The following is a 114,303-nucleotide window of genomic DNA, read 5'->3' on the forward strand; positions in this document are numbered from 1 at the left end:
CGCTAGATTGCCTGCCAGGCAGCTTCCTGCCAACGCTTCAGTTCCTGCGACAGAGCCCGAGAGCTTCAGCAAAATTACTCTATCGGCTCCACATGATCCAGGGGCACCCAGCCCCATTCTTCTTCCCCTTCCCGCCGGCACCACACCCACTTGTTCAGCTCCCGGTGCACATTCACGATATCGCCGGGGTCGACATTCAATTCATGGGCGCAATACGCTTCGAGAATGATGCCTTCCTGATCCCGCTTCTCGATAATCTGCTCGGGCACCCAGCCCTCCAGCTTCCGATCGAGTGTATAACAGTAGCGCCAGTTGCGCCAGCCTTCCGGACCATCATCCAATCTCCCCAGAATTACCCGCTGTCCGGCTGACAACCGGATCGGCTGAGGATAATTGGAACGATGGGCCTTGATCACTCGATAGGGACGGCTCATCCCGCTCTCCTCCTTCATTCAAGAACATACATTCCTATCATAGCAGAAATCGTCTCTTCTAAAAAATCCCGGCGGCCCAAGCGGACCGTCGGGGAACAAAGCTTTATTTCGAGAAACGAATCGTCTGCGCCGTATTATAGTTCGCGCGCGTACCGTTCCCCAGCTGGCCATAATCATTATTCGTTCCGTAGGCCCATAGCTGCCCGTTCGAGATGACGAACACATTGCTGTTGGCCGCAGCGGCGTAATCGGCCTTCTGATACAGATTGCCTGTCCGGAACGGATTGGATAAATAACCGAAGAAGAGCATCTCCTTATGTTTCGTCAGCAGAATGGCCCCATGGGAGCCCGCCGTGACGGAGGCATAGGTTGGCTTGTCCCGCTTGCCGAGCGGCCCGTTGGAATAAGCGTCGAAGTTCCGGGTCGGCGCAGCGGACGCATCCGTTCCCTTCTGCATCTTGAAGGGCAGCCCGAATCCGAGAGTGCGGGCGGAATTGTCGCCCCAGGCCCACGGATTCCCCTTCTCATCCAATCCGACCGCGAAGTCTCCGTTCCGGCTCCCGGCCGCAATCGTCGTCATTTTCGCAAATCCCGGCAGCTGCGCCGCCGCATATTTCTTCTTCTGCACGATATTTTTCCATGACCAGACCGTACCGTCCTTCAGCACCGCATAGCTTCGCATATTCCCCGCCGCGATCGCCTTCGCTCGGCCAATGTCCAGCTTCCACATAAAATCCTCGGGATCAACTACCGTGCCATAGTAAAGGATGCCGCCCATCTGGTATACATCCCCGTTCGCCGTCAAGATGACGGCGCCGCGCTCATATGCGCTGATATCGGCAACCTTGTCCTGCCCGAACCGTTCGATTAAGGTTGGCGCACCCGCATTCTCCAGCCCAAGCCGCTGCAGATTCCCCCAGCCATACAGCTGTCCGTTGTTCAGGAGCAGCAGCGAGAAGTCTTCCCCGGCCTGCAGCTTCTTGACGCCGTTGTACGTGCCGATGAGGCGCGGCGTTATATATTGCTCTGCGGACTCTGCGTTGATCTGGTGCGCGCGGTTGCTGCCCCATCCGTACAGCTTCCCGTCCTTCGTCACGGCCAACGTGTGGTTGTCCCCCGCTGCCACCAGCTCCGTCTGAGTCATTCCCTTGATGGGCTCCGGATCGAACAGAAGCGGATAGGGCTGCCCATTGCCGAGCTGCCCGTACGCATTATTGCCCCAGGCCAGCAGCCTGCCGTCCGCCCCGATCGCGATCGTATGGCCGTCCCGGAAGCCGAGCGCCGCATGCTCGGCTGCGATGACGCCGCTCAGATTGCGGTCCGGCTCGGCATTGAAGGCAGATTGGCTATAATAGCTGAAGCTTCCGTCCGCCAGCTTCACTTCCGGCAAGTTCTTGAAGATGCCAATCACATGGGAGTCGGTGTTGACTATCTTGGGCACTTTAGGAGATGAAATATCATCGTTAAGCATCCACAGATCGAATTGCTCGCTGATCAACAAAGCGCCGCGGTAGTAAGGCTCGAGATCAACGATTTTGGGCAGGCCCTTCACCTGCTCCGGCATCGAATCTTTATCGTATACATTTCTTGTCCATAGCCATACCGCCCCGTCAGATGTCAATGCCATATGCTGCCCATCATTGCCGATGCGGATTTTCTCGACCTTCTGCAGCTGGGGAAGCTTCTTCAGCTTCACTTGCTTGGGGGACTGTTGGCCGCTCGCCGCTTCCGGCTTGTCCCACGCATATACCGTCCCGTCCTGCTTCAACACCAAGCCCCCGGCAACCGAGAGCTGAATCTGCTTCGCCCCGGGCACCTTGGCAATCCGCAGCGGGGATGTCCGCTCCTCATGGGTGTACCAGTACCAGATCTGGCCGTCATCGGTCAGGGCCGCCCCTTCATAGAAATCAGCCACGACCTGCACGGCGCCGGGGATGGCGGAGATCAGCTTCGGCGTTCTCACATACAGCGCTTCCCGCGTCCCGGGAACGGCTCCGTGCAATGCCGGGCTCAGCTCGCCGAAGGCCCACAGCCGCTTCTTGTCGTCAATATAATAAGAAGCGGATGACGTGACCGCGATTCTCGCCTTATACGGCTCAAGCTCCTTCATTGTGCTCAGCAGCTTCGCCCTTTCACCCGCAGTCATCATGCCATTGATCAACTCGAAGCTGCCTTCTCGCTTAATATCCGTCCAATGGGTGTTATCACCCCATTCGACGGACACATACCGGGCTTCCTCGACCTCCCCCATGGACGTCCTGATGAAGCCCTTCTCGTCGAACTCGCGAAATGTGGCTTGCATCGCCTCTCCATCGCGCTGGAGATAGGCGCCGATGACGACATACTGTCCATCTGGCAAAGGCTTGCCGGCATACTCCGGCGCCAAGACTTCCACATATAGCGTCCGATCCGGCGCCAGGAAGGCATTGATCGAGACCGTGCCTCCCTCCGCCGCGCTTGCCGGTTCCGCATGCAGCACGGCCGCCACCGACCACAGCAGCGCGATCAGCAACATCAGCGCTGCCGTTCCGCTTCTTTTTCTCATGCCCGTCATTCCGCAACCCCCCGGTATATAGGTATATAGTCACAATTTCTTTATCGTGAAAAAATGCCTAGGTGATGAGACGTTAAGCCCCTTCCAAGCACAAAATTCAGCAGAGTTAATTTACCACAGTATGGGTTCATGGAAGATTCGCATTGATTTATGGTGACCTTAGCATTTCGATAGGATATTACGAGGGTGAGACAGAATGCCCTCCCCTTCCCGTTCGACAATCTGAATAAAGACATCAGCGATGTCGGGATCGAATTGCGTGCCTTTATGCTTGCGAATCTCATCAAGGGCATAGCGGATATCGGCCTCATGCCGGTAGACCCGCCTTGACGTCATCACGTCGAAGGAGTCGGCCACAGCCATAATGCGGGCCGCCAACGGAATATCGGTACCCTGCAATCCATGCGGATATCCGGTCCCGTCATAGCGTTCGTGATGGAATAGAATCATGTCGAGAACGCCGTTTTTTTCAAAAAAGGAAATATGCTTCACCATCTCATAGCCGATGACGGGATGCTGCTTAATCACCTCGTACTCTTCCTTCGTCAGCTTGGACGGCTTGTTCAAAATCGCTTCGGGCACGCCTATTTTTCCGATATCATGCAAAAGTCCGCCGATATAAATATGTCCGCACTGTTTGCGCTTCAGCCTCATCTCCATCGCAATGCATACGGCATAATAAGCTACATTGTCCGAATGGTAAGCCGTGTACGGATCTCTCGAATCCAGCGATTTGGCTAAGGTCAACGTCAAGTTCAGCGTATTCTCTTTTTCCCGGTTGTAATATTTAATGGCTAACGATATCGATAAGATCGCCAATAAATGAATGAGGGCTTGGGATAGAAACACATTGACATGCGGGAACGGAAAGGGCGCCAACGCGTAATGGAGCCATGTAATGACAGCGGCGGCGAGAACCTGCAGCATCGCATTGCGCCAGAATACAAATCCGGCAAACACCGTATCGACGAGATACCAGATGAACATATCCCGCTCCGGATACAGGAATACGTCAATCCATATCGTAAAGGATAAACATAATCCGTACAGCACAATAAACAGGGTAGGCCGCTCCCACCATATTTTCAGTAATCTTTTTTGCTCAAAATAAACCATAATCCACCTTATCTCGGGATTCGAGGTTGAACGGATAACGTACCCGGCCCCCTTACCCTTCATTGCCTGGCATCCGACTCAGGCCGCATGCTGCAACCCTGATGTCACACCAAGCGATTCCCGAATGATAATACCTGCTTGTTCATACCTTCATATCGTAAAGCCGTTAATTACTCCAAAGTCCAATCGGCGAACTGTTCCTCCGATATCACTTCGATTCCGTGCCTTCTCAGGAGCGCAGCGGTCACGCCGAGGCCAGCCTTCGCCTTGCCTGCGAATTCTCCATTATAAATCATCGAGCTTCCGCAAGATGGGCTGTATTCTTTGAGCACGACCAGCGTGGCCTTCATCGCTTGGGCCTGTCTCAGCGTCTCGAAGGCTCCCTCGACATACATGGCGGTCACGTCTCTGCCTGATCGCTCGATCACCTGGGCCTTTCCGCCTAGGACATCCTCCCCATCTCCGCCGATAATCTCGGCCGGCTCCCGGGGCGTCGCGAAGCCTCCCAGCAGCTCCGGGCATGCGGTAACGGCTTTGCCTTCCTCCAGCAGCTTCGTGATGTGATGATCGAGACGGTGGGTACCATCATATCTTACTTCCAATCCGGCCAGACAAGCACTGACGATAATCACGTTTCTTCCTCTTTTCTATTCGATTCGAATCTGCAGCTACCAATTGCCTATCTATTTTACCTCGACAACCTGCAGGAATAAACAAAAAACCGAGAAAAAACAGGAGAAATTTCCTAAATTCCGCTCGGTAAATCGCTTTTTCTAGTTATGGACGCGGACATGGGTACAAAAAAGAAGCCGAGGGGCCTCAGGCTCAACGCCCGAGGCTGTCTCGGCTTCCGCTGCGTTATGGCTGCTTCGTCACCTTGACGCAAGCAAATGATAAAGAGCCTTCTTATATAAATGGGGAGGCATGCTCTCATCGCCAATATAGCTGAATATGGCCAGGCCATTTTCCAAGGACAGAATCGTCCATGCGATATCATCCGCCGATAACGCCGTACCGTCCTTCTCCCTCGACATCAGCTGCTTAATGGACCCCGAAATTTGCGTGACGGATTCCGTGAGCATGCGCGACCATTGGTGGCGCACCGCTTCTTCGCGCATCGCGTACAGCAAAAACTCGATATATAGCATATTCCAAGTCCGGTTTCTCTTCTTCACCGAACCGAAGCAGGCATCCATCGCGTCAATGAATTGGGAGATGGAATGCTGCCGCTCGATGACTTGCCGAATATTATCAACTTGCAGCTTCATCTGCTGCTCCAGTATGGCGAGAAAAAGCTCCTCTTTCGACTTGAAATGAGCATACACGGCCCCCTTGCTGAAGCCCGCATGCTCTGCGATTTTATCTACAGAAGCGCCGTGGAGGCCGAGTTGGGCAAAGATCTCGATTGCCGACTCGATAAGCAAATGCCGCGTTTCCTGTTTTCGTTGTTCCTGGGTTAATCTCCGTCTGCCCATGGTTCTTCCTCCCTCACTTGACAATGATACCACACCCCATTAACATACCACATAGTATATAAATTCTGATTAGTATATAAAATTCATCATAAGGGGAGAGGTTCATCATGCGAAGGGCGCTTGACGTTCCACAGCGAGAGCGGACGCGGACGGCCATCTTGGCGCAGACAGTAAAGAGCGGAATTATCAAATCCAACCTGATTCCGATGTTCGCCGGGTTGACGTTGGCCTTATACACCTATGATCTGAGCTTGGTGGAGAAGCTGCCAGAAATGGTACTGGCCTTGATGGGATCGGTGTTCATCATGGGCGCGGCCGGAGCCTTCAATAACCTGTATGACCGGGATATCGACTCCGTCATGGAGAGAACCAAAAACAGGCCAACGGTGACCGGGGAAATCAAGCCGGCGGCCGTGCTCTGGCTTGGCATCTCCGCGTCTATTCTTGGTCTGGCGTCTTTATATTTGGCCACGCCGCTGGCCGCATTGCTCGGTTTTCTCGGTTTGTTCTTTTACGCGGTTCCCTATACGATGTGGAGCAAAAGAAAGACGGTCTACAATACGGAGATAGGCAGCATTGCCGGAGCCATGCCTCCGCTTATCGGATGGGCCGCGATCTATCCGGATCTGACCCATCCTGCGATTATCGGACTTTTTGTACACGCTGTCATCTGGCAGATGCCCCACTTCTATGCGATCGCGATCCGCAAGCATGAAGAGTACAGGGCCGCTAACATTCCGATGCTTCCCGTCGTCAAAGGCATCCAGAGAACCTGCATGCAAACGAATCTTTATTTGACGGCTTTAATTGTGGCAAGCTGTCTGTTCTGGTCGCTAAGCCTCGGCCTGATGCTGGTCGCATTGCTGTCGAGCGTCTCCTGGCTGTTGCTCAGCATTGTCGGGTATCGAAAAATGGACTCCGAGAAATGGGCCAAATTCATGTTCTTGTTCTCGCTTTTTCATATGACCGTGTTGTTCTCCACCGTAATTATCTATTCTTTGATCGGCATATTGCTTTAAGCGCCCACGCATAGGCAAAACTCTGACGCCGCAGTTCTTCATAGCTGGCGCGGATGACGCCGCTAGCCGTGATTTTGATGGTATTCGCGATGGCGCGGCAGCGCCATCTTCACCTGGCCGCGTCCTGCTTGAACCATTGGGCTGCGGCCGGCATATGGCTGCGCTTGAAGCTCGTCTACACGCACGCATTGGTATCCTTGCAAGCGCAGCTTGGCAAGAACCTCCCGCAGACTCTTCAGCATTTGCTGCGGAGCATCCTCGTCCGCGCCGGCCGTATCGCCGCTGTCATGCAGCAGCACGATCGATCCGGGCTTGATGCTCCGCATCAGCCTCCGCGTCAACCGCTCCGCATCCGTACCGCGCGTCCAATCCCACCCCATGACGGACCAGAGCACGATCCGGTATGATTGGCGCAATGAGAACAAATCCCCGGCGTTCACGATTCCCCATGGCGGCCGATAAAACACAGGGCGTTCTCCGACGATGCCCTCGACAATATCGGCCGTTCGCTCCACATGCCGCTCCCTCACCTGCCCGGGCGTCATCAACCAATTGGACAGATGTGTATAGTTGTGTATCCCGATCTGATGGCCTTCAAGATATATTCGCCTCGTCAAATCCGAGTACTGCTCCGCCTTGCTGCCCAGCACGAAAAAGGTGGCCTTGACTCCATGATCCTGCAGCAAATCAAGCAGTTGAGGCGTGTACCGCGGATCAGGACCATCATCAAAGGTAAGGGCAATCCTGGCCGTCGGCCTCCCTTTCCGCAACACGCCAACCCCGCATATTCTCGTGATCAGAAAGGGAATCCCCATGTAGCAGACGATCAGCAACAGGATCAACAGGACTCCGCCAAGCATCAGCTTTTGCATGAAATCACATCTTGGCGGTAACGCTCCAGTAAAGACTGCTTCGTCATCATCAATACCATCGGATTGAGCTTCTCGCTGCTCTGCTTCACTCTTCGCGTTCCGTGTGGATGCATCACCGCCAGCAGAAGGCGAAGATAGTGCGTTGTCGTCCAGCGGAGCCATTTGGAGTTCATCGGGTGCAGCTCAAAGCCAAGGCCATAAATAATTCCGCGATGGAGCAAGGTGATGCCCGTCAGCGCTGTGACCCTCGCAAGCTCGGGCGTGCTCTCCATAGCCCGGCTTATCTGGTTGAGCGCATCACGCAGCTGCCGCGCCGTCATCAAGGCCGCCCGATTCGGCCCAAGGGAACGGGACAGCTCCAGCACCTGCCTGTTATCCAGATGGAGCTCCCCTACCCAATCTCCGGAATGCACCCATTGTCCGTCATTGCATTGCATGCTGCGCCCATGATACCGTCTTACGACAAGCTTGCATATTCCATATTGGGTTACGGATACGCTTCTTGCCTTCGTGATCAAGTCAAACACGCGCTCCCACATCATCCATAGCGATTGCAGGCATACTTTCGAAGTTGATGCCAACACACTCATCCCGTCACCTGTTTCCTTTGTAAAATAGGTTCATTTCCTTCTTTCCTTGCCCCCAGTCATCATCGACTTCAGCGACAGCCCCGTTTCCGTTATTCTTTTGACGCTTCGATTCCCGGTTACCCCTTTTTCCTCGTGGCCAGCAATCCGATTCCGCTTACGATCCCGAGTCCAACAGCGCTGCACAGGCTGATAAGCACCTTCTGACTTCCCGTTCCCATAAAAAGAAGACCATTTACGATGATTGAGGCAACACTAAGCAAACAGATCCATTTCAACACTTGCTTCGCCATCCCTCTCCCCCTCTCTGCTTCGTGATGTCACACATCGGCATGCTCGATATGGCGTATCGACATATAGGCCACAGCGATTCCGAGAAGCGCCAACCCGATAGGCACGGCAACGATAGAATACAGCGAGAAGCCGTCAATACTTTGACAGACGAGCATCACCACGATAAGCGACGATAAGATGGTGGCCGAGACGGAATGCTTCCGCATGCCGAAGTACAACGGAATCAAGCTCAAAAAACTGGTCGCCAAGGCGCTCATCACCATAGTTAGCAGGGAATGGGCCGCCACAGATACGGTTAACGGCACCGGAACGATAGGCGTGACCAGATTCAATACATAGAAGCCGATCCCGACGAACAAATTCCCCGCAATATCCGCACACAGCGTGAACACCACCACGATAAGCAGCTTGGCTGCAAGGAGCTTTTTGCGGTTGATGGGGTACATGAACAGAAGCGCAATCGATTTGGTGCGGAACTCATCAATGACGATTCGTGACAGCAGCACCGCCGCGAACACGATGTAAGTCGCCCGCGTAAGCGTATCGATGATGGCAAAAGCCATTCCGTAGTCCGTCAGAGGCATCTTTTCCTTCACTTCGCCAAAGAAACTAATCAGGCATAGGAAAGCTAAAATCATCACATTGGCTATGAGTGCCGCGCGAATATAAGGGCCGATGCGAAATTTGCGCATTTCGAGTCTCATCAGTTCAACCAATGACGCCACCTCCATGTCTTTACAAGCTCCATTATAAGAATCGATGTTTGCATAATTCTTACCCGATTCTTACAAATTTCTTATATTGCGTTGTACAGTTACGGCAGATAATAAAAAAATAAAAAAAATGTGATCTAGTTCACGGAAATGCGCGCTATCGATCCGTAAACTAAAAATCAAGCAAGTACTTACTTGACGAAAAGAAAGGAGACCCTATTCGTGAAACAGACGGTAAGAGAAAAAATGCTGTCAGCCGCCTTGGAGAATATGGCGTTGCATGGCTTCAAGGGTACGACAACCAAGTGTATCGCCCGGCAAGCAGATATTAATGAAGCGACGATATTCAAGCATTTCAAAGGCAAAGATGATCTCATTCATGAATCATTAGCGCAGCAAATGACCATGATAAAAACAAAAATCGATACCTTTTTCCACACCGATCATGAAAACATCCGTGAACTGCTGCTGGCGAAGATTGAATTTATCAATGAGATATATGAACAGCATAAAGCTTTCTTCTTAGTCACCATTAGAGAAATGGGCAGCAAAGAGCTCGAATTTATGTATCCTTCGATTTTCGAATATATTACGGAGGAACTCAAAAAAGAGATTGCCAAGATGGCGGACGATTCAATCACAGAGGATGAAATCAGCGGCATCGCGCTCATCGCGAACAGTGTGCTGCTGACCATTATTCTTGAAAAAGTGAAGGCAGAGAGTTTTGGGCATCCCGTACGTCTGGATATGAAAAAGGAAATGCTCGTTGAATTTTTGCTTCGCCTCTGGGGCGGATAGACTACACAAGTGAGGTGCATTGAATGAAATGGATGGAGAGAACACTGGAAGATATCTTTAAGACGCTTCGAACAAATAGAGAGAACGGACTCAGCAGTAAGCAAGCAGCGGAGATGCTGGAGCAAAAGGGCTACAATGAGTTCGAAGAAGAGAAGAAAGAGAGCATCTGGGCGAAGCTCCTGCATCAGTTAACAGAGGTTACGACATTAATCTTGATTGTCGCCGCCATCATTTCCACTTATCTTGCGGTGACAGAGGGGCATGACTATGCGGAGCCGATCGTTATCATCGCCATTGTCGTTCTGAATGCGGTGCTCGGCATCCGTCAGGAGCTTAGCGCGGAAAAAGCGCTCGACGCTCTTAAAAATATGAATGCTCCACTGGCCAAGGTTGTGCGTGATGGAATGCTGCAGCCAATCAGTGCGAAAGAACTCGTGCCTGGTGATATTATCGTGGTCGAAGCTGGAGATATGGTTCCGGCGGATGCCCGTATTATAGAGGGTTCCAATCTGCTTGTTGAAGAGTCTGCCCTGACGGGCGAGAGTGTGCCTTCGGAGAAAAACGCAAATGCCGAGGTCAAAGAATCCGCTCCGCTCGGAGACCGGGTGAATATGCTCTTCTCCGGCTGTCTGGTCACCAATGGACGCGGCAGAGCGGTTGTCGTAGCTACCGGGATGGAGACGGAGATGGGCAAGATCGCTTCCCTTCTCAACAATACGAAAAAGAGCAAGACTCCGCTTCAAAATCGCCTCATGGAGCTCGGGAAGAAGCTAAGCGTCGTGGCTGTTGCATCTGGTGCGCTTGTCTTCTTCATTGGCCTCATGTATGGCGAGACGATGATGGAAATGCTGATGACCGCCGTATCCTTGGCTGTCGCTGCCGTACCGGAGACACTGCCTGTTATCGTCACCATCACCTTGGCATTCGGCATTCAAAATATGGTGAAGAAAAATGCAATCATTCGCCGTATCCCGGCGGTGGAGGCGCTTGGCAGCGCATCAGTTATCTGTTCCGACAAGACGGGAACACTGACCCAGAATAAGATGACGATTCAGCAGATCTGGGCGGTCTCTCATGAGCCGAAGGGCGCCGGTGCTGAATTCAATGAGACGGAGAACGATCTCCTCGTCATGTTCAGCCTGGCAAGCAACGCATCCATCGAAGAAAAGGATGGAGAAGAGACGGTTATCGGCGATCCGACCGAGTCCGCGATTATTCGTCTCATGCTGAATAAAGGGATGACCAAGGCGGAACTGGAAGCGAAATATCCGCGTGTGCATGAGCTTCCCTTTGATTCTTCCCGGAAGCTGATGACGACGGTGCACCGCACCCCAGATGGCTATATCTCCATTACCAAGGGCGCCTTCGACCGTATTCCGTTGGATCCGAATGCAGCCTGCACGATACAGCATCAAGCGCAGGCGAATCATGTTCACGATCAATTCGCTGAGCAAGCCCTTCGCGTCCTGGCGTTGGGGTACAAGCACTATGATGAGCTGCCTGAGAAGCTCGACGCAGAAGAGTTGGAGCAGGGCCTTCGCTTCGCCGGTCTCGTAGGGATGATTGATCCGCCGCGTCCGGAGAGCAAGGCTGCGGTGCAAGCCGCGAAGGATGCAGGAATTAAGACGGTCATGATCACGGGAGACCATATGGCTACCGCATCGGCCATTGCCCGCGAGATCGGCATTCTCGAAGAGGGCGACCTCGCGATATCGGGTGAAGAGCTTGCGCGCATGTCCGATGAGGAACTCACGCACAAGGTCAAAGATATTGCGGTATATGGCCGGGTATCCCCGGAGGACAAGATTCGTATCGTACAAGCTTGGCAGGCAAATGATGCTGTCGTCGCGATGACTGGTGACGGGGTGAATGACGCTCCTGCCTTGAAGGCGGCGGATGTCGGCACGGCTATGGGCATCACGGGTACCGATGTAGCGAAGAGCGCTTCGGATATGGTATTGACCGACGATAACTTCGCAACGATCGTCGATGCCGTTGGAGAAGGAAGACGCGTCTACGAAAATATACGCAAGACGATCTACTTCCTGCTAAGCTGCAACTTCTCTGAGATCATGATTATGATTATTGCGATTCTGCTCGGATGGGGAGCGCCGGTCATCGCGATTCAATTGCTCTTGATCAACGTCGTCGCTGACGGTATCCCAGGCTTCTGCTTGAGCCGCGAGAAGATGGAGCCTGATGCGATGAAGCAGAAGCCAATCGCGAAGAATGCCGGCATTTTCTCCAATGGCTTGGGCAAGAAGATTGCTTATCAAGCAATAGTTTACACAATTCTGACGTTAATTGGCTTCTATGTAGGGAACTTTGTACAAATCTCTGATCAAATCGGACCTTCCTACGAAGTTGGACAAACGATGGCCTTTATCATCCTGGGCTGGTCCTCTGTCGTTCATATTTTCAATGTGCGCAGCAACACCTTGTCGATCTTCACGATCGGGTTCATGTCCAACCGGCCATTGTTCTGGTGTGCGATGCTGTCACTGGCGATTGTATTCGGCGTAGCCGTGATCCCGGCGCTGATGGACATCTTCCACCTCGTGCCGCTGAGCTTGGCCCACTGGGTTCTGGTTACGGTGCTGTCCGTCATCCCGCTCGCCGTGGTCGAGCTTGTCAAGCTGCAGAAGCGTGCGCAGCTCAGAGCGCAAGGATAGATCGAATGCGGGGCGGCCTGGGGCCGCCCCGATATTCGTATAGATGCTTGATTTTAATGGCCGTCCAGATGAGATGAAGCGGCAGCATAGTTCCTCAAGTAAGAAATGACAGGGGTTGCGATGTAGCGGTACTTAATCGCTCCCTCTCCCCTAACCTTCCACGTATATCCGTCGAAGTAGATTAACAGCTCAATATTATCCTTGATCGTCACCACATATTGATGATTCGAAATAACACGTATGCTGATGTGCTCCCCGTCGATTACGACGGGAAACTCGTTGAAATCGCGTTGGTTCAGTTGCTTGATAGCTTCTGAGAGGACAGGCAGTAACGTGCTTTTCCGTTTCGTTTCCATTCTCCAGGAATAAGGAGTTCGATAAAAGGTTGCAATCTTTACTTTTTGATATTTCACAATCCATCTGTTATTCCCGTCTTGCGTCATCTCTAAATAATACGTCTTCCCGTCCCGCCTAATCGTAATCATGGCCGCCTACCCCCAGCCTCGCGCAATGATGTACAAAAAAACAGGCCAAAGCTTCGGTTTGACCTGTTGATATGGGCCACTTTACAAAAATGAAGCCTTCGGCTCCGATATCCAATATCCTTGAAATCCATCTGCCAACCGTTGCATGCGCTGAAATTGCTGTTCCGTCTCAATACCTTCTGCGATAATCTGAATCCCCATATCCTGAAAGGGATGCATGAGTTTTTCTGTGAATTTCAGGATGCTGTCGTCTTCACAGGCTCGCACGACTTCCTTCGCCAGCTTGATATACTTGGGTCTCAACCTCAGAATGAAGGGAAGCGATATATGCCCAAATCCAAAATCATCGATGGCAAACTGAATCCCTGCGGCTGAGAGTCGGGTTATATGGCTTAATATCAATTGCTCATCTTGGATCGCCGTATGTTCGGTTAATTCAATAATGAGCGGATACTGGTTATGGTATGGCAACGATTCCGGTAACGGGTCACTTGAGAACGGATGGGAATTGAGAAATAGTGGCAGGTGTCCCGAGTACTGTTCGAGGGCCATTGCCTTGCACTGCAGATCAATGGCGTTGATGCACTCCATGTCTTCGTGAGAACTGGAGAGGAGCTTGGCCAATGCCTTCCCGGAATCTGTTCCTCGAATGAACGACTCGTATCCGATAATGGATAGCTGCTTATCAACAATGGGTTGGAATACCGGATATATCTCCAACGTTCGTCTAAGGGGCATCCACTAAATCCCAACGAATCAGTCCCCTATAATTTCCCGCATAAGCATAGGGATTGATTTTCATTAAAATGCCTTGGTTCTCTTCCCAGTCAATGGATATCTCTTGATCGCCCTGGGTAACATTGGTGTAGACATCCGCAGCAATTCCCGGTTCCATCGTTATTTCATGTCCATGCTCGTCAACATATATCAATGCATCCTTCAACTCATTCCCCCGGTCATCGGTAAATGGTTCGGCCAACGTCGCCGAGAGCCGCCACGAACTTCCATTACCGCGGGTATCTTTCACGCGAAAATCCCAATCCTGATTTCGTGCGGACAAGGAAGGTTGGCTTGCTATTTTTGCTTGTTCAAAGCTTATATTTTGTGCAGCACTAGTAAAAACCAATTTCCCCGTAACCTGTAGCGTTACCATTTCCACATTAGATGTCCGGCCCGAATCATCTACGGCATAGACTGTAATTGGATACGTGCCCACTGGCAATTGTTCTGCCGGAATCGCGTATTGATAAGCGACTTCTTCCCCTTTGTTAGCGGAATTGGCCGCTTGTGAAGTGAAAATTACCGGTTCATTCCCGTCGATGGCATAGTATAAATCAACGGAGTCACTATCCAGGTCGCTCCAATATCCGCTTATGGTATAGTCAGCGCCGGCATCAATGGAAATTTCCTCGCCTGTATCCCGCAACGTTATCGCGGGCGGATGTCCAACCATAATCTTGACCGAAGCTGTATTGGAAATCAGGCCGTCATCATTCGTTGCATAGACTTCAAACGTATTTTCGCCAAGCCGGAATAGTTGATGGATCAAGTGATATCTCCATTCAACCGGTTCGGAAGATTGTCCGCCCTCCAGTTGCTCCTTTTGAAGCAGTGAAGAATTGATGATGAAATGCAGCGTGCCTGTGGGATTATCAAAATCTTGCCAGGTTCCTGTCACCACATAGTCCTCACCGGCATTTAACAGGATAGGTCCTTCATCAAGTATTTTTACTTCCGGCGGACGGCTGGCTTGAATCACATAAGTAACGGCATCGCTGCTGTTTATATAGTTGTTTCCTGCCACGGTGAATTTTTCGGTCACGGGTGTGTTTAGCGGTAAGCTATTCACTTTAACCCGAAAAGAAATCGTCTGCTCGTCATAATCGGCGCTCATATCGCGAAGGGGAACGGCCAACGTTTGCCCTGACCAGTAACTATCATTCACCGGTGTCGTCCCGTTGCGATCGGTGAACGTTAATGAATTCGGAACGTAGGTGACATGCTCATTAATCGTTGTCAGCCCGAATATGTTTTTCCAGTTCTGTTTGCCGGAGAGGTAGTTCGCGGTGATTGTATAGGTTAATTCCTCTCCCTTGTAGACGAAGTCGCCTTGGTCAACAACACTTCCGTCTTCTCTCGTTATCGTTTCGGTGACTTTGCCATTGACGAGTCCCGGAACGCTTTCGAACACAACCCGATTCTGTGCATATTTACCTCCGGTGGAACCGGTAAATCCCCAATAGACCTGGTTCGTCCCGAACACATCTTGAACATCGATCGGAATGACTACCGGATTGGTTCCTTCCAGATGATATGTCAATTGACTATTCGCCGCATCCCACTTCACTTCGAATCTACGCCACGTATCATTCGATAATGTCCCCGTATATTGGAGATCATTGTGAATCATTTTTCTTGCCCGCTCAAGCACTGTATGCTGATAATCTACATAAGTACTCGGTTTTCCCGGATAGTTCCAGGCAACGTGGTTCCCGGCGGCACTATCGGTATCAAACCGGCTATCGCTTGAAGTATTGTTTACGTACGTATCAAATTCTATCGCCAGACTATTTTGGATTCCATTGTACAGACCATTATATTTACCTTCGGCCCACACTCCGAGTCCTCCGCCTCCGTTAGGGGACAGCGCGTTTGTGCCTTTAGGGTCATTGTGCATGACAAACGCAATGCCATCCGCCGCGTTCGTTCCTTGATTGCCGAAATATACATACATGGACGCCGTAAAATCTTGGGTTAAATCCATTAAATTGTTGGGAGTCGACCAAATTCCACCCTTTTTCGATTTCGCATTCGGCGTAATTTCTACAATAGAACCGTCAATAATGGAACTGTTCGAGCCTGCTGGCGTCGTAAATATATTTTCCAAATCAATCTTGGCCGGCGGAAGATTCGCATTGCGAGGCATCGCGCGATTATAGGTGGCATACGTCACATAAGTTACGTCCGTTACGGAACGGTAATTATCCGGCAACGCCACCAAAATATCTGGTTCAATCCCGTCGACGGAAGTATTCGCATTTGCTTCTTCCCCATGGACTGGAGCCAGCCACACGAAGCTCGGAAGCAGTAAACACAAGATTAACAGCAGCACCAACTCAGGACGAGGAAATTTTGTGTTCATCATTTTCATTCGTTTCCTCTCTTTTTTTCTTAAGCAGCAGCACGATAATGATAACGAGCGCTGCAATGATCACGCCCATTCCGAGGAAAATCATCGTATTGTTATGATTAACGGCGGTTTCTCCGGCGACTGCAACGGCGGATTCGTTGATTACCTTCGCTTCTTCGGATTTAATTTCGAACATGTTATCGAATTCCCACGTTTGGTTGCCGTCCGTAGCCGTTAGATATAAATGATATTTCCCGGGTTCAAGCCGCCGGCCCTCCCAACGAATCGGAAAATCAAAATTAGAATTCGGGGCCATCGACATTTGGCTTTTTTTCGTTTCGTATAGCGTTTCTTTTTGGCCTTCCTTTGTAATTCTGGCGCCCACTTCCAAATCGCTTACGATAACGGATTTAATATTTTGCAGATTGGCGGTAACTACCGGACGATAGTTCATTAAGCCTGCCTGAACTTCATTTAGCTCTAGCTCCGGCTGTACCGTATTTTCCGTCTCGGTTAATTTCACGCCAATCACGTAAGAAAATTCATTTTTTAATTGAACATTAGCATTTTCTTCGATTTCATCAGCTTGACTCATTTTATAGATATAGAACCCGCCTAAAATGACTCCATCGTACGACTCTTCGGGCATTTGAATCGTAAACGGCACTTCCTTGGTTTCATTTCCATGTAACGTTACTTTCTGTTTGGGAGTAATCAAATCAGAAAATGCATACTTCAATGAACTGTCTTTTTCATATTCATGTTTGCTATAATCAATCACGCCATTTTGATTCGTTATCGCGGTATTGGGTTCAATCATTAACTCGATTGGTTCGGTCGAGCCGTTCTTGACGGTTAACGATATCGTTTGTTTTGAACCGGGGCTCATTTTCAAGTCGAAATAGGTAAGATTTTTATTGATTTGATTTTCGGGGATATTCGCTTTAACCGAGTAATTCATCGATCCGGCAAAGACCATATCAGAGCTAGTGACGAGTCCCAGTCCAATCCATAATGAAGCTATCAGCATCCATAAACCTTTTTTCATTCGCTATTCCTTTCCTCACCCTCGTGGAACACATGTTCATACGGTATTGTAAGGTTGAACTTGGCTTGTCTAACCTGTTTACCGCCAAGTTCAACGAATGGAACGATGTTAACTTGGCGCGTTAGACAATTCCCACGTAATTACGGCACTGTAATCGGCAAGGGCATCCGCCGAACCCGCCAACACCTGAAGCTGGACATTGGTTCCCGGGAACACGCTAATCCAGGTCCCGCGGCCGCCGCCCTCCTTCGCAACCATCACCAATTGCGCATCCTTATTATCGAAGACCACATCATGGGCTGCTGGAGGAGAAGACACATTGCCGGACTGAGATTTGACTTGTCCGTTGCGCAATGATAATACGGCGCCTGCCAGCAATTTTCCATCTTCGCTTTGGAATTCGGAAGCCGTTGCTTTGAGCGTCCATCCTTCGCCAGTACCGCGCTTGTCCGACACTTGGACGAACGGACTTTTATTTTGGGCGTGATACGACATGGTCCCGCTTCCGATTGTCTGCGTTCCGAATTGAAAATTGGTGACATAGTCAAGCGTCAATGCGCCGCTGTTTCCCGTGCCTCCATTGCCCGGATCTTCGGGATCAATAGGTTCGCCTGGATTGGGATTGTCCGGATCGTCCGGATCGACCGGGTTCGTCGGTCCCTCATCCGCCGTAAAACGAATCGAACTGGTGGAAGAGGCGGTACTGCTGTCTGCCGCTTCGACCGTATAGCTTAACGGCATCGTCCCGGCCAGAATGATCCCCAGTGCCAGTATTCTAAGTACCTTCATCTCTTTGCCCTCCTGAATTTCTTTATTGCGGCGCGTCCAGCAGGCTCCAGTACAATGTAGATACATAATCACCGGTCAAGTTACCGGCAGGAACCTGAATCGTCACTTCGCTGGCGTCGAATTTATCGACCCATGTTCCCAAGCCCGTGTCTGCTTTTGCTACCATCAAGTTCTGTGGAGCAGTTACATCTGAATCGGTGCTCAATTGCACTTGTTTTGCTGTTGGAGCTGTGGATACATTATCTTGCGATGTTATTAGCATACCAACCGGAAGCGTTACAATGGCTCCTTTCAGGACTTTGGTGTTGTCCGTCTTATCTTTGAACGGAGTAGCCGATACTTGCAATGTCCAACCCGCTCCTGTACCGCGAATATCCGTGACTTGAACGTTTGGATTTTTCGTTGTTGTTGTGTAATTTACATCTCCGCCTGACAGTGTATGGGAAGCAAAAAGGAGCGGCGAGACATTGTCGATCGTTAGTGTCCCTTCATTCCCTGTTTCCCCGCCCGGTTCACTTGGCTCGATCGGCGGCGTTACCGTGTCTTCTGACGTTATCGTAATGCTGCCTTGAGAAGTGGCGGTGGAGCTTGACGCTTCTTCCGCGCTTACCGCTGCAGGAGTCACGAATAACAGAATCGCTGCGAATAATAAGAAACCTTTCTTTACACCTTTTTTAGTCATCATTTTTCACTACTCCTTTATTTTTTGTGATTTGTCGATTAACGACTTTCAGGACACCATCATTCTTGTCCAACAGCCCCCTTTCTACGAATCATTTCTCCCGTCTCTGAGCGTCTGTTTTTCCATTTACCGTCTTATTCGTACGGCCGATTCAGACTTAATCTATTTTAGGGCAACATGAGACCGCTAACTTCCTCATTTTTTCCGTTGCAAAGCGAAACAAATGGTAGGAAAGTACTAGAAAATGAAAAGTCGTTTCTAATAAAGAGACAGGAGCGAGCGTCCGCCTATAGACGGATTGCCTATCTAGTGAACAACAAAAAAAAGGATACTATCCAGTATCCTGTTGACATGAGCCCGCTATAGTTGCAGCGTATCTTTAATCATATTGATTTCATAGTTGGAGAGTAATGGGCTAACTTGAATGACAGGGACCTCATTCGTGAGGAGAGCCTCGTTATGCTTGTAGGTTGTAACAATGACATCGACATATTGATGAGCAACAAGATGGGCCATTTCTTGAGCTTGGTTGGTTGTAACTATTTTTATTTGTCCCTGTAAATGATCCAGCAGCTTCAGCATGGCATATCTCATGACGCCGGGATCACTCATATACAGTAAAATGGTTTTTTCTTTTAATTGCAGATGATGACCTTTCCTGCTGGCCACGAAGTACATCGTAAAATCCGCAATGTCATCCTCCCTGATCGAGTCCGCATACTTGGAGTAGAGTTGGACGGCTTCTTGAATCGAGTGATACAGCACAGGTTTTCTGCTTTTAATGACTTCTTTGTGCAGGTTTACGTAGCTGTGTACCCGAGTCACCCACCTTACTCTCGCAGATAGACAATATTCATGTATTTGCTGCACTAAAATATGATCCTGCGAAAACGGCAATCGGGTCTGCTCCTCTATATATCGTATCGATTTCGCCACCGTATCCCATTGATGATCCACAATGATTCTTCTTGAATGATTATGTGTAATTCTGGAAGCCCCCAGGATCAGCGCTGCGCCATAATACAGTTCATGAGGGGGATACGTAATGTGCAATGACTCCAGATACCCCTCGATAAGCGGAAGAAGCCAGTCAATGGTTTCGCCCAATTCAGCAAGAAGATCAGGATAAACAAATTCAGTGATATACTTTTTTTTGGCCATCCGGCTCTGCCAGACCGACAACATGATCGGGAGTTGTATATACGTATTATCTGAAAAAGAAAACTCGCCTTCATTTTCAATCCTTTTCATAAAAGAATACATGGAATCCAAAGATTGAGTTTGAATCCAGTCCGTTCTGTTTTTACGTACGTAATAATCATAATAAAATTGACGTAAATGAAATTCATCTCCGTTGATTTTAAGCGGCTTCATGTCTAACCGCAGATAGTATTTTTTCAGCTCTTTCCTTACCAACTTTAATAATTTGCTGACTGTGCTTACGCTATAAAATAGCGCGCGGCTGACTTCGACCAAAGAACAGCCTGAATCATTCTGAATCAAGAAACTCATCAAATTTTGCATCTTATCTGTTTGATTGATCATATGTTCAAGATATACATCCGAGGAATTGTCGGGCCGCTGCAGACAAACGCCCTTACCTCTTTGGCTTATGATAAACCAATTCTCCGGCAGCAAAGATTTCAGAAGTTCCAGATCTTTCCTAACCGTTTTGGCAGAGCAATCCATTTTCACCGCTAATTCTTGAGTCGTGACCCACTCTGCATGATCTACTAAATATTGGCATAATTTGATTAATCTGTTTGGAGTTTTCATTGACCTCGCCCCCCTTGACTTTAAATCTCCCTGGAGATTCATATCGCAATATGTACCTCGTTCAACCCAAAATATGAATTCGTACATTGCTGCTTCCATAGAGTTAGGAATGTAGGCGCCTGGTAAATTAACAATTTAAATTAAAATTTAATATTTCTATACATAAAATAGTATAATCATACTAAAAAACTTTGTTTATATCATACTCTGCTCAGTTTTAATGTCAACTTTCTCCTCTTATTTGCTCTCCGATTTCGTTCACCTTCATAAGCATTTTATTATTGTAACCGCCGCAGTTTTTGAAGGGGAGGGAGCGAGTAAAATGCAAAAAACACAGAGACCCTCATCTCTGTGTTTTTCCCGCTTCCAAAGACGTTATGTTTTCACTTTTTCCAGGTAAAAATATACCAATCCCATAAAGACGCTTCCCCCGATGATATTGCCAAAGGTGACGGGGATCAGATTATGCAGGGCGCCGTGTACGGAGATGCCGGGCCGGTGCTCCATGATCAAGGCGATCGCAAATGAGGTCATATTGGCGATGCTGTGCTCAAATCCGGAAATGAAAAAACAGTACACAAACAGAATCATGGCAAACAGCTTCGGCCCGTCCCCCTTGAGGCTCATCGGGATAAAGAACGCCATGCAGACCAGCCAATTGCACAGGATTGCCCTGAAAAATAACTGAAGCGTTGGAGCGTCCATCTTATGTGCAACGACATCATAGAAAAACACATTGCTGTGCGGTTGACGGAATAATCCGGTGCCCCATAAGAGGACAGCGAAGAGGATCGCGCCAATAAAGTTGCCCGCATAACTGGCCCCCCACATCTTAAGTGCGTCCCCCCAGGTCGTCGCTCCGCGCAGCGTAGAGAAGGTAAAGTAAAAGGTATTTCCCGTGAACAAATCGCCGCCCGCGTAACCGATCAAAATAATAGCCGCGCCAAATGTGACAGCCGCTGCCGTATAGGCAAACGGCGAAGCGCCTTCGTCGAACAGATTGCCGGTCTTAAACGCAACAACAATGCCGAACCCGATAAACATACTTGCCAGGATAGAACGAAGCAGATACTGGAACTTGCCGGAGTCCCACGCCGCCTTCTTTTTTAATGCCAAGGCCTCCACCTGATCTAATGCATGCTGCTGTTCCATAACCTGCTCCTTGTCCCGCTTCTTTTCCTGTAGCATGCCTCTAATTCTTATCTCCCATACGTGAATATCCATTCATGCGAGCCGAGTCGCAACCAAGGCTTCGTTCTTCCAGCATGCGGCCCACAAAAAGTCCGATGCCGAAAATATGCACTGGAGCCCAATATTCTCGTTTCTGTCCCATCTAATTTACCTGAATCGTTCCATTCTTACTGATGAGCTCTAGTTTATTGGCTGCATCCCCAATCATGCCTGCTTTTGTTTTTTCCGTGCTCTCTTTCTCCCTGAAGCCATCTAGATCAACGTTAATATCCGACGAGTCGCTGTTCGCGGTAAGCATTAAGGAAGCGGGAGCGGCTTTATAAGACACCGCGATATCTCCTGACTTGGTTTCTACGCGCAATGATTTTCCTTCTTGTAACTCTCGGATTGAGACTTCACCATCGGTTGAGGTAATGTTCATCTCCGGCCTAGTCACACCGGTAATATAGCTGTCCCCGCTAGTGGAGGTTACGATTAATTCGTGCAGCAAGCTGTTTTTCAAGTTCAATTCCCCGTCTTTGGATGAAAATTCCCCCTTGTCTGCGGACAGTCCTTCCATGATTTGCATGCCCGAATCGTTGGAAATAACTATGTTTGTGGCCGTTACGTCCTTCATCTTGATGTCACCCGAGCCATTATTCACTGTAATCATTTGTACCTCATTGTCAGGGATGGATATATAGATAGTGCCTCTCTTGCCGAAACTGAATCCTTCCATGCCCCCTTGATCTTGCTGTGTGACAACAAGTTTATTCCCGTTATGGGTAAGGGTCACAGGGTCGCTCTTCTTGTCATGCCGCTTCCCTTCACAAGCGATGGTTATTTGTTCGGATTCCGTATTTTTGAACTCAATATCCCAAGAATCATTGTTAATTTCGATGGCTTGAAGGCCGTTTGCCGCAAAGGAAGTTTTGCTGTCAAAGTTCTGCCCTCCTCCTTGGCAGCCAGCAGCTAACCCGCCAACCGTAATCAAGATAAGCGAAGCAAATATCATTTTTTTCAAAGTTTTTCCCTCCATTCATTTCAAATGGGTATATTAAGCGACATCGATTTGGTCCACTTTGTAAAAAGAAAGATAGCCAATGATAAGGCCAAGCAGACAGAGCGCAATCGGGATTCCAATGAATTGGAACAGGCTGGTCGAACTGCCCCCATCAGACACCGTGGCGTTAATCACAAATCCAATGACGACAGCCGAGGTAATGGTGGAAGCCGCCGATTTTTTTCTCATGCCAAAAGATAGAGGAATTAGGCTGATTCCTGCAATCATAAATGCGTTCAACAACGTAGCTGGAACGGTAGCCGCTATTTCATCGACACGAACGGATGCTTCAAATAAACCTATCATCGGATTCAAGAAGAAAATGAATAGATTGATGATCACCGTAGTTAGGAGGATGCTGAAAAAACAGAATCCAAACACAATGGATAGCTTGGCTTGCATGATTTTTTTCCGTTGCTGCGGATAGGTAAACAGCACTTGAATCATGTTGCTCTTGTATTCCTCAATCACTACACGCGATAAGATAACGCTGGAGAAAATGATATAGACGATTCGAATCAAAATATTCGTTAAAGACATGAAGGCGGCATAATCCGGAAACATCGGTTCACCTTCCCCGTGAGAGCCCCGCGCCATCAGCGCAACGGCAGCGAAAATCGCCACAATACAAATGGCTAATCCTCTAAAATAACTGGATACATTACTTTTTTCCCACTCTAGTCTCATCAGTTCAAGCATATAGATTGCCTCCATGAATTAGATTGATGAAGTACTCTTCTAACGAGCCGGCATGTTGTCTGCGGATGGATTCCATCTTCACTTCTTTCAATAATTTCCCGTGATGAATAATGCCAATCGTATCGGCGATAGATTCAATTTCTGACACGATATGACTTGAAATTAAAATGGTAACTCCGTAGTTCTCTTTTAAAAGCAAAAGAAGCTCGCGAATGTCCTTAATCCCGATAGGATCAAGGCCATTGATTGGTTCATCCAGAATAAGTATCTCCGGTTTCGTAACCATCGCCCGCGCAATCCCTAATCGCTGCTTCATGCCTAAAGAAAATTCATGGATTTTTTTGTTCTCCACGCCGTGAAGACCCACGATATCCAGCGCTTCCTTGATCGCAGTCTTATCGTGATAACCAACGTATTTACAATGAAATTCCAAATTTTTTTTGGCTGTTAGCCGGTCATAAAACACGGGATATTCAATGATGCTGCCTATCCTTTTTAAGTATTGATAAGATGTTGGCAGAATAGGTTGATTGAAGACTTTGATTTCACCGGAAGATGGTTTTACTAGATTTAATATCATTTTCATGATAGTTGTTTTTCCAGCCCCATTCGGACCTAAAAACCCATAAATTTCTCCCTTGTTGACGTTCATATCGACCTTCGAAATCGTCTCCGTACCCTTGAATGTCTTGCTTACTTGATTGAGTTGAATGACGGCTTCCACTCTGATTTCCTCCCGATTTCTTATTGATGTGCTACACTAAGTGTAAGGAATGAAAGTAAAATCAAAGTAAATACTGCGGAAAATGCTCGTAATCTTTTTGATAGGGTAAGCTAGAAAATGAATGGGCAGGATAAGCTTGAAAAGAGGGAAAAGCACAATGGAATCTGCAAATATATTAGCGGTCGATGATGAAATCGGCATTTTGAAGTTATTGGAGATTACACTCAGGAAAGAAAATTTCACTCATATCGACACCGCATCAACGGGCAAAGGCGCGCTGCAGCGCATCAAAGAAAAAGCATATGATATTATTTTGCTCGATATTATGCTCCCGGATATAAGCGGCTTTGAACTATGCACGGAGATGCGGAAGCATACCAATGCACCGATCATTTTTATCAGTGCGCGTTCTACCGATTTCGACAAATTAACGGGGTTAGGGATCGGTGGAGATGATTATATTACAAAGCCTTTTAATCCGATGGAGGTCGTTGCACGCATCAAAGCGATCCTTCGCCGTCAAAGGATGGCTGAGCATTCACATCATCAGAACACGGCGTACGATTATGGGTACTTCGCTTTTCATCCGGAATCGGCAACGTTAACCGTGAAGCATCAACCTGTTGATTGTACAGCCAAGGAGCTAGAGCTGCTTCATTTCTTCTGCAAGCATCCGAATCACATCTTCACGACGGCTCAGCTCTACGAATTGGTATGGGGAAATGATGTGTTCGGGGAAGAAAAAACGGTTACGATCCATATCTCCAAGCTGCGAAAAAAACTCGGTGATGATACCCGTAAACCAAAAATCATTGTGAATTTGCGAGGAATCGGCTATAAATTCATCCCTCCGAATGAGGCGTTACGATGCGAATAAAAACTCGATTCACTCTTCATTTCGCGCTGGGACTTATTCTTTGGATGCTAGGGACGGGATTCGTCATTGTCATGTTGTTCGAAGGCCTTCTTCCCTTGCTCGACATCCATGTCAGTCCAGATGATGAAGGTTTGCTCGTTGGATGGATTTTTGTGATAAGCACGCTGCTTTGCATTGGCCTGTTTGGCTGGTATTTTGGCGGTCCGATCGGATTCATCATGGCCTGGATTCATCAACTCTCGCAAGACAACTACAAGCAGCCTGCCGGGTTGCCCCGCATGTATACCCGCAAAGGGAAGCTTCGCATGCGATACCGTCTATATCAGGAGGTGCTCCAACACCTGCAATCGTTGGGGGGCACATTGCAAGCGAATGAAGCGGAGAGAACCAAAATCGAACAAGCCAAACAGGATTGGATTGCAGGAATTTCCCATGACTTGAAAACGCCTTTAACCTATATCAAAGGCTACTCCACCCTTTTATTGAATGATCAGTATGAGTGGTCGAAGGAAGAAGCTGTTTCTTTTATCCAGGAAATTGGTGACAAAGGTAAGCATATGGAAGAATTAATTCAAGATCTAAGCCTCGTCATCCAGCTCAATCGCGCGGACAGCGCCTTGCCATTACAGAAGACGAGCCAGGATGTGGTCGAATTTACAAAAAGGGTTGTTGCCGATATCAGCAATAACCCGCAAGCAAGCACCTATCATCTGCACTTTCAAACGGATACGCCTGCCATTCACGTTGAGTTTGATCCGAAATACATGCAGCGCATCTTGCAAAATATAGTAATGAATTCCATTATCCACAATCCTGAGGATACGGATATCTATGTACAGCTTGCGGACAAAGGGGAACATGCAGCTATCCGCATCATGGACAATGGCGTTGGCATGCCCGCTCATACAGTAGAACATCTGTTTCAACAGTATTACCGCGGCACCACCACGGATTCCTCCTCGGATGGCACCGGACTGGGCATGGCTATTGTCTACAAGCTGATTCAAGCCCATGAGGGCACCATTACGGTCGAGAGCGAGCCTTCGCAAGGAACAGCGTTCGATATTATGCTGCCGAAAAAAGGACGGTCATAAAAAGGAGCGGGGCGTATCAGGGTTATTGTTCCGATAGGCCCCAGATCCTTGGACAACTCTTCTTATAGCCCATACGTATTCCTTCGTTTACATTGCTTGTGTTTATTCATCGTCCCACTTTCTTTACTCTTACCGAAAATGGGTAGATTCAGCGCTAATCTAGTATTACATCTTATAATGCGAATACTGATACACCTCACAACTCAATCAGTTTCATCGTAACACTACACGTTATAGCCTTCACGCCAGTAATGGTGGATCGAAAAAGCGCTAATTCAAACGAAAAATATCCCTTACTAGAGCCTATGCGAAATGTATAATTCCGATGGGACAAAAAAGGAGGTAACAAGAAATGAAGGGATTTAGATTTTTAATAGTCTTTTTATTAGTCGTAATGGTTGTGTCTGGATGCTCTAAATCTAGTGAAGTGGCGAGAGAAAAAGGAAAAAGTGACCATTGGAAAGCTGAGTATATCATAACTCATGAAGAAGATGCCGACAGTTACATGATACTATTCAATCTTTCATTTACCGACCCTTCTCAAGTTGTTTATGAAATGTCTTATGATATAACTAGCGAAGGGATTGGTCCTCAACTAAGTGGATCGTCAACTTCTTCAGATAAAAGTGGTAAAACTTCAACATTAATAAACAATACAATTTCAACTTCAATTAGTATGTATAGATTGCCAGAAGAAGGTAAGAAAATTACGCTCACGATCAAATGGAATGGTGATAAGCAGGAAAAAATAATACTTATCCCTTAATAAACTTCAAATAATAGTAATAAAAAGGTTACCCTGATGAGAGAAGAAATTGAACAGAGCATTGTGCTCAATTTTATAAGTGGAACCCTTAATACTGGAATACACTAAATATTAGCTCCAAAAAATAGATACAATAAAAGAATTCTAAGCAACGTATACTAGAATAAAGAGCTGACTGAGTTCTTATCAAACAACTCTTTAATACTCAAGATTCCTATGTCAGCTACCTTCTGTTCTCAGCGCATTTTCGATTATTACCACTAGAAGGAGATTTACGAAAACACAAAAAGCCCCGATGCAATCCATCGGGACTTTTATTATTGAATAATGAATAGAATCTATAACTATCCGTTACCATTAAGCCAAGCAACATAGTGCTTGTCCGCCATTCCATCTGGGTGATCGCGAGCAGACATCTGATCTTTTCATGCTACCCTACCGTTATGCGCAGGGTTGCTTTTTTGCCGCCATATGTAAAGGTAATGACGCCCTTGCCTTTGCTCACGGCGGTAACCGTGCCCTGATTGGCGGTCGCCTTGCCGTTCGACTTGGATTGGGCGAGCGACGTTACATCGCTGATGTTCCCACTGCTGGACACAGCCTGTACCCGGTAAGTCGTCGTTTGATATGGAGCAAGCTTCGAGTTCGATGCCGTGACCGTCAGCTTCTTCAGCTTAGGTGTGACCTGAACCGGGATTTCAAAGGTGCGATCGCCGTAAACGCCGACGATTTTTGTCGTGCCTTCCTTCAGCCCCTTTACGCTGGCACCTGCTGCTTTGGCGATTTGCGCGTTTTCGGATGTCCATGCCACCTTGCCTGCAAGCGACACCTTTTTACCGTTGGAATAGGTGCCGATCACTTTGACGGGTTTGGAGGATCCCGCTCCAATCACGAGAGAGGTAGGCTGCACCTCGATGCTAGCCAAGCTTTCCTGGAAGACGACTGGAAGCGACACCCCTTTTCCTCCATAATACAGTTTTACGCTGGCACGCCCCTGGGACTGGCCCACCGCCGTAACTGTGCCGTTGCTCACTTGAATGCCTTTGCCGGCCGCTTTTGCCGTCACCTGTGAGGAGACATCCACCGTGCGCCCGCCTTCATACACCGCCTGAACGGAATAAGTGGCCGGCTTACCGGGAGTCAGCACCAGCTTCGCAGGTGTTACGGTGAGTTTTTTAATCTTCGGTGTAACCTGCACGGGAATTTCGAAACTTTGCTGGCCGACAACGCCCGTAACGGTCGTACTGCCTTCCGCCACTCCCTTTATCGTTCCGTTGCTCACCCTCGCAACTTGATCATTTCCGGATTTCCATTGGATTTTCGTTCCGATCGATGCTTTTTTTCCATTGGAGTAATAACCCGTTACTTTAATCGGCTTAGAGGAACCCGCACTTAATGTGACGGTAGTCGTCGGTTCTACATCATATTTCACGAAATCCTCTTGTATACGAACGGGAACGGTAACCGTCTGATTGCCGTACTTGCCTTTCAGCTTCGCCGAGGCGCCATATCTGCCGCTCACCTTGCCTCCGCTGATAGTCAACACATCCGAACTGGACTGCCACGTGACAGAGCCAGTCACGTCCTCGATTCTGCCGTCCTTATGTATAGCATTCACCTTAGGAAGATCGGCTTCCTTTCCAATGACAAGATATAGTGATTTGGCCGCAGGTTTCAATTTAAAGGAAGCGGCTGCGGCATTACTCTTGGCTTGTATGCTTGCCGGCCACGATAGGGTAAGGATAAGTATGGCACACACAACGAACACCCCAAAACCGAAGCGGCCTTTTCCTGATTCAAATACTGACCTCATAAGCTTCTCCTCTCTCAACTGCCTGGTTGCAACATTTCAATGGTCTTATTCCGATCCCTAATGAATAGACTGTGCTCCTATCCGGAAATGTTCATATGATCGTGAAAGGCCCTACTTCTTTTATCGGCTGTTGATGGGAAAAGTGTTGCTTTTTCTTACAATATATTCTTTGGATTGATCTGAACGCCAAATTAGGCATCGATGTCCTCTGTGAAAATTTGAACAAATTGGACTATTGATTTGTGAAATAAATCACAGTAAACTGTAAGTGTGAAATAATTCACAACTGCATTCAACCATTTGGTTCACCTAGTTTTTACACTCGAGGAGGAATAAAGATGAAAATGGCAGTGATTGGATGTACTCATGCCGGAACAGCAGCGGTGGTCAATGCCGCCAAGCTGTACCCCGATGCCCGGATTACCGTTTACGAACGCAACGACAACATATCGTTTTTATCTTGCGGGATCGCTTTGTATGTGGGCGGTGTCGTGAAGGATCCGGAAGGGCTCTTTTACTCCTCCCCGCAGCAGTTGGCGGATTTGGGCGTCGTGACTCACATGCGTCATGAGGTCCTCTCTGTCGATACGGATGCGAAAATCATTCAGGTACGCAACCTGATAACCGGAGAGGAATTCAAAGATTGTTACGATAAGCTGATTGTCACGACGGGCTCTTGGCCGGTCATTCCACAGCTTCTAGGCATGGAGCTTGGCAACATTCTGATGTGCAAAAACTACGAACATGCCAATACCATCATCGAAAAGGCAAAACACGCGAACCATATTACGGTAGTCGGTGCGGGATACATCGGCGTAGAGCTTGTGGAGGCGTTCCAGCAAAGCGGTAAGCAGGTGACGTTGATTGACAGCGCAGACCGAATTCTGAACCGGTATCTGGATACCGAATTCAGTAGCCGGATCGAGGATGCGTTCCGCAGCAAAGGCATCGAGCTTGCGCTTGGGCAGACCGTGAAAGCTTGTGAAGGCAAGGACGGTCTTGTAAACCTCGTCATCACCGACAAGGGTGAAATCGAAACCGATATGGTCATTCTTTGTATCGGATTCCGCCCGAATACCGAGCTGCTTACAGGTCAGGTAGATATGCTGCCGAATGGCGCGATCATCGTGGATCAATATATGCAGACCAGCAAGCAGGACGTGTTCGCCGCCGGGGACAGCTGTGCCGTACATTACAATCCGACCGGCAAGGCTGCTTACATTCCGCTGGCCACCAATGCAGTGCGGATGGGAATGCTGGCGGCCCGCAATCTGATGGGGCCAACGACAAAGTATTTGGGCACGCAGGGCACGTCGGGCCTCAAAATATACGATCTCAACCTGGCTTCGACGGGACTTACCGAAATCGCATGCGCCGACGAGAACATCAATGCCGAGGCGGTTACGGTAACCGACGCCTACCGGCCGGAATTTATGCCTACGGCAGAAACGGCGACCTTAAAAGTTGTGTATGACCAAGAAAGCCGCTCTCTGCTGGGTGCGCAAATCATGTCCAAAGTCGATCTGACCCAAGCGATGAATACCTTGTCGGTATGTATTCAACACGGGATGACGATCGACGAGCTAGCTTTCGTCGACTTCTTCTTCCAGCCTCACTTTAACAAGCCTTGGAACTTGCTGAATACGGCCGGCCTTGCCGCGCTTCCCAAGATCATAGACGGGGAACTGCAGCACGCATGAATGGACTAGCATCTATTTATCCTCCTCGAGCAATACTGGATGAGGACAACAGTTAAGAAGGCGTGCCCTGCTGGGCACGCCTCTTGACGAATCCTTAATTATCATTTTTCTGAAACCACGTGTCAAAATCATCTTCGTCGGTTTCATGCTTACGTACGGAAGAAGCGGCTTGATCACTACGGTTACGATGTCCTGCATGAAGAGATGAATTCATATGCAAGATCCACCCTAATGTAAATAGGATAACGGCAAACAGCATATATTGTGCACAGTTTGTCATAAAGAAATTTACAATTTCATATCTATTTTCGCTGGCCACCAACTGATTCATTGCTATCATCTCGGAAATATAACCATAACTGTGGGACGCTGACCAAGCCGTATAGAGCATGAGCAACCCGGCGAGAGCATATAGAACCATACTCAAAATGGGAATCTTCTTTTTTCTCATGTTTTCCTTCTCTTTTCGCTAGATTTTTTAAATGTTCGATCCTCACGGCCACGACTTAGTCAGTTTCTCCAACTAAAAACAGTCTTCCCGCATGTATCCCCAAGACCTCATCGGCAATCGATGTAACCTTCTTTGAGTGGGTAACGATAATGACGCATTTGCCTTCATCATGGGCAAGCGAAGTGAAAATCTTTAAAATCTCAACTTCCGTATCTTTGTCCAAATTTCCGGTTGGCTCGTCGGCTATGATAAGGTCTGGATGATGCGACAGCGCCCTTGCGATTCCAACGCGCTGCTGTTCGCCGCCCGATAACTTCAGTACCGGCCGATCGGCTGTTTCACGGTCAATCCCGACTTTTTCAAGAATTTCATAGGCAAATGCCTTCTTATCCTTTTCAGGGCTCTTGCTGATGTTCATCGACAGCACAATATTTTGAACCGCCGTAGCGTTTGTAAGCAGGTTATACGCCTGAAAGATAACGCCGATGCTTTTCGCCCTATAATCGTCGCGGTCGATTTTTTTCAGATCATCGCCCCGATAATAAATCGCACCTTCCTTGCAAGTGTCAAGACCTGACATCAGCGACAGCAGGGTGGACTTGCCAGAACCCGACTTGCCAATAATCGTATATACCTTCCCTGGCTCGAACGCGGTGCTTACCTCTTTAAGAACGTGTTTTTTGGCGCCATCATATTTGTAGGAGACGTTTTTTAATGTCAATACACTCATATTTATCACTTAGTTCCTTTCCATAAGAATTTTGATCGGTTCGTATTTGGTAATTCGGCTGATAGATATGAGACTGGCGACAGATACAAGCAGCAGCGCGATACCTATAATTTGAAGAGCCGCGTTCATATTTAAGGACAGATCGATGCTGCTGAGCGGTTCCACGTCGGTGCTGGAAAAGGAGCTCTGCGGGGCCATCATCATCATGCCTCCGCTTGGCTGCTGATTCGCCGCCTCTTCTGCCAATTCAATCTGGTTGGCAAGCAAGGCATTGGTGACAGGCTGCGCAGACAGGCTGCCCACGCCAAGTCCGACCGCCAAACATACACAGGTGATTATCATGATTTCAGACCATAAGCCAAATGCGACCTTCCCTTTTTTCAGCCCCATGGCCCGAAGAACGCCGATTTCATATTTGCGCTCTCGGATAGACATCGAGGACAGAAGTGCGATAATGATGCCCCCGAGAATTAACACGACCGCCATGAATGTCACGGCCACGCCTTTGAGTCCCTCCACGGGACCGATGATTTTGTTATAGGAAGCCTCATCCGTAGTAACGTTAAAGGTTTGCTCCAACCCTTTATCATATACTTCCTCAGCGAACGCATCCAACATGTCGGGTTGCTTCAAATAATAGGTCGCTTCAACCTTGATACCCGACATTTCTGGTTGGATTTCCTGTACAACCGTATCATAGGTCGTAAGTATTTCATTGCGGCGGTTGGTAAAAGCGTTTTTCATTGAGCCTTCAGCGTATTCATCCGTCACGTCATAATAGGTTCCCACTACGGTCAATTCATATGATATATCCGCGCGTTCCCCCTCCGCTTTATTGGTCAATTCACTATATAACGATAGCTTATCCCCGATTTGAATCCCGTTTTGCTCCGCCAAATCCGTACTAATGATAGCCTCGTTACGTTCTCCCGGCATTCTCCCTTCCGCAAGCTCCCGCATTCCACCCTCGAATTCAGTAAATTGATTTCCGAGAAGACTCAGCATGAACTGCATCGGTTCATCCTGGGACATACCTGGACCGCCACCCATCCTCATCATGCCGCTTCCCGGGCCAAGCTCCGCGTCAATCGCGGTTATATTTTCGCTATTTACACCGGTTCTGGCCGTATATACGCTGTTTTGCAGATATTCCGATTCACCGAACGCAATATATTGGTCAGCAGGGATCGACGGAATGGTTATCATCACCCGCCCATCTTTGCTGTTTGCCATTGCCTCCTCTCGTATTTTCTGCATGTCAGGTTCAAGACGCACTTCCGCTCCAAAACGGCCTTTATAATCTTCTATGATGCCATTTGCGGTGTTGCTGATCATTATCGCAATCACGGTAGTCACGATAACGCCCAAAATGATTGCGCCGATTAGAATGTTTCTGCCTCTATTTTGCCTAACATTGTGAAGCGCATTTTTTAAAATATACATGTTCTCTCCTCCTGAAAATCCTTTTGCGACGAGCCCCGGCTTCTCATCGGAATACAGCATACCGTCCCAATCTAACTTTAATCTAACTTTGGATTTCAACATAAAAAATAACCGGCAGATTCATCTGCCGGTTAATCGGTTAGACCTCTTCTATTCGTGTGGTAGATCCATGCGAAATAACACGCCATTATCCACATTATCAAGCGCAAACGGGATTCCCATTAAATCGAGAGCTTTTTTCACAATGGTAAGGCCCAGGCCGCTGCGCCCCTGACTCCGCCTTCTCGCTTTATCCTCTCGGTAAAAAGGCTCAAAGAGCTTAGGCAGCATTTCCCCTTGAATCCTCACTCCGTTGTTGAAGACACAAAGACGAACGCATTTTTTCATTTCCTGCGTATAGATATGGATTCTTCCGCCTTCCGGCGTATTTTGAACCGCGTTCATGACAATGTTGGACAACGCTTTGCGGAACAGCTTCGGATCCAAGGTGCAGCACAGGTTCTCTGGAATGTCCACATCGATGCGCTGCTCTCTTACATCGGCTAACGTGCGGTAGGAAGAAAGAATCCCGGTCACCAACTCATTTAACTGGATGCGCTCTTGTTCCTGTCCTCCCATGTCATTGCTCAACGTCACAATTTCTAAGATCTCCGAGACCAGTTTATTTTGTTCATTCATCATTTTCAAGCATTCTCGTACATATCTTGGATATTCCGCAGGCGGAATCACATTTTCCAGCATCCCCTCCAGCAATGCACTGGTGGCCGCGATGGGCGTTTTTAACTCATGCGAAGCCGCAGAGAAAAAATATCGCTGATTTTCTTCCATCTCTTTTTCCCGTTCAATTTCGATTTCCAATTGCTGAATCGTAACCTGCAATGTTTTATACATTTTGTAGACGTCTCCGGCAAGCTGGCCGATCTCGTCTTTGCGGGGTTCTGGAGCAATAACCGGCTCCAAATCAGACATTTTCTTCGTATCTTGCGCGATCTTTTCAATAGGCTTTGCGATTTGTCTGGCAAATAGGGCAGCGGCAAGGAGACTTGCCATGAATATCATCAAAAAAGCGAAAACCATTTTTTCTATAAATTCGTGGTATACGGAAGCTCCAGATATCGTCCCGGTAACATATAAGGTTACGCCTCCGGAAGCCTTCACCAGGAATTGAAACCGTTCGCTGGAATCGGCGGTTATAAAATGAAAATTGCGCTCCGTGAAAGCATTTCCTTTGATGATTACATTGCTTGATGGCGGTAAGCCGATATCAGTTCTAATCATGCTAAAATTTTCAGTTTGATATAAAATTTGTCCGTCGGAAGCCTCCAAGCAAAATTCAAAGGAGGTGTTTTTTTCGTGAAAATTTTTAGCCATAGTTATTATTTCATCATCAGATTTTCCATGCAGACGATTGAGAAGAGGTTGAAATACATCTGATAATTGCTGTCGCTGCGTTGACTCAACGACTGATTTGACCTGGTCGAAGAAAAAGACGAACATGAAAAAGATAACAAAAAGCAATATCAATGCGGTATAGAAAAACACTTTTCCATAAATTCCAAAAAATCTACGCTTGATAATCCTCGACCTCCAAACAATAGCCAATCCCCTTTACGGTCTTAATGAGGTTTTTAGGCAATTTATCCCTCAGCTTTTTGATGCTCGCGTGAATAATTCCCTCGTTGCCGTCAAAATCATATCCCCAAATCTTAATCAGTAACGTTTCATGTGACACAATTTTATGTCTGTTTTGCGCAAGCAGCATCAATATCTCGAATTCCTTAGGCGATAACTGAATTTTGTCGCCGCTATATTCGACTCCGTAGGTTTCGGGGAATAAGGTCAGCTTGCCCGCAGTAATTTCTTTTTTGATGGCCCCGCTGCGTCGTAGAAGAGCTTCAACACGTTTGACAAGAATCGGCATAGAGAACGGCTTGGTAACGTAATCGTCCACTTCATTGGTAAAAGCGGTCAGTTGATTCCGATCATCGCTCAATGCGGTCATCATCAATACCGGGGTGTCGTTTATTTTACGAAACTCCTTCAAAAGCTCCTGCCCGTTCGTGCCGGGCAGCATAATGTCCAGTATGATGAGGTGATACTGTGTGTTATAAAATTGCTCTAGCGCGTCATCGCCATCCGAACACGTATCGATGCGGTAACCCGCGTTTTGCAAAAATTTTTGCACCATCGTTCTGATATGCTCATCATCCTCGACAACCAAGATTCTAATCTCCATAATCTCACCCGACACCACTATAACATGATCATCTAACTTTCATCTAACTACGATGTAACATCATCACCCTGAATCATTTTCCAGAACGCATAAGATAAATATAATTTTCAACTGTAAATTACTGTACATGCCAAAAGTTCACTATAATTAAATGCAAAAAAGAGACAAACTTTAGAACAATTTGAAAAGCCCCCTTGACACTTCTTATGTGTTGTAACTATAATGGTTACACCGTGATGGTGTTAGTAATGAAACTAAGCAGCAGATTTTCCAAACCGGTTCACATTCTTTCATTGCTTGTTCCAGTTCCGAACTTACGGTATATATCAACATGAAAAAGTGAACCCATTTTTTTTGGAATAGTTGTAATAAGGTTAGTTACAACACCAAATCTTGAAATCCACTGGAAGGAGAGACGTTGATTACGACGTGCATGACATGCTGGTAGCCAAGTACGGCATAAGCCGGGATCAAGCGATGAAGCTGTTGGACAAAGCCGGGAGCGAATCGGAGTGAGCGGCTTGTGCTGGCAGCGTTACGTTACTGTTTCCATAATTTTAATCCATATAAGGAAGAAGGAGATTTGCGATGTTTAGTAAGAAATCATCGATGGGAATTATTTTGTTGCTTTGTATCACGTTATTGCTGAGCGCATGCTCCGGCGAGGCGAGTACGACGAATACCGAGAGCGAAGAAACTCAGAAGCCAGCGGTGGACCTCAAGATCACGCCGTTCAACCCTGGAGAAAAGGGCCTCTTCCCCGTCACCTCTAGCCTGATCGAAGGACCGAACGAGGTACTGCTCGTCGATGCTCAGATCGAAAAGAACAACGCCGAGCAACTGGTCAAGATGATCCGCGACACCGGAAAGAAACTGACTACGGTATATATCAGCCACAAGGATCCGGATTTCTACTTCGGCCTGTCGACGATCCGCGAGGCATTTCCTGACGTGAAGATCGTTGCCACCCCGGCCACTGTGGAAGAGATCAAGGCAACCATCCAGCTCAAAAGCGATTACTGGAGTCCGATTCTAAAAGAAAACGCCCCAACCGCGCTGATCGTCCCTGATGTCCTGGACGGGGACAAACTGACGGTCGATGGCGAAATCGTGCAGGTGATCGGTCTCGACGGTTCGGCTCCAACTCATACCGTCCTGTGGGTTCCGTCGAAAAAGACCATCCTGGGTGGTGTGCCGATCTACGAGAACCTGCATGTCTGGATGGCAGACAACCAGACCCCGGAGAGCCGTGACCAATGGCGGGAGATTCTGGAGCGGATTCTTGCCCTGAAGCCGGAACGGGTTATCCCGGGCCATTATCTGGACAAGAGCTCCGAAGATACATCCAGCGTCGTATTTACCCGTGACTACATTGCAGAATTTGAAGCTGCGGCGAAGCAGGCCAAAAATTCCGCTGAGCTGACTGCAGCGATGCAGAAGGCCTATCCAGATTTAAAGAACACAAGTGATCTGGAAATGGGCGCCCAGGTGATCAAGGGTGAACTGTCCTGGCCATGATATAACGCCGACGCCGCACGTTAGGTGCGAAGATGGTTAAGCCGTAATGGTGACACTTCACCTGCTTCGACCTTATCTTCCGCTACGATTCGCTCGGTCGTCATCGTAATAGCGGGTCGTTACGCCGCCTGTGGAGCGTACCACCATCAGGTTATCTCCATTGTAACGGTTGCTGACGGCCTTGAACTGTGGCCCTTAACGTGGACAGTATAAAAAAAGCACTACGTTGCCAGAAGATGATTCCTATATTCGTTAGGGGTCATCTTCTTTAATGTCCACTGATACCGCTCAGTGTCGTAAAAGGGTATGTACTCATTAATGCGGGTACGAAGCTCGTCAAGTGCAGTAACAGAGTGGTTGTTAGAATACCGCGTGAAAAAAATAGTAAAAACGTATTGACATTGGAGTTTACTCCAATGTTATTTTTGATGTATAAGAAAAACAATATTCTATAAAAGAGGTTTCACGGATACTTGGTATCCCGAAGGATACGCTTCGGTACTATGACCGTATTGGACTCGTATCACCGTCCAGGGAACACAATTCTTACCGCAGTTATTCTAAGGAGGACCTCATCGGTTTGATGAATATTCAAATCATGAAGTATGCGGACTTTTCTCTAGAAGAAATCAAAGAGAAGTTTCAATTCCACAGAATGCAGAGTGTAGATCCTGCTTATTACCAGGAGGTCGCTGAATTCCTTGATTCCAAAAAAGCAGAAACGCGCAAAAAAATTGCACATCTTGAAAAGGTCAGTCAGTTGCTAGACGTAGCAATTGAATCACTAAGGGACTTTAACCATGAAAGTGACCAGCGGCTGGCAGCGTTCGTTCGGGAGATTTACCGGGATCTGCACAAGAAGGATCCTGGAATAACTAAGGAGGATTGTGATGGACGTGAAAATTAAAAATTATTACTATCTGATTGCTGGCGTTCTTGCAATACTGTTTGCCGTTACACACGCATGGAACGGGCAATCCGCTGTACTGCCGATGCTCTTGGTGAATGATATAGCCATGGATACACGGATAGTATTTAGGTATGTCTGGCATATTATCACTGCGGAGAATCTGATCTTCGGCATTGTATTCATTATCCTATCATTTCAAAGCGAGCGATCGAAGATCCGGTCTGCTGCATGGATAATCGTGTCACTTCTGCTCGTTCGTCTGATTGTCATTCTTGGTGTAACGGCATATTATGATGTTTCGGCACTTACGGACACATTAATTGATTCGATTGCCATCCTAATCTATGTCGCTTTCATCATACTGGGCATAAGAATGAAGAAAAAAGAGTTCGGAGGTCAATCGCCACAATCCAGTAGGAAAGTTTAAAGAACTAACTAGGGGGCGTCTCACTGCCAGTGATCGCAATACGCTAACGGGAAACGTTAGCTCAATAAATTGGCTTTTATCACTTTTGAGCAGATGCTAAAATACATGTGTACCAGTTAACCTCCGAGTCTAATATGGCCTCCGAAATCGGATACCGATCTGGCGACCATCGGCTCCTCCGCTTATCGGGTCTATCGCTATGAAGTCTACTATCAAGCTCAAGTTGGGGATACATTAGCCCAGATTAAAACGCAGCTCAATGCTGCATAGGGATACTGTCATATTTTTCAACTCCAAAATTATTGAATCGATTATTGGCAAGTATGTTATATATAAACAAACCAAAAGAAAAACCACCGGTTCCTCCGCAATGCACAATCACCCGCATCAGGGGAAGAGAACCGATGGTTTATCCCTAATTCAATACATCACTGCCCATGACCGCTGTTACCTCTTGTTTTCCTCGTATTGAAAAGGCGCTTCGAATGAATAAATGTCGTGGAAAAATCCTTTATATGGGATGTCTTCCTCCAAACATTTGATAAGGTACAACAATGCTTCGTCGCACTCCACTTGCTCTCCGTTATGTTGTGCCACCTCAAATGCGTCAATCATATTCTCCAAGATAGTCGTTTGAATAAATAAAGGCAATTGCTCCAGCATAGCATCATCAAGATCAGTTTCGGAGCGATAGCCGTCCAGAACAGTCTCAAAATAGCCTTCCATAAACTTCATCCGTTTGTTTACGTCTTTTTCGAATTGAATCCAGCCAACGCCATGTCCCCACAGACCCGCCAAGTCGTACATATACCAGCAGAAACAGGAGTTGTCGAAGTCAAATACCGTAATCTGTCCGTTATCGTAATCGATGTTATAGTTTCCGTCACTGTAATCAAAATGAACCATGCCATAATGATCGGAATGCCTGTTGAGCCCCTGCAATTGCTCAAGAATACGGAACAATTTCTCCTTGACCGTCGGCGACAAGAAGTCGGGAACTATTTGTTCTATATAGGTTTTATTGTATTTATCGAAGAAATCGTATCTCCGCCGGGTGGGCTGGTAGGCTTTGGACAATTGGTGCAGCTTGCCAAGCGTTTTGCCGCAGTTGTAGAAGTATTCGGTCAGTGGCGCTCCATCCCGATAACGGTAGTGGTTTTCCGCAAGCTGCTTCCCTGGGGCCCGTTCGAACAAACAGATAAAGAAGACTTGACCCTCATGCTGAATTTCTTCCAGAAGCCGACCATTCTTGGAGTGGATGACATTGGATACACTGCCTCCGTGTTCGTGCAAATAACAGATATATTCGAGCTCGCCCAGAAAGTCATCTTTGCTGCGGTCGTCCAGAAAAGAGATTCGGATGACCATATCCTGTGCTTCTGCTTTATGGCAGGTGTACACCAGATTTCTACCGCCGTCATGCGGTGGAATTTGGGAAAAGGAGTAGCCCTCTAAACCATATAGTTTCTTAATTGCGGGCAATAACAGACTTTGTGCTGTTGCGGCCGCTGCTTGGTAGGTTATGCTCATCTATGTTTTCCTCCTCTTTTTTGCTGTCTCTCTATTACTTTTGAAGCCACGATCTGGGCCGTTTTGTTGCGCAAATAGGCAGCTTTGTCCTCTACGAATGCGGCTTCCCTTCTGAGAGCGAGATAGCTGTCCCAACGCTCCTTCGGCAACTCACCGTTTTGTATGGCGGCTCTGACGGCACAACCCGGGTCACCTGCGTGCCCGCAGTCGGAGAATTTGCAATGACCCAGATAACGCTCCACATCGGAGAATCCTTCACGGATGCCTTCGGAGGCCTCCCACATGCCAAGCTCGCGCATCCCCGGCGTATCAATGACCATAACGCCGCTGCTCAGGAGAATTAATTGGCGATGAGAAGTGGTATGCTTGCCTTTGCTGTCATCCTCGCGGATATCGCTAACCCTCATCATTTCCTTTCCTGCAAGCTTATTGACAAGGCTTGATTTTCCTACACCGGAAGAGCCGAGAAACACAATAGTGTTCCCTTTTGTGAGATAGTCGGAAAGTCCGTCTATGCCCTCACCGGTTTTTGCACTAATGACATAAACCGCAACCCCGATTGCTATTTGATTCACCGCCGCAAGATATTCCGAGGTATCGGTTATCAAATCCGCTTTAGTCAGGATGACAACGGGAATGGCGCCCGATTGCCATGATAAAGCCAGATAACGTTCAATCCGACGCGGATTGAAGTCATGGTTTAGCGATTGCATGATGAATACGTAGTCGAAATTGGCGGCCACCGTCTGCTCTTTTACGGTCTTTGCAAAGTTAGCCGCATGACCGGATAAGTCATTTCGAGCAAATTTCGATTTGCGTGGCAGCGTTCTGATAATCAGGCTTTCGCCGTCGGGATTATATTGAATTTGCACGAAATCCCCGGTGGTAGGGAATTCTTCGGTACAGTTGTTGAAATAGATACCCGCCTTCAGTCGCGCAAGGCATTCCCCCTGCTCGGTTATGAGGCTGTAATGTTGTTTATGCACAGCGGTAACCCTTGCGTAGGTTCCATCTGTGTGTAGTGGATCATGTTGCGGCGTGAAGCCGTAGTCACGTAGTGTAAAAGTGTTCATGGATGCCTCCCTGCTGTTTTTGTAAAGAAAAATCACGTCCGAGAAACCGCATTACAGGCCATACTTTTGTTACCGTCCAGGGCGCAATGCAAAAAAACCGCAGCAAGCAGCCGTTCATGGCTGTCTGCTGCGGTCCAATGATGAAGGAAAAATGAGCATAAAAATAACACACCCAGAAGTGTGCTACCGTTGCTTTTGACCAAAGCTTCAATATTCACGAAAGGTTACTTTTTTGGCATACTAAATAAAGGGATACAATCCCCGTAAAAATTCAGTCATGCGCCCTTATTCGGTTTTAAGTATGGGATACCTCAAATGTTTTTGCGTTTTTCATTACGAAACAGCCCCTTTACACATTTATAAACTACGGTACAACATAAGTAATATACCATATTTCCTGCTGTATGTATATATTTGGATAAAGACTTTAGACGATTCCATTAGAAACAAAGTCTACAGGCAGTTAACCTTACAACATCACGATCTCAACATTCTGGAAGTAATAGATATCTTCTTTCTTGAATCCGTAACATCCATCACTTCTCTGAATATGCGGCTCAAAGGTGAATAAACGAACCTCGCCAAGCGTTGTTTGATTGCCGGCTTCAAAATATCGCCATTCCCCCATATGAAACTCGATGGTATGCCCCAGGTTTCCTGCAAATTTGTGCTGCGTCAGCTCATCTTCAGTTAATGCTTGTCCGTTCCGAATCATATAGGTTCTGGCATAATCCCCGCAGTAGCTGTTCATTACAGGACTCAAATCGTAACGATATCATTATTTCGAACGGTCTGAAGGGAGCCCGAATCATTCCCCCGGGCTCCCTTCTAGATGTTCAATCATCTTGCATGTCGGTTCACAACATTTACTACTGGTTCCACACTTTTTGACCACCAGACTGTGCTGTAAATCGATAATATAGTTGTTTAATTTCTATACATTTAAAGGTATTTGTACTCAAAAATCATTAATAACGTTGTTTAATTCTTATTGAACTAAAATACATTCACATTTATAATGTCTCTCAAATATAATATCAGTTTATATATTCACCCATTCTTCTCTAACAGGTTCAAGATAAATTGTAATTTGTTAATCGATATGTTTGTGTAACCACTGTTCAAATATCTTTAACTGTTCTTCAGTATGAAAGTAATGTTCACCTGTTTCCATGACTTCTAATTCACAACGATGTTTTTTTGTAAAATAGTTAATAGTTTCAAATTCGCACAGTTCATCTTTGGCTCCATACATAATATATGTATCTGTATTCCATGTATTAATAGGATGTTCTTTTACATAGCATAAATAGTCCCAATATAACTTTTGACCAATAGGTGTCTCTATAGTCATTTCTTTTTGCAAAAGCTCTGGTGTTACATTAAACCATTTCATCATATTTTCGATAATTCGTTCCATATTAACTACTGGTGATAAAAATAATGCCTTTTCTAACACATCATTTTGATAGGCTAAAAGGCTAAAATAAGCTCCCATACTACATGCAAACACGCTTACTTCTTTCCAATGTTCTTTTGCGTAATTCATAATTATAGATAATTCACTAACACAAAACTGTACTTTGCAAGGAGTATTATCATTTTTTCTTTCTCCATGCTCAGGTAAATCAAAGCTTAATACTTGATAACCTTTTTGATTGGCTTCTTCAGCTAATATTTGAATAACTGCATCTTCCTTATTTGACATATTTCCATGTACTGCAATAAAAATTTTTTCACTCTTATCTCCCCATAAAACCGTGGGAATATTACTAATTTTAAAATGATCTTTAAGCATATTTCCTCCATACAATAAGACATATAGGACTTGGCAAAAAACCGCACACACTTTATAATCCTCTACTCAGTTTTAAACAAATCAAACTATTCCTAATTTATCGCAAATGAATTATAATATCTCTCTACCTCTGTATAACAGAGTCTACTTTGTATTTAAAATCTTTCTTTTTTCCATTTCTTCAGAAGCTACAAGTTCTGCACACGTTTCACGCACTCAAAGGGCTAAAGCCCATAAAAAAATGAGGCTACCTTAAGGCAGCCCCACAAAAAGAGGAGTCGTGCTGTAATTCTGGATGTCGAATCTAAGACTGTAGAAGAGCTGCTAGTAGGAGTATGTCCGTTTCTGTGAGTCTATTACTTTATTTTTCAGTCTAACACTTTATTTTCTTCTAAGAAATAACTGTCAGGTGATAAAAAAGTCGTGAACCAATTTTGTTGATTTTACTGTGTTTGCCGCGGCACGTGATAAAGACGAAAAATAAAAAGTCTGGAACCACCAGAAGTTACCATGAAAAGAAAGTTGGAAACTATCATCAACTGAAATTTAGCAGGTCAGTGAAGAATCTTTAACTTCCTCACCTGTTATTCTCTCTCTTTCTTGAAAACAAATCATAAATTTAGGCTCAAAACCGAAATCAGTGCTTGACAATTTAACAGAGGGGTAAAACTGAAAAAACATCTGCCAATCCTGTAAAGTTGTAAGTCCAACCCACAACGAAAAGGAACTGATAGATGCCAATCCAGTATAGCAATGAAAGGCTCAACTTGCCAGAGCTAACGGTGAACCAAATCCTGCCCAGTGATACCGATATATTCAAACTCACTCATTTTTAAGTTCTGAAGCCAATTTTCAAAATTCTCTTTTGTTGCCAAGGCTAAAGAATTTATAACAGTTTGAACTCTTCTCTCATCTAGTGAATTCAAACTATCTATTATTGGTTTAATATTAGTAGGTAATGGAACAAAGTAATCACCCCCTTCATCATATTCTTCGTAATCGAGTTCAGTTCCGTTAACGTCTTCTTTTCTAATTGTTGATTCTTCCTCTTCAATGTTATAAACCAGTTTACCAATTGCAGGTACAGGTATTATATCCTCTTCGTCTGTAATCGTTCTAACTTTATAAACATTCCATTATCGTGCTTTATTACTTTTATTTGTTGTTCTAAGGCTTCCAAGGTATCTAGTGTCACGGGAGCCGCACAGTCTTCGTGCCATCATACGATATTAAAAAACCTAATGAGGTTAGCCTATTGTTCATTCAATTAACCGTGAATGAGATAATGATCTGAAAACAAAAAAACTGGCACAAAAAATATCTCGATGGACAAGCCTTGAAAAAACAGCATCATTTTACGATAAATCTAAATGGAATTTATGCAGGAAATGCAGGATATAAAGAGAGTCTTAAAAATCTCAATTCAGCTTATTCGACCCCTTTTACAAAGAGAACCAAAAGGTCGAGCAGCCACTAAAGGTAGCCCTGTCCATTTTAAAATTTATTTGGATTTTGCGTCAGACAACGCCCTTCGGGCCGGCTCGGTTACGTGGGTTCTAACCGCTTTCGTCCTGCCGACTTGCGGCTCGGTTTTCGCTTCATATGCCCGATCCACTGTGCATAGGGCTTCCAAATCAGAGCCTTCAGCCACCGCTGGATTTGCAGGAGGGAGTGCTCTACGTTCGCGTCCAGTTTGGCCAGCATAAGCAGGCAAAAAGAGATGAGTGTCAGCCAAACCTGGTTGTGCACGGCCTGTTTGCTTGTTCCATAGAAATGCTTAATCTTCAGGTGCTGCTTCATCCATTTGAAGAAGGTCTCAATGGCCCAGCGGCTGCGGTACATCTCACTGATTTCATCGCAAGACAGATCGAAACGGTTGGTGAGCAAAATGAGAAAATTGCCCTGTGAATCGGTTGTTGCCATCATGCGAAGCTTGTGCTTCATCCGCTTTTGCGTGGAACCTACCAGCACCCATTCATCCCTGGTGACCTTGCTGTCCTCTGGAATTTCAAGCGATTGGAGCGGTTCGATCACCGTGTTCTCCTTCAAGCGAGTCACGAAGTATATCCCGTCCGAGCAATAACGATCGAATGCTTTGTAGTCCACGTAACCGCGGTCAACACATAGGTGATTCCGGCATCTTCGATAAGGTCATCCATCTGTGTCCGGTCATTTTTCTTGGCTGTCGTGGGTTGCCTTCTCTGGCAGGACCTCATGAGCATCTGCAAAAGCAAGGCGGAGGTGAAGCTTTATATCTGCCTTGGTCTTGCGAAAGTCGGCCCACTTGTACCTCCGCAAGCAAAGAGCAACGGTGGTAGAGTCGATAATCCGGAGTGCTTTGCGGTCTGCTATCGAACAGCCATGCCTAGACAAAATCTGCATAGCCAGCCGCTCGAAAACCTGCTGGAGCAGGTCCGGATCCACCTGATTATGCTTGCGGCATAATTTTGCCGGTGAGATCGATTCCAAGCCTAGCATTCCTGTTGAAATTCCTTACTCAGAACGTCGTCGGCTATCTCTCTCACCCCTTCCTGCGGCCTATTTCGGCCATTGTATTTCGGAACTTTTCCCCTATGAGGTAGTAGTAAACGAGTAGCCGCGGCGCACGTTTTAAATATCTGTATTTCTTCCTGTAGTCTTCGTGTTCTGTTGTGTTTTGTTGATTTTCCAATAAATTGAAATAGTTACTCAGCGGCACTTGACGTCAGATTCCTGTGGTGGATTTTCCCCTTTCATTTAAAAAAACACCCGGCAGGATGCGTACCGAGAGAAATACGGCATACACCCAAGCCGGGTAAGGGATTAGAAAATAATATCAATGACCTCTAGCACATCTTGCTCCTGTTCGGATTGCCCGTTCAGGGAAATATCCTTCAACAGCACCGAAGGCTGTTCGCAAATTTGAGTGATGATTACGAGCAGGTCCTGAGCGAAATTGTCGATCAGATTGCGTGTGAACAACTTGGTGGCATATTCAAACTGCCCGTTCATTCCCTCATCCAGCAACGAAATGACCAAGGTAAGATCAAATTGGGAAACCGTATGCGTTTCCGGATAAGATTCGATTTGGATATCCCCGAAGCTTTGAACGTTATCTTCCTTCGTTTCCAGAGCAAACATGACATCGAATATAGGATTGCGGCTTTGATCTCGCGGTACCTGCAGCTTTTTCACAAGTTCCTCGAACGGATAATCCTGGTGGTCGTAGGCCCCCAGCATCGTTTCTTTGACTTCGTTCAAGTAAGCGAGGAAGGTCTTCTCCCCGGACGGATTATGGCGAATCGCCAAAGTGTTGACAAACATTCCGATGAGCGGCTCCAGGTCGGCATGTGTGCGGCCCGAAACCGGCGTGCCTACAATGAAGTCTTCTTGTCCCGAGTACTTGCTGAGCAGGATTGAATAGGCCGCAAATAACACCATATAAAGGGTGGCACCGTTCTCATCAGCGATGCGCTGCAAGCTGTCGGTCATCTGCTTGTCGATGCTGAAAGGCAGCACATCTCCCTCAAAACTGCGAGCGGCAGGTCTGACAAAGTCCGTAGGCAGTTCAAGCGTCGGCAGTTCGCCTTCCAGCACGTCCAGCCAGTAGGCTTCCTGACGTTTCAGCCGCTCTTTTACAGGTTCGGACTGCTGCCAAGCGGCGAATTCCTTGTATTGAATCCGAAGCGGTTCCAGAGTCTCGCCGTTATACAGGCGCAGCAGCTCTGCGACGAAGATGCCCATCGACATGCCATCCGTGACGATATGATGAATGTCCAGCATAAGCAGATGCCGTTCCGCTTCCCATTCCACTAAGCCCACACGCAGCAGCGGCGGCCGCTCCAAATCAAAGACGCGCACAAAGCCGTCTACGATGCTCTTCGTTTCACTTTCCGTCGCTTTCGTATACTCGACGGCAAACTTCAAGTCCGGATAAATCCGTTGTACCGGTTCGCCGTGGACCATTTCGAAGCCGGTTCGCAAAATTTCGTGACGAGCGATCAATCCTTTGAGCGCCGCCTCGAATTGATTCCGTTCCAAGCGCCCGACGAGAACCGTCATGCCGGACATGTTGTAGCTAAGCTCGGCGCCTTCCATCTGCTGCTGGATGTACAGCCGTTTTTGCACGGAGGAAAGCGGGTAGTAATCCCTCTTATCCAGAACCGGAATGGAGAGGTGTTCCTGCCGCTCCAATTGGCTGATCGCTTCGGCCATCGCTTCGATGGTCGAGTGCCGGAACACATCGCGCAGCGGCAGGTCCACGCTCAGCTCCTTGTGCACCTTGCTGACCAGCGTCGTCGCCCGCAGGGAGTGCCCGCCGAGGTCGAAGAAGTTGTCGTGAACGCCAATCTCCTTCGTAAGCCCCAGCACCTCCTGCCAAATACCCACCAGCTTCGTTTCCAGCTCATTGCGCGGTGCGACGTACTCCGTTCCGCTCCCTGCTTCCCCTTCCGGCGCCGGCAGCGCCTTCCGGTCAATCTTTCCGTTCGGCGTCAGAGGCAGGCGCTCCAGCTCGACGAAGTACGACGGGATCATGTATCCCGGCAACTCGCTGGCAATCGCCCGTTTCAGGTCTGCCGCCGTCAGTTCGCCATCCGTTGTGTAGTACGCACACAGCGCTTTCTGCCCGTTCGCGTCACTTCGAACCAGCACCACCGCTTCGCGCACGCCTGCCACCCGCAGCAGTTGCGACTCGATCTCGCCCATCTCAATCCGGTAGCCCCGGATTTTCGCCTGGTTGTCGATCCGGCCGATGAAGTCCACATTGCCGTCTTCCATCCACCGCGCCAAGTCTCCCGTGCGGTACAGCCGCTCGCCCGCAGCGAACGGGCTGTCTACGAACTTCTCTTCCGTCAGCTCCGGACGGTTCAGGTACCCGCGCGCCACGCCGACTCCGCCGATAACCAGCTCGCCCAGCACCCCGACCGGCACCGGGTTCAGGTGCGCGTCCACGATGTAGAATTTCGCATTCAGCCACGCTTTGCCGATCGGCACATGGCCTGTCTGCGGCAGCTTCGTCAGCTCCTCGTCGTAGAAGCTTGAGTCGATCGCCGCTTCCGTCACGCCGTATGCGTTGATGATCCGGAACAACGAGCCGAAGCGTTCCTGCAAGGTTCGGTAATCCGCCACGCTGCAGCTGTCCGAGCTCGTGATCAGCAGCTCCATCCAGCTCATATCCAGCCCCTTCTCGTGTACGTACTCCAGGAACGGCACGATCAGCGCCGGCGTGGATTCGAAGATGGTGACCCGCTCCCGCTCCATCCAGTGGTACAGACGAGACGGATCGATCCGGTCGTCCTTCGGCACGATCACCATCGTACCTCCGTTATACAGCGTCCGCGCGATATCTCCCACGAACACGTCGAACGAGAAGCTTGCGAGCTGCAGCAGCCGCACCGGGAACTGATCCAACCGGTATTCCCGCCGGTAGCCCGCCGCCGTGTTCACCAGGCTGCAGTGCTCGATCATCACGCCCTTCGGCTTGCCCGTCGTTCCTGACGTGTAGATCACGTACGCCAGATCCTCCGGAAGGGCTTCATGGAAGCTGTAGGTGTCAACATTCTGATGGGTCCCATCGCCGTCATTCACAGCATCCGTCAGCTTGCCGGAGACCATGCCGGAGCCAATCGGCGCATTCTCCCGCTCCTCGCTGTACGACGCTTCGTCGTCGAGGTACAGCACCGCCGCCAGCGCCAGCTCCTCTTCGCCGAGCCAGGCTTCGGCACGCTCTCGCAGCGCCGTTTGCGTCAGCAGCACCTTCGCTCCGCTGTCTTCAAGCATGAACCGCACGCGATCTGCCGGATAATCCGGGTCGAGCGGCACATACGCCCCGCCCGCTTTCCAGACGGCCAGCACGGCCACCAGCAAGTCCACCGAACGCTCGGCGAGAATGCCGACGATCGTCTCCCGCCCGATGCCGCTTGCGCGCAGCGTGGCCGCCAAGCGGTTCGCCCGCTCGTTCAGCTCCGCATACGTCAGCCGGTTATTCTCGTACACGATAGCTTCCGCTTCCGGCGTCAGCTCCGCCTGTTCCTCGAACAGCCGATGGAACGCGGCCGCAGGAGCCGCTTCCGGCTGCGCCGGGTTAAACGCGCCGATAATTTGCTCTTTTTCCGCCGGTGTCAAAATGCCCAGCTCGGCAATAGTCGCCGACGGGTTGCGGAGAATGGATTCAAGCAGCTGCAAGTAGTGAGCGGCTAATTTCTCCACCGTTTCGGTTTTATAAAGAGCAGTGGCGTATTCAAACAGATATTCCAAGCCTTCCTCGATCTCCGTAACGTCCAGGCTGAGATCGAATTTAGAAACAATTTCTTCGCTGGCATACGTCGACAAATGGAGTCCGGGAAGCTGGATTTCCAAATTCTCTGTATTCTGCAAAGCAAACATCGTATCGAACAGCGGATTGCGGCTTAAATCGCGAGCCACGTTTACCTTATCTACCAGTTCCTCAAACGGATAATTCTGATGTTCAAAAGCGCCCAGCGTCGTCTCCTTGATTTCCTTCAAGTAGTCAAGGAACGTCTTACCGGCAGTCGGATAACTGCGGATGGCCAGAGTATTGACGAACATCCCGATCAGCGGTTGAATGTCGCTGTGATTTCTTCCCGCAATCGGCGTACCGACCACCACATCTTCTTGACTAGTATATTTATGCAATAATATTGTATAACCAGCAAGCAGAACCATGTAAAGCGTTGCGCCGTTCTCGGCTGCAAGCCGTTTCAGACCCTCGCTTTTCTCGCTATTCATAAACAATTGCAGCGTGCGGCCCTCATAGCTCTGCATAGCCGGGCGCGGATAGTCCGTCGGCAATTCCAAAATCGGCAGATCTCCGCAGAACATGTCGAGCCAATAGGCTTCCTGCTTGACAAGCTGAGCTTTCTGCTCGTCCGATTGCTGCCATACCGCATAATCCTTGTACTGAATGCGGAGCGGCTCCAACGGCTCCCCGCTGTACAAGCGGACGAACTCGTCGATCAGTACGTCCATCGAAACGCCGTCAGATACGATATGATGCGTATCGAACATCAGAATGTGCCGGTCCGGCGCCATTTCGGCAAGGCCTACCCGCAGAAGTGGCGGCTTCGCCAGATCAAACGGACGAACGAATTGGCGCACCGTTTCTTCCGCCTGCTCCCCGCTAATCTGCACATATTCCACCTGGAAGGCGGCTTCTTCATAAATCCGCTGAACCGCTTCGCCTTTTACCATCTCAAAGCCGGTACGCAGCGTTTCATGACGAGCTACGAGCCCGCGGAACGCTTCTTCAAACCGCTGCCGGTCGAGCTCCCCTTCGAGCAGCATTGCTCCCGGTATGTTGTAGCTCAGCTCGCCACCTTCCAGCTGGTTCAAGATATAGAGACGTTTCTGAGCGGAAGATAGCGGATAATACTCGCTAGGTTCCGCAGCCGGAATAGCTGTGAACGAGCCGATCTCCAGCCACTCCATAGCCGCGGCCATTTCCTCAACCGTCGAGTAGCGGAATACGTCGCGAAGCGGGAATTCAATGCCTAGCTCCTTATGCATTTTGCTGACAAGCGTCGTCGCCCGCAGGGAGTGTCCGCCGAGGTCGAAGAAGTTATCCGTTACGCCTACCGCCTTCTCCCGAACAAGCACCTCCTGCCAAATGGCGGCCAGCTTCGCCTCCAGTTCGGTGCGTGGCGCCACGTATTCGCGGCCTCCGCCTGCTCCCCCTTCCGGTGCCGGCAGCGCCTTCCGGTCGATCTTTCCGTTCGGCGTCAAAGGCAGGCGCTCCAGCTCCACGAAGTACGACGGGATCATGTACCCCGGCAGCCCGCTGGCCATCGCCCGCTTCAGGTCCGCCGCCGTCAGGCCTTCTTCCGCTGTATAATAAGCGCACAAAGCTTTCTGACCTTCTTGATCTTCCCTGACGACAACGACCGCTTCCTTCACGCCACCTGCACTCAGCAGCTTCGCTTCGACTTCGCCCGTCTCAATCCGGTAGCCCCGGATTTTCGCCTGGTTGTCGATCCGGCCGATGAAGTCCACATTGCCGTCCTCCATCCACCGCGCCAAGTCTCCCGTGCGGTACAGCCGCTCGCCCGCGGCGAACGGACTGTCTACGAACTTCTCTTCCGTCAGCTCCGGACGGTTCAAGTACCCGCGTGCTACCCCGACTCCGCCAATGACCAGCTCGCCCAGCACCCCGACCGGCACCGGGTTCAGATGCGCGTCCACAATGTAGAATTTTGCATTCAGCCACGCTTTGCCGATCGGCACATGGCCTGTCTGCGGCAGCTTCGCCAGTTCCTCGTCGTAGAAGCTGGAGTCGATCGCCGCTTCCGTCACGCCGTAGGCGTTGATGATCCAGAACAATGAGCCGAAGCGTTCCTGCAAGGTTCGGTAATCCGCCACGCTGCAGCTGTCCGAGCTTGTAATCAACAGCTCCATCCAGCTCATATCCAGCCCCTGCTCGTGCACGTACTCCAGGAACGGCACGATCAGCGCCGGTGTCGATTCGAAGATGGTAACCTGCTCCCGCTCCATCCAGTGGTGCAGACGAGACGGATCGATCCGGTCATCCTTCGGCACAATCACCATCGTGCCTCCGTTATACAGCGTCCGCGCGATATCTCCCACGAACACGTCGAACGAGAAGCTTGCGAGCTGCAGCAGCCGCACCGGGAACTGATCCAACCGGTATTCCCGCCGGTAGCCCGCTGCCGTGTTCACCAGGCTGCGGTGCTCGATCATCACGCCTTTCGGCTTGCCCGTCGTTCCCGACGTATAGATCACATACGCCAGATCCTCCGGACGGGCTTCATGGAAGCTGCCCATGCCAACATTCTGATGGCTCTCATCGCCGTCGTCCACAGCAGCCGTCAGCTTGCCGGAGACCATGCCGGAGCCAATCGGCGCATTCGTCCGCTCCTCGCTGTACGAAGTTTCATCGTCGAGGTACAGCACCGCTGCCAGCGCCAGCTCCTCTTCGCCGAGCCAGGCTTCGGCGCGTTCTCGCAGCGGCATTTGCGTCAGCAGCACCTTCGCTCCACTGTCTTCAAGCATGAACCGCACGCGGTCTGCCGGATAATCCGGGTCGAGCGGCACATACGCCCCGCCCGCTTTCCAGACGGCCAGCACGGCCACCAGCAAGTCCACCGAACGCTCGGCGAGAATGCCGACGATCGACTCCCGGCCGATGCCGCTTGCGCGCAGCGTAGCCGCCAAGCGGTTCGCCCGCTCGTTCAGCTCCGCATACGTAAGTCGGTCGTTCTCGTACACGACGGCCTCCGCTTCCGGCGTGCGCTCCGCCTGTTCCTCGAACAGCCGGTGGAACGCGGCCGCAGGAGCCGCTTCCGGCTGCGCCGGGTTAAACGCGCCGAGAATTTGCTCTTTTTCCGCCGCCGTCAAAAACTCCAACTGATTCACGCGGATGTTCGGGTTAGCCGCAACCTTCTCCAGTGCCCGGGCGAAATGACCGTGGATCAGCCTGATGTCTTCCTCTCTGAACGTCAGCGCATTGTACGTAAACCGCAGCATAATATGCTCTTCCGGAATGACGGTAATGTCCAGGTCGTAGTTCGTTTGCTCCGGCGACTGGATATTAGCGATTTTCAGCGCTTCTTTGTCTCCGCCGACGACCTGCTCAATCTGTTCTTCCATCGGATAATTTTCAAAGACCATAATATGGTTGATCAAGTCGCGCTTTTGCTCGCTCAACGACTGAATTTCGAACAGCGGGAACGTTTCGTAAGCTCCCGATGCCAGCGCTTGATCCTGAGTTTTCCTCAAGATATCGGCTACCGTCTCCTCGGCTTTGCCTTGAATACGGACCGGGATCGTATTAATAAACAGGCCGATCATGCTTTCGATGCCCGGAATTTCCGCCGGACGCCCGGATACGACGGAGCCGAATACGACATCCTCGCTGTTGTTGTATACCTGCAGAACCAGTCCCCATACGGTCTGTATGAACGTATTGAGCGTCACCTGCTGCTGGCGCGCCACCCGCTCGATTTGCCCGGTCAGTTCCTTGCTGAGTTCCACATCGATTTCGGCCGCTTCAAAAGCGCCCTGCTTCAGCTGCGTTTTCTCCTGGGGCAGCTTGGTCTGCTGATCGTAACCCGCCAAATACTCGGACCAGTAACGCGAAGCTTTCGCGGCATCCTGAGCTTCCAGCCATTCGATATACCGGGAGTACGAGGTAACCGGAGGAAGCTCCAGCGTCCGCTTCTCCTGGAAAGCGAAGTAGGTGTCGAACACTTCCTTGATCATGAAGGACATACACCAGCCGTCCATCAAAATGTGATGGTGACTCCAGATCACATGATAGGACTCGTAGCCTGTGCGCAAAACTGTCACGCGCATAAGAGAGCCTCGGGCCAAATCGAACTTGTTCGCTTTATCCGCGCTGACGAAATCGGCTATCGTCTTCTCCGGGTCTTCATCGCTTACCGAGCGAATATCCTCGAAGTACACTTCACACTTCCGCTCGCGGAATACCACTTGAATCGGCTCGTCTCTCCAACCGGTAATAAAGTTGGTCCGCAGCGCCTCATTCCGCTGCACCAGCGTATCCAATCCTTGGGTGAAGGCTTCGACATTCAGGCTTCCATACAGATCGAAGGTCACCTGTTCGAAGTAAGCTTCCGAATCGGCATCCAGCAGGCTGTGGAACAACATCCCTTTTTGCAGCGGAGTCAGGGTGTATACATTCTCCAGTTCGCCGAGCGCCGCCGTATGTTCGGCCAGCCGCTCCAGTTCCTCCACCGTCACATCTTGAAGCAGAACGTCGCTAGGCGTAAGCTCCGGCCGCTCTTTCGATACGCAATGGCTAATGACTTCACGCAAGCTCGATTGAAGCAGGGTGCTCAGGCGCTCTACCGTTTCCCGTTTATACTGGGTTTCCCCATAACGGATCGTGAGTTCCAGCACTCCTTCCGACACCATACCGTTGATATCGAGGACATAATCCATCACTGCATTCGGGCTTGAATCGGAGCCCGGGCTGAACGGAGACGGCTGCGAGCCGCTGCTTTCGTAATCCTGGTCGAACTGACCCAAATAGTTAAAGCTGATCTCCGGCTCCAAAGCGAAACGCTCGCCGTCACGCGGCACCGATAAATAACGCAGGATGCCGTAGCCGATTCCTTTGTTCGGAATGCGGCGCAAGCTTTCTTTAACCTGTTTCATCTGATGACCGAGCGCCTGGGCATGACCCGGCTCCAGAACGATAGGGAATTGGCTTGTAAACCAGCCTACCGTGCGCGTAATGTCCACATCCGGCAAAACATCTTCCCGGCCGTGGCCTTCGAGATTCACCAGCACGCGTTCCCGGCCGCTCCAAGCTTGTACCGCGAGGCCGAGCGCGGCAAGCAGCAAATCGTTCATTTCCGTATGGTAAGCACGGTGTGCCTGCTTCAGCAGCTGTTCGGTTTCCTCCGCCGTCCAGCGAACGGTCACGAGCCCGCTGTCCTTCAGCTTGGATCTGCCTTGTTCAAAATCTTTCGGAAGCGGCTCATAGGTCAATTGCTCAATATGCTGCCAATACTCTCTCTCGCTTTCCATCGCCGGACCGTTCGCATAATCAGCGAGCTGTTTCGCCCACGTTTGGAATGAATCCGTTTTGAGGGGCAGACGGATCGGCTGCCCTTGCAGCGCCTGCTCATAGCCGGCAGCAAAATCCTCAAGCAGAATCCGCCAGGATACGCCGTCTACGACCAAGTGATGGATCGCGATGAGCAGGTGGTCGCCGTCGTCGCAGCGGAACAAGCCGAGCTTCACAAGCGGACCGTTCTCCAGATCGATGCTCGCTTGAATGTCATTCGCCTTAGCCTCTACCGCTTCTTTCACGTCGCCGACTCCCTTGAAATCGACCACTTCCAGATCGAACAGCGCTTCGTTCTCCCCGGCGCCGCGGTTCCAGACGGTATAGCCGTTCTCGGTTTCGCGGTAAACCGTACGGAGAGCATCGTGATGCACGACAAGCTGACGCACCGCTTGGCGTAAAGCTTCTTCGTCAAAGCCTTGCTTGGAGAACTGCATGAACGCCTGGTTGCTGTGATGCACGTCGGCCGGATTTTGTTCAAAGAACCAGCGCTGAATCGGGGTCAAGATGACCTCTCCCGTCACTTCGGCCTGGCTTGCCGTTCTCTCCGCCGTCTGCAGCTGCAAACTAAGGGTGGAAATCGTCGGGTAATGGAACAAATCTTTCATGACCAGCTTGTACCCCGTTTGCAAAAGACGGGACGATACCTGCAAGGCCTTGATCGAATCGCCGCCGAGCGCAAAGAAATTGTCCATCGTGCCGACCTGATCCACGCCCAGCACCGACTGCCAGACCGACGCAAGTGCTTGCTCGGCAGGAGTACGAGGCGCCGTGTATGCAGCCTCGGCACGAATGCTTCCTTCCGGCACAGGCAGCGCTTTACGGTCGATCTTCCCGTTCGGCGTAAGCGGCATTTGACCCAGGCGCATGATGCGCGAAGGCACCATATGGGAAGGCAGCGCGGCGTCCAGATGGGCCACAAGCCCTTCCAGACCGAAGCTGGAATCCGCTACGACATACCCGCACAAATATTTCTGCCCCCGCTCGTCCGTCTGATCGATGACAAGCGCTTGACGCACGCCGGCAAAATTTTGCATGGCCGCTTCAATTTCTCCAAGCTCGATCCGATAGCCGTGAATTTTCACCTGATTGTCGATCCGGCCGATGAAGTCCACGTTGCCGTCTGGCATCCAGCGCGCCAGGTCGCCCGTCCGGTACAGCCGCTCCCCAGCGACGAACGGGCTGTCTACGAATTTCTCCGCCGTCAAATCCGGGCGGTTCAAGTAACCGCGGGCCACACCCGCTCCGCCGATAATCAGCTCGCCCAACACCCCGACCGGTACCGGCTTCAGATTCGCATCCACGATGTAGAACTTGGCGTTCAGCCACGCTTTCCCGATCGGCACGCTGCCCGTCTTCGGCAGCTTCTCCAGCGGCTCGTCATAGAAGCTGGAGTCAATCGCCGCTTCCGTTACGCCGTAGCTGTTAATAATACGGAACTGCGAGCCGAAGCGCTCCTGCAAGGTGCGGTAATCCGCTACGCTGCACGCATCCGAGCTTGTGATCAGCAGCTGCATTGAGCTGAGGTCCAGACCCTCGGCATGCACATGCTCCATGAACGGCATGATCAGCGCCGGAGTCGATTCGAACACCGTCACGGCGTAGTCGCGAATCCAGCCGTAGAGGCGGGTTGGATCAATCCGGTCGTCCTTCGGCACGATGATCATGGTGCCGCCGTTGTACAGCGTCCGCGCAATGTCGCCGACGAACACGTCGAACGAGAAGCTGGCGAGCTGCAGCAGCCGGATCGGGAACTGATCCAGGCGGTAGTCCCGCCGATAGCCCGCCGCCGTGTTCACCAGGCTGCGGTGTTCCACCGCCACGCCCTTCGGACGGCCCGTCGTACCGGAGGTGTAGATGACGTAAGCCAAATCGCCCGGCTTGTTCACATTCGTCGGATTCGATGCGAGATCCGCCGCTTGTACGTTCTTCTCGGCTTCTGCCGTAGCGGACGTTTCGGCAGCAGCCTCTCCCGCCGCTCCGAGGCTGTACGTCGCGGCATCGTCAAGCGCAAGCACCGTTTGCAGCACTAGAGCTCCGTCGCTGCGCCAAGCTTCCACCTGCTCCAGCAGGCGGGTCTGCGTGAGCAGCACCGACGCCCCGCTGTCCGCGAGCATATACTCGATCCGCTCCGCCGGATAGTCCGGGTCGAGCGGCACATAAGCGCCGCCCGCTTTCCATACGCCGAGCACCCCGATCAACAGCTCCGCCGAACGGCCGGCCAGAATGCCGACCACCTGCTCCGGCTTCACCCCGCGCGCCCGCAGTGCATACGCCAGACGATTCGCTTTGGCGTTAAGCTCCGCATACGTCAGCTTGCTGTCTTCGTAGACAACCGCCAGCGCTCCAGGAGTGCGCTCCGCCTGCTCCTCGAACAGCTCGTGGAACGTCCTCTCTCTCCACGACTCATCCGCTTCCAAGCCAGTACCCTCTGCGGCGGGTTGCTTCGCAAGAGCCGAAGACGACACGTCAAACCCGACCAGCAAATCATGCTTTTCGCTGTCCGTCAAGAAATCCAAATCCGAAATCCGCGCACCTGGCTGAGCTAGGATCGACGCCAAAAGCTGCTCGTAATGACCCGCTAGCCGTACCATCGTTTCCTGTCTAAACAACGAGGTAGCGTACTCGATCTTGCAAACCAACTCGTTATCGAATTCCACAATATCTAAGCTAAGATCAAACTTCGCCGTCTTTTCCTCGATGTCGAACAGCGACCATTGCAAGCCTTCCAGGGTTAAATCCAAGCTTTCGTGCTTTTGCAAAGAAAACATGGTGTCAAACAGCGGATTCCGGCTTAAATCCCGGCTCACCTGAAGAGCTTCCACCAGTTCCTCGAACGGATAGTCCTGGTGCTCATAGGCTCCAAGCGTCGTTTCCTTCACTTCCTGCAAGTAATCCAAGAACGTCCGCTCCGCCGCCGGACCCAAGCGAAGGGCCAGTGTATTGACGAACATGCCGATAATCGGCTGTAAGTCGGCGTGAGATCGGGCGGCAATCGGAGTACCCACCACGATATCTTCCTGTCCCGCGTATTTATGAAGCAATACGGAGTACGCAGCCAGCAGAAGCATGTACAGCGTCGCCCCCGAATCGCCGGCAAGCCGTTTGAGAGCTTCGCTTTTCTCCGCGTCCAGCGTAAACATGAGCGTTTGACCGTCAAACTGCTGCACGGCCGGGCGGGAGAAGTCGAGAGGCAGCTCAAGAACCGGAAGCTCGGAGCTGAATACCCCGCGCCAGTATTCCTCCTGCCGTTTGATGCGCTGGCGCTGCTCCTCGGATTGCTGCCAAACGGCGTAATCCTTGTATTGAATCCGCAGCTCCGGCAATTCTTCCCCATTGTAAAGCCGCACGAATTCGCGCAGCAGCACGTCCATGGAAAGGCCGTCGGAACCAATATGATGAATATCCAGCGCGAGCAGGAATTTCTCTTTCTCCAGTTCGATCAGCAGGGCGCGCAGCAAAGGCGGCTGGGTCAAGTCAAAAGGCTGAATGAAGCCTTCAAGAATGGCTGCAACCTGATCTTCGCTTGCTTGAAGCTTCTCGACCTTAAAAGCTACGAGCGGATGAATACGCTGAACCGGCTCCCCATTCACAATTTCAAAACCGGTGCGCAGCATATCGTGCCGGGCCACCAAAGTAGTCAGCGCCTTTTCCACTTTGCCCTCGTTCAAAGCCCCCTCCAATTGCAAGGCGCTTGGGAGGTTGTAATTCAGCTCCGAGTCATCCAGCTGGTGCAGGACGTACAGCCTTTTTTGCGCGGAGGAAACCGGATAGTACGCTTTCTCTTCCGCTTTCGGAATCAAGCTGTGCTGCGTTTCTTCCAAGCTGGCAATAGCCCCGGCCATCGACTCTACCGTCATATAGCGGAACACATCGCGTAGCGGAAGTTCGACGTTCATTTCCTTCCGAATCTTGCTGACAAGGTTCGTCGCCCGCAAGGAGTGGCCTCCGAGCTCAAAGAAATTGTCCAGGACTCCAATGCCGGAGTAACCCAGCACTTCCTCCCAGATCTTCACAAGCTGGGACTCTGTCCGGTTACGCGGGGCTACGTATTCGACGCCCGTTTGCAAGCCGCCTTGCGGCTCCGGCAGCGCTTTGCGGTCCACTTTGCCGTTGGACGTCAGCGGCATGCGCTCCAGCTGCACGAAGTACGACGGGATCATGTACCCCGGCATTCCCTGGGCCAGCGAGGTTCTCATTTCACTGACCGTCAGCGTCCGGTCCGCCACAAAGTAGGCGACAAGCGCCTTCTCGCCCCCGCCGTCCTGACAGGCGAGCACCACCGCTTCTTCCACGCCCTCGACGTTCAGCAGCTGCGTCTCGATTTCGTCCAGCTCGATCCGGTACCCGCGGATTTTGACCTGGTGGTCGATCCGGCCCAAGTATTCGATGTTGCCGTCCGGCAGCCAAGCCGCCAAGTCGCCCGAGCGGTACAGCTTCTCCCCCTCCGCAAACGGGGAATCGACGAACTTCTCCGCCGTCAGATCCGGACGGTTCAGGTATCCTCTCGCAAGGCCTTCCCCGGCCACGTACATTTCGCCCGCTACGCCGATCGGCACAGGGCGGCGGTTTTCATCCAGGACGTACACCCTCAGCGTCGGGATCGGCTTGCCGATATTGCTCTTCGCCGCCTCCATTTCGACCCGCGTAATTTCCTTATACGTCACGTGAACCGTCGTCTCGGTAATGCCGTACATATTGATCAGCTTCGTCTCCGGGTACTTCGTCTTGAAGCCCTTGAGCAGCAGCGGACTCAGCGCTTCGCCCCCGAAGATGACGTTGCGAATCCGCAGATCGTACGGATGGTCCGCCAAGACCTCACGCAGCAGCTGGTAGAAGTACGTTGGCGTCTGGTTCAAAATCGTGACCTGTTCGCGGCCCAGCAGCGCCAGGAAATCGGCCGGATTTTTCGCCGTGAGCGGCGGTACGATGACCAGCTTGCCTCCGTACAGCAGCGCTCCGTACATTTCCCAGACGGAGAAATCGAAGCAGAACGAGTGGAACAGCGTCCACGTGTCGGACGGCCCGAAGTCGAACAGGTTCTTGTCGTTGAACAGGAGGCGCACCACGTTCTTATGCTCGATCAGCGTTCCTTTCGGTCTGCCGGTCGTTCCCGACGTGTAGATGACATAAGCCAGGTTGTCCGGCCCGGAAATCGGCTCCAGGTTCGAAGCACCCAGCGCACCTTCGGAGTCCGCCCCTCTGTCGCCCCAAACGAAATCATCCAATTCGAGACGCGTTCCTGCGAAGTCGGTCTTCTCGTGCAGATGCTTTTGAATCAGCAATAACGGCGCGCCCGAATCCTCGACCATGAAGCGGATGCGCTCCTCCGGGTAGTCGGGATCGACAGGCACGTAGGCTCCGCCCGCTTTGAGAATCGCCAGAATGCCGACGACCATATCGAGCGAGCGTTCGGCCAGAATCGCTACCAGTTGGTCTGCTTCTACTCCCGTCTCCCGCAGCTTCCGCGCAAGGCGGTTGGATCGCTCGTTCAGCTCGCGGTAGGTCAGCTGCCGCTCGTTCATGACGGCGGCCACGTTGTCCGGGTAAAGCTCCGCCTGCTCTTCGAACAAGCCTTGAATCGTCTGCTGCCGCGGGTAGCCCGCCTCCGAACCGTTGAAACCGCGCACCAGCTCGCGGATTTCCTCCTCCGTGAGCATTTCCAGCGAGGCAATATCCCCGTCCGGCGCTGCTGCGATGGTTTCTAACAGCTTGTCATAATGTTTGGCGAACCGTTCCGCGGTCTCCTGTTTATACAAAGCCGTAGCGTACTCCAACCGGCATTCGAGCTGACCGTCCAGCTCCGAAATATCCAGGAGCAGCTCGAACTTGGATGTTTGGTTTTCCAGCGGATAAAACGATTGCTCCAGCCCCTCAATGACAATTTGCTCGTTCTCCGTATTTTGCAGGGAGAAGAACGTATCAAAGAGCGGATTTCGCCCGGTCGCGCGCGGAATGTGAAGACTTTCCACCAAGTCTTCGAACAAATAATTTGGGTGTTCGAAAGCCCCGAGCGTGATGTCCTTGATTTCTTCCAGGTACGAAAGGTATGGCTTGGAACGCTCCGGACGGCTGCGAATGGCCAGCGTGTTGATAAACATCCCCACGATCGGCTGCACTTCATCCTGCGTTCTTCCGGCAATCGGCGTTCCCACGATCAGATCTTCCTGACCCGAATATTTATGCATAAGGATGGAGTAAGCCGACAGCAGCACCATGTACAGGGTCGTCCCCGTCCGTGCCGCCAGCTCTTTCAGCTTCTCCGTCCGCTCTTTCCCGATATAAAACTTCACGGTCCGGCCGTCAAAGCTTTGCACCGCTGGCCGCGGGAAGTCCGTCGGCAGCTCCAAGACCGGCAGCTCGCCCGACAACTGTTCCAGCCAGTACTCCTTCTGCGGCTGGAGCAGTTGCGCGTAAGCTTCGGAATGCTGCCAAACGGCATAATCTTTGTATTGAATGCGCAGCGGGGCCAGCTCCTCGCCCCGATACAGGCGGCTGAACTCGTCGAAGAGCAGCGCTGTCGAAATGCCGTCCGAGACGATATGGTGCATATCGAACAGCAGAATGTGGCGATCCTCGGCAACTTCGATCAGGCCGATGCGGAGAAGTGGCGGCTTGGTCAGATCAAACGGGCGATAGTAAGCTTCCACCACTTGATCCACTTCCCGCTCGCCCGCCTGGAAATAATCGACAGCAAACTCCACCTCGTCATAGATGCGCTGCACAAGCTCGCCTTGAACCTGCTCGATCCCGGTACGCAGCGTCTCATGGCGCTGAATCAGCGCCCGGAACGCGTGCTCGACGCGCATGCGATCCAGCTTGCCTTCGAGAAGAAGCGCCGCCGACATATTGTAGCTGCGCTCGGCCCCGTCAAGCTGGCGCAGGACGTACAGACGCTTTTGCTCGGATGAAACCGGATAGTACTCGGCCTCAGCCGCCTTTGTAATCTCATGCGTCTCCTGCTGCTTTAAACCGCCGATTCTTTGGGCCAGCTGTTCGATCGTGGTGTAGCGGAAAACGTCCCGCAGCGGAACCTCGACTTGCAGCTCTTTCCGAATCTTGGAAACCAGCATGGAGGCCCGCAAGGAATGACCACCCAGGTCAAAGAAATCGTCTTGGACTCCAACTCGCGCAATACCCAGCACCTGCTGCCACATGAGAGCAAGTCTTGTTTCCAGCGTTGTGCGAGGAGCCACATACTCACGGCCTGATTCTACCTCTCCGGCCGGTTCAGGCAGCGCTTTGCGGTCAATTTTGCCGTTCGGAGTAAGTGGAAGCTTATCAAGAGACACCAGCCGGGCCGGGACCATATGGGCCGGCAGCTCTTGCTTCAATTGGGACAGCAGATCGCTCAGCTGCAAGGAAGTATCCGCCGCCACGTAGCCGCACAAATACTTTTGCCCCTGCTCATCCGTACGGTCGGTCACCACAGCCTGCTTGACGCCCGGGAAACGCAGCAGGGCCGTTTCAATTTCGCCGAGTTCGATCCGGAACCCGCGAATTTTCACCTGATAGTCGATCCGGCCGATGAAGTCGACGTTGCCGTCTTCTAGCCAGCGGGCCAAATCGCCTGTCCGGTACAGACGTTCGCCCGGCACAAACGGGCTGTCCGCAAACTTCTCGGCGGTTAGGTCCGGACGGTTCCAGTACCCGCGCGCCACCCCGGCGCCGCCGATGACAAGCTCGCCCGGAACCCCTACAGGAACCGGCTTTAACGCGGCATCGACAATGTAAAACCGGGCGTTCAGCCAAGCTTTGCCGATCGGCACATGACCCGACGGCGGCAGCTTATCCAGCGGCTCATCGTAAAAGCTGCTGTCAATGGCCGCTTCGGTAACGCCATAGCTGTTGATGATGCGGAATTGTCCACCGAATCTTTCCTGCAGCAACCGGTAATCGGTGACACTGCAAGCATCTGAGCTCGTAATCAGCAACCGCATGGAGCTGACGTCCAGCCCTTCTTCATAAATATGCTGCATGAACGGCAGGATGAGCGCAGGCGTCGATTCGAATACCGTAATGTCTTGCTCCCGAATCCAGCCGTATAAGCGGTTCGGATCAATCCGGTCATCCTTCGGCACAATCACCATCGTGCCTCCGTTATACAGCGTCCGCGCGATGTCTCCGACGAACACGTCAAACGAGAAGCTGGCCAGCTGCAGCAGCCGCACCGGGAACTGATCCAAGCGGTACTCGCGACGGTACGCATCCGCCGTATTCACGAGACTGCCGTGCTCGATCATGACGCCTTTCGGGCGTCCCGTCGTACCCGAGGTGTAAATCACATAAGCCAAGTCTTGCTGGGCACTATCGGCAGATTCAAATTCCACGGCTAAGGCATCCCTGTTATAAATCTGTTCATCGTCCATGGCATAGACAGCTTGAAGCTTCAGCCGGTCATCGGCCAACCAACCTCCGGCCCGCCCCAACAGATGACGCTGCGTAAGCAACACCGATGCTTCGCTATCGCTGAGCATGTATTCAATCCGCTCCGCCGGATAGTCGGGGTCCAGCGGTACATAGGCTCCGCCTGCTTTCCAAACGGCGAGCACCCCGACCAGCAGTTCCACCGAACGCTCCGCCCAGATCCCCGTAATCGTCTCCCTTCCCACGCCCTGTTCACGAAGGAGATAAGCCAGCCGCTCAGCGCGTTCGTTCAATTCGCCGTAGGTCAGCTGTTTGTCCATGTAGACGACTGCCGGATGATCCGGAATTTCCCGGGCCAACTTTTCAACATACCGATGAAACGCTTCTCCCTCGCTCAGCCCTGCCACAGGCGGGTTAAACACGCCCAGAATGCGGTGTCTCTCCTCATCGCTCAGCAGAGAAATCTCGCGTACTGGCAGTTCGGGAGTCTGAAGAAACTGGTCCAGAACAGTTACATACTGTTCCATAATCCGATCAATCTCGGCCGTCTCGAACAGGCCGGTACGATAGGAAGCATGGAGAATGACATGGCCTTCATTCAGCATATGGTCGAAGCGCAGCAGCAAATCGTCCATCTCATGCCTAGCGAAGTGAGCCTCCAGGCGTACTTTGATTTCTTCATACTCCACGATTTTCAAAGGCAGATATTCCAGAGACGTGCGGAACAGCCCCGAAAGATCGTTGCGGCCGTGTTGTTCGCGTAAATCCTGGATCAATTGGTTATAAGGGTATTTCTGATACCGCAGATCCGCCGTATTTTCCTTGGAAACCGTTTGGATCAAGGAGAGCACGTGCCCGTCTGGATTCAGACGAATCCGCGTGGCCACGGTGCTGACGAACATGCCGATCGTTTCTTTTTCCTTCTTGCTGGTGCGATTGGCGAAAACCGTGCCGACCGGAATATCGGTGCTGTCGGTCAGCTTGTACAATAAGGCGTACATGGCGGACAGAAATAACGTATATATGCTGACCTGATATTGTTCGCTGAAGGCCAGAATGCGTTCATACCGGGAACCGTCCAAAGTGATGGAAAGTTTATTGGATTCGCTGCCGATCGCGAATGGCGGATACGATTTAATGCCGGTCGTTTCAGGCAAAGTGCTGTACTTCGTCAGCCAGTATTCCTTGCCTTTTTGATAACGCTGCGATTGCTCATATTCACGTTCTGCGGAAATATAATCCAGATAGGAAGGGGCCTGGTAACTGCTGGAGATGCCTTTGCGCAGTTCCAGGTATTTTTCCATCACCGCATGCAGCAAGGCAGTGACGGACAAACCGTCGGCGATAATATGATTTATCGTCAAATTGAGCCATACCTGGCCGTTCGCAAAATGGATAATCGTAAATTGGTGGAGGTATTCGTCAAACACGCTGGCCGGTTTTTCGCTTACTTCTTTCACCCAAGCATAGAATTGTTCGGTTGTGCCTATTACGAGGCGGCTTATCCTGGCTTGGACATTCTCTGGTTCTTCGAACCACTGCGTTGGATTTTGCAAATCCCCGCTAATGCGGATTCGGAAAGCGTCATAGGTTTTGACGATCTGTGCCGCCGCTTGCTCCAGAAGCTGTGTGTCGATCTTGCCCGTAATCTGGTAGGTCGCAGAAAGCATCGTGATGGACGTGCCCGGATTCATAATTTCCATGAACCATATCCGGCGCTGGGCTTGCGTTAATCCATATTGCTCGTTGGTATTCACTTTCACATCGACACCCTCCCGGTTTAGAGATTCTTTATAGATAGGCTTTGTACCTAGGAAGCCGCCCACCGTAAAGCGGGTCTAGCCGTACAGCCGAGCGTAATAACCCTCGAGCGCCAGCAGGTCCTGATGACGGCCCCGCTCGACGACCGTGCCTTGGTTCATGACGGTAATCAAATCCGCATGTTCCACGGTGCTGAGACGGTGGGCAATCAGAATGGTGGTGCGCCCCTTCATCAATTCGTTCAGGGCCTGCTGTACCCAATGCTGGGATTCGTTATCCAGCGCGGAAGTCGCTTCGTCCAGCAGCAGAATCGGGGCGTTTTTGAGAATCGCCCGGGCGATCGCAATTCGCTGCCTTTGTCCGCCCGACAACGACGCTCCTCTCTCTCCCACCGACGTTTGATACTGTTCCGGAAGTTCCTGAATGAAATGGTGAGCATACGCCGCTTTGGCCGCTTCAATCACTTCTTCATCCGTTGCATCCGGGTTGCCGTAGCGGATGTTTTCCTCAATCGTGCCGGTAAATAAGAACGGCTCCTGCGGAACGTATGCAATCTGCCTGCGGATTTCATCCAGCGTGTAATGGCCGAACGGTTTGCCTTGGAGCAGGATTTCTCCGCTATCCACAGGATAAAAGCCGAGCAGCAGCTTGATCAGCGTACTTTTGCCGCTGCCGCTGGCCCCTACGATAGCGGCGACCTGGCCGGGAAACACCTGCATGGACATGTCGACAAGCACCTTTTTATCTGCCTGATAGGAAAATTCCACATCGCGAAACTCCACCGCAGCCTCTGACATTAGCTCGCTGTGAGGAGAGCCCAAACGCTCCGGTTCCTCTTCCTCTCTTAGTACCTCTTGAATCCGGTGAGCGCCGGCGAGCGAATTTTGGGTCATCGACAGAACCATCCCCAAGTTCAACAAGGCGTGCGTCAGATTCACTTGCAGAACCGCCAGGGCGGCGACGCTTCCCATTCCCATCAGTCCGTAGGCATAAAGAAGACTGCCGATGACGATGATGCCGCAGAACGTGACGTAGCTGATAAAATGGTTCACCGCAGCCTGCATGCCATTCTTCTGCGCAGTTTGCCGAAGCGTCTGCGTCATTTGTTCGTTCAACGCTTCGTACTGGTTGTAAATCGTACGGATGCGGAACAGCTTCACAATTTGAATGCCGCCCATAAAATCTTTGAATTTTTCGGTCATTTTACCGAGCGTTTGCAAGCCTTGTTCGGACAAGGCTCGAATATCCCGCGCAAATTTCAGGCTGACCACGGAGGACAGCAGCAGAATGACGAAGGATACGCCGGCAAACCGCCAATCGATCAACACCATGGAGACAATGGAGCCGATGCAAAAAACAATTTGAAGCAGCAAAACGAAGTAAACCTGCGAAAATGTAAACTCAACGGTCGTTACGTCGTTGTTCACCCGCGACAGCAAGTCCCCATGGTGCGTCTGTTCCAGAAATCTCGGCCGCACCCGGCACAGCTTGTCGTAAAGACGTTCGCGGATATTCAGCACAGTCAGCTCGACACTGCGCTGGTATAAGTAAATGAACCAAGGAGAAATCACATTTTCCAGGAACAGCGCCGCACCCAAAATAATAAAGGCTTCCACCATCAGGGACGTATCACGAGACACGGCGAAATCAACCAAGTTATGTACGACCAAACTGAAGGCGATCAGGAACAATGTCTGGGTGAGCGCCGTCACGGCCAGGCCAATGGCGTACTGGGTTTTGCGCTTGCGGTTCATAAAGGTCAGCAAGTAGCCGAGTTCTTTCACTTGAGAGAGCCATCCGCCCTTTTTCATGTGTACGCCACCTCCCTGCGTTCGGCAGAATCGGTAAATTCCTGGTAGTACGACTGGGCGTACAGTCCCTTCCTCTCCAGCAATTGTTCATGAGTGCCCTTTTCAACAATCTTCCCCTGTTCCATGACCCAAATTTCGTCGGCGTTTTGAACAGTAGAAAGCCGGTGGGCAATAACCATGGCCGTTCTCTGCTTCATCAATACATTGAGCGCTTCCTGAACCGCGCTTTCCGACTCCGGATCAAGAGCCGACGTTGGCTCGTCCAGCAGCAGAACGGGAGCATCCTTCAGAAAAGCCCGGGCCATTGCAATGCGCTGGCGCTGCCCGCCGGACAAAAAGCCTCCGCGCTCTCCGACATATGTCTGGTAGCCGCCCTCAAGCTGCATAATGAAGGAATGCGCCTGAGCGGCTTTGGCGGCTTCGATAATCTCGTCCATCGACGCTTCTTCCCGCCCGTAGCCGATATTTTCGGCGATCGTGCCGCTAAACAAATATGAATCCTGGGTTACCACGGAAAAATGCGACCGAAGCTGCTCCGGATCGGCGCCGTGGATCAGGCTGCCGAACACGCGGATCTCACCCTGGTCCTCCGGAAGCGGATAAAAGCCGCATACAAGCTTAAACACCGTGCTCTTCCCTCCGCCGCTCGCTCCGACAAGCGCGATCGTCTTCCCTTCCGGCACCGAAAAGCTAACATTCCGCAGGATCGGGGAGCTCTCCTCATACCCGAAGGTTACCTTCTGAAACTCGATGGGGGCGGCGCTCGCCTTCGGAAGCGAACGGCCATTTTCCGTTTCGGTCGGCTGCTCGACGATTTCGGAGACCCTTCTGAGGGCACCGGCCATTTCGAACGTCCGTGTGATGAGCTCGGGAATATGCTCCAGCGGCTCCAGACACAGATTCAGCAAGTACAGGAAGGCGACCAGCTCCCCCGCGCCTAGCTGCCCTTGGTAGATCAAATAGCTTCCGTAACTGACGGCGAAAATGATCGGGCTGATCATCAGCGTGGAAAGCAACGGATTGACCCAGGCTTCCCGCTTTTTCACGGCCAGCTTTTTGTGGGCCGTCAATTGCAGCAGCACTTGGTAGGAGCGAGATAACATGCCGGATAGCAGGTAGCTTTTTACAATAGGCATACCCCCGAGCGTATCCTGGAGGTTGACGTTCATTCGGCCCATGTTCGCCTGGGCTTCCTCCGTCAACCGTTCCAACTGCTTGCCGATCCATTGGGACACCAGCAGCGCTAAGGGAAATAACAGCAGGCTGTAAAGCATCAGCTCCCATTGGAGGTAGATCAAATAAGCGAAACAGCCAATGAACAATAGCGGATGATAAAACCACTGGGCAAGGTCCCGAATCATAAACTGCTGGATAAGCTGCAGGTCGTTGTTGATCCGCGACAACACGTCGCCGGAGTGCTGCTTTTCCAAATAGGAGACCGGGAGTTTGCCGATATGACGCATGACATGGTTGCGGATATCCTGCACCGCAGAGGCGCTGCTTCGCTCCACCCCGAAGCTCATAAAATACTTCGCCGGCACACCGATCAAGATGACCACAAAGACCGTGTACACGATTTGCAGAACGATTGGCCCCGCCCCCTCCTCGGCCTGGGTGGTCAGCTGCTCGATCAAACTTCCCGTCCATATCTCAATAACGGCGGCGGCAATTGCGGACAAGGTACCGACGATCATCCAGCCTTTGTGACGGCTTACATAGGACATCAGCCAGCGGAACGCTTTCCAGGTGGCGTAAGCGGATTGGCGCTTGGAAGGCGCCGCTGTGCCTTGTTCTTGAACAGACTGCTGCCGGTCAGCTTCCATGCAGTACCCCGGCCTCCACTTCGATCTGCCGCTTGACTTGCTCTAAAATGTCCCGGATGACAACGGCCGTTTCGTCCACGCGCGCGAGTTCCAGCAATTCCTCGTGCGCGCCCTCCAGCCGGTAATCGGCGTAAGCTTGCGTCGTTGCCCCCCGCCAGGACGGCAATTGGTGCTCTAGGCGGAACGCTTCGCTGTCTTTCGCAATCAGCTCGTAAATCCGGGCCGGGATCGTGCCGGAATTAATAAGCTGCGCTTCGTACGTCAAGGTCGCTTTGACCTTCCGATGAACCCGCTCCCGCACGAGCGGACTGCTCATTAATTCCTTCTCTTCTTCGTCGAAATCGGCAAGCGTTTCTTCAAGCTCTTTCTCCGACGTTTCGGGAGGCGTCAGCGTGTCCTTAATCCACGAATCCACCATGAGCACGTCCGTTACGGAATACCCTCTTTTCTCCATCGTTTTGGCTACCTCGAACGTGAGGTTGCCTCCAAAGCAGTAGCCGAGCAGCACGTAAGGTCCTTCGGGCTGGATGCGGACGATCTCGTCTACATAACGGTTCAGCATGACCTCGTAATCGGTGGCATCGTCGATAAAATCAATGCCGTAGAGCAAAAACTGGCCGTCGAGCCTGTTTGCGAGCTCCCGGTAACCGATGCCGAAGCCACTGCCCGGAGGGAAGCAGAACACATTCAAATCTCCTGCTTTATTCAGCTTAATGAAGGAGTCTCCCCCTTTATCCAGACCCAGATCCCCCTCTCCGAAAGCCATGGCTTCAACGGTTACATGATGGAATTGGCGGTTCAGCGGTATCTCAATGCCCGTTTCATCGTAAACGGCTTGAACGAGCCTCATCAGACTTAACGAATTGCCACCCAACTCAAAAAAGTTATCCTTTACGCCGACCTGCGGAACGCCAAGCGTATCCTGCCAGACGCGGGCGATCTTCATTTCGAGCAGCGTTCTCGGCGCGACATATTCCGCTCCTCCGGCCGCGGCTTCCTCCGGCGCGGGCAGCGCTTTGCGGTCGATTTTCCCGTTCGGGGTCAGCGGCATCTGCGAAAGGTGCACGAGGTGCGAAGGAATCATATACCCCGGAAGCTGCTTGGCGAGCTCCTCCTTGAGTTCATGCGCCGCCAGCCTCGTTTCCGCGACGTAGTAAGCGACAAGCTGCTTTTGGCCGTTCGCGTCGTCGCGGTCGAGCACCTTGGCTTCTTGCACGGCGGCGATCTTCAGCAGCTGCGTCTCGATTTCGTCGAGCTCGATCCGGTAGCCGCGGATTTTCACCTGGTGGTCGATCCGGCCCAGGTATTCGATGTTGCCGTCCGGCAGCCAAGCCGCCAAGTCGCCCGAGCGGTACAGCTTCTCCCCCTCCGCAAACGGGGAATCGACGAACTTCTCCGCCGTCAGATCCGGACGGTTCAGGTATCCTCTCGCAAGGCCTTCCCCGGCCACGTACATTTCGCCCGCTACGCCGATCGGCACTGGGCGGCGGTTCTCATCCAGGACGTACACCCTCAGCGTCGGGATCGGCTTGCCGATATTGCTCTTCGCCGCCTCCATTTCGACCCGCGTAATTTCCTTATACGTCACGTGAACCGTCGTCTCGGTAATGCCGTACATATTGATCAGCTTCGTCTCCGGGTACTTCGTCTTGAAGCCCTTGAGCAGCAGGGGACTCAGCGCTTCGCCCCCGAAGATGACGTTGCGAATCCGCAGATCGTACGGATGGTCCGCCAAGACCTTACGCAGCAGCTGGTAGAAGTACGTTGGCGTCTGATTCAAAATCGTAACCTGTTCGCGGCCCAGCAGCGCCAAGAAATCGGCCGGATTTTTCGCCGTGAGCGGCGGTACGATGACCAGCTTGCCTCCGTACAGCAGCGCTCCGTACATTTCCCAGACGGAGAAATCGAAGCAGAACGAGTGGAACAGCGTCCACGTGTCGGACGGCCCGAAGTCGAACAGGTTCTTGTCGTTGAACAGGAGGCGCACCACGTTCTTATGCTCGATCAGCGTTCCTTTCGGTCTGCCGGTCGTTCCCGACGTGTAGATGACATAAGCCAGGTTGCCCGGTCCGGAAATCGGCTCCAGGTTCGCAGCGTCCAGTGCATCGTCGGAGTCCGCCCCTCTGTCGCCCCAAACGAAATCGTCCAATTCGAGGCGCGTTCCTGCGAAGTCAGTCTTTTCGTGCAGATGCTTTTGAATCAGCAATAACGGCGCGCCCGAATCCTCGATCATGAAGCGGATGCGCTCCTCCGGGTAGTCGGGATCGACAGGCACGTAGGCTCCGCCCGCTTTGAGAATCGCCAGAATGCCGACGACCATATCGAGCGAGCGTTCAGCCAGAATCGCTACCAGTTGGTCCGCTTCTACTCCCGTCTCCCGCAGCTTCCGCGCAAGCCGGTTGGATCGCTCGTTCAGCTCGCGGTAGGTCAACTGCCGCTCGTTCATGACGGCGGCCACGTTGTCCGGGTAAAGCTCCGCCTGCTCTTCGAACAAGCCGTGAATCGTTTTCCCCTGCTCGAACCCGGTTTCGGTGTCATTAAATCGCTTCAACAGCATCTCCCTCTCGTCTGGGGACAGCACATCGGCTTGTCCAAGCTCCAGATCCGGCTGAAATAAAAGCACGGATAGCAGCCGAACAAGATGGTCGGCCGCCTGTTCCACAAATGCCCGCTCGTACCGCTGCCCGTCAAAGCTTATTTCCAGCTTGATGGAGTGGTTTTGGCGGTCAAATTGAAAAACCGTATCGGCCGCCACCCGGTTACCCAGCGGTACCGGATGAATCGGGGCGAAAGATGCGACGGTGTTGACGACCGGGAGGCCGTCCCCCGTATAGCCCAGATGGAGCGGCTCCACCATTTTTCGAAAAGGCAGATGCTGATGCTCCAGCGCCTCGCCGATGGAAGCTTTGATGCCCCCGAGCAGCGTTTTCAGCGTAGTCTGGCGGCTTACGGACGTCTTGATCACCAAGATGTCATGCGGCGGCGGAGTCCCGTCGGGGTCTGCGCTATAAGAAGGCATGCCGACCAGCACTTGGTCTTGCCCGGTATATTTGAACAGCAGGCTTTTTACTCCTGCCAAAACAATCATGTACAAAGCCAAATCCGAACCGTTGGCGAGGCGAATGATTCTCTCCGAGAGTTCGCTCGGCAGAGTACGGTGAAGCAAGCCCGGCTCGGCCGCAGCTTCCCCGTCGGCGGATAATTTGGAGGATTGACTGTAGGGAAGGAAGCTCAGGCTGTCATCGGCGTCAAACTTGCCGCTCCAGTACCGTTCTTCCTTTTCAAATAAAGATTTCATTCGTACCTCCCCTAAAAATGAAGTAACCCCTTGCCCCGGCGCAGGTCCGAAAAAGCTTGCTTTCGGCCTGCGCGTTTACGGGCTTGGACGTTGTTCGCCGTCTTCCTTGGGATGCGCGCCGTTTTCGCTTGATGGCGGAGGCGCTTGTAGGATTAGAACGCGAATTCGATCGTATCGACGGCACTCTTTACGCCTGCAGCCGGTTTATGACATTCAATCCGGCTTAGCTCGAGTTGCGGATTTTCCGCAATTTGAGACAGTATCCGTAGGTAATCCTCGGTCAAGGTGTGGATCATCGCTTCTTTGAACAGCTTGGTGGCGTAGAAGAAGCCCCCGCTTAGCGCCCCGTTGTTTTCATACATAAACAGCGTCAGATCGAACTTCGCTTCTTCCAATTGGTCAAGCTCGTAATTCTTCAGGGTGACCCCTTCCAGCTCGGCGTCTCGTTCTTCGATATTTTGCAAATCGAAAACAGCATCGAACAACGGGAAGCGGCCAGGCTCCCGCTTCACATTCAAACGCTCCACGAGTTCTTCGAATGGATAATTCTGGTTCTCGAAAGCACCCAAAGCCGTTTCCTTTACTTCTTCCAGGTAAGACAAGAACGTTTTGTCGCCCGACGGACGATTGCGGATCGCCAGCGTATTGACAAACATCCCGATGACCGGTTCCAAATCGGCGTTTGTTCTTCCCGCCACCGGGGTGCCCACGACCAAGTCCTCCTGACCGCTGTACTTGGACAGCAGCACGGTATAAGCCGCAAGCAGCACCATGAACAACGTGCTGTCACGCTCGGCCGCCAATTCGCGCAGCCGCGCAGAGAGAGAAGCTTCAACGTCGAACTCCAGATGCGCGCCTTCGTAGCTGCGAACCGCAGACCGTTCGTAATCCATCGGCAGGTCCGCCGTCGGCAGCTCGCCTTCGAAGGTTTGCAGCCAGTACGCTTCCTGCCGCCCGATCCGCTCTCGGTGGGCCTTCGACTGCTGCCAAACGGCATAATCCTTGTATTGAATGCGCAGTGGCGGCAGTTCTTCCCCGGCGTAGAAACTCGAGAACTCATCGATCACAATCGCCATCGATACGCCGTCGGACACGATATGGTGCATGTCGAAAAGGAGAATATGCAGGTTCGGCTCCAGCCCGATGATCCCGGCTCGCAACAGCGGCGGCTTTCCGAGATCAAACGGACGAACAAAGCTGCGAACGATCTGCTCGATTTGAGCCGCATCCGCTTTATCCGCTTCATGATGCTCGATAGCAAAATCGACCTGCGGGTAAATCCGCTGAACCGCTTCGCCCTTCACGATTTCAAAACCGGTGCGCAGCGATTCGTGCCGTGTTATCAATTTCCGCAAGGCGGCTTCCAACCGGTCTAATTCAAACTCGCCTTCCACCTGCACCAACTCCGGCATGTTGTAAAGCTGATCCGCTCCATCCAGCGTGTGCTGAATGAACAGCCGTTTCTGCGCGGAGGACAGAGGATAGTACTCTCTTTCCTCCGCTTGAGGAATGACCTCATGCTCCTGCCGTTCCATCCGGGCGATCGCCTCGGCCATCGCCGCAATCGTCGAGTGACGGAATACGTCGCGCAGCGGCAGATTGACGTTTAATTCCTTAAAGACCTTGCCCGCCAGCGTTGTCGCCCGCAGGGAGTGGCCGCCGATGTCGAAGAAGTTGTCATGAACGCCAATCTCCTTCGCAAGCCCCAGCACCTCCTGCCAAATCGCCGCCAGCTTCGTTTCCAGCTCATTGCGCGGTGCGACGTACTCCGTTCCGCTTCCCGCTTCCCCTTCCGGCGCTGGCAGCGCCTTCCGGTCAATCTTTCCGTTTGGCGTCAGAGGCAGACCCTCCAGCTCCACGAAGTACGACGGGATCATGTAGCCCGGCAGCTCCTGTGCCAGCGCGCCGCGCAGATCGTTCACTGCCAGTTCCGCTCCGGTATCCAGCGTGTAATACCCGCATAGCGCCTTCTGCCCGTTCGCGTCACTTCGAACCAGCACCACCGCTTCGCGTACGCCTTCCACCCGCAACAGCTGCGACTCGATCTCGCCCGTTTCAATCCGGTACCCCCGGATTTTCGCCTGGTTGTCGATCCGGCCGATGAAGTCCACGTTCCCGTCCTCCATCCACCGCGCCAAATCCCCCGTGCGGTACAGCCGCTCGCCCGCGGCGAACGGACTGTCTACGAACTTCTCTTCCGTCAGCTCCGGACGGTTCAAGTACCCGCGCGCCACGCCGGCTCCGCCGATAACCAGCTCGCCCAGCACCCCGACCGGCACCGGGTTCAGATGCGCGTCCACGATGTAGAATTTCGCATTCAGCCACGCTTTGCCGATCGGCACATGGCCTGTCTGCGGCAGCTTCGCCAGCTCCTCGTCGTAGAAGCTTGAGTCGATCGCCGCTTCCGTTACGCCGTATGCGTTGATGATCCGGAACAACGAGCCGAAGCGTTCCTGCAAGGTCCGGTAATCCGCCACGCTGCAGCTGTCCGAGCTCGTGATCAACAGCTCCAATCGGCTCATATCCAGTTGCTGCTCGTGCACGTACTCCAGGAACGGCACGATCAGCGCCGGCGTCGATTCGAAGATCGTGACCCGCTCCCGCTCCATCCAGTGGTGCAGACGAGACGGATCAATCCGGTCGTCCTTCGGCACAATCACCATCGTGCCTCCGTTATACAACGTCCGCGCGATATCTCCCACGAACACGTCGAACGAGAAGCTTGCGAGCTGCAGCAGGCGCACCGGGAACTGATCCAACCGGTATTCCCGCCGGTAGCCCGCCGCCGTGTTCACCAGGCTGCGGTGCTCGATCATCACGCCCTTCGGCTTGCCCGTCGTTCCCGACGTATAAATCACGTACGCCAGGTCCTCCGGACGGGCTTCATGGAAGCTGCCCATGCCAACATTCTGATGGCTCTCATCGCCGTCGTCCACAGCATCCGTCAGCTTGCCGGAGACCATGCCGGAGCCAATCGGCGCATTCGCCCGCTCCTCGCTGTACGACGCTTCGTCGTCGAGGTAGAGCACCGCTGCCAGCGCCAGCTCCTCTTCGCCAAGCCAGGCTTCGGCACGCTCTCGCAGCACCGTTTGCGTCAGCAGTACCTTCGCTCCGCTGTCTTCAAGCATGAACCGCACGCGGTCCGCCGGATAATCCGGGTCGAGCGGCACATACGCCCCGCCCGCTTTCCAGACGGCCAGCACGGCCACCAGCAAGTCCACCGAACGCTCGGCGAGAATGCCGACGATCGTCTCCCGGCCGATGCCGCTTGCGCGCAGCGTGGCCGCCAAGCGGTTCGCCCGCTCGTTCAGCTCCGCATACGTAAGCCGGTCGTTCTCGTACACGACGGCCTCCGCTTCCGGCGTGCGCTCCGCCTGTTCCTCGAACAGCCGGTGGAACGCGGCCGCAGGAGCCGCTTCCGGCTGCGCGGGGTTGAACGTGCCGAGAATTTGTTCTTTTTCCTCTGCCGTCAACAAGTTCAGCTCGGCGATCTTCGCATCTGGACGGCTTATGATCGTCACGAGCAGCTGCTCGTAATGCTTCGCCAGCCGTTCAATCGTCTCCCTTTTGTAGATAGCCGTCGCATATTCGAAGCTGTAATCCAAGCCGCCGTTCTCCTCGCCCACATCCAAGCTGATATCAAACTTTGCGGTATCCAGTGCGCTCGGATAAGGAATCAGGCGAAGCCCTTCCAGCTCAAATTCCTCGTTCTCCGTATTCTGCATCGTAAACAGCGTGTCGAAGAGCGGATTGCGGCTTAAATCACGGGTGACTTGCACCTTGTCCACCAATTCTTCGAACGGATAGTTTTGATGCTCGAAGGCGTGGAGGGTCGTTTCTTTGACTTCGTTCAGGTATGACAGGAATGTCTTCTCCGAAGCCGGATAACTGCGGATCGCCAGCGTGTTTAAGAACATCCCGATTAACGGCTGCACATCTCCATGATTCCTTCCGGCAATCGGCGTACCGACGATCACATCTTCCTGACCTGAATATTTATGCAGAAGGACGTTATATGCCGCAAGCAGCACCATAAACAGCGTCGTGCCCGTTTCCGAGGCCAGTTGCCTTAGGCCGTCAGTTTTCGAAGCGTCGAAGAAAAACTCCAGCGTTTGGCCTTCGTAGCTCTGCACGGCCGGACGCGGATAGTCGGTTGGCATTTCCAGCACCGGAAGCTCGCCTTGGAACATGTTCAGCCAGTACGCCTCCTGACGCTGAAGCCGTTCCTTCTGCTCCTGCGAATGCTGCCAAACGGTGTAGTCTTTGTACTGAATGCGCAGAGGCTCCAATTGCTCGCCGCCGTACAAGCGGACGAATTCTTCAACAAAGATTTCCATGGAGATACCGTCGGAAATAATATGATGCATGTCGTACATTAGAATATGGCGTTCCGGAGCCAGCTCGACAAGGCCTACCCTCAGCAGCGGAGGCTTCGCCAAGTCAAACGGACGGACAAAACGGCGAACCGTCTCTTCGGCCTCTTGCTCATCTACTCGATAGAACTCCACGGCAAAATTCAAGTCCTGGTAAACCCGCTGCGATGCTTCGCCATCCACCATTTCGAACCCGGTGCGCAGCATTTCATGCCGCGCCATGAGCTTACGGAACGCTTCTTCGAACCTTGCCCAGTCCAAAGCCCCCTCCAGCAGCATCGCCTCCGGCATGTTGTAGCTAAGCTCCGCGTCTTCCAGTTGATTCAGGATAAAGAGACGTTTTTGAGCAAAAGATTGCGGGTACACCTCCCGGTCATCCGCCACCGGAATGGCAACGAATGTCTGCTCATCCAGCCGGGAAATGGCGGCCGCCATGCTCTCGATCGTGGAATGGCGGAACACGTCGCGCAGCGGCAGATCCACGCTCAGTTCCTTGTGCACCTTGCTGACCAGCGTCGTCGCCCGCAGGGAGTGGCCGCCGATGTCGAAGAAGTTGTCGTGAACGCCAATCTCCTTCGCAAGCCCCAGCACCTCCTGCCATATCGCCGCCAGCTTCGTTTCCAACTCATTGCGCGGTGCGACGTACTCCGTTCCGCTTCCCGCTTCTCCTTCCGGCGCTGGCAGCGCCTTCCGGTCAATCTTTCCGTTCGGCGTCAGAGGCAGGCGCTCCAGCTCCACGAAGTACGACGGGATCATGTACCCTGGCAGCTCCTGCGCCAGCGCGCCGCGCAGAACGTTCACTGCCAACTCCGCTCCGGTATCCGGCGTGTAATACGCGCATAGCGCCTTCTGCCCGTTCGCGTCACTTCGAACCAGCACCACCGCTTCGCGCACGCCTTCCACCCGCAGCAGCTGCGACTCGATCTCGCCCGTCTCAATCCGGTAGCCCCGGATTTTCGCCTGGTTGTCGATCCGGCCGATGAAGTCCACGTTCCCGTCCTCCATCCACCGCGCCAAGTCGCCCGTGCGGTACAGCCGCTCGCCCGCGGCGAACGGACTGTCTACGAACTTCTCTTCCGTCAGCTCCGGACGGTTCAAGTACCCGCGCGCCACGCCGGCTCCGCCGATGACCAGCTCGCCCAGCACCCCGACCGGCACCGGATTCAAATGCGCGTCCACGATGTAGAATTTCGCATTCAGCCACGCTTTGCCGATCGGCACATGGCCTGTCTGCGGCAGCTTCGCCAGCTCCTCGTCGTAGAAGCTTGAGTCGATCGCCGCTTCCGTCACGCCGTAAGCGTTGATGATCCGGAACAACGAGCCGAAGCGTTCCTGCAAGGTCCGGTAATCCGCCACGCTGCAGCTGTCCGAGCTCGTGATCAACAGCTCCAATCGGCTCATATCCAGTTGCTGCTCGTGCACGTACTCCAGGAACGGCACGATCAGCGACGGCGTCGATTCGAAGATGGTGACCCGCTCCCGCTCCATCCAGTAGTGCAGACGAGACGGATCGATCCGGTCGTCCTTCGGCACAATCACCATCGTGCCTCCGTTGTACAACGTCCGCGCGATATCTCCCACGAACACGTCGAACGAGAAGCTGGCAAGCTGCAGCAGGCGCACCGGGAATTGATCCAACCGGTATTCCCGCCGGTAGCCCGCCGCCGTGTTCACCAGGCTGCGGTGCTCGATCATCACGCCCTTCGGCTTGCCCGTCGTTCCCGACGTATAGATCACGTACGCCAGATCCTCCGGACGGGCTTCATGGAAGCTGTCGGTGCCGACATGCTGATGGCTCTCATCGCCGTCGTCCACAGCATCCGTCAGCTTGCCGGAGACCATGCCGGAGCCAATCGGCGCATTCGCCCGCTCCTCGCTGTACGACGCTTCGTCGTCGAGGTAGAGCACCGCTGCCAGCGCCCGCTCCTCTTCGCCAAGCCAGGCTTCGGCACGCTCTCGCAGCGCCGTTTGCGTCAGCAGTACCTTCGCTCCGCTGTCTTCAAGCATGAACCGCACGCGGTCTGCCGGATAATCCGGGTCGAGCGGCACATACGCCCCGCCCGCTTTCCAGACGGCCAGCACGGCCACCAGCAAGTCCGCCGAACGCTCGGCGAGAATGCCGACGATCGTCTCCCGGCCGATGCCGCTTGCGCGCAGCGTGGCCGCCAAGCGGTTCGCCCGCTCGTTCAGCTCCGCATACGTCAGCCGGTCGTTCTCGTACACGACGGCCTCCGCTTCCGGCGTGCGCTCCGCCTGTTCCTCGAACAGCCGGTGGAACGCGGCCGCAGGAGCCGCTTCCGGCTGCGCCGGGTTAAACGCGCCGAGAATTTGCTCTTTTTCCTCTGCCGTCAACAAGTTCAGCTCGGCAATCTTCGCATCCGGACGGCTTACGATCGCCGCAAGCAAATGTCCGAAATGAGTCGACAGCCGCCGGATCGTGCTTTCTTTATAAAGAGCCGTTGCGAATTCAAAGCTGCACTCCAGGCCGCCGTTTTCTTCCGTAACATCCACACTCAGGTCGAACTTGGCCGTGCCGTATTCGCTAGGGTACGGGGACAAATTCAGCCCTTCCAGCTCAAACTCTTTATCCTCCAAGTTTTGCAGGGAGAACATCGTGTCAAACAGCGGGTTGCGGCTCAAATCCCGGCTGACCTGCACTTTATCGACGAGCTCTTCGAACGGATAATTCTGATGCTCGTAAGCGCCTAAGGTCGTTTCTTTCACTTCTTCGAGATACGACAGGAAGCTCTTCTCCGAAGCCGGATAATTGCGGAGCGCCAGCGTATTGACGAACATTCCGATCAAAGGCTGCGTGTCTCCGTGCGTTCTGCCCGCAATCGACGTTCCGACGATCAAATCGTCCTGACCTGTGTATTTATGCAAAAGCACGGTATATGCCGCAAGCAGCACCATATACAGCGTCGTTCCTCTTTGAGCGGCCAGCTGCTTCAAGCCTTCGTTCGTTGCCTCGTCCACGAAGGACGTCAGCGTTTGTCCCTCAAAGCTCTGCACGGCAGGACGCGGATAGTCCGTCGGCATTTCCAGAACCGGCAGCTCGCCCCGGTAACGGTCCAGCCAGTAAGCTTCCTCGCGTTTCAACTGCACTTTTTGCTCGTCCGACTGCTGCCATACCGCATAGTCCTTGTATTGAATGCGCAAAGGCTCTAACGACTCACCGCCGTACAGACGAACGAGTTCCTCGACTAACACGTCCATCGAAACCCCGTCGGAGACGATATGGTGCATGTCGAACATCAGCAAATAACGTTCGGCTGCCAGCTCTACGAGCTCCGCCCGCAGCAGCGGAGGCTTCGCCAAGTCGAAAGGCCGGATGAAGGCCTGCACGACTTCAGGCGCTTCTTCCTCGTTCGCATGGCGGTACTCGACGGCAAAGTCGACGCTCTCGTAAATGCGCTGTACTGCTTCGCCTTGTATGATCTCAAAGCCGGTTCGCAGCGTTTCGTGCCGTGCGATCAGTCCGCGGAAAGCCTTCTCCAGCTGGCTCTGGTCAATCGTTCCTTCCAGCAACAGCACGCCCGGCATGTTGTAGCTCTGATCGGCCCCTTCCAGCTGATTCAGGATAAACAGCCGCTTCTGAGCTGAGGAAAGCGGATAATATGCTCTTGCGCCTGCCAGCGGAATCGACGAGAACGACTGCTCTCCGATCCGGGAGATGGCGAGAGCCATCTCTTCGATCGTCGAGTAGCGGAATACGTCGCGCAGCGGAAGTTCGACGTTCATTTCCTTCTGAATCTTGCTGACAAGGTTCGTCGCCCGCAAGGAGTGGCCTCCGAGCTCGAAGAAATTGTCCAGGACTCCAATGCCGGAGTAGCCCAGCACTTCCTCCCAGATCTTCACAAGCTGGGACTCCGTCCAGTTACGCGGCGCTACGTATTCGACGCCCGTTTGTATGCCGCCTTGCGGCTCCGGCAGCGCTTTGCGGTCCACTTTGCCGTTGGTCGTCAGCGGCATGCGCTCCAGCTGCACGAAGTACGACGGGATCATGTATCCCGGCATTCCCTGGGCCAGCGAGGTTCTCATTTCGCTGACCGTCAGCGTTCGGTCCGCCACAAAGTAGGCGACAAGCGCCTTCTCGCCCCCGCCGTCCTGACGGGCGAGCACCACCGCTTCTTCCACGCCCTCGACGTTCAGCAGCTGCGTCTCGATTTCGTCCAGCTCGATCCGGTACCCGCGGATTTTGACCTGGTCGTCGATCCGGCCCAGGTATTCGATGTTGCCGTCCGGCAGCCAAGCCGCCAAGTCGCCCGAGCGGTACAGCTTCTCCCCCTCCGCAAACGGGGAATCGACGAACTTCTCCGCCGTCAGATCCGGACGGTTCAGGTATCCTCTCGCCAGGCCTTCCCCGGCCACGTACATTTCGCCTGCTACGCCGATCGGCACAGGGCGGCGGTTTTCATCCAGGACGTACACCCTCAGCGTCGGGATCGGCTTGCCGATATTGCTCTTCGCCGCCTCCATTTCGACCCGCGTTATTTCCTTATACGTCACGTGAACCGTCGTCTCGGTAATGCCGTACATATTAATCAGCTTCGTCTCCGGGTACTTCGTCTTGAAGCCCTTGAGCAGCAGCGGACTCAGCGCTTCGCCCCCGAAGATGACATTGCGAATCCGCAGATCGTACGGATGGTCCGCCAAGGCCTCACGCAGCAGTTGGTAGAAGTACGTTGGCGTCTGATTCAAAATCGTGACCTGTTCGCGGCCCAGCAGCGCCAAGAAATCGGCCGGATTTTTCGCCGTGAGCGGCGGTACGATGACCAGCTTGCCTCCGTACAGCAGCGCTCCGTACATTTCCCAGACGGAGAAATCGAAGCAGAACGAGTGGAACAGCGTCCACGTGTCGGACGGCCCGAAGTCGAACAGGTTCTTGTCGTTGAACAGGAGGCGCACGACGTTCTTATGCTCGATCAGCGTTCCTTTCGGTCTGCCGGTCGTTCCCGACGTGTAGATGACATAAGCCAGGTTGCCCGGCCCGGAAATCGGCTCCAGGTTCGAAGCGTCCAGCGCATCGGCGGAGTCCGCCCCTCTGTCGCCCCAAACGAAATCGTCCAATTCGAGGCGCGTTCCTGCGAAGTCGGTCTTCTCGTGCAGATGCTTTTGAATCAGCAATAACGGCGCGCCCGAATCCTCGATCATGAAGCGGATGCGCTCCTCCGGGTAGTCGGGATCGACAGGCACGTATGCTCCGCCCGCTTTGAGAATCGCCAGAATGCCGACGACCATATCGAGCGAGCGTTCGGCCAGAATCGCTACCAGTTGGTCCGCTTCTACTCCCGTCTCCCGCAGCTTCCGTGCAAGGCGGTTGGATCGCTCGTTCAGCTCGCGGTAGGTCAGCTGCCGCTCGTTCATGACGGCGGCCACGTTGTCCGGGTAAAGCTCCGCCTGCTCTTCGAACAATTGATTGAGCGTCTTCCGGCACGGAAATTCCGTAGTGGTGTCGTTAAAACGTCCGAGAAGGTCGGCCTTTTCCGCCTCCGTCACAAGTTCCAGCTCACCCACGGTAATTTCCGGGTTATCCGTCACCTGCTCCAGCAGATGGACGAGATGCCCCTTGAGCCGTTCGATGCTGTCTTTATCGAACACTTCGGCGTTAAAGTCGAACCGAATTTCGATCTCGGCTCCCGGCACCACGGTCACGTTGAAGTTATAGTTCGTCTGCTCCTCCATCTGAACGTCAGTGATCGTCAGGTCGCCGTGCTGCTGGTCGCCCGCCTGTTCCATCTGCTCGTCCACCGGATAGTTCTCGAAAGCGATGATATGGTTGATCAGGTTTTGCTTTTGCACGCTGCGGGCTTGAATTTCATACAGCGGATAGTAATCATAACGCCCGGACTCCAGCGCCCGCTCTTGGAGCTTCGCCATCAGGTCGGCGAACACGGTGTCCCCTTCGCTCGTGACGCGGACCGGCACCGTATTGATGAACAGCCCGATCATGGACTCAATGCCCGGGATTTCCGCCGGTCTTCCGGCCACGACGCTGCCGAATACGGCATCGTTTGTTCCGTTATATTTTTGCAGCATCACGCCCCAAGCGGCTTGCAGCAGCGTATTGACCGTAACCAGACGCTCTTTCGCCACCCGGTCCATCCGCTCGCTCAAGTCCTTGCCCAGCTCGGCGGTGACGTGATCAGCCGTAAATCTGCCGTTCGGCTGCGCTTCCTTTTGCCCCGGGAGTACGGTTTGCCCTTCGTAACCTGCCAGGAACGCCGTCCAATAGCCGGATGCCGCCTGATCGTCCTGTTTCTCCAACCATTCGATATAAGCGCCATAATCCGATCCCTTATCTCCCGCTGGCTGCTTGCCGGATGCCAAGGCCGAGTACGTCTCAAACAGCTCCTGCGTCAGTTGCGGCAGGCACCAGCCGTCCATCAAAATATGCTGGAAACTCCACAGCACATGATAGCTCTGCTCTTCGGTGCGCAGGATCGTAACCCGAACGAGCGCGTCATGTTCCATGTCGAAGCCGCGAAGCTTGTCATCCTCGGCCTTTTTATCCAAATACGCTTGTTTCTCGTCCGGCTGCAAGTGAAGCAGCTCTTCATATTCAAAACCGACCGGCTTGTCGCGGTATATGATTTGCAGCAGCTCGCCCGCTGGTCCTTTCACAAAATTCGCCCGCAGCACCAGATGACGTTTCGCAAGCTCCATCCAGCTCCTCTCGAAAAGCTGGACGTCAAGCGCTCCCCGCATCGTAAACCGCGTCTGCTCGAAGTAAGCGGCCGTTTGCCGGTCAAGCGCGCTGTGGAACCACATGCCCTTCTGCATCGGCGTAAGCGAGTAAATATTTTCGATTTCCCCGACATGGCCCGAGCGCTGGCCGATTTGCTCCAATTCCGCGATGGTCAAGCCTTTAAATTGCACATCGCTCGGCGTCAATTCGGTGTGTTCTTTGCCTGCGCAGTGGGTAATGAGCTCTCGGAGACTTTGCTCAAGCCGCTGAGCGAAGGCTTCCATCGTTTCCTTGCGATACTGCTTCCGGCTGTAGCTGAGATCGAGCGATAGAGCGCCGTCCAGTACCATGCCGTTGATATCCAGCACAAAGCTGCGGGCCTGCCGGTCGCTGGCCGGGTTTCCGCTGGAATAAGAAGATATGCCGATCTCGTCCTGATTGACATCATCGTCGAACTGGCCGAGGTAGTTAAAATTAATTTCCTGCTCTGCGCCCCAAACAAAGCCATCCTCCGATTTGGAGAGATAGCGGCATACACCGTACCCAAGCCCCTTGTTCGGAATGCGGCGCAAGCTTTCCTTGACCTGTTTAATCTGATAGGCCAAATCCCGGTTGGTTTCCGGCTCCAGGACGACCGGAAACTTGGTCGTAAACCAGCCGACTGTGCGCGTGATGTCGATATCCGTTCCGATCGATTCGCGTCCGTGTCCTTCGAGATTGATCCGCACCCGTTCGTGTCCCGTCCACTTGCGAACGGCTATGCCGAGCGCCGTTACCAAAATATCGTTCATTTCGGTGTTGTAGGCCCGGTGAACCCGCTTCAGCAGCAGCTCCGTTTCTTCAGGAGTCAAACGGACGAACATCGATTCGCTGTCCTGCTGCGTCGTAACGTCCGCCTCCAGATCCTTCGGCAAGGCCGGAACCGCAATTTGTTCCACGGCCTGCCAATAAGCCCGTTCCTTTGCCATCTCCGGGCTTTGCGCGTAAGCGGCCAGCTGCTCGGACCAAGTGCGGTACGCATCCGTTTTCGCCGGGAAACGAATTTCCTCGCTTTTGCCGGCCTGCTCGTAACCCAGAGCGAAATCCTCCATCAAAATGCGCCAAGACACGCCGTCCACCACGGCATGATGAACCGCGAGCAGTAAATGATCGCCGTCCGCGCACCGGAACAGTCCCGCCTTCACGAGGGGCCCTTTCTCCAGATCGATGCCCGCTTGAATATCCGTTGCCTTCGCTTCCACAGCCTGTGCGGTATTCTCCGCACCCTTGAAGTCGAACACGTCCAGCGTGAACAGCCCGCCTTCCTGAATCGCGCGGTTCCGTTGACTAAACCCTTGTTCCGTTTTGCGGAACACCATCCGCAAGGCGTCATGATGCTCGGCCAGCTTTTGCAGCACCTGACGCACCGTCTCTTCGTCGAAGCGTTCCTTCCGGTACAGCATCACCGACTGGTTGAAATGATGCGGGGCCGCAAAGGAGCTCTCGAAAAACCAATGCTGAATCGGTGTCAGCGCCGTTTCACCCGTTACTTCGCCTTGATCGATGGTATGTCCGATCGGTTTCACATGCAGGCTGAGCTGTGAAATAGTCGGATATTTGAACAAATCCCGGATTTCCAGCTTGTACCCGGCTTGATGAAGCCGCGAAGATACTTGAATGGACTTGATCGAGTCTCCGCCCAGCTCGAAGAAATGATCCGTTACCCCAACGCGATCGGCGTTCAATACCGCCTGCCACACATCGGCAAGCGCCCTTTCGGCTTCATTGCGGGGAGCTACGTACGCGCCGCCGGTCAGCGCGTTTCCTTCTGGGGCGGGCAAAGCCTTGCGGTCGATTTTGTCGTTCGGCGTGAGCGGCATCCGCGGAAGCTGAACAAAATGCGCCGGAATCATGTAATTCGGCAATTTTTGCGCCAGCGCGCTTCTCAACTCGCCGAGCGTAAGCGGGCGGCCCGCGACCAGGTAAGCGCACAATTCTTGCCCGCTTTTGCCTTCCCGCGCGATTACCATCGTCTCCTGCACGGAGTCGATCTTCAGAAGCTGCTCTTCAATCTCGCCGATCTCGATCCTAAATCCACGGATTTTCACCTGATGGTCGATCCGGCCCAAGTACTCAATATTTCCGTCCGGCAGCCAGCGGGCGAGATCTCCCGTCCGGTAAAGGCGTTCTCCCGGCGCAAACGGATGTTCCACGAACTTCTCAGCCGTCAGCTCCGGATGGTTCAGGTAACCTCTCGCAAGCCCCACGCCTGCCACGCACAGCTCGCCGTCCACTCCCGGAGGCACAAGCTGCAGGTGGGCATCCAAAATAAAAATCCGGTGATTGGCCAGCGGGCGCCCGATCGGAATGACTCTGCGCTCCGGCTGCTCCTCATCCGCATCCCAAAGCGTCGTAACAATCGAAGCTTCGGTAGGGCCGTAAGCATTGAAATAGTGGACCTTCGGTTTCCACTGCTGCACGAATTCGGCCGATACCGCCGAGCCTCCCGTTACGAGCTTCGTTAAGCTGGGAAGGCGGTCCGGGTTCAAATAAGCGCTGTACGTCGGAGGCAAAATCGCCGCCGTAATCGCATGCTCGTTCATATAACTCTCGAACAGGCGGTTGTCGAGAATCGTCTCGGCCGTCGGGATGTACAAAGCCGCGCCAAAATAGAGCGCTTTGAACACTTCCCAGCAGGACGCGTCGAACGACAGGCTGGCGAATTGAACGATCCGGTCATGCTCCGTGATGCCCAGCCTGTCCGCGAACATCAGCTTCAAGCTGACCAAACCGCGATGCTCCAGCATGACCCCTTTGGGTTTGCCCGTCGTACCTGACGTATAGATGACATAAGCCAGATCATTCGGACCGCTGGCCGGCTCCAGGTTCGTTCCATCGTCGCTGTAGGCCTGCTCGTCATCCAGCGCCAACACGGTCCCTTCGAACGGCACCTGCTGCTGCAGCTCCCTTTGAGTCAGCAGCAGCTGCGCATTCGAGTTCTCCAGAATGTAGCGGATGCGTTCTTCCGGGTATTCCGGGTCGATCGGCACGTAGGCACCGCCAGCTTTCAGAACCGCCAGAATGCCAACGACCGTCTCCAGCGATCTCCTGGCCATCAAGCCTACCAGCTGATTGGGCAGCACGCCGACCGATCGCAGCGTCCGCGCCAGCCGGTTCGCCCGTTCGTTCAGCTCCGCGTACGAAAGCCGCCGCCCCTCAAAGACAACCGCCGTTGCTTCGGGCACCCGCTTCACCTGCTCCTCCACGAGCTGATGAATCGTCCGATCACGGGGATAGTCCTTCTCGGTATCGTTAAAGCTTTGCAGCAATTGAAATTTCTCGTCCTCCGACAGCATGTCCACCCGCACGATGTTCAGCTCCAACTCGTGAAGCCCCACGGCCAGCAGGCGATTCAGATGGCCGACGACCCGAGTCATGAACTTGGAGTCATATAAGTGCTCGTTATATGACAGCGCTAGCTGTATCGTCCCGCCGGTTAAGCTGAATTCAAAGGAACAATCCGTGACCACGTTTTGCCCAATTTCGTCCAGATGCAGCTCCTTAAGGGAAACTAGCGTATGGATGACGGGTATCCCGTCTGCATATTGCAGGTCCAGCTTCTCCGTCATTTTCAAAAACGGAATATGTTGATGCTGAATCGTTTCCGGCAAGGAAGTCCTCAGCTCGCTCAGAAGCGTTTTAAAAGTCGCACCCGCCGAAAGCAAGTTTTTCAAAATGACCGTATGATTAACGGATCGGCGCGTCTCCGTCGGTTTCCGTACAACCGGCATGCCGACCAGAATGTCAGAAGCGCCTGTATATTTATGCAAGAGTGACTGAACACCGGCGAGCAAAATCATAAAAGCGGCCAGCGGAGCGCCCTTGCTCATTTGAAGGACGCGCTGCGCCGCTTTCTCCGAAAGCGAACCGCCGACGGTTGTCATAATGGGCGCCTGGGAGCTTGGAGCTTTGCTGTAAGGCAGCCGCGTCAAGGTATAATCGTCGCTACCGAATTTTTCGTTCCAAAACAACGTTTCTTTTTCAAAAGCCACCTGGATCGTCCCCCTCTCTACATGGGTAAAAGCAATCCGGCGGAGCATATGCCGCAGCAACGCTACAGCCTTGCTCCCCGCCTTTTCAAACATGTGACTACAATATCAATGGCTTTCGCCAGGTCACCGCTTCGCTTGCCCAGTTGATCGCATGCGGCAATCCTCTGCCTAGCAGCTGTCCCGCTCGGCTCCCATGCGTGAAAGACAACAAAGAGCATCGTTCTACGCAAGAGATGCGGCTACTTCCGGCTCCTCTGCTTCATATGCTTGCTGCGGACGAGCCGCCCGAAGACGGGCTTGGGTTTAATATTGGGTTCGGAATTGGATTTGGGGATGGACAAGGGATGTTCCTTCCATCGATGTAAGGCTTGCTGTAGGGTTCCGGCCGGCCAGCAGGAAGTCGGCCGTACCTCCGGATTCGGCACCGGAGCTGCCTTTGTCGAAGCCTATCTTTAAGGGGTATTGATACACTCTATGTACGATTTGTGTATTCCCCCGCAGCCCTGGTGTGGATAAGTAAAGATCCGGCTGCGGGGTAGTGAGCTTTTCCTGACGATTAGATGTGACGATGGCGCTGCATGAGGCTCAAAGAATGCTCCGTATGGCATGAACGGGACAGCCCTTGGATTAGCGGTGAATTCTATACTGACTGACGGTACCGCAGGCAGCATGGGGAGAAAATCTTCCAATGGGGTAAAAACGTTATCTTAACATCAGGGCCACACGGCCCCCGGAAGGCACTTCCGTGCCTCTTGCCGGGGCGGTCATCAGCTTGGCCGAACTTAGGTCGTTACCAGCAAATCCTGGGTCTCCTGAGAGATCACCTGCTGTATACTGGACTTGATAATGTCGCAGCCGGCGGCAAGATGCTCCATCGAGACGGTCAGCGGAGGCATGATCTTCAGCACGTGGTCTCCTCTGCCGGCTCTTTCAATGATGAGCCCGTTCTCGAAGCTGATCTCCGTCATCCGCTTCGACCCGGCTTCATCCGTGAAGCCCGAGACGTCAATGCCCCAGATCAGACCGAGTCCGCGGATCGCGATCGACGGATGCAGAGGCTTGATTTCTTTGTCAAGGAACGAGCGCACAAACTCTTCCTTCTGCTTCACCTCGGCTTCCAGGGCGGATCTGTCCCGGAACTCGAGAGCGGCCTTGGCGGCTACAAAAGCGAGCTGGTTGCCGCGGAAGGTGCCGTTGTGCTCGCCCGGCGTCCAGAGATCCAGTTCAGGCTTCAGCAGCAGGAGGGACATTGGCAGGCCGTACCCGCTGATCGACTTCGACAGGGTAATGAGATCCGGCTCAATCCCCGCACGTTCGAAGGAGAAGAATTCGCCTGTCCGGCCGCAGCCGACTTGAATCTCGTCGGTAATGAGCAGGATATCGTGCCTGCGGCAAAGCTGCTGCAGCCCTCGCAGCCACTGCGCGTCGACGACGTGAATTCCGCCTTCGGCTTGTACCGTTTCAAGCAGGATGGCGGCCGGCTTGTCGATTCCGGAGTGCGAATCAGTCAGGATATTCTCGATATAGCCGAGCGTATCCATTTCTGCGAAAGCCCCACTCGGGTGCGGCATGAACGTAACTCCGCCCAGAGGAAGCCCCGCCCCTTCCCTCATGGACTTGGAGCTTGTCGCCGACAGGCTGCCGAGCGACATGCCGTGGAAGCCGCCCATGAATGCGAATATCCCGGTTCTCTTCTTCGCCTTGCGTGCGAGCTTCAGGGCCGCTTCCACCGCGTTCGTCCCCGTCGGACCGCAGAATTGAAGCTTGTAATTCAGCTTCTTCGGCTCCAGGATCCGCTCCGAGAAGCTCTGGATGAATTCGCGCTTGGCCATTGTATACATATCCAGACCGTGCATAATCCGGTCGGAAGTCAAGTAATCGAGAACCCGGTCCTTGATATAATCGTTGTTATGACCGTAATTCAGTGCCCCAGCACCTGCAAAAAAATCAATATATGCTCTTCCGTCCTCAGAATATAACAGGTCCCCCTTGGCCCGGTCGAATACCACCGGAAAGCTTCTGCAGTAAGATCTTACGTTGGATTCCAGCTTTTCAAAAATGCTCATGCGCTTCATCCTCCATCGGAATTGGGATAAGGTTGGCTTCATCCTTTCTGAACCTTCTGACGTCATGGAGCAACATATTCTCGGATGTCATTTTCCACAATTGTCGGTCCCCGCATGCCGGCTTTCTGGGTAGCCAGTGGACTGGTCTCTCGCGCACAGCTTGAATAGGTATAAGGACCCTACAATTCTATGTTCTAGCATAATAGGAAAGATGAGCCAAGTATAATTATATCAAAACTTCTAAGAATGTACAGTAAAGCTTTAGTTAAATTTGGTCTTTCCAACATAAGGTGTAAATATTTTGTCTAAAAAGAGCGAATAAAGAAGAAACGCTGGGAATGGTTTGCCATCAATCGAGGAATTCGACGCGTGTCGACATTCAGGGGGGCGGCCAATTTGGTAGATATTACCTGTATGCATTCTCTGCCGGTGCTCCGAATCCTTGCGTTTTGCGATAACTTAACATGATTACCTGACGAATTTCTGCAAGCCTTGCTGGCGTCTCCCCATCAATTTCAGCAGAGCCCATATCGGCTCGTACTCTCCGCCATGCTTCCCACAGGATGTCTAACCGGTAGACCTTGTCATACAGAGCGTGAAATCTTCGCTTCTTGCTTTCCTTGGCCGCATGACCTAGTTTCTCTTGGAGTTGTTGAACGTTTTCCTTTGGTGTCGTTAGCCGTTTGGCATTCACTGACTCGTACCTCCTTAAGAAACATGAACAAAGCAGGGCTCCTTTCCTCCCGCAGGTTGTGTTGTCCTGCGTTCCTCGGTGTAGAGTCGAAGGAGGTCGGCTTGTGCCTTCCTCCGTCCGCTCGTTCAAACGGATCATGCAGTTTTCCCGCAATCCGCTTTCCTTCATGTCACCCTCTGGGTGCAGTCCGTAGGTTCAAGTCTGGTAATAACGACAGGAGGTTTACCAATTTGTACTTGGAGTAGAAGACGGATTCATGCAACTTTTTCCATCCCATGTTGCGCCAGCGTTTAAAACGGTGACTCCATATTCGCCGAATAATCCAGCGTTGGATTCGATTGAAGAGCTTTCTTACGTGGGCTTTACGGAAGTAGTTGCCCCATCCCCGTATAACAGGGTTGATGGAGTCAATGAGTTCAAAGACGGTGAGTGGAATTCGTATGTGCGTTCGGGCTCGAATGGTGTCCTTAAACGACTGGATCGATTTGTCCTCGTGAAAAGCATAGATGTTCATCTTCGGTTGCTTTTTCACCTTTTCCCTCGGTAACGACAGTCCTGTGAACATAGGAGAATTTTCGTTTTTGAAAAGGACAGGAGTCCGTCGGTTCGTCCCTGCATGCTGTACATAGCCAACCTTGAACGGCATTCGCTCCGCCAACGATTTCGGCATCCTCCCGAGCAGCATACGCCGAACATCGCAGAACTAGCCTCATCGGTATAACCGTCTTGCTCATGTTCGTTCACCTGCTGTTCCCGCAGACGCAGTCCTCGCGCGGGCTAACTCTTCACATTGATTTATCGATAAGTGTTCAAAAAAATAAAGGCCCCAGCCAAAAAAATCCTTGGCTGAAACCATTTGTTCTTCAACATTACAAAACTAATTGAAGTTCCTTCCATTCCTCATCTGCAACATAACGATACGACTGCGGAGCTACGAAATGTCCAAAAACCTCTTCCGGTTGAACAGGGTTTTCATATTCCCGATATTCCTTAATTTGAATTGCATAACCGGTTTCTCTGTCTGAAAAATATTGCATGAAAAAGTCTTTAGAAATTCCTGATTCATTGTGAGTCCGATCCCATAGCGCTTGAGGAGTATCAGATATAATATAATCAAATGTAAATTCTCCGACAATCATCCCTACTGGCTTCGTGCAGTAAATGATGACGGACTCAACCTCTTTCTTAAAAATCCTCTTCCGGTTTTCGAAAAGCTTCTTACCATTTACAATCTGCTCCACAAACTCAGGTCTAATCGATAACAATACTTTCAAGTACTCCACCTTCTTCTAGTATACGAACAAACTGTTCATCCATGATTTGAAAGAAGCCCCAATAAATGTTGCAGTCAATCCCAATCTGCTCAATAAGCTTCTGACGAATCAATCGTTTGCTTAATGCTGCATTATATGTCATTTTTATTGTATAGCACCCGCCGCGGTTATACCAATATTGTAAATCATTCGATCAAATACACTATATTTTGTGGCATAAGAATAAAATGCTTCAAAATTTTCGAATTCGGTTTGGTAACGGACTTCCTCCACTACGCATACAGAACTGACGACAGAACTATACTCTGCTTTTTTTCCTTCATCCTTGGTTCGATACATGAACAATATATCTCCTCTTACCAGAGGAAACACTTTCATCCTGGTTACATATATCTTGTGAATGCTGTTCGTGTATGAGACATCTTCTAGGATGTTGAGGTTCTCATTTCTTAAGATAGAGTCTGGGAACATGACGGAATGATATTGAGGATAGATCGAAAGTATGTATTTGTTATTGCCTTTTATCGAAATCAAAGGATAATCCGTTAATATTTCGCCCGTAAATGTGGTCAGAGACTTTACAAACACCAACTCAGTTCCGTTTACTGTTACCTTTACTCCATGGCGTGAAAACCCATACTTTTCGAACAGATCCACGAGTGCCTTATGCTTTTCAAATACAGTGACTCAACATTGTTCTACACCCATTACAATTGCATAATCGATGGCCTTTTTTTATAAAACGTTCGCCTAAGCGTGTACCGTGTGGATTTATTTTGAGCGTACCTATCTTCAGGAGGCGCTTACCGGAGATGACGGGTTCTACATCTGTAATGGGTCCTGATTCAACTTTAAAATAAAGAAAGCCTTGAACAAATCCGTTTTCGTAATACAGATATGCCTCTTCATCTCCCTTTCGTTCAAACCAAGCTGCAAATTCCCGATAATCGGACTTCAGAGAATCAAAAAAGGGGTCATTCAGATTAACCTCTCTAAACTTCTTCCGTTCAAGTATTCCGCTCATAGAGTCCCCTCCTTGTAACATTCGCTTACGAAACCGCTCAAATCAAACGTACTGGTGGGAGTAATAATACTAAAAGGGCAACTCAATTTTCCCGACACGTATTGAGCGTATTCCATTTCTGCATTTTGAAACTTCTCTAGAAATGATAGGTCATAATGCTGAGCATCTCTAGCACCTAATCTATCGTAAATGGAACACACATCATCCTTTAGAAGAATTATTCCAGATGGGTTAATATCTGCGAATGTTTGATACGGTACCCTTTCAACCGCATTTCCTTTATTTACAAGGTAAAAGTGCCCGTCTAATAAAAATCTCTGGGACGCGCAGATACGCCTCACGGCGGAAAGAATCAACAGTTGGTTATCCTCAACTTGATCCACTCTCTTGTCAAGTGTAAATAACTCGTTTCTTTCTTGAGCAATTAGCGTACTTGCAGAGTAATGCGCTATACCTACATGAGTAGACCTTTCTCTACACCAGCTTGTTTTGCCGACACCGTGTAGTATGTATATTGTTTTTTAGCATTTTAAAAGGGAGCCACGAATCAATCCCTCGGGCTCCCTTCTAGATGCTGAAAATCATTCATCTTGCATTTCGGTTCATGACATCTTTTACTGGTTCATGACTTTTTTATACTGGGACAAGTGAGGGTTCTTCGCGGACAAGTTTATTCGTATAGCTAGAAAAAACAACTGAATACTAAGAGAAGTTACTGACCATGTTGGGCAACACCTACGGATAATAAATTTGAATGATTCGGGGGTTGGGGTCATTTAATCCAAACTTCTCTCATAATTTACCGCTTAAACTAACGGATACGAAGTTAAACATAAGGGCTCCACATATTAGTTATAAATAATATGTGGAGCCCTTTATTTTTTGATGATTCTTGAATTTAGGACTTGATAATGAAAAGTCGGGAATATAGAAATTGTCTAACATGATTCTATATAACAAAGTCATTATTCATAAATTTTTTATTATAGATGCCCATTCCATTCAAAATAACGGTATATTAGATAAATTATCTGAAAACGGGAAAGTCATATGCATAGATCGAGCAGGATTCGATACAATAAAGAGCATGATCCACGTAATTATTTATATCGACAGTATGTTAAGTTCTTGGAAAAATACAAACCTAAGTTATTTGTTTTTGAGAATGTACCCGGCATTTTAAATGCTGGAAATACAAGAAGCCAAGCATAATATGCAAAATGACTTTAGAAACGGCAAAATCAGAAGCTTAGATGACCGAGAGGTAATATAAAATGCTCTTATCACCGTCTATGTTCGGTGCTTCACGAGATTCTGATTAATCGCTATTATTTAAAGGTGTACGGTTTTATTAAGAAAGTTCGCAAAAACCTTGCACCTGATTAAATGTCATAATCCCATTTCCTCATAGTTTTCTTTGAGTATCTCATGATTTCTCGCGTTTATGCATTATTCAGCAAGTCCTACTTGTATAAACAATAATTCACAAAAATAGAACCTCCTCATTAAAGGGAAGTTCTATTACTAAAATTTAAACTCTAAGTTTTTCTAAAAAAACCTTTTTCCAATAAAGAATGAAAAATATCTCTAAACTCTCTTGCTAAAACAAAGAGTTACACTAATTGATCCAAATAACACAAGTAAAACAATGGATGAACTTAAATATTTTTATGATGAATGGATAAGACTAGCTCGATTGTATAAAAATCTTTATTACTATGTAGGTTATAGTAATCCTGGTTATAAAAACAAGAGGATTCAAAGATTATTGAAGACATACGCCCGTTAGCGTAATAGAAACAAGGAACAGCTGCCGTGGCAAACTGTTCCTTGTTTCGTTGAGCTATCGTTCCCAGTTAGTTGAAAGTCCCCTCGTAGGAACCCTTATTTTTCCTCCCAGCAACCAATTATACTTTGTGTACCGCAAACCAAAGTTCGATATAATTGAGACCGTCTTTTGTGCCGTACATTTCAAACTCTCCCCCGTCCACCTGCTCGTAGCCAGACGTCGGGAGCCATTCGGTGTAAAAGCGGCGGTAAAGCGTCTCAATTGTCTCTCCGAACTGATTCCATGGGTGTGGATCCGACGGGAAAATCGCCCACGTATGCGCGGGAATAGTCACCGATGTATACCCATCCGTGTCGCTGGCTTCATCTTTAAAGGCACACAGCATGTATGGGAACGTTTCTGGTCCAGTCTTCCGGTAGCTGCACACTGCATGCACGGGATGCAGCTCCCGGCTGACGAATGATGGCAAAGTGCCCGCACGCGCTTCTAGCTGCTTAAAATCGCCGTTCGCATGGCTCTGTTCCCATAGCTTAGCTGGTGTCTGCGGCTCCTCACCGCCCCCATCGGTTTGGAATATGCCTTCAATACCGAACACCTCAAAGCTTTCCTTTGTCTCGATCCGATAATTCATAGCCTCTGCTCCTTTGATCGTAATTAGAAAGGATAGACGGGGATAAGCTTTGAGCTCAATCCCGTCCTGACGGGCCATGGCTGGCGTGATTCCATGCAGCGCATGGAAAGCCCGCGCAAATGAGACAGGTGATTCGTAGCCATACTTCAGTGCAACATCGATTACTTTTGCAGCCCCACCGTGGCGCAACTCTAACGCGGCAAGCGTCAACCGTCTCCGCCTAATGTACTCTGCTAGTGTCACGTCCGTAATGAACGAGAACATCCGCTGGAACTGGTATGACGAACAGCAAGCCATTCGGGCCACCTCACTCAGCTTGATTTCCCCGGTTAGATTTGCTTCAACATAGTCTATTGCTCGATTCATTCGCTCCAGCCACTCCATCATTCTCCCTCCTCTCTTCGAATTAAGCATAGCAGCTTCGGCCTCCCGCATCGCAACCATTTGTGCCCTAAAAAGTTGCTTGACCCTCGATGTTCCGAACGCCCCGACGTCCTACGTAGTTTGTTTGGAAGAATGCCGGCTGCCGCATTCCAGTTACTTTCTTTAGCTATAGTGTCCCGTTGGCTGAATCAGTTAAAAATTCACATTAATAAAAAGCTTCCATTGTATAGAGTCTTCTTTCATCTATATTAAGCACAGCAATAATATAGCTCCCATCTGCTTTTTTCTCTGTGAAGTATAGTTAATCATGATTAAATTTCACCGGATTGTCTAGGAATAGCTTCTCATATCGTTCGTATTCTTGGTGTAGATTTTGTATTTGCTTTTTGTATACATTTATATGATCTGATACAATGCCACCACTGTTCTCAATCTTTCTCCAATCATTTTGCTGAATGAGTTTTTCAATAGCCACTTCATTATAGTCGGATATTAAGTAATAGTCTAAATCCCGACCACCGTTATGAAAAACGGTAGTAACCTTTTCTGACGGAGGTGCTTCACTGTTATTTATCGCATCAAAAATATGAGGCGCAACAAAACTTACGTTATTCGGATTCAAGTCTGCTTTCGCACTTAAATAGTAACTATCGTAGATCCAATCTAAGTTGAAAAATAAGTTAGACGGCTTTATGTCGTCTATTACTACCCCCCAATCCATTCCCTTCTCTTCAAAAAAACGACGCTCGATTTCAAGTTTCTGCAATGTAGCAGTTGTAAGTTCCATTGTAGGTTTAACAGTACGTATAACATCTCGCAAATCTTCTGGATGCTTCTCTCCAAGAATAGTTATATTAAAATCAGTGGTCATGACGACCGGGTCTCCATTATCATCGCTCGGATGGGGAACGTTTAGTTCATTCGCAATCTCTATCGTTCTCTCTTTAGGTAAAAGAGGATATTGTTCACGAATATCCACGATTCGATCAGAGAATTCTAAAACGAGATAATAGTAGTATTCACCGCGTGACATAAAATGATGAATTCTTTCGGATTTCCATCCTAAATCACGTGACCGGACTCCATCTGATGAAAAGTCATAAGTTTTAACATAGGGCTGGTAATCGGCGAAATGGCCCTGCCCGCGTCCTTCTTTTAGACGTCTTTGTTCAATTTTCCATTGTGGCTGCCCTTTTTTAATCATCCAATATTCCTCCTAAAATACTTACTAGAATTAGTATTTACAAAAATAATTTATATAGAACAAAAAAACGGCACAAAAAGAGTGATGTACCTTTCGTACACCTTGCTCTTCTTGTGCCGCGTGGCTAGAAGCGATACCGTTACCGTCCAAAATAGTTGACGACCGTAACTATTACCATTTGAAGTTTTAATAAAAACCAGTTACCAACATTAATGTCTCTGAACAAAAGTCTAAAACTTTATTTTTCTTTTTACTCCACCGTCACGCTCTTCGCCAGATTGCGCGGCTTGTCGACGTCATTGCCGCGGGCCAGGCTCGCGTAATACGCGATAAGCTGCAGCGGCACGACGGCAAGGGCTGGCGCCAGCAGCGGCAGCGTAGCCGGGACGACGAAGATGCCGTCGACCGCCTTCTGCAGCGCCGGGGCGTTCGCTTCGTCGGTGACCGCGAAGACGACTCCGCCGCGAGCCTTCACTTCCTTGATGTTGCTCACCGTCTTCTCCAAGAGCGCAGACTGGGTCGCAAGCGCGATGACAGGCACGCCTTCTTCGATCAGAGCTAGCGTACCATGCTTCAATTCCCCGGCCGCATAGGCTTCGGAATGAATATACGAGATCTCCTTCAGCTTGAGCGAGCCTTCGAGCGCTACGGCGTAATCGAGGCCGCGTCCGATGAAGAACAGATGCTCATGACCCGCCGTCTCCTCGGCCACCCGCTTCAGTTCGCCAGCCTGCTCCAGGATGCGCTCGACCTGCTCAGGCAAGGCCTGCATTGCAGCAAGCTGCTTCCGGATCCAGGCTTGGTCCTTCGTGCCCAGCGTCTGGGCAGCGTATAAGCTGAACAGCATGAAGGCTATCAGCTGCGAAGTGTACGCCTTGGTCGAAGCGACCGCGATCTCCGGACCGGCCCACGTAATGATGGTGTCATCCGCTTCGCGGGCGACCGAGCTGCCGACCGCATTCGTAATGGCCATCACAGCGGCGCCGCAGCGCTTCGCTTCCCGCAGAGCGGCAAGTGTATCGGCCGTCTCTCCCGACTGGCTTACCACGATGACCAGCGTCTCCGGGGTAATAATCGGCGAGCGGTACCGGTACTCCGACGCGACATCCGTCTCGACCGGGATGCCTGTGCACTGCTCAATGAGGGTCCGTCCGACCAGACCCGCATGATAAGCGGTGCCGCAAGCGACAATCTGAATATTGCGAATGCTCCGAAGCTTCTCCGCGCTGAGCACATTGAGCTCTGGCAGCTTGATGCCGCTTCGGTCCTCTGTAATTCTTCCGCGCATCGTATCCCGATACGCCTTGGGCTGCTCATGAATTTCTTTGAGCATGAAATGGTCATATCCGCCTTTTTCTGCAGTGACCGCGTCCCAATCGACAACAATCATTTCCCGAGAAATAAAATTCCCTTCCAGTGTCATCAATTCGACAGCGTCCCGGGTAAGGACCGCCATCTCTCCGTCATTCAAAATATAGACTCGACGCGTATACTGTAAAATTGCCGGGATATCCGACCCGATAAAATTCTCGCCATCGCCGATGCCGATGACAAGCGGGCTGGCAAAACGTACCGCCACCAGCTTATCCGGCTCGTATTCCGTCAGCACAGCCAACGCGAAGGCGCCGCGCATATGGGAAGTCGCTCGCTGGACCGCCTTGACGATGTCCCCATCGTACTCCCGGGCGATCAGGTGAGAGATCACTTCCGTATCGGTATCCGACACGAAATGAACTCCTTCCGCGATCAGCTCTTCCTTCAGTTCCATATAGTTCTCCACGATCCCGTTATGGACAACGGAGAACTTCCGCGAAGCATCTGTATGCGGATGAGAATTCTCATCCGAAGGCTTCCCGTGCGTCGCCCAACGCGTATGCCCGATGCCGACGCTCCCCTCCAGCGGCTGCGCTTCCAGCCGGGAAGCGAGCACCGCCAGACGGCCTTGGGCCTTGCTGACCTGCAGCCCATCCGGGGTAAATACCGCAATGCCCGCCGAATCATAGCCACGGTACTCCAGCTTGCTCAGTCCATCCAACAATACAGCTTGAGAATTTCTTGCACCGATATATCCGACAATACCACACATCCTAATCCAACCTCCGTTATGCCGACGTACGTGAAGGACGCCGCACACGGAAGCCATGCTGCCTGCAACAACGCATCGATGCATCGCATTAGGGCGGCCCCCTTGTCCAGGAACGCTCCTCCTGACAAGGGAAAGCCGCAGTCCGTGATATTCAGTTGTGCAAGGAATGAGCGTTGCACAGCAGCATGTCCGGAAAGATCTTCCGAATCCGATGTGCGCGTCCATTCATGAGCCAGCCCATTTAGTATATATTTTCGTTCCTGTATATTCGATAATCATCCTGTCAACGTAAGCAGGCGTTGTCTGACAAGTCGCCTTGCCGCTTTCCGCCATGCTATTACGGTGCCGTTGGCGCACCGGGAGGTCCCCGCCGAACAATTTCGAACACCTCCACCTCGTCCACTTGTCCAGCATGCCGAACGCTGGTGCCAAGTGCTGGCGCTTATGATGCAGTTCCCTGCGAAATGGCTGCTACCCTCGCTTTCCTCATTGAATCATATGACGTGCATGCTTCCCGTTTCGGTAAGCTGTTCGAATCGCGCTAGCCCGATTCAGCAGCCTTACCGCCCTCGACAGAATACCGTGTATTCTACACATGCTTATCGACTCCGTGCGTCAGCCGGCTACTGCTGTGATGTCGTGAAGCCCGGCAAGCTGTCCTTCCATCCTGCCACAGCGGAATCTGCTTTTATTATATTCATGTTGCCTCCCGTTGGCAACAGGCGTCCCGGCAAGTTAGGACAAAAGCCGTCCATCCGCTCGACACGAATGGACGGCCTGTCCCTCTAGTTCGATACGCTCAATTCCTGCAAGATCACGTCTGCAATCTGCTTGACATATCCTTCGACAACATTGACTTCCGGGCCTTCGGCCATAACGCGAATGAGCGACTCCGTACCCGACGGACGCACGAGCACGCGGCCGTTATCCCCCAATTCCCGCTCCACCGAAGCAATCGCCTCTTCGATAACCGGATTGTCTTTATACTTGCTCTTATCCTCAACCCGCACGTTCACGAGCACCTGCGGGAACTTGCGCATCAATTGCCGGGCTTCGCTCAGCTTCTTGCCGCTGCCCTTCAGCGTGTCAACCAATTGAATACCGGTCAGCATCCCGTCGCCTGTCGTATTGTAGTCCAGGAAGATAACGTGGCCGGATTGCTCCCCGCCCAGGTTATAGTCCCCGCGGCGCATCTCTTCCATCACATAGCGATCCCCGACCCCCGTTTTGGCCGTATTCAGCTCCAGACTGCCGGCGGCCTTGAAGAAGCCGATATTGCTCATGACAGTCGTCACGATCGTATCCTGCTTCAAGCGGCCTTCCTTCTTCATCGCCTCGCCGCAGATGAGCAGCACGAAGTCGCCGTCTACTTCTTCTCCCGCTCCATCGATGGCAATCAGCCGATCGGCATCTCCGTCGAAGGCCAATCCGAGATCCGCCTCATGCTTCAAGACCTCCCGCCTCAAATGCTCCGGATGAGTCGAGCCGCACTCGGCATTGATATTCAAGCCATTCGGCTCGGCGCCAATCGCAATAACCTCGGCGCCAAGATCGCGGAACAAGCGGGGAGCTAATTCATACGCCGCTCCATTCGCGCAGTCCAGCACGATCTTGAGGCCGTCGAACCGATGCTTCACCGTTGACTTCAAATATTCGACATAACGCCATTTCGCTTCCGTGTCGGTAGTGACCGTCCCAAGCTCGCTGCCAATCGGACGAGGAAGCTCGTCGACCTCCGCATCCATCAGGCGCTCGATCTCCAATTCGGTCTCGTCCAGCAGCTTGAAGCCGTCACGGCCGAAGAACTTGATTCCATTATCCTCCACCGGATTATGGGAAGCGGAGATCATGACGCCTGCATCCGCCCCCAGCTCGCGGGTCAGATAAGCGACAGCCGGCGTCGTCACGACGCCGAGCTGGACCACATCTGCCCCAATGGACAGCAGACCGGCGGTCAGCGAGGCCTCCAGCATGCGTCCCGATACCCGGGTGTCCATGCCGATAACCACCTTAGGCTTCGTGGCTGCCTTTCCTGTTAATACATAACCGCCGCAGCGGCCGATTTTATAAGCAAGCTCCGCAGTAAGCTCCGTATTGGCAATACCGCGGACGCCGTCTGTACCGAAATATTTCCCCATAACAAACCTGCTCTCCTTCATTCTGCCGCCTGCATCTGCCTGCGCTGAGGCGGGACGGATGCAGGCGGCTCCTCGATTACTTGTTATATATCGTTCACATGCTGATTATATGCGTTCATTCCTGAGTGAGCGTATCATCGCCGGGACCGGGATCGGTAGAAGTCTCTTCTTCCGGCGTCTGATCTTCCTCATGGTTCGAGCGGTTCGGCTCGGTTGTGTCTGTACCTGGGTGATTCCCTTCCGTAGCGCCGTGCGTTCCGTTATCCGGCTCGCCGCCGCCTTCCGGAGCGGGATCTGTCGTGACGGGCTCCCCCTTATCCCGAATCTCGACAGTTACCGTGAGCGGAGTCTGTTCCGCGCGCCTTACGAAGCGGGGCAGATTGACCTGAACGTTGATCGTATGCGTGCCTGCCGGCAAATCATTGACATTCGCGATAAGCTGAACATCGCTGGCTGTCATCTCGTCGATCAGGTTCGGCGCACCGACAACGGTGACATCAAGCTTGCGGGTAGCCGGTTCCACAATCGATGTCTCCAGTCGGTCATTCTCCCCGGTGAGCGTAATCGGAACACCGGTAATCACCTTCTGCTTCACGGCGGACACGACGGCATCCACCGTAATCTCACTCGGTTCTATTTTCTCAATGTTCGGCGGCGGCGTCAATGTTACGTTCAGCTTATATTGTCCGGCCTGGTCGATTTGCTTCAAATTCACTTGAACCCCGTCGAAAAATTCGATCTTATTCAATACTTCCTGAGGGCCATATAGCGTAATCTGGTTGACGCTCGGCACCAGTGAAGAGACGGCCAGTCCGTCCGGAAGCTGCCCGACCAGATCCAATTGAAGCGGAACCGTCTTGAACGGCTTCGTAATCGGAACTTCAATCTCTACGACCGATGGCGTAATGACCGCATCCTCGATTTCCTTCCCGCGGTCATTATAGGCCGTTAGCTTCACGCGCTTGGCAATCACCGACTCGTTGGCCCCCTCGATATTGACGGCAGCAGCGACAGCAGCCACCTCGGTCATCCGCGACGCAGGCAGCGTCACATGAACCCGGTTCGACGGGGAGACAATCGGCGTGCCCGGCTTATACCCTTGGGCAGCCGCTCCTTGGGTCCGGACCTGAATCTCGAACTCCTTCGTCTGCACATCCTCCAGCTCGACCGTGACACTCGACGGCTGCATCGCCTGAAGCTCGATGCCCGGAGGGAAATCATGCTGCAGCTGCACGACATGCTTCCCCGGCCCATAGCCGGTCAAGTCGAGAATCACCTTATAATTCTCAGGCAGCGCGGCGGCGATCGTGGTTCGCTTCCCACGCACCTGAATCCGCACCGAATCCGGCGTAATCGACTGGATCTCCTGCTGCTTCGTATCCAAGCCGACGGTCCGTACCTGGACGTTGTCAATCCATCGCGTCTCCATAAGCGGAGGAACCGAGACACTCGCCGGATCATCCTTATGCACGACGATGAACAGCAGCACCCCGATGAGAAGCGCGATAACCTTGGCGGAAGTATTGTTCATTAACCATTTATCCATGATGCTCACCTTTTCGTTTCCAGAACAAGCGGCGTTCTTTTTTGGCAGGCGGCTTCAATTCCTCGAACAGCTTCGAGATTAGCGACTCTTCCTTGATGTCACGGACCACTTGCCCGTTCATAGACAGAGACACCTGCCCCGTCTCTTCCGATACGATCACCGAGATGGCATCGCTCACTTCGCTGATTCCGATCGCCGCGCGGTGTCTCGTTCCGAGCTCTTTGCTGATGAACGGATTCTCCGATAATGGCAAATAACAGGCTGCCGCGGCGATCTGGCTGCCGCGCACGATGACCGCGCCGTCATGAAGCGGCGTATTCGGAACGAAAATATTGATCAGCAGCTCAGAGCTAAGCCTCGATTCCATGGCAATGCCCGACTCGGTATATTCATTGAGCCCCGTCGTGCGCTCAAATACAATGAGCGCCCCGATTTTCCGCCGGGACATGTAATTCACTGCCTTAATCAATTCCCCGATAATGCGGGCGGTCTCGTCCTCATCGACGGCCGTGCGGCGCCCTAATATTTTCCCTCGGCCCAGCTGCTCCAGCGCGCGCCGCATCTCCGGCTGGAAGATGATGACCAGCGCCAGCACCCCGAAGGTGAACATCTGATTCATTAGCCATTTCAACGTATATAAATTAAACCATGTACTGACCGCCCAGATGATGACGAGGATAAAAATCCCCTTCAACAGCTGGATGGCGCGAGTGCCACGGATAAGGACAAGCAATTGATAAATAATATAGCTCACGGCCAGAATATCTATAACATCCTTGAGCATGTTCGGCCACGTCATGTCCGCAAAATAATTCATGCTGGTACCCCCAACATTCCCTGATAAAATCATTCATCTACAGCGTTCTCTCATGAACTTAACTATATACTTTTCTCCGCCATGACGCAAAACTCCTGTCTGAACCAAAAAAACTCTCCTACAGACATCGCAGGAGAGCTTGATATCGGTCAAGAGGCCGACCGATGTCCCGTCAAGGGACATCCGGCTTTGTACCGAACAAACTAGTAATTTGGTACCATATCCAGCTGATGGCTTCGTCGATCTGGTGAACCGATCCCGAAATATTCGCGGTGGATGCCTGGAACAGCTTCCCGTCGATGACGGTGACGTCTCCCTTCACCTTGCCGTACACTTCGGCTGCGCCATTGCGAATCGTCAGATCGCCGGCTACCTCCTTGTCAGGAGGCACGATGACGACGTTATTCTCAATGACAACGCCATCCAGATTCGAGCCTTTCACGACGAGCTGTTTATCTGAATTCCACATACTGAGCCAACTGGTCATCATAACCACAACAAAGACGGCCGCAACCGTAATTGCGGGATGCCGCTTCACCCATACCGAAAAGGCGCTGCGCTGCTTCGGCTTCGGGATAATACTCATAATGCGGTCGGTGAGATCCTCGGATACGGGCTGCAAACGATGATTGAACCCGTACAGCAGACGGTCCGTATGCTCCAACTCACGGAATCGCTCATGGCAAGCCGGGCAACCAAGCATATGCTTTTTCAGTTCCACCGCACATTCTCGGTCCAAATCGTCATCCAGAAGATCATGCATCAATGAGACGGCTTGTTTGCAATCCATTTGAGCCAGTCCTTTCTTGAAGTCTCATAAAATAACCCGCAAGTTCGAAACTCTCAATCCGGCCGGAAGAGGAGTCGGACATTTGCCGGTCTCATATACGTTACGCTGCAGCAATCGAATAGTTTCAAACAAATAATCTGTTATTAATGCCTATAATTTCCGTTCCAGCTTTTTGCGCAAAAATTCCCTTCCCCGGTGCACGCGCGTTTTAATGGTCGTGACCGGCATATCCAGCACATCACTGATCTCCTGCAGCGACATATCCTGCAAGTACCGCAGCACCATGACCGATTTATATTTGGACGGCAGGCTATTAATCGCTTCCTGCACCATGCGTTGGGTCTCGCTGACAATCAGATACGATTCCGGCGTCCGATCGTCGCTTGGAATCATCGCATATCCGTCCACGCCCTCCTGCTCCGTCATCTCGGCATCCAGGGAGTAACTCGGCTTCCGCTTGCGAAGCCGATCGATACATAAGTTCGTCCCAATTCGGTAAATCCACGTGGAGAACTTCTGATTCTCGTCGTAGCGGTCCAGATTGCGGTATACGCGCAAAAAGGTATCCTGCACCACGTCCTCCGCCTCATGCCGGTTATTCAGCATGCGGTAGGCCAGGTGATAGATCTTATCTTTATATAATTCGACAATCTCGGCGAAAGCCCGTGTGTCTCCTTTGCGGGCCAATCTCGCGAGCCGTTTCTCCAATGTATTCACGGTCTCCCTCCATCCTCACTGCCCGTTAATGCCGATGTCTTCCACAATCATTGCGGTACAATGACAATGCCGGACATCGCAAGCAGGAATCCGAACCTCTGGAGCACCGTCCCCTGTACTCTGTCCATCCGTCCATTCATCACGCAGCACGATGGCCGTCCAATAATGCGTGCTTCACAGGGAATGCTGCCCTCCGTCACGCTTCAAGGCCCGTCCACGATTCCTTTCTCTCTCGTTGAACCTGTCCTGCGTCTACACAGGAAAAGTCGAGCCTTGAATACTCAAGACTCGACTGCATCGTCGCTTGCTTCCTACGCTGGTCGAATCGACGAATCCTATATACGGTGATCCCTACTCGTCAACCTGTATTCCGAAGTCCTGCCGCAATGCCATTAATGGTCAATAGCACTTCACGAAGCAGAATCGGATTGTCATTGCCCGCTTCACGCAGTTCACGCAATTCGGATACGAGACCAACCTGCATATAGCTGAGCGGATCCACATACGGATTGCGGAGCCGGATCGATTCCTGAATGACCGGGACATTGTCGAGAATCTCCTGCTGCCCCGTAATCTTGAGAATCAAATCCGACGTTAACTTATATTCTTCTTCAATCTGGCTGAAGATGCGTTCCCGCACGGCATCGTCCTTCACCATGCCGGAATACTCCTTCGCGATGACCAGATCGGCCTTGGCCAATGCCATCTGCAGGCTGTCAATCATCGACTGGAAGAAGGAATAATGGCGGTACATGTCGCGCATCACGGCCAGATTCTCTTCCTTGCCTTGATAGAAGCTCTGCAGTCCCGTTCCTGCCGCATACCAAGCCGGCAGCAGATATCGGCTCTGCGTCCACGCAAACACCCATGGAATGGCACGCAAATCCTCAAACCGGTCGCTGTTCTTCCGCTTCGAAGGCCGGGAACCGATGTTCAGCTCGCCGACTTCAGGCAGCGGCGTCGATTCCTTGAAGTAAGTCAGGAAATCCGGATCCCGGAAGATCAAGTCCTGATATTTCTGCAACGACGTCTGGGAAATGCTCTCCATCAGCTCTTTCCACTTGGATTCATACAAATCCGTATGGGCTGTCCGTGCCAGCATAGCGGCTTGAATGAGCGCAGAGGTCGCTTGCTCCAGACTGCGGTAGGCAATGCCCTGCATCGCGTAGCGGGAGGACAGAACCTCACCCTGCTCCGTAATCTTGATGCCGCCCCCAATCGTATGCGGCGGCTGGGCAAGAATACTCCGGTTCAGCGGCATTCCCCCGCGGCCAAGCGCGCCGCCCCGTCCATGGAAGAACTTAATTTTAACATTATAGTCTTGAGCCATTGCTGTCAATTCTTTAAGTGCCATCCGCAGCTCCCAGTTGGCGGTAAATACGCCTCCGTCCTTGTTGCTGTCGGAGTACCCCAGCATAATCTCCTGCACATTGCTCATGGCGCTGACTGCGCTGCGGTAGATTGGAAGGTCGAACAACCGCTTCATGATGCCTGGCGCTTCATGGAGGTCGTCTATCGTCTCGAACAGCGGCACGGCCTGAATCGTGCAGTGAACCTTGCCGTTCTCTTCTTGACGGAACAAGCCGACTTCCTTGGCGAGCAGCATGACCTCCAGCACGTCGCTGGCCGCCTCCGCCATGCTGATCAAATAACTGGTGATGCATTTCTCGCCGAATTCCTTCTGGGCGCGCTGGATCGTGCGGTAGACGTCCAGACATTCCCGGGTCGACTCGCTGTACTCTATATAGGACGACACCAATGGTCTTGGGTCCTGCAAAAGTTTATGAAGCAAATCGATTTTTTCTTCTTCGCTGAGCGCGCCGTAATTATCGACAATCTTCATGTTGGCCAAAATTTCGGTCATGGCGCTCTCATGCTCTTTGCTGTGCTGGCGAATATCAAGCGCAGCCATGTAGAACCCGAACAATTCCACTTGGCGAATCAGCTTCGCAACAAGCGTATCGGCTACATAATCCGCGTAGTGATGGCGCAGACTACGGTCAATGATGCGCAGATCCTCCACGAATTCTACAGGATCGCGATAACGCGCAGAAGTGTCTCGTGTAGACTCGTCCATCATATTATGCAAGCGCTCGAACATGTAGATTAACTTCATGCGATATGGTTCTTTTTCATTGTTCCAAAATGCCGTCCGCTTCAAAGGGACATTCTCGTGATCGGCCGCAACCGATTGCAGCAGCTCATCGGATACCTGCACAATGCTGGTGCTGAAGCTCAGGCTGCGGAACAATTCCTTCAGCCGTTCTTCATATTTGTGAATCGCAAGCTTCCGGTGCATCTGCAACGTCTCCCACGTCACCTCCGCCGTAACGGATGGATTGCCGTCGCGGTCTCCCCCGATCCACGAACCGAACCGCAGATACGTAGGCACATGCCAGCTCTGCGTCGGATAATATTTATCAAGGCAACGTTCCAGTTCCTGATATACCTCAGGCAGAACATCGAATAACGTCTCATTGAAGTAATACAATCCATTGCGGACCTCGTCCAATACCGTCGGCTTCCGATCCCGGAGTTCATCCGTCTGCCACAGCGTAATGACTTCATTCAACAGCTTGTCACGCAGCTGCTCCCGCTCCCGGTACGTCAGCGTAGGATTATCAAGCAGCATCATGTCTTCCGCAATCCGCTTATGAATATCGAGAATCGCACGGCGCATCGCCTCGGTCGGATGGGCGGTCATGACGAGCTCCAGTGAGATGCTGTCCAGAATCTGGCGCAATTCCTCTTCCGAACAATTGCGTTCCTTCAATTCCAGAATGACGCTCTCGATCGAGCCTGGTTGGACCGTCTCGCCAGCGGAACGTTCATAATCGCGCTTGCGCCGAACCCGGTGATTCTGTTCTGCGATATTCACCAACTGAAAGTAAATTGCAAAAGCACGTATCACTTGATGCCGGATATCTGGGTTCAACGTATTGATCAGTTGTTTGAACTCTTCGTATAATTCGGGAAGAAATACAGCTCGCAACGATTTGCTTATTTCCCGAATCTTCTCCACAATGTCAAGCAGCCCGTTCCCGCCTTGATGGACGAGCACTTCACCGAGGATATTACCCAGAAAACGAACGTCCCTCCGCAACAAGTTGTTGGAGTTCGCTTTGCTCGCGGTTAACGTAAGGTCTGTCATTCGTCTCCCCCTATCTCTGCAATCCTATTCCAACGGATTTTGGCTTTCCTAACATCATACTACAAAATAACTCGAAAATCTTTACTTTATTATGAAAAAATCGGACGTTACCTATGCGCATGTTCGCATTAGTTCGGAAGTTCGGATTTGGAAATAAAAAAAGGACCTCTCATCGAAGGTCCGTTCGGTGCGAAATATGTATTGGCTTGTGATTATAATAAAATGGAGCGGGTGATGGGAATCGAACCCACGCTACCAGCTTGGAAGGCTGGAGTTCTACCATTGAACTACACCCGCAAATGAATGGTCGGGACGACACGATTTGAACATGCGACCCCCTGGTCCCAAACCAGGTGCTCTACCAAGCTGAGCTACGTCCCGATGTATGTATCCATTTGTTGAAAAAGTGGCGCGCCCTGAGAGATTCGAACTCCCGACCTTTTGATTCGTAGTCAAACGCTCTATCCGGCTGAGCTAAGGGCGCATCTTCTGGAGCGGACAACGGGATTCGAACCCGCGACCCTCGCCTTGGCAAGGCGATACTCTACCACTGAGCTATGTCCGCATTATTTTACAACATTAATTATTATACCACAACCTGCGTTGAATTTCAACATCTCTTCCCAGCAGAATGCAGATATTGGAGCGGGTGATGGGAATCGAACCCACGCTACCAGCTTGGAAGGCTGGAGTTCTACCATTGAACTACACCCGCAAATGAATGGTCGGGACGACACGATTTGAACATGCGACCCCCTGGTCCCAAACCAGGTGCTCTACCAAGCTGAGCTACGTCCCGATGTATGTATCCATTTGTTAAAAAAGTGGCGCGCCCTGAGAGATTCGAACTCCCGACCTTTTGATTCGTAGTCAAACGCTCTATCCGGCTGAGCTAAGGGCGCATTCTTCTGGAGCGGACAACGGGATTCGAACCCGCGACCCTCGCCTTGGCAAGGCGATACTCTACCACTGAGCTATGTCCGCATGATGTATATCGTATGTTGTATATTATTGCACAACGTAAATATAATAACACATTTCCTGATCAGTAGCAACAATGAGTTAATGCCAATTTTTGAGTGCAGATAGAAACCGAACCACAAGCCAGCAGCCTGGAAGTATTTTTTATTCCCGTGTAACCTTTTCCCTGCCAGGTGCCTATGGCAGCCTTGGATTCGGCCCCTACGAACGAACCGTCCGAATCCGTTATTGTACAGCTTAATGAGCTATCCGGAAACATACCCGCTCAATTCGACATGTCTGTAAAGGATGGCTCGAAGGTTACGAGCAGCCTTACGATTTGACTGTGCCGGTTACCACAAATACAAAAGACAATATCATTTTGGTTCCCGAGGAACCGACGAAATCGTATGGGACATTAACTTCACCATAGAAAAGCTGGAACTGACGCCGTTATCCATAACCTGTGTCTAAAGCTAACTGGCGAACCAAGCATCGGTGGCATAAGCGATATTAATGCCGATATTATTGATGAGCATGGTCGCACACTGGAGGTGCTGAGCGGGAGAAGGAATATATTCCAGAACTTGAGTTCACCATTCCGGTAAATCCATGCCCTGCCGATTAGCGAGGCAGAGCATAGTCAACACGAAACCCGATTCGAGCATTCGCCGATCGGGTTTTGTCATGATAGTCAAGCAATTACGCCCGCCTCCTGCGATGCACGAATTGGCTGGCCGTACGTTCCCAAAGGTGCTCTCATCCTCGTTCCCCGATGATAAGGGCCCTCTGTTACGTTCCACAGCTGCTAAAGCCTGCAAAATTGCAGTATTCTCGCCGCTCAATTTTTCGGTACAAGAAATTCCTGCAAATCTCCATCAATTTCCCGCTATTCCGTTCAAAATGACGATTAGACTGACAAAAAACTGCACTTTTGCAGGAATCCTCTTGATTAGCGCCTGGAGCCGAAGAAATACTGTAAATTCGCAGGATTACTTTACTTAGGCAGCCTCTCCGCTTGAAAAGTGGTCGTATCCGATGCCTCAAGCAGACCAGATCGCCTTTAAATGCAACAAAACCGCCCTATGGCGGTTAAATGATGAATTTATGGAGCGGGTGATGGGAATCGAACCCACGCTACCAGCTTGGAAGGCTGGAGTTCTACCATTGAACTACACCCGCAAATGAATGGTCGGGACGACACGATTTGAACATGCGACCCCCTGGTCCCAAACCAGGTGCTCTACCAAGCTGAGCTACGTCCCGATGTATGTATCCATTTGTTAAAGTGGCGCGCCCTGAGAGATTCGAACTCCCGACCTTTTGATTCGTAGTCAAACGCTCTATCCGGCTGAGCTAAGGGCGCATTTATTCTGGAGCGGACAACGGGATTCGAACCCGCGACCCTCGCCTTGGCAAGGCGATACTCTACCACTGAGCTATGTCCGCAGCTTGTCTCTTCATCATGTTTTATCAGAAGCGACAAGTAATAATATATCATAAAACAAATACAAATGCAATCTGAATTTTATATTTTTTTGTTATTGGTGCAATTTGCAAATATCGGCGCGATGCCGCTCCGTAATATGAGGACAGGTCGTGCAATGAAGCCCTGATTCGCTGCGGAACTTGAGGCAGCACACTTCCCGAATCCTCAATATTTTGCTCTCCTGTGCAGGATTCGGAATGACCGTATAGGTAAATGCCAGCGGATTAGCTTTATATTCGCCGTATAAGGCCCCTGCAGCCTCATGCAGTACCCAATCCCTATCTTCCTGCAAAAGACGGTCCTGCGCCGTTGTATGCTCCTCTGTGGCCAAAGATCGTAATAGCGTTCCAGTACGTTGGCTACGTAAGCTATAGCACCTTAATGGAAATACCGGACACCTGCTTCATCAGTTGAAACAACCGGTTGAGTGCCCCTTGAACAAAAGCTCTAGTGGCCGATCCCGGGCGAGCTTTCGGCCCACCTCCCAATAAGGTTCAAACTCCACCTTACTGATTACATCGATATCCCCGGATGCGTCAATTGTAAGGGTAAAGGACCATTTGTCCGGATCCAGCAGCTGTCCCAGCCTGGAGAAAGCATGCATTACTCCCCCGGCAAGAGGAGGCGCATACCGCTTGATAAAGAGCGAAGCAGCCACCTTATCATCCGCACAACGGTACAGGTGCTTCGCCTCCCGCAGCAGATATCGGATTCCTGCTTCGGTAAGCAGCTCCTCCTTCGTCAGAACGGCCCGACCCGTTCAGACAAGGCAACACGCTCCCTCCCATGCAGATTGTGAATCCGGAACGTATCCATCCAGCTTGGCTGCTGTTCTCGAGACATCCATTCTCCTCCTGAAATCCGTCAAGGGTTTCATGATACTGGTGAGCGCGGAGGGACTTGAATCCCCACGGTTGCCCGCTAGATCCTAAGTCTAGGGGATGTGTTTCACTCGTTTCGCCTAAGCATTGATACATAAGGATTTTTCGGTTATCCACAGGGTTTTATTCTGGTCTGTTTCCCTCTATATTAGTGTTTACAAGTAAAGCTCCGAATAGTTCGGGTCTTCGTCACAAGTGGGGACTCATCTACACCACAAATTGATGGGTATATATAGTATATTAGGAATGTATTATTACCACCACCTATTTCCAAGGAGGTTACTATGAAAAAATCATTAGTCGCCATTTCAACAGTGCTGATGCTGTCAACATTTACCGGATTCGCTTCTGCTGCGCCTGATTCACCTAGAATTGCACCAACTCAATCAGAAACTCTTTCAATCGAAACCGACTACGAACCAGGAGATGTTCATCACGTTGGGTACGATTCCTTCCAGAGATCATTTACTGCAAACATCCATGCTGGAAGACTTATGGATATTTATGTAAAAAACGATGGTCCAGGAACAGTGTACATGACGTTAATACGCGATGGAAAAAATTATGCGGTAGACATTCCGATATCTTCAGGCCAACAAAAAACAGAGACAATTGGGGTCCTTGGCGGCATTATTAATGAAAAATGGGAAGTATCCATTAATACTAAAGACGGCCATAATATGGACTTCCAGTTTAAGATAAGACAATATAGAAACAAATGATCAAAATAAAGCCTCGGAATAATCCGAGGCTTTATTTAATTGGTTATATTTTTCAAACCAGAAACCAGGAATACTTTCGATATTCCAAAACCTAAAGAAAATAAGGAAACCAGATTTTAGCGAACTTTCCTTTACAAGTATTTATTTGCTTCCCCTATATAGTGTTACTGCTCTTCTCCTTTTTTATGCACTAATTACTGTAGGGGTTGTTGTATTGATCTTTAAACGCTCAAAGAACCCCAATGTCATAAATGCGAAATTGTTATTAGTTATAACTGTAGTTGATGCGCTTTACCTGTTTATAAGCAACTCAAATAATTTCTCGCTATTTGATGTTACGACCTTAAGGGATATATACCTAATTACAGGTCGTCTTTTTGTTTTTCAACTTTTCGTATAAGCTATTTCCCCGAAGATTTCAACAATCTATCCAACACCACGGCCACCTATGCGCGCGTAATCGGTTCGTATATGTTATCGTTAGCAAAGGTGTTAGCACACATGATGCATCAGGTTCGGTGTATCTTCATAAACAAAACAAAAAACCCTTGTCCGACAAGGGTTTCATGATACTGGTGCGCGTGGAGGGACTTGAACCCCCACGGTTGCCCGCTAGATCCTAAGTCTAGTGCGTCTGCCAATTCCGCCACACGCGCATTCCGATATAAAACTGGTGAGCCATGAAGGACTCGAACCTTCGACACCCTGATTAAAAGTCAGGTGCTCTACCAACTGAGCTAATGGCTCTCATAAATGGCTGGGGATATAGGATTCGAACCTATGCATGACGGAGTCAAAGTCCGTTGCCTTACCGCTTGGCTAATCCCCAACGATGTTCATATGTGACGTCATGGTGCCGGCGATAGGAGGCGAACCCACGACCTACTGATTACAAGTCAGCCGCTCTACCAACTGAGCTACACCGGCTTACATGAATGGTGGACGCTGACGGGATCGAACCGCCGACCCTCTGCTTGTAAGGCAGATGCTCTCCCAGCTGAGCTAAGCGTCCAAGAAGTGGTGACCCGTACGGGATTCGAACCCGTGTTACCGCCGTGAAAGGGCGGTGTCTTAACCGCTTGACCAACGGGCCTCAGGATAGCTGGTCTATAATTTGTAAAAAAAGTACTGGAGCTCTCAACCGGGATCGAACCGGTGACCTCATCCTTACCATGGATGCACTCTACCTACTGAGCTATGAGAGCAAGATGGCTCCCCGAACAGGACTCGAACCTGTGACAACTCGGTTAACAGCCGAGTGCTCTACCAACTGAGCTATCAGGGAACAGTAAGGAACAGCTCTGCGCCGCGTGAATTTGCATCAGCAAATCCACGCCCGCATCTCTGTCTGCTTGGCAACGTCCTACTCTCCCAGGACCCTGCGGTCCAAGTACCATCGGCGCTGGAGGGCTTAACGGTCGTGTTCGGGATGGGTACGCGTGGAACCCCTCCGCCATCGCCACCAAACAGATAAGGTATTGTACCTTAAAAACTGAATGCGAAAGTTCGTCTTACGAATCATCTTACTTAGGATAAGCCCTCGACCGATTAGTATTGGTCAGCTCCATGCATTGCTGCACTTCCACCTCCAACCTATCTACCTCGTCGTCTTCAAGGGGTCTTACCAATGTGGGAAATCTCATCTTGAGGGGGGCTTCACGCTTAGATGCTTTCAGCGCTTATCCCTTCCGTACTTGGCTACCCAGCTATGCCTCTGGCGAGACAACTGGTACACCAGCGGTACGTCCATCCCGGTCCTCTCGTACTAAGGACAGCTCCTCTCAAATTTCCTACGCCCGCGACAGATAGGGACCGAACTGTCTCACGACGTTCTGAACCCAGCTCGCGTACCGCTTTAATGGGCGAACAGCCCAACCCTTGGACCTACTTCAGCCCCAGGATGCGATGAGCCGACATCGAGGTGCCAAACCTCCCCGTCGATGTGGACTCTTGGGGGAGATAAGCCTGTTATCCCCAGGGTAGCTTTTATCCGTTGAGCGATGGCCCTTCCATGCGGTACCACCGGATCACTAAGCCCGACTTTCGTCCCTGCTCGACTTGTAGGTCTCGCAGTCAAGCTCCCTTCTGCCTTTGCACTCTTCGAATGATTTCCAACCATTCTGAGGGAACCTTGGGGCGCCTCCGTTACTCTTTAGGAGGCGACCGCCCCAGTCAAACTGCCCGCCTGACACTGTCCCCGAACCGGTTCCACGGTCCCAGGTTAGAACTCCGATACGATCAGGGTGGTATCCCAACGGCGCCTCCACCGAAGCTGGCGCTCCGGCTTCTCAGGCTCCCACCTATCCTGTACAGACCGTACCAAAGTCAATATCAAGCTGCAGTAAAGCTCCATGGGGTCTTTCCGTCTTGTCGCGGGTAACCTGCATCTTCACAGGTATTAAAATTTCACCGGATCTCTCGTTGAGACAGCGCCCAAGTCGTTACGCCATTCGTGCGGGTCAGAATTTACCTGACAAGGAATTTCGCTACCTTAGGACCGTTATAGTTACGGCCGCCGTTTACTGGGGCTTCGGTTCATAGCTTCGCCTTGCGGCTAACCACTCCCCTTAACCTTCCAGCACCGGGCAGGCGTCAGCCCGTATACTTCGCCTTACGGCTTCGCACAGACCTGTGTTTTTGCTAAACAGTCGCTCGGGCCTATTCACTGCGGCCCCCTCGGGCTATTCACCCTACCGGGGCACCCCTTCTCCCAAAGTTACGGGGTCATTTTGCCGAGTTCCTTAACGAGAGTTCTTCCGCGCGCCTTAGAATTCTCTTCTCGCCTACCTGTGTCGGTTTGCGGTACGGGCACCTTCACCTGGCTAGAGGCTTTTCTTGGCAGCATGAAATCAAGACCTTCGGTACTGTAATTTTCCCTCCCCGTCACAGCCCAGCCTTACGGTCAGCGGATTTGCCTACTGACCAGCCTCACTGCTTGGACGAGCATCCATCAGCTCGCGTCCCTATCCTTCTGCGTCCCCCCATTGCTCATAACGGCTACGGTGGTACAGGAATTTCAACCTGTTGTCCTTCGACTACGCCTTTCGGCCTCGCCTTAGGTCCCGACTTACCCTGGGCGGACGAGCCTTCCCCAGGAACCCTTAGGCTTTCGGCGGACATGATTCTCACATGTCTTTTCGTTACTCATACCGGCATTCTCACTTGTGTACAGTCCAGCAGTCCTTCCGGTCTGCCTTCAACCCGGTACACAACGCTCCTACCACTGATGCAAAGCATCAATCCATAGCTTCGGCGGTACGTTTAGCCCGTTACATTTTCGGCGCAGAGTCACTCGACCAGTGAGCTATTACGCACTCTTTAAATGATGGCTGCTTCTAAGCCAACATCCTGGTTGTCTGGGCAACTCCACATCCTTTCCCACTTAACGTACACTTAGGGGCCTTAGCTGATGGTCTGGGCTGTTTCCCTCTTGACAACGGACCTTAGCACCCATTGTCTGACTCCCGGATAATAAGTCCATGGCATTCGGAGTTTGACTGAGCTTGGTAACCCTTGGCGGGCCCCGCACCCAATCAGTGCTCTACCTCCACGACTCTTCCTCCGAGGCTAGCCCTAAAGCTATTTCGGGGAGAACCAGCTATCTCCGAGTTCGATTGGAATTTCTCCGCTACCCCCACCTCATCCCCGAATTTTTCAACATTCGTGGGTTCGGGCCTCCAGTGCGTGTTACCGCACCTTCACCCTGGACAGGGGTAGATCACACGGTTTCGGGTCTACGCCTACGTACTCATTCGCCCTATTCAGACTCGCTTT

General features: G+C 51.4%; 65 protein-coding genes, 20 tRNA genes, 2 rRNA genes and 2 pseudogenes (1 of these 89 running past the window's edge). 12 read left to right on the forward strand and 77 right to left on the reverse strand.

Annotated elements, in window-relative coordinates:
• Positions 1–74 precede the first annotated feature (74 nt).
• The 5 genes from FLT43_RS13245 to FLT43_RS13265 all read right to left on the reverse strand — a co-directional run bounded on the left by FLT43_RS13245 (position 75) and on the right by FLT43_RS13265 (position 5,579).
• Positions 75–434: an SH3 domain-containing protein gene (locus tag FLT43_RS13245; protein ID WP_087443428.1), complete on the reverse strand. Its 360-nt coding sequence runs from the start codon at positions 432–434 to the stop codon at positions 75–77.
• A 103-nt stretch (positions 435–537) separates the two neighbouring features.
• Positions 538–2,988 (reverse strand): RCC1 domain-containing protein, encoded by a 2,451-nt coding sequence (locus tag FLT43_RS13250; protein ID WP_087443427.1) that lies wholly within the window; start codon positions 2,986–2,988, stop codon positions 538–540.
• A 159-nt stretch (positions 2,989–3,147) separates the two neighbouring features.
• Positions 3,148–4,167: an HD-GYP domain-containing protein gene (locus FLT43_RS13255; RefSeq protein WP_244194252.1), complete on the reverse strand. Its 1,020-nt coding sequence runs from the start codon at positions 4,165–4,167 to the stop codon at positions 3,148–3,150.
• A gap of 107 nt (positions 4,168–4,274) precedes the next feature.
• A complete protein-coding gene (locus tag FLT43_RS13260) occupies positions 4,275–4,736 on the reverse strand; it encodes a 2-thiouracil desulfurase family protein (protein ID WP_087443426.1) in 462 nt (153 codons plus the stop codon).
• A gap of 240 nt (positions 4,737–4,976) precedes the next feature.
• On the reverse strand, positions 4,977–5,579 hold the full coding sequence (locus FLT43_RS13265) for a TetR/AcrR family transcriptional regulator (protein WP_087443425.1): 603 nt from the start codon (positions 5,577–5,579) through the stop codon (positions 4,977–4,979).
• Between the two features lie 107 nt (positions 5,580–5,686).
• On the opposite strand from FLT43_RS13265, the gene cyoE reads away from it, so the two are divergent.
• Complete coding sequence (gene cyoE / locus FLT43_RS13270; RefSeq protein WP_087443424.1) at positions 5,687–6,598, forward strand: heme o synthase; 912 nt, start codon at positions 5,687–5,689, stop codon at positions 6,596–6,598.
• Between the two features lie 62 nt (positions 6,599–6,660).
• Here the strand turns inward: cyoE and FLT43_RS13275 are convergent, their stop codons facing one another.
• The 4 genes from FLT43_RS13275 to FLT43_RS13285 all read right to left on the reverse strand — a co-directional run bounded on the left by FLT43_RS13275 (position 6,661) and on the right by FLT43_RS13285 (position 9,043).
• The gene (locus FLT43_RS13275; protein WP_087443423.1) at positions 6,661–7,470 is read right to left on the reverse strand and encodes a polysaccharide deacetylase family protein; all 810 of its coding nucleotides are present in this window, start codon (positions 7,468–7,470) and stop codon (positions 6,661–6,663) included.
• Positions 7,458–8,060, reverse strand: coding sequence for a YkoP family protein (locus tag FLT43_RS13280; protein ID WP_244194251.1), 603 nt, complete (start codon positions 8,058–8,060; stop codon positions 7,458–7,460). The genes FLT43_RS13275 and FLT43_RS13280 overlap by 13 nt, the downstream gene beginning before the upstream one ends.
• 116 nt (positions 8,061–8,176) lie before the next feature.
• Complete coding sequence (locus tag FLT43_RS29335) at positions 8,177–8,350, reverse strand: hypothetical protein (protein ID WP_164776466.1); 174 nt, start codon at positions 8,348–8,350, stop codon at positions 8,177–8,179.
• Positions 8,351–8,377: 27 nt separating this feature from the next.
• Entirely contained in the window at positions 8,378–9,043 is a 666-nt protein-coding gene (locus FLT43_RS13285; RefSeq protein WP_087443433.1) for a hypothetical protein, read from the reverse strand.
• A gap of 243 nt (positions 9,044–9,286) precedes the next feature.
• Here FLT43_RS13285 and FLT43_RS13290 point away from each other — a divergent pair, with 243 nt between their 5' ends.
• Both FLT43_RS13290 and FLT43_RS13295 read left to right on the forward strand, forming a co-directional pair.
• Positions 9,287–9,862 carry a TetR/AcrR family transcriptional regulator gene (locus FLT43_RS13290; protein ID WP_087443422.1) on the forward strand — a complete coding sequence of 192 codons (576 nt, stop codon included), beginning with the start codon at positions 9,287–9,289 and terminating at the stop codon, positions 9,860–9,862.
• A 23-nt stretch (positions 9,863–9,885) separates the two neighbouring features.
• Positions 9,886–12,534, forward strand: a complete 2,649-nt coding sequence (locus FLT43_RS13295; protein WP_087443421.1) for a cation-translocating P-type ATPase — start codon at positions 9,886–9,888, stop codon at positions 12,532–12,534.
• A 53-nt stretch (positions 12,535–12,587) separates the two neighbouring features.
• Here FLT43_RS13295 and FLT43_RS13300 read toward each other — a convergent pair whose 3' ends face one another.
• From FLT43_RS13300 to FLT43_RS13350, 11 genes and pseudogenes are all read right to left on the reverse strand, one after another.
• A complete protein-coding gene (locus FLT43_RS13300; RefSeq protein ID WP_087443420.1) occupies positions 12,588–13,019 on the reverse strand; it encodes a hypothetical protein in 432 nt (143 codons plus the stop codon).
• A gap of 81 nt (positions 13,020–13,100) precedes the next feature.
• Entirely contained in the window at positions 13,101–13,757 is a 657-nt protein-coding gene (locus FLT43_RS13305) for an EAL domain-containing protein (RefSeq protein WP_087443419.1), read from the reverse strand.
• Positions 13,747–16,170: an L-type lectin-domain containing protein gene (locus FLT43_RS13310; RefSeq protein WP_087443418.1), complete on the reverse strand. Its 2,424-nt coding sequence runs from the start codon at positions 16,168–16,170 to the stop codon at positions 13,747–13,749. Before FLT43_RS13310 ends, FLT43_RS13305 begins: the two co-directional genes overlap by 11 nt.
• Positions 16,136–17,197, reverse strand: coding sequence for a WxLIP family cell surface protein (locus FLT43_RS13315; RefSeq protein WP_087443417.1), 1,062 nt, complete (start codon positions 17,195–17,197; stop codon positions 16,136–16,138). Before FLT43_RS13315 ends, FLT43_RS13310 begins: the two co-directional genes overlap by 35 nt.
• Positions 17,198–17,305: 108 nt before the next feature.
• Positions 17,306–17,986 carry a WxL domain-containing protein gene (locus FLT43_RS13320; protein ID WP_087443416.1) on the reverse strand — a complete coding sequence of 227 codons (681 nt, stop codon included), beginning with the start codon at positions 17,984–17,986 and terminating at the stop codon, positions 17,306–17,308.
• A gap of 22 nt (positions 17,987–18,008) precedes the next feature.
• Complete coding sequence (locus FLT43_RS13325) at positions 18,009–18,671, reverse strand: WxL domain-containing protein (RefSeq protein ID WP_087443415.1); 663 nt, start codon at positions 18,669–18,671, stop codon at positions 18,009–18,011.
• A gap of 357 nt (positions 18,672–19,028) precedes the next feature.
• On the reverse strand, positions 19,029–20,444 hold the full coding sequence (locus tag FLT43_RS13330) for a BglG family transcription antiterminator (RefSeq protein ID WP_164776468.1): 1,416 nt from the start codon (positions 20,442–20,444) through the stop codon (positions 19,029–19,031).
• A gap of 375 nt (positions 20,445–20,819) precedes the next feature.
• Positions 20,820–21,596 carry a formate/nitrite transporter family protein gene (locus FLT43_RS13335; protein ID WP_087443413.1) on the reverse strand — a complete coding sequence of 259 codons (777 nt, stop codon included), beginning with the start codon at positions 21,594–21,596 and terminating at the stop codon, positions 20,820–20,822.
• A gap of 181 nt (positions 21,597–21,777) precedes the next feature.
• Positions 21,778–22,629, reverse strand: a complete 852-nt coding sequence (locus FLT43_RS13340) for a DUF4097 family beta strand repeat-containing protein (RefSeq protein ID WP_244194254.1) — start codon at positions 22,627–22,629, stop codon at positions 21,778–21,780.
• A 42-nt stretch (positions 22,630–22,671) separates the two neighbouring features.
• Positions 22,672–23,376 (reverse strand): ABC transporter permease, encoded by a 705-nt coding sequence (locus tag FLT43_RS13345; RefSeq protein WP_087443411.1) that lies wholly within the window; start codon positions 23,374–23,376, stop codon positions 22,672–22,674.
• Between the two features lie 37 nt (positions 23,377–23,413).
• Positions 23,414–24,100 (reverse strand): annotated as a pseudogene (locus FLT43_RS13350) (ATP-binding cassette domain-containing protein); the annotation flags it as partial.
• A gap of 157 nt (positions 24,101–24,257) precedes the next feature.
• Here FLT43_RS13350 and FLT43_RS13355 point away from each other — a divergent pair.
• The 3 genes from FLT43_RS13355 (at position 24,258) to FLT43_RS13365 (ending at position 26,837) form a co-directional block, all read left to right on the forward strand.
• Positions 24,258–24,977 carry a response regulator transcription factor gene (locus FLT43_RS13355; RefSeq protein WP_087443409.1) on the forward strand — a complete coding sequence of 240 codons (720 nt, stop codon included), beginning with the start codon at positions 24,258–24,260 and terminating at the stop codon, positions 24,975–24,977.
• Complete coding sequence (locus FLT43_RS13360) at positions 24,968–26,071, forward strand: sensor histidine kinase (RefSeq protein ID WP_087443408.1); 1,104 nt, start codon at positions 24,968–24,970, stop codon at positions 26,069–26,071. Before FLT43_RS13355 ends, FLT43_RS13360 begins: the two co-directional genes overlap by 10 nt.
• Positions 26,072–26,423: 352 nt before the next feature.
• A complete protein-coding gene (locus FLT43_RS13365) occupies positions 26,424–26,837 on the forward strand; it encodes a hypothetical protein (protein WP_087443407.1) in 414 nt (137 codons plus the stop codon).
• A gap of 430 nt (positions 26,838–27,267) precedes the next feature.
• Here FLT43_RS13365 and FLT43_RS13370 read toward each other — a convergent pair whose 3' ends face one another.
• Entirely contained in the window at positions 27,268–28,455 is a 1,188-nt protein-coding gene (locus FLT43_RS13370; protein WP_244194250.1) for an Ig-like domain-containing protein, read from the reverse strand.
• Between the two features lie 533 nt (positions 28,456–28,988).
• On the opposite strand from FLT43_RS13370, the gene FLT43_RS13375 reads away from it, so the two are divergent.
• Entirely contained in the window at positions 28,989–30,350 is a 1,362-nt protein-coding gene (locus FLT43_RS13375) for an FAD-dependent oxidoreductase (RefSeq protein ID WP_087443405.1), read from the forward strand.
• A 94-nt stretch (positions 30,351–30,444) separates the two neighbouring features.
• Here FLT43_RS13375 and FLT43_RS13380 read toward each other — a convergent pair whose 3' ends face one another.
• Genes FLT43_RS13380 through FLT43_RS13400 form a run of 5 tightly spaced genes read right to left on the reverse strand, consistent with a single transcriptional unit; the run spans position 30,445 to position 35,210 of the window.
• The gene (locus FLT43_RS13380; protein ID WP_087443404.1) at positions 30,445–30,801 is read right to left on the reverse strand and encodes a hypothetical protein; all 357 of its coding nucleotides are present in this window, start codon (positions 30,799–30,801) and stop codon (positions 30,445–30,447) included.
• Between the two features lie 55 nt (positions 30,802–30,856).
• On the reverse strand, positions 30,857–31,531 hold the full coding sequence (locus FLT43_RS13385; protein WP_087443403.1) for an ABC transporter ATP-binding protein: 675 nt from the start codon (positions 31,529–31,531) through the stop codon (positions 30,857–30,859).
• Between the two features lie 9 nt (positions 31,532–31,540).
• Positions 31,541–33,076 carry an ABC transporter permease gene (locus tag FLT43_RS13390; protein WP_087443402.1) on the reverse strand — a complete coding sequence of 512 codons (1,536 nt, stop codon included), beginning with the start codon at positions 33,074–33,076 and terminating at the stop codon, positions 31,541–31,543.
• A gap of 48 nt (positions 33,077–33,124) precedes the next feature.
• Positions 33,125–34,576 (reverse strand): sensor histidine kinase, encoded by a 1,452-nt coding sequence (locus tag FLT43_RS13395; RefSeq protein WP_087443401.1) that lies wholly within the window; start codon positions 34,574–34,576, stop codon positions 33,125–33,127.
• Positions 34,539–35,210, reverse strand: a complete 672-nt coding sequence (locus tag FLT43_RS13400) for a response regulator transcription factor (RefSeq protein WP_087443400.1) — start codon at positions 35,208–35,210, stop codon at positions 34,539–34,541. Before FLT43_RS13400 ends, FLT43_RS13395 begins: the two co-directional genes overlap by 38 nt.
• A 588-nt stretch (positions 35,211–35,798) precedes the next feature.
• On the opposite strand from FLT43_RS13400, the gene FLT43_RS13410 reads away from it, so the two are divergent.
• Entirely contained in the window at positions 35,799–36,728 is a 930-nt protein-coding gene (locus FLT43_RS13410; protein WP_087443399.1) for an MBL fold metallo-hydrolase, read from the forward strand.
• A 221-nt stretch (positions 36,729–36,949) separates the two neighbouring features.
• Here the strand turns inward: FLT43_RS13410 and FLT43_RS13415 are convergent, their stop codons facing one another.
• Positions 36,950–37,111, reverse strand: coding sequence for an IS3 family transposase (locus FLT43_RS13415; RefSeq protein WP_373994955.1), 162 nt, complete (start codon positions 37,109–37,111; stop codon positions 36,950–36,952).
• A gap of 68 nt (positions 37,112–37,179) precedes the next feature.
• Here FLT43_RS13415 and FLT43_RS13420 point away from each other — a divergent pair, with 68 nt between their 5' ends.
• Positions 37,180–37,635, forward strand: a complete 456-nt coding sequence (locus FLT43_RS13420) for a MerR family transcriptional regulator (RefSeq protein WP_087443398.1) — start codon at positions 37,180–37,182, stop codon at positions 37,633–37,635.
• Positions 37,619–38,065, forward strand: coding sequence for a hypothetical protein (locus FLT43_RS13425; RefSeq protein WP_174818192.1), 447 nt, complete (start codon positions 37,619–37,621; stop codon positions 38,063–38,065). Before FLT43_RS13420 ends, FLT43_RS13425 begins: the two co-directional genes overlap by 17 nt.
• A gap of 447 nt (positions 38,066–38,512) precedes the next feature.
• Here the strand turns inward: FLT43_RS13425 and FLT43_RS13430 are convergent, their stop codons facing one another.
• The 18 genes and pseudogenes from FLT43_RS13430 to FLT43_RS30865 all read right to left on the reverse strand — a co-directional run bounded on the left by FLT43_RS13430 (position 38,513) and on the right by FLT43_RS30865 (position 91,739).
• Positions 38,513–39,595 (reverse strand): phosphotransferase enzyme family protein, encoded by a 1,083-nt coding sequence (locus FLT43_RS13430; protein WP_087443397.1) that lies wholly within the window; start codon positions 39,593–39,595, stop codon positions 38,513–38,515.
• Positions 39,592–40,668 carry a ribosome small subunit-dependent GTPase A gene (rsgA, locus tag FLT43_RS13435; RefSeq protein ID WP_087443396.1) on the reverse strand — a complete coding sequence of 359 codons (1,077 nt, stop codon included), beginning with the start codon at positions 40,666–40,668 and terminating at the stop codon, positions 39,592–39,594. Before rsgA ends, FLT43_RS13430 begins: the two co-directional genes overlap by 4 nt.
• 469 nt (positions 40,669–41,137) lie before the next feature.
• Positions 41,138–41,419, reverse strand: coding sequence for a hypothetical protein (locus FLT43_RS13440; RefSeq protein ID WP_087443395.1), 282 nt, complete (start codon positions 41,417–41,419; stop codon positions 41,138–41,140).
• A gap of 342 nt (positions 41,420–41,761) precedes the next feature.
• A complete protein-coding gene (locus tag FLT43_RS13445; protein ID WP_174818193.1) occupies positions 41,762–42,466 on the reverse strand; it encodes an alpha/beta hydrolase in 705 nt (234 codons plus the stop codon).
• A 1,545-nt stretch (positions 42,467–44,011) separates the two neighbouring features.
• Positions 44,012–44,587, reverse strand: a pseudogene (locus FLT43_RS13450) (IS4 family transposase); the annotation flags it as partial.
• A 48-nt stretch (positions 44,588–44,635) separates the two neighbouring features.
• A complete protein-coding gene (locus FLT43_RS13455; protein WP_127510939.1) occupies positions 44,636–44,935 on the reverse strand; it encodes a hypothetical protein in 300 nt (99 codons plus the stop codon).
• A 333-nt stretch (positions 44,936–45,268) separates the two neighbouring features.
• Positions 45,269–64,144, reverse strand: coding sequence for a non-ribosomal peptide synthetase (locus tag FLT43_RS13460; RefSeq protein WP_115057818.1), 18,876 nt, complete (start codon positions 64,142–64,144; stop codon positions 45,269–45,271).
• Between the two features lie 75 nt (positions 64,145–64,219).
• Complete coding sequence (locus FLT43_RS13465) at positions 64,220–65,953, reverse strand: ABC transporter ATP-binding protein (RefSeq protein ID WP_087443965.1); 1,734 nt, start codon at positions 65,951–65,953, stop codon at positions 64,220–64,222.
• Positions 65,950–67,776: an ABC transporter ATP-binding protein gene (locus FLT43_RS13470; RefSeq protein WP_087443964.1), complete on the reverse strand. Its 1,827-nt coding sequence runs from the start codon at positions 67,774–67,776 to the stop codon at positions 65,950–65,952. Before FLT43_RS13470 ends, FLT43_RS13465 begins: the two co-directional genes overlap by 4 nt.
• Positions 67,766–71,074: a non-ribosomal peptide synthetase gene (locus tag FLT43_RS13475; RefSeq protein ID WP_115057817.1), complete on the reverse strand. Its 3,309-nt coding sequence runs from the start codon at positions 71,072–71,074 to the stop codon at positions 67,766–67,768. Before FLT43_RS13475 ends, FLT43_RS13470 begins: the two co-directional genes overlap by 11 nt.
• A gap of 152 nt (positions 71,075–71,226) precedes the next feature.
• Positions 71,227–86,259, reverse strand: coding sequence for a non-ribosomal peptide synthetase (locus FLT43_RS13480; RefSeq protein WP_115057816.1), 15,033 nt, complete (start codon positions 86,257–86,259; stop codon positions 71,227–71,229).
• Positions 86,260–86,948: 689 nt separating this feature from the next.
• Positions 86,949–88,232 carry a diaminobutyrate--2-oxoglutarate transaminase gene (gene ectB / locus FLT43_RS13485; RefSeq protein WP_087441240.1) on the reverse strand — a complete coding sequence of 428 codons (1,284 nt, stop codon included), beginning with the start codon at positions 88,230–88,232 and terminating at the stop codon, positions 86,949–86,951.
• A gap of 406 nt (positions 88,233–88,638) precedes the next feature.
• Positions 88,639–88,926 (reverse strand): hypothetical protein, encoded by a 288-nt coding sequence (locus FLT43_RS13495; protein WP_244194092.1) that lies wholly within the window; start codon positions 88,924–88,926, stop codon positions 88,639–88,641.
• A gap of 169 nt (positions 88,927–89,095) precedes the next feature.
• Positions 89,096–89,611 (reverse strand): group II intron maturase-specific domain-containing protein, encoded by a 516-nt coding sequence (locus FLT43_RS13500; RefSeq protein WP_307719731.1) that lies wholly within the window; start codon positions 89,609–89,611, stop codon positions 89,096–89,098.
• A gap of 184 nt (positions 89,612–89,795) precedes the next feature.
• The gene (locus FLT43_RS13505) at positions 89,796–90,200 is read right to left on the reverse strand and encodes an ASCH domain-containing protein (protein WP_087441238.1); all 405 of its coding nucleotides are present in this window, start codon (positions 90,198–90,200) and stop codon (positions 89,796–89,798) included.
• Positions 90,201–90,344: 144 nt separating this feature from the next.
• Positions 90,345–90,539, reverse strand: coding sequence for a hypothetical protein (locus FLT43_RS30150; RefSeq protein ID WP_244194090.1), 195 nt, complete (start codon positions 90,537–90,539; stop codon positions 90,345–90,347).
• 334 nt (positions 90,540–90,873) lie between these two features.
• Entirely contained in the window at positions 90,874–91,224 is a 351-nt protein-coding gene (locus tag FLT43_RS30155) for a hypothetical protein (RefSeq protein WP_244194089.1), read from the reverse strand.
• Positions 91,221–91,739 (reverse strand): ATP-binding protein, encoded by a 519-nt coding sequence (locus FLT43_RS30865; protein WP_087441237.1) that lies wholly within the window; start codon positions 91,737–91,739, stop codon positions 91,221–91,223. The genes FLT43_RS30155 and FLT43_RS30865 overlap by 4 nt, the downstream gene beginning before the upstream one ends.
• A 535-nt stretch (positions 91,740–92,274) precedes the next feature.
• On the opposite strand from FLT43_RS30865, the gene FLT43_RS13520 reads away from it, so the two are divergent.
• Positions 92,275–92,436, forward strand: a complete 162-nt coding sequence (locus FLT43_RS13520) for a DNA cytosine methyltransferase (RefSeq protein ID WP_244194088.1) — start codon at positions 92,275–92,277, stop codon at positions 92,434–92,436.
• A gap of 695 nt (positions 92,437–93,131) precedes the next feature.
• Here FLT43_RS13520 and FLT43_RS13525 read toward each other — a convergent pair.
• The 22 genes from FLT43_RS13525 to FLT43_RS13630 form a co-directional block, all read right to left on the reverse strand.
• Positions 93,132–94,028 (reverse strand): AraC family transcriptional regulator, encoded by an 897-nt coding sequence (locus FLT43_RS13525; RefSeq protein ID WP_087441236.1) that lies wholly within the window; start codon positions 94,026–94,028, stop codon positions 93,132–93,134.
• A gap of 301 nt (positions 94,029–94,329) precedes the next feature.
• A complete protein-coding gene (locus FLT43_RS13530) occupies positions 94,330–95,232 on the reverse strand; it encodes a TnsA endonuclease N-terminal domain-containing protein (RefSeq protein WP_244194087.1) in 903 nt (300 codons plus the stop codon).
• A 250-nt stretch (positions 95,233–95,482) separates the two neighbouring features.
• A complete protein-coding gene (gene glmS, locus FLT43_RS13535; RefSeq protein ID WP_087441235.1) occupies positions 95,483–97,318 on the reverse strand; it encodes a glutamine--fructose-6-phosphate transaminase (isomerizing) in 1,836 nt (611 codons plus the stop codon).
• Positions 97,319–98,103: 785 nt separating this feature from the next.
• Positions 98,104–99,456 carry a phosphoglucosamine mutase gene (gene glmM / locus FLT43_RS13540; protein ID WP_087441234.1) on the reverse strand — a complete coding sequence of 451 codons (1,353 nt, stop codon included), beginning with the start codon at positions 99,454–99,456 and terminating at the stop codon, positions 98,104–98,106.
• A gap of 115 nt (positions 99,457–99,571) precedes the next feature.
• A complete protein-coding gene (locus tag FLT43_RS13545) occupies positions 99,572–101,002 on the reverse strand; it encodes a CdaR family protein (RefSeq protein WP_087441233.1) in 1,431 nt (476 codons plus the stop codon).
• A complete protein-coding gene (cdaA, locus tag FLT43_RS13550) occupies positions 100,995–101,819 on the reverse strand; it encodes a diadenylate cyclase CdaA (RefSeq protein ID WP_087441232.1) in 825 nt (274 codons plus the stop codon). The genes FLT43_RS13545 and cdaA overlap by 8 nt, the downstream gene beginning before the upstream one ends.
• A gap of 172 nt (positions 101,820–101,991) precedes the next feature.
• Positions 101,992–102,609, reverse strand: coding sequence for a zf-HC2 domain-containing protein (locus FLT43_RS13555; RefSeq protein WP_087441231.1), 618 nt, complete (start codon positions 102,607–102,609; stop codon positions 101,992–101,994).
• A 150-nt stretch (positions 102,610–102,759) separates the two neighbouring features.
• Positions 102,760–103,326, reverse strand: a complete 567-nt coding sequence (gene sigW / locus FLT43_RS13560) for an RNA polymerase sigma factor SigW (protein WP_006678467.1) — start codon at positions 103,324–103,326, stop codon at positions 102,760–102,762.
• A gap of 358 nt (positions 103,327–103,684) precedes the next feature.
• Positions 103,685–106,477 carry a phosphoenolpyruvate carboxylase gene (gene ppc, locus FLT43_RS13565; protein WP_087441230.1) on the reverse strand — a complete coding sequence of 931 codons (2,793 nt, stop codon included), beginning with the start codon at positions 106,475–106,477 and terminating at the stop codon, positions 103,685–103,687.
• Positions 106,478–106,700: 223 nt separating this feature from the next.
• Positions 106,701–106,774 (reverse strand) — tRNA-Gly (locus FLT43_RS13570).
• A gap of 7 nt (positions 106,775–106,781) precedes the next feature.
• Positions 106,782–106,858 (reverse strand) — tRNA-Pro (locus FLT43_RS13575).
• Between the two features lie 26 nt (positions 106,859–106,884).
• Positions 106,885–106,961: transfer RNA gene (locus FLT43_RS13580), tRNA-Arg, on the reverse strand.
• Positions 106,962–106,967: 6 nt separating this feature from the next.
• Positions 106,968–107,042 (reverse strand) — tRNA-Gly (locus FLT43_RS13585).
• A 76-nt stretch (positions 107,043–107,118) separates the two neighbouring features.
• Positions 107,119–107,192: transfer RNA gene (locus tag FLT43_RS13590), tRNA-Gly, on the reverse strand.
• Between the two features lie 7 nt (positions 107,193–107,199).
• Positions 107,200–107,276, reverse strand: a tRNA-Pro gene (locus FLT43_RS13595).
• Positions 107,277–107,302: 26 nt separating this feature from the next.
• Positions 107,303–107,379, reverse strand: a tRNA-Arg gene (locus FLT43_RS13600).
• 7 nt (positions 107,380–107,386) lie between these two features.
• Positions 107,387–107,461, reverse strand: a tRNA-Gly gene (locus FLT43_RS13605).
• 1,084 nt (positions 107,462–108,545) lie between these two features.
• Positions 108,546–108,619, reverse strand: a tRNA-Gly gene (locus FLT43_RS13610).
• A gap of 7 nt (positions 108,620–108,626) precedes the next feature.
• A tRNA-Pro gene (locus FLT43_RS13615) sits at positions 108,627–108,703 on the reverse strand.
• A 23-nt stretch (positions 108,704–108,726) separates the two neighbouring features.
• Positions 108,727–108,803: transfer RNA gene (locus FLT43_RS13620), tRNA-Arg, on the reverse strand.
• 8 nt (positions 108,804–108,811) lie between these two features.
• Positions 108,812–108,886 (reverse strand) — tRNA-Gly (locus FLT43_RS13625).
• Between the two features lie 92 nt (positions 108,887–108,978).
• Positions 108,979–109,218 carry a (2Fe-2S)-binding protein gene (locus tag FLT43_RS13630; RefSeq protein WP_087441229.1) on the reverse strand — a complete coding sequence of 80 codons (240 nt, stop codon included), beginning with the start codon at positions 109,216–109,218 and terminating at the stop codon, positions 108,979–108,981.
• An 873-nt stretch (positions 109,219–110,091) separates the two neighbouring features.
• On the opposite strand from FLT43_RS13630, the gene FLT43_RS13635 reads away from it, so the two are divergent.
• Entirely contained in the window at positions 110,092–110,529 is a 438-nt protein-coding gene (locus FLT43_RS13635) for a hypothetical protein (protein ID WP_087441227.1), read from the forward strand.
• A gap of 573 nt (positions 110,530–111,102) precedes the next feature.
• Here the strand turns inward: FLT43_RS13635 and FLT43_RS13640 are convergent.
• The 10 genes from FLT43_RS13640 to FLT43_RS13685 form a co-directional block, all read right to left on the reverse strand.
• Positions 111,103–111,185 (reverse strand) — tRNA-Leu (locus FLT43_RS13640).
• Between the two features lie 15 nt (positions 111,186–111,200).
• Positions 111,201–111,276 (reverse strand) — tRNA-Lys (locus FLT43_RS13645).
• 7 nt (positions 111,277–111,283) lie between these two features.
• Positions 111,284–111,358: transfer RNA gene (locus tag FLT43_RS13650), tRNA-Gln, on the reverse strand.
• 22 nt (positions 111,359–111,380) lie between these two features.
• Positions 111,381–111,456: transfer RNA gene (locus FLT43_RS13655), tRNA-Thr, on the reverse strand.
• Between the two features lie 9 nt (positions 111,457–111,465).
• A tRNA-Val gene (locus tag FLT43_RS13660) sits at positions 111,466–111,541 on the reverse strand.
• A 6-nt stretch (positions 111,542–111,547) separates the two neighbouring features.
• A tRNA-Glu gene (locus FLT43_RS13665) sits at positions 111,548–111,622 on the reverse strand.
• A gap of 36 nt (positions 111,623–111,658) precedes the next feature.
• Positions 111,659–111,734 (reverse strand) — tRNA-Thr (locus FLT43_RS13670).
• A gap of 4 nt (positions 111,735–111,738) precedes the next feature.
• Positions 111,739–111,814 (reverse strand) — tRNA-Asn (locus tag FLT43_RS13675).
• A 65-nt stretch (positions 111,815–111,879) separates the two neighbouring features.
• Positions 111,880–111,996: ribosomal RNA gene (gene rrf / locus FLT43_RS13680) — 5S ribosomal RNA — on the reverse strand.
• A 61-nt stretch (positions 111,997–112,057) separates the two neighbouring features.
• Positions 112,058–114,303: ribosomal RNA gene (locus FLT43_RS13685) — 23S ribosomal RNA — on the reverse strand (it continues 677 nt past the right edge of the window).

This window comes from Paenibacillus thiaminolyticus, from assembly GCF_007066085.1.
GTDB classification, from domain to species: Bacteria; Bacillota; Bacilli; order Paenibacillales; family Paenibacillaceae; genus Paenibacillus_B; species Paenibacillus_B thiaminolyticus.

Excerpts from the sequence above, each read along its gene's own strand:
- FLT43_RS13315 (WP_087443417.1), bottom strand. The coding sequence starts at position 17,197 with ATGAAAAAAGGTTTATGGATGCTGATAGCTTCATTATGGATTGGACTG.
- FLT43_RS13335 (WP_087443413.1), bottom strand. The coding sequence starts at position 21,596 with ATGGAACAGCAGCATGCATTAGATCAGGTGGAGGCCTTGGCATTAAAA.
- FLT43_RS13480 (WP_115057816.1), bottom strand. The coding sequence starts at position 86,259 with ATGTTTGAAAAGGCGGGGAGCAAGGCTGTAGCGTTGCTGCGGCATATG.
- FLT43_RS13355 (WP_087443409.1), top strand. The coding sequence starts at position 24,258 with ATGGAATCTGCAAATATATTAGCGGTCGATGATGAAATCGGCATTTTG.
- cyoE (WP_087443424.1), top strand. The coding sequence starts at position 5,687 with ATGCGAAGGGCGCTTGACGTTCCACAGCGAGAGCGGACGCGGACGGCC.
- ectB (WP_087441240.1), bottom strand. The coding sequence starts at position 88,232 with ATGAGCATTTTTGAAAAGCTGGAATCCAACGTAAGATCTTACTGCAGA.
- FLT43_RS13400 (WP_087443400.1), bottom strand. The coding sequence starts at position 35,210 with ATGGAGATTAGAATCTTGGTTGTCGAGGATGATGAGCATATCAGAACG.
- glmM (WP_087441234.1), bottom strand. The coding sequence starts at position 99,456 with ATGGGGAAATATTTCGGTACAGACGGCGTCCGCGGTATTGCCAATACG.
- FLT43_RS13445 (WP_174818193.1), bottom strand. The coding sequence starts at position 42,466 with ATGCTTAAAGATCATTTTAAAATTAGTAATATTCCCACGGTTTTATGG.
- FLT43_RS13545 (WP_087441233.1), bottom strand. The coding sequence starts at position 101,002 with ATGGATAAATGGTTAATGAACAATACTTCCGCCAAGGTTATCGCGCTT.
- FLT43_RS13310 (WP_087443418.1), bottom strand. The coding sequence starts at position 16,170 with ATGAAAATGATGAACACAAAATTTCCTCGTCCTGAGTTGGTGCTGCTG.
- FLT43_RS13475 (WP_115057817.1), bottom strand. The coding sequence starts at position 71,074 with ATGAAATCTTTATTTGAAAAGGAAGAACGGTACTGGAGCGGCAAGTTT.
- FLT43_RS30155 (WP_244194089.1), bottom strand. The coding sequence starts at position 91,224 with ATGAGCGGAATACTTGAACGGAAGAAGTTTAGAGAGGTTAATCTGAAT.
- FLT43_RS13285 (WP_087443433.1), bottom strand. The coding sequence starts at position 9,043 with ATGCGCAAATTTCGCATCGGCCCTTATATTCGCGCGGCACTCATAGCC.
- FLT43_RS13340 (WP_244194254.1), bottom strand. The coding sequence starts at position 22,629 with ATGATATTTGCTTCGCTTATCTTGATTACGGTTGGCGGGTTAGCTGCT.
- FLT43_RS13280 (WP_244194251.1), bottom strand. The coding sequence starts at position 8,060 with ATGAGTGTGTTGGCATCAACTTCGAAAGTATGCCTGCAATCGCTATGG.
- FLT43_RS13250 (WP_087443427.1), bottom strand. The coding sequence starts at position 2,988 with ATGACGGGCATGAGAAAAAGAAGCGGAACGGCAGCGCTGATGTTGCTG.
- glmS (WP_087441235.1), bottom strand. The coding sequence starts at position 97,318 with ATGTGTGGTATTGTCGGATATATCGGTGCAAGAAATTCTCAAGCTGTA.
- FLT43_RS13555 (WP_087441231.1), bottom strand. The coding sequence starts at position 102,609 with ATGGATTGCAAACAAGCCGTCTCATTGATGCATGATCTTCTGGATGAC.
- FLT43_RS13300 (WP_087443420.1), bottom strand. The coding sequence starts at position 13,019 with ATGATTACGATTAGGCGGGACGGGAAGACGTATTATTTAGAGATGACG.
- FLT43_RS13635 (WP_087441227.1), top strand. The coding sequence starts at position 110,092 with ATGAAAAAATCATTAGTCGCCATTTCAACAGTGCTGATGCTGTCAACA.
- FLT43_RS13365 (WP_087443407.1), top strand. The coding sequence starts at position 26,424 with ATGAAGGGATTTAGATTTTTAATAGTCTTTTTATTAGTCGTAATGGTT.
- FLT43_RS13425 (WP_174818192.1), top strand. The coding sequence starts at position 37,619 with ATGGACGTGAAAATTAAAAATTATTACTATCTGATTGCTGGCGTTCTT.
- FLT43_RS13275 (WP_087443423.1), bottom strand. The coding sequence starts at position 7,470 with ATGCAAAAGCTGATGCTTGGCGGAGTCCTGTTGATCCTGTTGCTGATC.
- FLT43_RS13245 (WP_087443428.1), bottom strand. The coding sequence starts at position 434 with ATGAGCCGTCCCTATCGAGTGATCAAGGCCCATCGTTCCAATTATCCT.
- FLT43_RS13305 (WP_087443419.1), bottom strand. The coding sequence starts at position 13,757 with ATGCCCCTTAGACGAACGTTGGAGATATATCCGGTATTCCAACCCATT.
- FLT43_RS13345 (WP_087443411.1), bottom strand. The coding sequence starts at position 23,376 with ATGCTTGAACTGATGAGACTAGAGTGGGAAAAAAGTAATGTATCCAGT.
- FLT43_RS13320 (WP_087443416.1), bottom strand. The coding sequence starts at position 17,986 with ATGAAGGTACTTAGAATACTGGCACTGGGGATCATTCTGGCCGGGACG.
- FLT43_RS13265 (WP_087443425.1), bottom strand. The coding sequence starts at position 5,579 with ATGGGCAGACGGAGATTAACCCAGGAACAACGAAAACAGGAAACGCGG.
- FLT43_RS13410 (WP_087443399.1), top strand. The coding sequence starts at position 35,799 with ATGTTTAGTAAGAAATCATCGATGGGAATTATTTTGTTGCTTTGTATC.
- FLT43_RS13375 (WP_087443405.1), top strand. The coding sequence starts at position 28,989 with ATGAAAATGGCAGTGATTGGATGTACTCATGCCGGAACAGCAGCGGTG.
- FLT43_RS13390 (WP_087443402.1), bottom strand. The coding sequence starts at position 33,076 with ATGTTGAAATCCAAAGTTAGATTAAAGTTAGATTGGGACGGTATGCTG.
- rsgA (WP_087443396.1), bottom strand. The coding sequence starts at position 40,668 with ATGAACACTTTTACACTACGTGACTACGGCTTCACGCCGCAACATGAT.
- FLT43_RS13500 (WP_307719731.1), bottom strand. The coding sequence starts at position 89,611 with ATGCTGCTCGGGAGGATGCCGAAATCGTTGGCGGAGCGAATGCCGTTC.
- cdaA (WP_087441232.1), bottom strand. The coding sequence starts at position 101,819 with ATGAATTATTTTGCGGACATGACGTGGCCGAACATGCTCAAGGATGTT.
- FLT43_RS13525 (WP_087441236.1), bottom strand. The coding sequence starts at position 94,028 with ATGGAGTGGCTGGAGCGAATGAATCGAGCAATAGACTATGTTGAAGCA.
- FLT43_RS13380 (WP_087443404.1), bottom strand. The coding sequence starts at position 30,801 with ATGAGAAAAAAGAAGATTCCCATTTTGAGTATGGTTCTATATGCTCTC.
- FLT43_RS13255 (WP_244194252.1), bottom strand. The coding sequence starts at position 4,167 with ATGAAGGGTAAGGGGGCCGGGTACGTTATCCGTTCAACCTCGAATCCC.
- FLT43_RS30150 (WP_244194090.1), bottom strand. The coding sequence starts at position 90,539 with ATGTATCGAACCAAGGATGAAGGAAAAAAAGCAGAGTATAGTTCTGTC.
- FLT43_RS29335 (WP_164776466.1), bottom strand. The coding sequence starts at position 8,350 with ATGGCGAAGCAAGTGTTGAAATGGATCTGTTTGCTTAGTGTTGCCTCA.
- FLT43_RS13520 (WP_244194088.1), top strand. The coding sequence starts at position 92,275 with ATGCATAGATCGAGCAGGATTCGATACAATAAAGAGCATGATCCACGT.
- ppc (WP_087441230.1), bottom strand. The coding sequence starts at position 106,477 with ATGACAGACCTTACGTTAACCGCGAGCAAAGCGAACTCCAACAACTTG.
- FLT43_RS13465 (WP_087443965.1), bottom strand. The coding sequence starts at position 65,953 with ATGAAAAAGGGCGGATGGCTCTCTCAAGTGAAAGAACTCGGCTACTTG.
- FLT43_RS13295 (WP_087443421.1), top strand. The coding sequence starts at position 9,886 with ATGAAATGGATGGAGAGAACACTGGAAGATATCTTTAAGACGCTTCGA.
- FLT43_RS13360 (WP_087443408.1), top strand. The coding sequence starts at position 24,968 with ATGCGAATAAAAACTCGATTCACTCTTCATTTCGCGCTGGGACTTATT.
- FLT43_RS13430 (WP_087443397.1), bottom strand. The coding sequence starts at position 39,595 with ATGAGCATAACCTACCAAGCAGCGGCCGCAACAGCACAAAGTCTGTTA.
- FLT43_RS13470 (WP_087443964.1), bottom strand. The coding sequence starts at position 67,776 with ATGGAAGCTGACCGGCAGCAGTCTGTTCAAGAACAAGGCACAGCGGCG.
- FLT43_RS13440 (WP_087443395.1), bottom strand. The coding sequence starts at position 41,419 with ATGAACAGCTACTGCGGGGATTATGCCAGAACCTATATGATTCGGAAC.
- FLT43_RS13530 (WP_244194087.1), bottom strand. The coding sequence starts at position 95,232 with ATGATTAAAAAAGGGCAGCCACAATGGAAAATTGAACAAAGACGTCTA.
- FLT43_RS13325 (WP_087443415.1), bottom strand. The coding sequence starts at position 18,671 with ATGATGACTAAAAAAGGTGTAAAGAAAGGTTTCTTATTATTCGCAGCG.
- FLT43_RS13330 (WP_164776468.1), bottom strand. The coding sequence starts at position 20,444 with ATGAAAACTCCAAACAGATTAATCAAATTATGCCAATATTTAGTAGAT.
- FLT43_RS13385 (WP_087443403.1), bottom strand. The coding sequence starts at position 31,531 with ATGAGTGTATTGACATTAAAAAACGTCTCCTACAAATATGATGGCGCC.